General features: G+C 70.9%; 101 protein-coding genes and 2 pseudogenes (2 of these 103 running past the window's edge). 54 read left to right on the top strand and 49 right to left on the bottom strand.

Translation table 11 applies throughout. The features are described from left to right. Both rimI and EG812_RS07815 read left to right on the top strand, forming a co-directional pair. Positions 1-229: the 3' portion of a ribosomal protein S18-alanine N-acetyltransferase gene (gene rimI / locus EG812_RS07820; protein WP_193386274.1), read on the top strand. Its footprint begins 224 nt before the window's first position; 229 of the gene's 453 nt are visible here — the last part of the coding sequence; its start codon lies beyond the left edge, outside the window; its stop codon occupies positions 227-229. Positions 230-290: 61 nt separating this feature from the next. After that, positions 291-545 carry a hypothetical protein gene (locus EG812_RS07815; protein WP_043725801.1) on the top strand — a complete coding sequence of 85 codons (255 nt, stop codon included), beginning with the start codon at positions 291-293 and terminating at the stop codon, positions 543-545. 55 nt (positions 546-600) lie between these two features. Here the strand turns inward: EG812_RS07815 and EG812_RS07810 are convergent, their stop codons facing one another. From EG812_RS07810 to EG812_RS07775, 8 genes are all read right to left on the bottom strand, one after another. Continuing rightward, positions 601-2,256, bottom strand: coding sequence for a copper resistance CopC/CopD family protein (locus EG812_RS07810; RefSeq protein WP_013735881.1), 1,656 nt, complete (start codon positions 2,254-2,256; stop codon positions 601-603). A 9-nt stretch (positions 2,257-2,265) separates the two neighbouring features. After that, positions 2,266-3,003 (bottom strand): DUF4142 domain-containing protein, encoded by a 738-nt coding sequence (locus tag EG812_RS07805; RefSeq protein ID WP_043721931.1) that lies wholly within the window; start codon positions 3,001-3,003, stop codon positions 2,266-2,268. A gap of 148 nt (positions 3,004-3,151) precedes the next feature. Continuing rightward, entirely contained in the window at positions 3,152-4,333 is a 1,182-nt protein-coding gene (locus EG812_RS07800; RefSeq protein WP_126711219.1) for an ROK family transcriptional regulator, read from the bottom strand. A 28-nt stretch (positions 4,334-4,361) separates the two neighbouring features. After that, positions 4,362-5,621, bottom strand: a complete 1,260-nt coding sequence (locus EG812_RS07795; protein WP_013735878.1) for a sugar ABC transporter permease — start codon at positions 5,619-5,621, stop codon at positions 4,362-4,364. Continuing rightward, positions 5,618-6,436 (bottom strand): ATP-binding cassette domain-containing protein, encoded by an 819-nt coding sequence (locus EG812_RS07790; protein WP_013735877.1) that lies wholly within the window; start codon positions 6,434-6,436, stop codon positions 5,618-5,620. The genes EG812_RS07795 and EG812_RS07790 overlap by 4 nt, the downstream gene beginning before the upstream one ends. A gap of 101 nt (positions 6,437-6,537) precedes the next feature. Next, positions 6,538-7,635 (bottom strand): sugar ABC transporter substrate-binding protein, encoded by a 1,098-nt coding sequence (locus EG812_RS07785; protein ID WP_013735876.1) that lies wholly within the window; start codon positions 7,633-7,635, stop codon positions 6,538-6,540. Positions 7,636-7,997: 362 nt separating this feature from the next. Further along, positions 7,998-8,474: a Cys-tRNA(Pro) deacylase gene (ybaK, locus tag EG812_RS07780; RefSeq protein ID WP_126711218.1), complete on the bottom strand. Its 477-nt coding sequence runs from the start codon at positions 8,472-8,474 to the stop codon at positions 7,998-8,000. A gap of 10 nt (positions 8,475-8,484) precedes the next feature. After that, positions 8,485-9,789 carry a THUMP-like domain-containing protein gene (locus EG812_RS07775; RefSeq protein WP_126711217.1) on the bottom strand — a complete coding sequence of 435 codons (1,305 nt, stop codon included), beginning with the start codon at positions 9,787-9,789 and terminating at the stop codon, positions 8,485-8,487. Positions 9,790-10,125: 336 nt separating this feature from the next. On the opposite strand from EG812_RS07775, the gene groES reads away from it, so the two are divergent. Beyond that, positions 10,126-10,434 carry a co-chaperone GroES gene (gene groES / locus EG812_RS07770; protein WP_013735873.1) on the top strand — a complete coding sequence of 103 codons (309 nt, stop codon included), beginning with the start codon at positions 10,126-10,128 and terminating at the stop codon, positions 10,432-10,434. A gap of 70 nt (positions 10,435-10,504) precedes the next feature. Further along, positions 10,505-12,148 (top strand): chaperonin GroEL, encoded by a 1,644-nt coding sequence (groL, locus tag EG812_RS07765; protein WP_126711216.1) that lies wholly within the window; start codon positions 10,505-10,507, stop codon positions 12,146-12,148. Between the two features lie 181 nt (positions 12,149-12,329). Here groL and EG812_RS07760 read toward each other — a convergent pair whose 3' ends face one another. Then, positions 12,330-12,713 carry a WhiB family transcriptional regulator gene (locus EG812_RS07760; protein ID WP_043725796.1) on the bottom strand — a complete coding sequence of 128 codons (384 nt, stop codon included), beginning with the start codon at positions 12,711-12,713 and terminating at the stop codon, positions 12,330-12,332. Between the two features lie 254 nt (positions 12,714-12,967). On the opposite strand from EG812_RS07760, the gene EG812_RS07755 reads away from it, so the two are divergent. Beyond that, a complete protein-coding gene (locus EG812_RS07755) occupies positions 12,968-13,762 on the top strand; it encodes a helix-turn-helix transcriptional regulator (RefSeq protein WP_126711215.1) in 795 nt (264 codons plus the stop codon). An 85-nt stretch (positions 13,763-13,847) separates the two neighbouring features. Here EG812_RS07755 and EG812_RS07750 read toward each other — a convergent pair whose 3' ends face one another. Then, positions 13,848-14,267 carry a DUF5319 domain-containing protein gene (locus EG812_RS07750; protein WP_013735869.1) on the bottom strand — a complete coding sequence of 140 codons (420 nt, stop codon included), beginning with the start codon at positions 14,265-14,267 and terminating at the stop codon, positions 13,848-13,850. Between the two features lie 206 nt (positions 14,268-14,473). Here EG812_RS07750 and guaB point away from each other — a divergent pair, with 206 nt between their 5' ends. From guaB to EG812_RS07735, 3 genes are all read left to right on the top strand, one after another. Continuing rightward, a complete protein-coding gene (gene guaB, locus EG812_RS07745) occupies positions 14,474-16,036 on the top strand; it encodes an IMP dehydrogenase (protein ID WP_126711214.1) in 1,563 nt (520 codons plus the stop codon). Between the two features lie 28 nt (positions 16,037-16,064). Then, the gene (locus EG812_RS07740; protein WP_126711213.1) at positions 16,065-17,183 is read left to right on the top strand and encodes a GuaB3 family IMP dehydrogenase-related protein; all 1,119 of its coding nucleotides are present in this window, start codon (positions 16,065-16,067) and stop codon (positions 17,181-17,183) included. A 142-nt stretch (positions 17,184-17,325) separates the two neighbouring features. Further along, positions 17,326-18,723, top strand: a complete 1,398-nt coding sequence (locus EG812_RS07735) for a M1 family metallopeptidase (protein ID WP_199743844.1) — start codon at positions 17,326-17,328, stop codon at positions 18,721-18,723. Positions 18,724-18,841: 118 nt separating this feature from the next. On the opposite strand, the gene EG812_RS07730 is transcribed toward EG812_RS07735, so the two are convergent. Next, complete coding sequence (locus EG812_RS07730; RefSeq protein ID WP_013735865.1) at positions 18,842-19,957, bottom strand: LCP family protein; 1,116 nt, start codon at positions 19,955-19,957, stop codon at positions 18,842-18,844. A 175-nt stretch (positions 19,958-20,132) separates the two neighbouring features. On the opposite strand from EG812_RS07730, the gene EG812_RS07725 reads away from it, so the two are divergent. Further along, positions 20,133-21,800: an FAD-dependent oxidoreductase gene (locus tag EG812_RS07725; protein WP_126711211.1), complete on the top strand. Its 1,668-nt coding sequence runs from the start codon at positions 20,133-20,135 to the stop codon at positions 21,798-21,800. A gap of 164 nt (positions 21,801-21,964) precedes the next feature. Beyond that, positions 21,965-23,521 carry a glutamine-hydrolyzing GMP synthase gene (guaA, locus tag EG812_RS07720; RefSeq protein WP_043721915.1) on the top strand — a complete coding sequence of 519 codons (1,557 nt, stop codon included), beginning with the start codon at positions 21,965-21,967 and terminating at the stop codon, positions 23,519-23,521. Between the two features lie 337 nt (positions 23,522-23,858). On the opposite strand, the pseudogene EG812_RS07715 reads toward guaA, so the two are convergent. Next, a pseudogene (locus EG812_RS07715) lies at positions 23,859-24,140 on the bottom strand (PspC domain-containing protein); the annotation flags it as partial. Positions 24,141-24,284: 144 nt separating this feature from the next. Here EG812_RS07715 and EG812_RS07710 point away from each other — a divergent pair. The 3 genes from EG812_RS07710 (at position 24,285) to EG812_RS07700 (ending at position 27,566) form a co-directional block, all read left to right on the top strand. Continuing rightward, positions 24,285-25,232 carry an NUDIX hydrolase gene (locus EG812_RS07710; RefSeq protein WP_043721911.1) on the top strand — a complete coding sequence of 316 codons (948 nt, stop codon included), beginning with the start codon at positions 24,285-24,287 and terminating at the stop codon, positions 25,230-25,232. Between the two features lie 130 nt (positions 25,233-25,362). After that, positions 25,363-26,268, top strand: coding sequence for an NUDIX hydrolase (locus tag EG812_RS07705; RefSeq protein ID WP_126711452.1), 906 nt, complete (start codon positions 25,363-25,365; stop codon positions 26,266-26,268). A gap of 371 nt (positions 26,269-26,639) precedes the next feature. Further along, on the top strand, positions 26,640-27,566 hold the full coding sequence (locus tag EG812_RS07700; protein WP_126711451.1) for a CDP-alcohol phosphatidyltransferase family protein: 927 nt from the start codon (positions 26,640-26,642) through the stop codon (positions 27,564-27,566). A gap of 61 nt (positions 27,567-27,627) precedes the next feature. Here EG812_RS07700 and EG812_RS07695 read toward each other — a convergent pair whose 3' ends face one another. The 3 genes and pseudogenes from EG812_RS07695 to EG812_RS07685 form a co-directional block, all read right to left on the bottom strand. Then, positions 27,628-28,875, bottom strand: a complete 1,248-nt coding sequence (locus tag EG812_RS07695) for a phosphatidylserine decarboxylase (RefSeq protein WP_013735858.1) — start codon at positions 28,873-28,875, stop codon at positions 27,628-27,630. Between the two features lie 341 nt (positions 28,876-29,216). Then, positions 29,217-29,453 (bottom strand): annotated as a pseudogene (locus EG812_RS29545) (hypothetical protein); the annotation flags it as partial. Then, positions 29,450-31,033: a PspC domain-containing protein gene (locus EG812_RS07685; protein WP_502697181.1), complete on the bottom strand. Its 1,584-nt coding sequence runs from the start codon at positions 31,031-31,033 to the stop codon at positions 29,450-29,452. The pseudogene EG812_RS29545 and the gene EG812_RS07685, both read right to left, overlap by 4 nt. A gap of 330 nt (positions 31,034-31,363) precedes the next feature. Between EG812_RS07685 and EG812_RS07680 the strand changes: the two genes are divergently transcribed. From EG812_RS07680 to EG812_RS07650, 7 genes are all read left to right on the top strand, one after another. Then, a complete protein-coding gene (locus EG812_RS07680; RefSeq protein WP_415878021.1) occupies positions 31,364-32,602 on the top strand; it encodes a PspC domain-containing protein in 1,239 nt (412 codons plus the stop codon). Further along, positions 32,602-33,288 (top strand): response regulator, encoded by a 687-nt coding sequence (locus EG812_RS07675; RefSeq protein WP_013735854.1) that lies wholly within the window; start codon positions 32,602-32,604, stop codon positions 33,286-33,288. Before EG812_RS07680 ends, EG812_RS07675 begins: the two co-directional genes overlap by 1 nt. Positions 33,289-33,650: 362 nt before the next feature. Further along, positions 33,651-35,282 (top strand): peptide ABC transporter substrate-binding protein, encoded by a 1,632-nt coding sequence (locus EG812_RS07670; RefSeq protein WP_013735853.1) that lies wholly within the window; start codon positions 33,651-33,653, stop codon positions 35,280-35,282. A 106-nt stretch (positions 35,283-35,388) separates the two neighbouring features. Further along, positions 35,389-36,399, top strand: a complete 1,011-nt coding sequence (locus tag EG812_RS07665; protein ID WP_013735852.1) for an ABC transporter permease — start codon at positions 35,389-35,391, stop codon at positions 36,397-36,399. Positions 36,400-36,470: 71 nt separating this feature from the next. Beyond that, positions 36,471-37,415, top strand: a complete 945-nt coding sequence (locus EG812_RS07660; RefSeq protein WP_013735851.1) for an ABC transporter permease — start codon at positions 36,471-36,473, stop codon at positions 37,413-37,415. Between the two features lie 3 nt (positions 37,416-37,418). Next, positions 37,419-38,456 (top strand): ABC transporter ATP-binding protein, encoded by a 1,038-nt coding sequence (locus EG812_RS07655; RefSeq protein WP_043721905.1) that lies wholly within the window; start codon positions 37,419-37,421, stop codon positions 38,454-38,456. After that, positions 38,449-39,459 (top strand): ABC transporter ATP-binding protein, encoded by a 1,011-nt coding sequence (locus EG812_RS07650; protein ID WP_013735849.1) that lies wholly within the window; start codon positions 38,449-38,451, stop codon positions 39,457-39,459. The genes EG812_RS07655 and EG812_RS07650 overlap by 8 nt, the downstream gene beginning before the upstream one ends. A gap of 146 nt (positions 39,460-39,605) precedes the next feature. Here EG812_RS07650 and EG812_RS07645 read toward each other — a convergent pair whose 3' ends face one another. Continuing rightward, positions 39,606-39,923 (bottom strand): chorismate mutase, encoded by a 318-nt coding sequence (locus EG812_RS07645; protein ID WP_043725772.1) that lies wholly within the window; start codon positions 39,921-39,923, stop codon positions 39,606-39,608. Between the two features lie 366 nt (positions 39,924-40,289). On the opposite strand from EG812_RS07645, the gene pcrA reads away from it, so the two are divergent. Both pcrA and EG812_RS07635 read left to right on the top strand, forming a co-directional pair. Further along, on the top strand, positions 40,290-42,683 hold the full coding sequence (pcrA, locus tag EG812_RS07640) for a DNA helicase PcrA (protein WP_126711208.1): 2,394 nt from the start codon (positions 40,290-40,292) through the stop codon (positions 42,681-42,683). A gap of 225 nt (positions 42,684-42,908) precedes the next feature. Continuing rightward, a complete protein-coding gene (locus EG812_RS07635; protein ID WP_233579422.1) occupies positions 42,909-44,570 on the top strand; it encodes an ATP-binding cassette domain-containing protein in 1,662 nt (553 codons plus the stop codon). Positions 44,571-44,582: 12 nt separating this feature from the next. Here EG812_RS07635 and EG812_RS07630 read toward each other — a convergent pair whose 3' ends face one another. Together EG812_RS07630 and EG812_RS07625 are read right to left on the bottom strand one after the other, a co-directional pair. Continuing rightward, entirely contained in the window at positions 44,583-45,383 is an 801-nt protein-coding gene (locus EG812_RS07630; RefSeq protein WP_126711207.1) for a M23 family metallopeptidase, read from the bottom strand. A gap of 276 nt (positions 45,384-45,659) precedes the next feature. Beyond that, positions 45,660-46,373 (bottom strand): M23 family metallopeptidase, encoded by a 714-nt coding sequence (locus EG812_RS07625; RefSeq protein ID WP_013735844.1) that lies wholly within the window; start codon positions 46,371-46,373, stop codon positions 45,660-45,662. Between the two features lie 434 nt (positions 46,374-46,807). Here EG812_RS07625 and icmB point away from each other — a divergent pair, with 434 nt between their 5' ends. The 3 genes from icmB (at position 46,808) to sucD (ending at position 49,772) form a co-directional block, all read left to right on the top strand. After that, the gene (gene icmB / locus EG812_RS07620; protein WP_013735843.1) at positions 46,808-47,212 is read left to right on the top strand and encodes a coenzyme B12-dependent isobutyryl CoA mutase small subunit; all 405 of its coding nucleotides are present in this window, start codon (positions 46,808-46,810) and stop codon (positions 47,210-47,212) included. A 491-nt stretch (positions 47,213-47,703) separates the two neighbouring features. Beyond that, complete coding sequence (sucC, locus tag EG812_RS07615) at positions 47,704-48,882, top strand: ADP-forming succinate--CoA ligase subunit beta (RefSeq protein WP_013735842.1); 1,179 nt, start codon at positions 47,704-47,706, stop codon at positions 48,880-48,882. A gap of 2 nt (positions 48,883-48,884) precedes the next feature. Beyond that, on the top strand, positions 48,885-49,772 hold the full coding sequence (sucD, locus tag EG812_RS07610; RefSeq protein ID WP_013735841.1) for a succinate--CoA ligase subunit alpha: 888 nt from the start codon (positions 48,885-48,887) through the stop codon (positions 49,770-49,772). A 46-nt stretch (positions 49,773-49,818) separates the two neighbouring features. Here the strand turns inward: sucD and EG812_RS07605 are convergent, their stop codons facing one another. Next, positions 49,819-50,088 (bottom strand): DUF4190 domain-containing protein, encoded by a 270-nt coding sequence (locus tag EG812_RS07605; RefSeq protein WP_126711206.1) that lies wholly within the window; start codon positions 50,086-50,088, stop codon positions 49,819-49,821. 160 nt (positions 50,089-50,248) lie between these two features. Between EG812_RS07605 and EG812_RS07600 the strand changes: the two genes are divergently transcribed. Continuing rightward, on the top strand, positions 50,249-51,541 hold the full coding sequence (locus EG812_RS07600; RefSeq protein ID WP_013735839.1) for a cell division protein PerM: 1,293 nt from the start codon (positions 50,249-50,251) through the stop codon (positions 51,539-51,541). A 114-nt stretch (positions 51,542-51,655) separates the two neighbouring features. On the opposite strand, the gene EG812_RS07595 is transcribed toward EG812_RS07600, so the two are convergent. Then, positions 51,656-52,255 carry an ABC transporter permease gene (locus EG812_RS07595; RefSeq protein ID WP_126711205.1) on the bottom strand — a complete coding sequence of 200 codons (600 nt, stop codon included), beginning with the start codon at positions 52,253-52,255 and terminating at the stop codon, positions 51,656-51,658. An 80-nt stretch (positions 52,256-52,335) separates the two neighbouring features. Continuing rightward, positions 52,336-53,295, bottom strand: coding sequence for an NAD-dependent epimerase/dehydratase family protein (locus EG812_RS07590; protein WP_233579421.1), 960 nt, complete (start codon positions 53,293-53,295; stop codon positions 52,336-52,338). Between the two features lie 112 nt (positions 53,296-53,407). Here EG812_RS07590 and EG812_RS07585 point away from each other — a divergent pair, with 112 nt between their 5' ends. Continuing rightward, positions 53,408-54,097, top strand: coding sequence for a TetR/AcrR family transcriptional regulator (locus EG812_RS07585; protein ID WP_126711203.1), 690 nt, complete (start codon positions 53,408-53,410; stop codon positions 54,095-54,097). A 104-nt stretch (positions 54,098-54,201) separates the two neighbouring features. Here the strand turns inward: EG812_RS07585 and EG812_RS07580 are convergent, their stop codons facing one another. Then, positions 54,202-54,918, bottom strand: coding sequence for a DUF4190 domain-containing protein (locus tag EG812_RS07580; protein ID WP_013735835.1), 717 nt, complete (start codon positions 54,916-54,918; stop codon positions 54,202-54,204). 6 nt (positions 54,919-54,924) lie between these two features. Continuing rightward, positions 54,925-55,224, bottom strand: coding sequence for a CD225/dispanin family protein (locus EG812_RS07575; protein ID WP_013735834.1), 300 nt, complete (start codon positions 55,222-55,224; stop codon positions 54,925-54,927). 154 nt (positions 55,225-55,378) lie between these two features. Between EG812_RS07575 and purN the strand changes: the two genes are divergently transcribed. Next, entirely contained in the window at positions 55,379-55,996 is a 618-nt protein-coding gene (gene purN, locus EG812_RS07570) for a phosphoribosylglycinamide formyltransferase (RefSeq protein ID WP_013735833.1), read from the top strand. Beyond that, positions 55,993-57,564 (top strand): bifunctional phosphoribosylaminoimidazolecarboxamide formyltransferase/IMP cyclohydrolase, encoded by a 1,572-nt coding sequence (purH, locus tag EG812_RS07565; RefSeq protein ID WP_126711202.1) that lies wholly within the window; start codon positions 55,993-55,995, stop codon positions 57,562-57,564. The genes purN and purH overlap by 4 nt, the downstream gene beginning before the upstream one ends. 58 nt (positions 57,565-57,622) lie before the next feature. Here the strand turns inward: purH and EG812_RS07560 are convergent, their stop codons facing one another. From EG812_RS07560 to EG812_RS07540, 5 genes are all read right to left on the bottom strand, one after another. Continuing rightward, the gene (locus EG812_RS07560) at positions 57,623-58,645 is read right to left on the bottom strand and encodes an ABC transporter ATP-binding protein (RefSeq protein ID WP_013735831.1); all 1,023 of its coding nucleotides are present in this window, start codon (positions 58,643-58,645) and stop codon (positions 57,623-57,625) included. Then, the gene (locus tag EG812_RS07555) at positions 58,629-59,666 is read right to left on the bottom strand and encodes an ABC transporter ATP-binding protein (protein ID WP_126711201.1); all 1,038 of its coding nucleotides are present in this window, start codon (positions 59,664-59,666) and stop codon (positions 58,629-58,631) included. Before EG812_RS07555 ends, EG812_RS07560 begins: the two co-directional genes overlap by 17 nt. A 6-nt stretch (positions 59,667-59,672) precedes the next feature. Beyond that, a complete protein-coding gene (locus tag EG812_RS07550) occupies positions 59,673-60,629 on the bottom strand; it encodes an ABC transporter permease (protein WP_013735829.1) in 957 nt (318 codons plus the stop codon). Beyond that, positions 60,622-61,560, bottom strand: a complete 939-nt coding sequence (locus EG812_RS07545; protein WP_013735828.1) for an ABC transporter permease — start codon at positions 61,558-61,560, stop codon at positions 60,622-60,624. The genes EG812_RS07550 and EG812_RS07545 overlap by 8 nt, the downstream gene beginning before the upstream one ends. A gap of 85 nt (positions 61,561-61,645) precedes the next feature. Beyond that, positions 61,646-63,250, bottom strand: a complete 1,605-nt coding sequence (locus tag EG812_RS07540) for a peptide ABC transporter substrate-binding protein (RefSeq protein ID WP_013735827.1) — start codon at positions 63,248-63,250, stop codon at positions 61,646-61,648. 426 nt (positions 63,251-63,676) lie between these two features. On the opposite strand from EG812_RS07540, the gene EG812_RS07535 reads away from it, so the two are divergent. Together EG812_RS07535 and EG812_RS07530 are read left to right on the top strand one after the other, a co-directional pair. Continuing rightward, positions 63,677-64,537 (top strand): bifunctional methylenetetrahydrofolate dehydrogenase/methenyltetrahydrofolate cyclohydrolase, encoded by an 861-nt coding sequence (locus EG812_RS07535; RefSeq protein WP_013735826.1) that lies wholly within the window; start codon positions 63,677-63,679, stop codon positions 64,535-64,537. Between the two features lie 176 nt (positions 64,538-64,713). Beyond that, positions 64,714-65,664, top strand: coding sequence for a malate dehydrogenase (locus EG812_RS07530; protein ID WP_126711200.1), 951 nt, complete (start codon positions 64,714-64,716; stop codon positions 65,662-65,664). Between the two features lie 81 nt (positions 65,665-65,745). Here EG812_RS07530 and EG812_RS07525 read toward each other — a convergent pair whose 3' ends face one another. Further along, a complete protein-coding gene (locus EG812_RS07525; protein WP_199743843.1) occupies positions 65,746-66,534 on the bottom strand; it encodes a TetR/AcrR family transcriptional regulator in 789 nt (262 codons plus the stop codon). Between the two features lie 78 nt (positions 66,535-66,612). Here EG812_RS07525 and EG812_RS07520 point away from each other — a divergent pair, with 78 nt between their 5' ends. Next, the gene (locus tag EG812_RS07520) at positions 66,613-67,011 is read left to right on the top strand and encodes a VOC family protein (protein WP_013735823.1); all 399 of its coding nucleotides are present in this window, start codon (positions 66,613-66,615) and stop codon (positions 67,009-67,011) included. 226 nt (positions 67,012-67,237) lie between these two features. Next, positions 67,238-68,455, top strand: a complete 1,218-nt coding sequence (locus EG812_RS07515; RefSeq protein WP_013735822.1) for an NADP-dependent isocitrate dehydrogenase — start codon at positions 67,238-67,240, stop codon at positions 68,453-68,455. Positions 68,456-69,201: 746 nt separating this feature from the next. Here EG812_RS07515 and galT read toward each other — a convergent pair. From galT to EG812_RS07500, 3 genes are all read right to left on the bottom strand, one after another. Then, positions 69,202-70,278 carry a galactose-1-phosphate uridylyltransferase gene (galT, locus tag EG812_RS07510; protein WP_126711449.1) on the bottom strand — a complete coding sequence of 359 codons (1,077 nt, stop codon included), beginning with the start codon at positions 70,276-70,278 and terminating at the stop codon, positions 69,202-69,204. A 45-nt stretch (positions 70,279-70,323) separates the two neighbouring features. Further along, positions 70,324-71,853: an adenylyl-sulfate kinase gene (gene cysC / locus EG812_RS07505; RefSeq protein WP_013735820.1), complete on the bottom strand. Its 1,530-nt coding sequence runs from the start codon at positions 71,851-71,853 to the stop codon at positions 70,324-70,326. 100 nt (positions 71,854-71,953) lie between these two features. Further along, positions 71,954-73,525 carry a glycosyltransferase family 2 protein gene (locus EG812_RS07500; protein ID WP_126711198.1) on the bottom strand — a complete coding sequence of 524 codons (1,572 nt, stop codon included), beginning with the start codon at positions 73,523-73,525 and terminating at the stop codon, positions 71,954-71,956. Positions 73,526-73,750: 225 nt separating this feature from the next. Between EG812_RS07500 and EG812_RS07495 the strand changes: the two genes are divergently transcribed. The 4 genes from EG812_RS07495 to EG812_RS07480 are packed head-to-tail and all read left to right on the top strand — an operon-like array spanning position 73,751 to position 77,190. Next, the gene (locus EG812_RS07495; protein WP_013735818.1) at positions 73,751-74,665 is read left to right on the top strand and encodes an ABC transporter ATP-binding protein; all 915 of its coding nucleotides are present in this window, start codon (positions 73,751-73,753) and stop codon (positions 74,663-74,665) included. Beyond that, a complete protein-coding gene (locus EG812_RS07490; protein ID WP_126711197.1) occupies positions 74,658-75,539 on the top strand; it encodes an ABC transporter permease in 882 nt (293 codons plus the stop codon). Before EG812_RS07495 ends, EG812_RS07490 begins: the two co-directional genes overlap by 8 nt. Continuing rightward, a complete protein-coding gene (locus tag EG812_RS07485; protein WP_013735816.1) occupies positions 75,536-76,480 on the top strand; it encodes an ABC transporter ATP-binding protein in 945 nt (314 codons plus the stop codon). Before EG812_RS07490 ends, EG812_RS07485 begins: the two co-directional genes overlap by 4 nt. Next, positions 76,480-77,190, top strand: coding sequence for an ABC transporter permease subunit (locus tag EG812_RS07480; protein ID WP_013735815.1), 711 nt, complete (start codon positions 76,480-76,482; stop codon positions 77,188-77,190). The genes EG812_RS07485 and EG812_RS07480 overlap by 1 nt, the downstream gene beginning before the upstream one ends. A gap of 149 nt (positions 77,191-77,339) precedes the next feature. Here the strand turns inward: EG812_RS07480 and valS are convergent, their stop codons facing one another. The 5 genes from valS to EG812_RS07455 form a co-directional block, all read right to left on the bottom strand. Then, the gene (valS, locus tag EG812_RS07475; RefSeq protein WP_126711196.1) at positions 77,340-79,955 is read right to left on the bottom strand and encodes a valine--tRNA ligase; all 2,616 of its coding nucleotides are present in this window, start codon (positions 79,953-79,955) and stop codon (positions 77,340-77,342) included. Positions 79,956-79,998: 43 nt separating this feature from the next. Beyond that, entirely contained in the window at positions 79,999-81,867 is a 1,869-nt protein-coding gene (locus EG812_RS07470) for an ABC transporter ATP-binding protein (RefSeq protein ID WP_199743842.1), read from the bottom strand. Positions 81,868-81,899: 32 nt separating this feature from the next. Further along, positions 81,900-83,759 (bottom strand): ABC transporter ATP-binding protein, encoded by a 1,860-nt coding sequence (locus tag EG812_RS07465; RefSeq protein WP_050814654.1) that lies wholly within the window; start codon positions 83,757-83,759, stop codon positions 81,900-81,902. A gap of 190 nt (positions 83,760-83,949) precedes the next feature. Continuing rightward, entirely contained in the window at positions 83,950-84,447 is a 498-nt protein-coding gene (locus EG812_RS07460) for a methylated-DNA--[protein]-cysteine S-methyltransferase (protein ID WP_043725752.1), read from the bottom strand. A gap of 178 nt (positions 84,448-84,625) precedes the next feature. Beyond that, positions 84,626-86,149, bottom strand: a complete 1,524-nt coding sequence (locus tag EG812_RS07455; RefSeq protein WP_126711194.1) for a DNA-3-methyladenine glycosylase 2 family protein — start codon at positions 86,147-86,149, stop codon at positions 84,626-84,628. A gap of 345 nt (positions 86,150-86,494) precedes the next feature. Between EG812_RS07455 and EG812_RS07450 the strand changes: the two genes are divergently transcribed. Both EG812_RS07450 and ychF read left to right on the top strand, forming a co-directional pair. Further along, positions 86,495-86,980: a hypothetical protein gene (locus tag EG812_RS07450; RefSeq protein WP_126711193.1), complete on the top strand. Its 486-nt coding sequence runs from the start codon at positions 86,495-86,497 to the stop codon at positions 86,978-86,980. Positions 86,981-87,070: 90 nt separating this feature from the next. Continuing rightward, on the top strand, positions 87,071-88,156 hold the full coding sequence (ychF, locus tag EG812_RS07445; protein ID WP_013735808.1) for a redox-regulated ATPase YchF: 1,086 nt from the start codon (positions 87,071-87,073) through the stop codon (positions 88,154-88,156). A gap of 16 nt (positions 88,157-88,172) precedes the next feature. Here ychF and EG812_RS07440 read toward each other — a convergent pair whose 3' ends face one another. Beyond that, positions 88,173-88,901 (bottom strand): SanA/YdcF family protein, encoded by a 729-nt coding sequence (locus EG812_RS07440; protein ID WP_013735807.1) that lies wholly within the window; start codon positions 88,899-88,901, stop codon positions 88,173-88,175. A 153-nt stretch (positions 88,902-89,054) separates the two neighbouring features. Between EG812_RS07440 and EG812_RS07435 the strand changes: the two genes are divergently transcribed. Next, a complete protein-coding gene (locus EG812_RS07435; protein ID WP_013735806.1) occupies positions 89,055-89,525 on the top strand; it encodes a hemerythrin domain-containing protein in 471 nt (156 codons plus the stop codon). Positions 89,526-89,647: 122 nt separating this feature from the next. On the opposite strand, the gene EG812_RS07430 is transcribed toward EG812_RS07435, so the two are convergent. The 3 genes from EG812_RS07430 to EG812_RS07420 all read right to left on the bottom strand — a co-directional run bounded on the left by EG812_RS07430 (position 89,648) and on the right by EG812_RS07420 (position 91,648). Beyond that, positions 89,648-90,382: a class I SAM-dependent methyltransferase gene (locus tag EG812_RS07430; RefSeq protein WP_126711192.1), complete on the bottom strand. Its 735-nt coding sequence runs from the start codon at positions 90,380-90,382 to the stop codon at positions 89,648-89,650. A gap of 512 nt (positions 90,383-90,894) precedes the next feature. Then, positions 90,895-91,257, bottom strand: a complete 363-nt coding sequence (locus EG812_RS07425; protein ID WP_013735804.1) for a PH domain-containing protein — start codon at positions 91,255-91,257, stop codon at positions 90,895-90,897. A 67-nt stretch (positions 91,258-91,324) separates the two neighbouring features. Continuing rightward, on the bottom strand, positions 91,325-91,648 hold the full coding sequence (locus EG812_RS07420; protein WP_013735803.1) for a 4a-hydroxytetrahydrobiopterin dehydratase: 324 nt from the start codon (positions 91,646-91,648) through the stop codon (positions 91,325-91,327). A gap of 237 nt (positions 91,649-91,885) precedes the next feature. Between EG812_RS07420 and EG812_RS07415 the strand changes: the two genes are divergently transcribed. Further along, complete coding sequence (locus EG812_RS07415) at positions 91,886-92,275, top strand: (deoxy)nucleoside triphosphate pyrophosphohydrolase (protein ID WP_013735802.1); 390 nt, start codon at positions 91,886-91,888, stop codon at positions 92,273-92,275. 319 nt (positions 92,276-92,594) lie between these two features. Here EG812_RS07415 and EG812_RS07405 read toward each other — a convergent pair whose 3' ends face one another. The 5 genes from EG812_RS07405 to EG812_RS07385 all read right to left on the bottom strand — a co-directional run bounded on the left by EG812_RS07405 (position 92,595) and on the right by EG812_RS07385 (position 99,654). After that, entirely contained in the window at positions 92,595-93,662 is a 1,068-nt protein-coding gene (locus EG812_RS07405) for a succinate dehydrogenase/fumarate reductase iron-sulfur subunit (RefSeq protein WP_013735801.1), read from the bottom strand. Positions 93,663-93,664: 2 nt separating this feature from the next. Then, a complete protein-coding gene (locus EG812_RS07400) occupies positions 93,665-95,611 on the bottom strand; it encodes a fumarate reductase/succinate dehydrogenase flavoprotein subunit (RefSeq protein WP_013735800.1) in 1,947 nt (648 codons plus the stop codon). Positions 95,612-95,624: 13 nt separating this feature from the next. Beyond that, positions 95,625-96,431 (bottom strand): succinate dehydrogenase subunit SdhC, encoded by an 807-nt coding sequence (gene sdhC / locus EG812_RS07395; RefSeq protein WP_043721891.1) that lies wholly within the window; start codon positions 96,429-96,431, stop codon positions 95,625-95,627. 267 nt (positions 96,432-96,698) lie between these two features. Beyond that, positions 96,699-98,162 (bottom strand): TldD/PmbA family protein, encoded by a 1,464-nt coding sequence (locus EG812_RS07390; RefSeq protein WP_126711191.1) that lies wholly within the window; start codon positions 98,160-98,162, stop codon positions 96,699-96,701. A gap of 55 nt (positions 98,163-98,217) precedes the next feature. After that, positions 98,218-99,654, bottom strand: a complete 1,437-nt coding sequence (locus EG812_RS07385) for a TldD/PmbA family protein (RefSeq protein ID WP_013735797.1) — start codon at positions 99,652-99,654, stop codon at positions 98,218-98,220. A gap of 176 nt (positions 99,655-99,830) precedes the next feature. Here EG812_RS07385 and EG812_RS07380 point away from each other — a divergent pair, with 176 nt between their 5' ends. The 5 genes from EG812_RS07380 to EG812_RS07360 are packed head-to-tail and all read left to right on the top strand — an operon-like array spanning position 99,831 to position 105,571. Further along, on the top strand, positions 99,831-100,859 hold the full coding sequence (locus tag EG812_RS07380; RefSeq protein WP_126711190.1) for an ABC transporter ATP-binding protein: 1,029 nt from the start codon (positions 99,831-99,833) through the stop codon (positions 100,857-100,859). A 4-nt stretch (positions 100,860-100,863) separates the two neighbouring features. Then, positions 100,864-101,832 (top strand): ABC transporter ATP-binding protein, encoded by a 969-nt coding sequence (locus EG812_RS07375; protein ID WP_126711189.1) that lies wholly within the window; start codon positions 100,864-100,866, stop codon positions 101,830-101,832. Then, entirely contained in the window at positions 101,829-102,821 is a 993-nt protein-coding gene (locus EG812_RS07370; RefSeq protein ID WP_126711188.1) for an ABC transporter permease, read from the top strand. Before EG812_RS07375 ends, EG812_RS07370 begins: the two co-directional genes overlap by 4 nt. A gap of 5 nt (positions 102,822-102,826) precedes the next feature. Continuing rightward, positions 102,827-103,813, top strand: a complete 987-nt coding sequence (locus tag EG812_RS07365) for an ABC transporter permease (protein WP_126711187.1) — start codon at positions 102,827-102,829, stop codon at positions 103,811-103,813. A gap of 15 nt (positions 103,814-103,828) precedes the next feature. After that, positions 103,829-105,571 (top strand): ABC transporter substrate-binding protein, encoded by a 1,743-nt coding sequence (locus EG812_RS07360; protein WP_013735792.1) that lies wholly within the window; start codon positions 103,829-103,831, stop codon positions 105,569-105,571. 1 nt (position 105,572) lies between these two features. Here the strand turns inward: EG812_RS07360 and EG812_RS07355 are convergent, their stop codons facing one another. Then, the gene (locus EG812_RS07355; protein WP_013735791.1) at positions 105,573-107,717 is read right to left on the bottom strand and encodes a S9 family peptidase; all 2,145 of its coding nucleotides are present in this window, start codon (positions 107,715-107,717) and stop codon (positions 105,573-105,575) included. A gap of 86 nt (positions 107,718-107,803) precedes the next feature. Between EG812_RS07355 and mshB the strand changes: the two genes are divergently transcribed. From mshB to EG812_RS07340, 3 genes are all read left to right on the top strand, one after another. Continuing rightward, positions 107,804-108,730, top strand: a complete 927-nt coding sequence (gene mshB / locus EG812_RS07350) for an N-acetyl-1-D-myo-inositol-2-amino-2-deoxy-alpha-D-glucopyranoside deacetylase (protein WP_013735790.1) — start codon at positions 107,804-107,806, stop codon at positions 108,728-108,730. Positions 108,731-108,744: 14 nt separating this feature from the next. Beyond that, positions 108,745-109,182: a hypothetical protein gene (locus tag EG812_RS07345; protein WP_043725732.1), complete on the top strand. Its 438-nt coding sequence runs from the start codon at positions 108,745-108,747 to the stop codon at positions 109,180-109,182. 78 nt (positions 109,183-109,260) lie between these two features. Beyond that, entirely contained in the window at positions 109,261-109,725 is a 465-nt protein-coding gene (locus EG812_RS07340; RefSeq protein WP_013735788.1) for a hypothetical protein, read from the top strand. Between the two features lie 29 nt (positions 109,726-109,754). Here EG812_RS07340 and EG812_RS07335 read toward each other — a convergent pair whose 3' ends face one another. After that, positions 109,755-110,714: a GNAT family N-acetyltransferase gene (locus EG812_RS07335; protein WP_043721885.1), complete on the bottom strand. Its 960-nt coding sequence runs from the start codon at positions 110,712-110,714 to the stop codon at positions 109,755-109,757. Positions 110,715-110,793: 79 nt separating this feature from the next. Here EG812_RS07335 and fdxA point away from each other — a divergent pair, with 79 nt between their 5' ends. The 5 genes from fdxA (at position 110,794) to EG812_RS07310 (ending at position 114,845) form a co-directional block, all read left to right on the top strand. Then, entirely contained in the window at positions 110,794-111,120 is a 327-nt protein-coding gene (gene fdxA, locus EG812_RS29540) for a ferredoxin (RefSeq protein ID WP_007464872.1), read from the top strand. Next, complete coding sequence (gene dapC, locus EG812_RS07325; RefSeq protein ID WP_043725730.1) at positions 111,117-112,226, top strand: succinyldiaminopimelate transaminase; 1,110 nt, start codon at positions 111,117-111,119, stop codon at positions 112,224-112,226. Before fdxA ends, dapC begins: the two co-directional genes overlap by 4 nt. Positions 112,227-112,484: 258 nt before the next feature. Next, on the top strand, positions 112,485-113,501 hold the full coding sequence (locus tag EG812_RS07320; protein ID WP_013735785.1) for a prephenate dehydrogenase: 1,017 nt from the start codon (positions 112,485-112,487) through the stop codon (positions 113,499-113,501). A gap of 52 nt (positions 113,502-113,553) precedes the next feature. Continuing rightward, positions 113,554-114,198: an SIMPL domain-containing protein gene (locus EG812_RS07315; protein ID WP_013735784.1), complete on the top strand. Its 645-nt coding sequence runs from the start codon at positions 113,554-113,556 to the stop codon at positions 114,196-114,198. Next, positions 114,198-114,845: a nucleoside/nucleotide kinase family protein gene (locus tag EG812_RS07310; protein ID WP_013735783.1), complete on the top strand. Its 648-nt coding sequence runs from the start codon at positions 114,198-114,200 to the stop codon at positions 114,843-114,845. The genes EG812_RS07315 and EG812_RS07310 overlap by 1 nt, the downstream gene beginning before the upstream one ends. On the opposite strand, the gene EG812_RS07305 is transcribed toward EG812_RS07310, so the two are convergent. After that, positions 114,822-115,343: the final stretch of a tetratricopeptide repeat protein gene (locus EG812_RS07305; protein ID WP_233579420.1), read on the bottom strand. Its footprint extends 2,061 nt past the window's final position; 522 of the gene's 2,583 nt are visible here — the last part of the coding sequence; its start codon lies beyond the right edge, outside the window; the stop codon is at positions 114,822-114,824. The genes EG812_RS07310 and EG812_RS07305 overlap by 24 nt on opposite strands.

Below are 115,343 nucleotides of genomic sequence, written 5' to 3'. Positions count from 1 at the left end.
GGTACGCCGGGACGCGCAACGCCGGGGGATCGGGCGGCTGCTGCTGGAGGCGCTGCTCGCCGAGGCGGCGCGGTGCGACCTACGGTCCGTGTTGCTGGAGGTCGCGGCGGACAACGCGCCGGCGCAGCGGCTCTACGCCGGCTACGGGTTCGAACCGATCGGCGTACGTCGTGGCTACTACCAACCGAGCAACACCGACGCGCTGGTGATGCGGCGCATCGAGGACTGAGACCGCCATGGCTGACGGCCATGCCGATGACCGGGGTCAGCGGCTGAGGAAGGACGGCGACGTGATCGTACGGATGTGGGAGGCGCGGGCCGAGCCGTACGGGCTCGCCGAGCTGATCACCTGGGTCTGCGACACGGCCCTACCCGAGTTCGAGCACGATCCGCTGCACGTTTCCAGCGAAGTCTTCTCCTCCACGGATCATCGGGTCGTGGTGATCTCCAAGTGGCGCAGCAACCCGCGCCCGCTGCCTGAGCCGCCGGTGATGCTGCTCGCCCGGCCACCGCACTCCTGGGACTTCACCCAGGTCGACCGCTGACGCCGGCAGGCGGTGGGCTGGGTCCAGCCCAGCCCAGCCCGAGCCCGGTGCGGGATCAGCGGATGGTCACCGTGGTGGTGGCGGTGGACCTGTCGATGTCGCTGGTCCGGGCGGCGATGCGCAGCGTCCAGTCACCGGCCACCGGAAAGTGAATCTCGGCGCTGCCGTGGTGCGGCTCCAGCGCGAAGACCTCGACGGTGATCGGTTCGATGCCGGCCTCGGGTAGGGCCGCGGTGATCGTCCACTCGGCGACCGGCAACTCCTGCGCCTGCGGGGTGTAGACGTAGGCGTGCAGGCTGTTCGTGGTGCCGGCGGCGGCCGGGTAGATGTCGAACTGCAGCGTGAACAGGTCGGTGGTCAGCGACTGCGCGACGCCCTCGCGGGTGACCCCGGCGGCTGCCGTGCCGGCCGTACGGCCCGGCGGGGTCTGCACCAGCAACGCGGTCAGCGCCAGGACCACCGCGGTCACCGCGAGTTCGACGCCGGCAGCGCGGGCGACCCGTCGGGGCTGGGCTGCGGCGGCCCGTCGGCGGATCAGTCGCCGCTGCCCGGCGGCCACCGCCAGCACCACGGCCAGCAGCGCGGCCTTGGCACCGAGCAGCCGCCCGTACGCGCTGTCCAGCAGCGCCGACGGCCGGCCGAGTTCGATGGCGGCCTGGATCAGCCCGGCGGTCACCAGCCAGGCCACGGCCACCGTGGCCCATCGCGACCAGGCCGGCAGGATCCGGGCGAGGACCCGCTCGTGGGTGCCCCGCAGCAGGAACACGGTAAGCGCGAGCAGCCCGCCCAGCCACACGGTGATCCCGGCGACGTGCACGGTGGTGAGCACGATGCTCACCGCGGGGACCGGTGCGGCGACCGGATGCCCGGCCAGCGGCCAGGTGGTCAGCCCGGCCACCCCCACCACCGCGAGCGCACCGGTGCGAACGCGTCCGGCGGTGCCCCGGGTGACCGCCGGCAGCAGCGCCGCGGCGAGGCCGACAAGCGCCAGGCGTACGGCCAGCACCAGCCCGATGTCGCTGTCCGCGACCGCGCGCAGATCCGCCGGGGACAGCCGACCGACCGGTGCGCCGACCACCTGCGCCGCCTGACCGATCCAGGTGCCCACGGTGGCGGCGGCGACCAGTCCGAGCCCGACCAGCGCCAGCACCGTGGCAGCTCGCCGGGACCGCCGGCGGGGCCACATCGACGTGGCGAGCAGCGGCGGGCCGACGGCCAGCAGCAGGCCCAGGTAGCCGACGTACTTGGCCACCGGCACCAGGATTCCCGCCGGTGACCCGGCTCCGGCGTCGGCCGGCAGCGGTGGGGTGGCCGACGGGGCGCCGGCGGCGAAGGTGAAGCTGCCGGAGATCGGGTGACTGTCCGCGGAGACGACCCGGTAGCTGACCAGGTAGGTGCCGAGCGGTCGGTCCGCCGCCCGCAGCGCGATGCGCATGGTCCGGTCGCGGACCTCCGGGTCACCGACGTTGATCCGTTTGCCGTCCGGGGCGAGCACCTGCACCCGCCCGGGCACGACGGCGACCGGCTCGCTGAAGGTCACCAGCACCTCGCGCGGGGCGTAGCCCAGCACCTCGTCACGTTGCGGCGTGGTGGCGACCACGACGGCGTGCGCCGCCGCCGGGCCGGCCGCCCCCAGGACCGCGCCCAGGGTGGCGCAGCAGGTGGCCAGGACCAGCCCGAGCAGGACTCCGGCCCGGGTACGGGTGGGCATCGCGCGGGATCAGTTGCGGCGCAGCAGGCGGTAGCTGAGGAAGCCGCCGGTGCCGATGGCACCGAGGAAGACCACCCAGATCACCGTGTTGCTGATGCCGATCTGCGGACCGGTGTTGGCCGACGCGGCGGCGATCAGACCGTCGTTGCCCGGTGCGGGCAGGGCGGCCGGCGGCAGTTCGGCGTACCGGACCAGACCGGTGCTCTCCAGCATCAGCATGTGGTCGCCGACGAACTTGTTCGTGGCGTTGGCCAGGTCCCGGATGACGTCGTTGCGGGTGCTGGCCCGCACCGCGCTGACCACCGGGAAGATCTTGCCGTGGGCGACCCGGAGGCGGGTGACGAAGATCTGGTCGAAGCGGGCCCCGGTGGCGTCCTTCATCTCGGTCAGCCACTGCTGCTGTTCGGCGGTCGGCTGGTTGGGGATGGTGGCACCCAGCTTGTTGGCGGCCTCCACGGTCAGCCGGTCCAGTTCCTCGTGCTGCCGGGCGATCTCCGCGCCGATCTCCCGGACCACCCGGGACTGGCCCTTCTCGGCGGCCATCTGCCCGGCCGGCATCTCCCAGAGCCCGGCCAGCCGTACGCCGTCGAGCAGGGCCTGATCGGCGGCGGCGAGTTGCTGACCTGCGGGCGCGGCCAACGCCATCCCGGGCAGCACGACGAGGGCCGCGGCGATCGTGGTGAGCAGCACCGCCAACCGAGGGGACCGATTGCCCTGCCGGCGACGAGCGGAATCCAGCGATGCCATGTCTGCGGTGCCTCCTCGGTCGAGAACCGATCATCTGCCCGACGGGCGTCCGCACGCCGTTGGCCGCCCGTCCGCACACTGGTACGGATCGACCGGCCGATCAGTTCATCGCTCGCGAATCCACCTCACGGCGGTGCGTGCGGACAGCTCAGCCGACGTCGAGGGGGTCGGCGAGCAGCCGCTCGAAGGCCAGTTCGGCGGCGCCGATCAGCGGGGCGTCCGCGCCGAGCATGGGGGTGCGCAGGCGTACGTGCTCCAGGCAGGCGGGCAGCCCGTTGGAGTTGAGTCGGCTGCGTACCTGGGCGGCGGCGGCCAGGTACAGGTCACGCATCGTGCCACCGAAGATGACCATCTCCGGGTTGAAGATGTTGACCAGGTTGGCCACGCCGAAGCCCAGCCAGTCGCCGGCCTGGCGTACCGCCGTCTGGGCCCGGGCGTCGCCCCGGTCGGCGGCGTCGAAGACCGCCAGCAGCGCGTCGCGGCCCCGGGCGTCGGAGCGCCCGGCGGCGCGCAGCAGGCCGTGCTCGCCGATCTCGGTCTCCCAGCAGCCCCGGTTGCCGCACTCGCAGCGGGCCCCGTCCCGGGACACCACCATGTGACCGACCTCGCCGCTGTAGCCGCCGTGCCCGGTCAGCCGCCGGCCCCCGGCGATGATCCCGGCACCGACACCCACGTCCCCGTAGAGGTAGATGACGTTGTCGCAGCCGGCGGCGGTGCCCCGGGCGTGCTCGGCGAAGGCTGCCACGTCCGCCACGTTCCCGACGGTGACGGGCACCTCGACGCCGAGTTCGGCGCTGACCGCCGCCCCGATCGGCTCGTCCACCCAGCCGGTGGTCGGCCCGAGCCGGACCAGGCCGTCGTCGCGGCGCACCATGCCGCAGATCGCGATGCCGGCGCCGACGCAGACGGCATCGGCCGGCAACGCCTGCCGCATCTCCTTGACCGCCCCGGCCAGCAGCGGCGCGGCCTCCGCAGCGGAGAGACCGCGCGGCCGGTCCAGCTCCCGGCGGTCGAGCACCGCGCCGCCGAGGCCGACCCGCGCGGCCCGCAGCCGATCCACCTCGATGCTGTACGCGTACGCGAAGATCCGGTCCGACTCGGGCCGGACGACAAGCGACGGTCGTCCGGCCCGGCCGGTTTCCTTCGGCGCCCCCTCGGTCACCAGGCCGGCCGCGGCGAGGTCGGCGGTGAGCGCGCCGATGGTGCTCCGGTTCAACCCGAGCGCGTTTGTCAACTCGGCGCGGGTCGTCGCCCCGTGCAGGTGCACGTAACGCAGCAGCGCGCCGAGATTCTGCCGGCGGATCTCGTCCTGGCTGGGTCCTACGCGCATCGGGTGGTTACTACTTTCGGTGGTGCGTTCAGCGGTTTCCGGTGGCCGAAGCTCGTCGTCGGGACAGCGCGTCGACACTGGCCGCGAGCAACAGCACGACGCCGGTGACCACGTACTTGACGCCGGAGCTGTAGCCCATCAGACCCATCCCATTGTCGATCACGGCCACGACGGCGCCACCGAGAACCGCGTCCAGGATGCGTCCCTTGCCGCCGAAGAGGCTGGTGCCACCGATCACCGCTGCGCCCACGGCGTAGAGCAGCACGTTGCTGCCGCCGGTGTTCGGGTCCACGGAGTTGGCCCGGCTGGCCGCCACGATCCCGCCGACCGCGGCCATGGTCGAGCAGATCATGAAGGCCGAGATGCGGATCCGGTCGACGTTGATGCCGGCCCGGCGGGCGGCCTCCCGGTTGCCGCCGACCGCGTAGATGTGCCGGCCGTAGCTGGTGCGCTGGAGCACGAAAGTCAGGACCACCAGCAGTACGGCGACGATCGGCACCACGATCGGCACACCCTTGAGCGAGGTGATCAGCGTGTTGAGGCTGCGTTCCAGGTTGAGCACGTAGACGGCGAGGCCCAGGACGAGCGCCAGGGCGGCGATGCGACCCAGCACCACCGGGAACGGATCGTTGATCAGGTTCCGGGCGGCGCGGCTGCGGTAGCGGAGCAGTTGCACCACGGCGAATCCCGCGACCGCGATCGCGGCAAGCGTCCAGCCGAGCGCGACCGGCATGTTGCGGTTGACGATCGCCACCACCACCGGCTCGCGGACCGAGATGTTGCGGCCCTCCTTCATCAGCAGCAGCACCACGCCCTGGAAGGCGAGGAAGCCGGCGAGGGTGACCACGAACGAGGGGATGCCCACCTTGGCGACCAGGAAGCCGAGTGTGGTGCCGATGACCATGCCGGTGAGCAGGGCGGCGAGCACCGCGACGTACCAGGGGTAGCCCAGGACGGTGACCAGGTTGGCCAGCACCGCCGCGCAGACGCCGCTGGCGAAACCGGCCGACAGGTCGATCTCGCCGAGCAGCAGGACGAAGACCAGACCCATCGCGATCAGGGTCACCGCCGCGCCCTGGGTGAACAGGTTGGCGAAGTTGCCGGCGGTGAGGAACGACGGCCGCATGATCGAGAAGATGGTGCAGAGGACGAGCAGACCGGCGACCGCAGGCAGGGCGCCGATGTCTCCGCCGCGTACCCGCTGCCAGTAGTCGCGGACGTGGCTGCCGACGGTGGGTGCCGGTGCGACGGCGGCGGGGCCCTCCTTCGTGACGGCGGTGATGCTCATGAGACGCCTCCTGCGGTGCTGTCGGCCGGCGCCGCGCCGTTGCCGTTGACGCCCGGATCGGCGGCGAGTCCGAGCTCGCCGGAGCGGCCGGCGGTGATCAGCTCGACCACCTGGGCGTGGGTGATCTCTGTCGTCTTCACCTGGGCGACCATCTGGCCGAGGTAGAGCGCGGCGATGCGGTCGGAGACGGCGAAGACGTCGTTCATGTTGTGCGAGATGAGGACGACGGCCAGGCCGTTGTCGGCCAACCGTCGAACGAGTTCGAGGACCTGGGCGGTCTGCGCGACGCCGAGCGCGGCGGTCGGCTCGTCCAGGATCACCAGCTTGCTGTTCCAGAGCACCGCCTTGGCGATCGCCACGGTCTGGCGCTGCCCACCGGAGAGGCTGGAGACGTGCTGGCGCAGGGACTTGACGGTGCGTACGGAGAGCCCGGCAAGGGTCTCCGCGGCCATCTGTTCCATCGTCGGCTCGTCCAGGACGAGGCCGTTGCGCTTCTCCCGCCCGAGGAACATGTTCTGCACGATGTCGAGGTTGTCGCAGAGCGCGAGATCCTGGTAGACGACCTCGATGCCGAGCGAGGCGGCGTCGCGCGGACTGTTGATGGTCACCGGTCGGCCGTCGAAGATGAACTCGCCGGCGTCGACGGGATAGATGCCGCTGATGCACTTGACCAGGGTCGACTTGCCGGCGCCGTTGTCACCGACGAGGGCGGTGACCTCGCCCGGGTAGGCGGCGAAGGCGACGTCGCGCAGCACCTGGACGGGACCGAAACTCTTGTCGATCCCGCGTAGCTCCAGCAGTGGGTTCGCGGACACGGGGTTCTCCTTATTCCACGGAGGGAGATCGGGGCCCGTCCAGTGACGCCGCCCGGTACGGGGTAGCCGTACCGGGCGGCGTCACTCTGGCGGGGGACAGGTCAGCTGATGCCCGCGTCGGTGCAGAGCTTGGCGTAGTCGCCGGTGCAGACCTGCTCCTTGGTCACGTAGCCGTCGGCGATGACGTCCTTGACGTTCTCCTTGTAGATCGCCGCGGGGGTGAGCAGGACGGCGGGCACGTCACGGTTGCCCTCCGGGTCCCGGACCGTCTGACCGGTCTCCTTGCGCTCGCCCTTGGCCAGCGCGATGGCCAGCTCGGCGGCGGCGTCCGCCTCCTTCTTGACCGCCTTGTAGACCGTCATGCACTGGTCACCGGCGAGGATGTTCTGCAGCGCCTGCGGGTCGGCGTCCTGCCCGGTCACCGGGACCTTGCCGTTGAGGTTGTTCTTCTTCAGCACCGAGATGGCGGCGTTGCCGAGGCCGTCGTTCGCGGAGAGCACGCCGTCGATCTTGCCGCCGGTCTTGGTGAGCTGCTGCTCGAAGATGGTCGCGGCCTGCGTGTTGTCCCAGTCCGGCACGGAGTCGTCGGCGGCCTTGGTGTACTCGCCGGAGTCGAACTTCGGCTTGAGGACCGAGTCGTAGCCCTCCTTGAACAGGGTGGCGTTGTTGTCGGTCGGCGAGCCGTTGAGGTAGGCGATCGCCGGCTTCTCCACCTTCGCATCGGTGAGGCACTTGACCAGGCCCTCACCCTGGAGCTTGCCGACGGCCACGTTGTCGAAGCTGACGTAGTACTGCGCCGAGCCGCCGAGGGTCAGACGGTCGTAGTCGATGGTGGCGACACCCTGCGACTTGGCCTTGTCGAGGACGGCCTTACCGGTGCCGGAGTCCAGGTTGACGATCATCAGCACGGTGACCCCGTTGGTGATCATCTGGTCGGCGATGGTCTGGAAGGCGTTCTTGTCGCCCTGCGCGTTCTGGATGTCCGACTGGACGCCGGCCGCGTCGAACGCCTCCTTGAGGAACCTGCGGTCCGCGCTCTCCCAGCGGACCGAGGAGCTGCTGTCCGGCAGGATCACGCCGATCTTCGGGGTCTTGCCGGAGCCGCCGCCGGCCTGGTCGCCGGAATCGTCGCCGCAGGCCGTCAGGCTGCCGAGGGCGAGCACGCCCACAGCGCCGATGGCGAGGAAGCCCTTGCGCATGTGCAGGGTCCTTTCGAGAGTGGGAAGGTGTCGGTGTGTTGATGGTGTTCTTTTGTTGTGCCCGGCAACGTATTCCGCTGTCGGGCGTCGACACAAGGGCGCGCTGGGCGCTAATTTGTTGTCGGCAGTAACAATTCGGCAACGCCCATGAAGTGCTCGTGTCACCGCGGTGGCATCGGCAAGCTGAAATGCCTGGTCATACGCCTACATCGGCGGACGTGGCAGACAGCAGAGGGTGCACGCCCCGGCGCACCTTGGCCTCATCGGGCCAGGAGGTAGGGCGAATCGACACGGTTTCGGTGCAGTGCGGCTGACCTGCACTCCGGGGTCCCACCGTTGCGGAGCCACGGTGATGACCGAGGTCAGGTGGCGAGGGGTGCGGTCCGGGCGTCGGTGAGGGCGACCAGATCGGCCGGGGCCAGTTCGACCTGAAGGCCGCGCCGGCCCGCCGACACGTACACCGTGTCGTGCTCCAGGGCGGAGTCGTCGAGCACAGTGGGTAGCCGCTTACGCTGCCCCAGCGGGCTGATGCCGCCGCGTACGTAGCCGGTGGCGCGTTCGGCGGCGCCGCGTTCGGCAAGCGTGGCCCGCTTGCCACCGACGGCCGCGGCCAATGCCTTGAGGTCCAACTCGCCGGTCACCGGCACGATCGCCACGGTGAGAGCACCGTCCACCTCGGCGATCAGGGTCTTGAAGACCCGTCCAGGTGGTACGCCGATCGCGGCGGCCACCAACCCGCCGTAGTTCGGCGAATCCGCCGCGACATCGTAGGGATGGGTGCGATGGGTGATGCGGTGCTTCGTCAGCAGCACCATCGCCGGCGTACCCCGTCCCGTCATGTGCGCCAACCTAGCTGCGCCCCCGGTCCGAAGGCCAGACACTTTCCTGCCTCGACCCTCCGTGGCCCTTGCTGGTGACCGGCTGGCAGACCAGCACCGTCGGGGCGGCGGCGACCCGGGTCAGCACCAGGCTCGCCGGCTGGTCACCGGTCAGGCGCAGGTCGTGCCGGAGCCGTTCGGGTTCCAGCGCCGAGCCACGCTTGAGGATCTCCACCCGGCCGACCCGGCGCTCCCGCAGCAACGCCCGCAGTCGCTTCAGCGAGAACGGCAGCACGTCGGTCACCTCCAGGCAGCGGGCGTACGGCGTCGACGTCGGCGCGTCGGCGTAGAGGTAGGCGATGCTCGGGTCGGCCAGCGAGGCATCCAGGTCGGCGGCGAGTTCGGCGACCAGGTGGGCGCGGATCACCGCCGGGTCAGGGTCGTACAGGTAGCGGCGTACCGGCCCGACCGGTGCCTCCTGCCGTCCCGAGCCGACGAGTTGGTGGACGCTGGTTCCGTTGACGAGGTGATAAGAAGGGGCCCCTTTACTACCGGAGGCGTTAACAGGGGGCCCTTCCTTCAACACGGTCGCGCGGCGGGGGGTTTCGGCGAGCGGGCCGCACCAGAGTGCCGCCTCGACCAGGTTGCCGTCGACGCTCACCCACTCGGCCTCGGTGCCGGCGGGGATGAGGGCGTGGTCGAGACCGGGGGCGACCTTCACCACCGTCCGGGGCACCCGTTGCGCGAGCCCGGTGACGAAGTCCCACGGCGGCGAGTACGAGTTCGGGTCGAAGATCCGACGTCCGGTCCCGGCCCGGCGGCGCGCCGGGTCGCAGAAGACCGCCTCGACCCGGTTCACGTCGAACGCGGTCGCGTCCCCGCACTCGACGGTGAACAGCTCGGCCAGCCCGGTTGCCTGCGCGTTCGCCTCGGCCAGCGCGGCGGTGAGCGGGTCGGCCTCCACGCCGTACACCCGGATGCCGGCCTGGGCGGCGGCGAGCGCGTCGGCCCCCAGTCCGCAACCCAGGTCGGCCAGGCTGGTCACCCCGGCCTTGCGCAGCCGGCGCGCGCGGCGTCGCGCGACCACCCCTCGGGTGGCCTGTTCCAGGCCGGGCCGGGTGAAGAACATGCCGCTCGCCGCCGGCCCGAACTTGCCCGCCGCCCGGCGGCGCAGCTCCGCCTGGGTCAGCGCCGCCGCCGCCAACCCGGCGGGGATCCCGGCCGAGCGCAGCGCCGCCGCCGCGGCCAGCGGGTCACCGCCGGCCACCCGGGCCGCCGCCGCGAGCGCATCCGACCCCTCGGGCGTACGCAACGCCGCAAGCTGCTCCAGATCCACCCACCCATTGTCCCGACCCACCGACCACCCCATCCGCCCGGCCGGGTGTGATCGACACGGTTACGCCGCACGCCACCGGGCGGGCCGCTGGTGTCGGAAAGGTGTCGACACGAGAGGGGAGCGTTGGCACTCTCCTTGACGGAGTGCTAGCCGAGGAATAACCTGCGATTAGCACTCTCACCCTGAGGGTGCCAACCCTCGGGCCCTCGTGCCCGGGAGTTGAACGCCAGGCGGACCGGCACCCGCGACGACGGCCCCGCCCGGTGGCATGTGGCAGATTGACGCTGGTCGGTACGCCGACCGGTAACGAAACCAGTACCCCAGGAGGGTATGCCCGTGACTACCGCGACCAAGGTTGCGATCAAGCCGCTCGAGGACCGGATCCTGGTCCAGGCGAACGAGGCTGAGACCACCACTGCGTCGGGCATCGTGATTCCCGACACCGCCAAGGAGAAGCCGCAGGAGGGCACTGTCCTCGCTGTCGGCCCGGGTCGTTTCGACGACGACGGTGACCGGATCCCGATGGACGTCAAGGTCGGCGACACCGTCCTCTACTCGAAGTACGGCGGCACCGAGGTCAAGTACGCCGGCGAGGAGTACCTGGTGCTCTCCGCCCGCGACGTCCTCGCGATCATCGAGAAGTAAGCAACCGATCAGTGTCGTTGCCCCGGTCCGGCTCGCCGGGCCGGGGCAACGTCGCTTCGAAGGGACATACATGGCGAAGATCCTGAGCTTCTCGGATGACGCCCGGCACCAGCTGGAGCACGGTGTCAACGCGCTCGCGAACGCGGTCAAGGTCACGCTCGGGCCGCGCGGGCGCAACGTCGTCCTGGACAAGAAATTCGGTGCGCCGACGATCACCAACGATGGTGTGACCATCGCCAAGGAGATCGAGCTCACCAACCCGTACGAGAACCTCGGCGCGCAGCTGGTCAAGGAGGTGGCGACCAAGACCAACGACGTCGCCGGCGACGGGACCACCACCGCGACCGTGCTGGCCCAGGCGATGGTCCGCGAGGGCCTGCGCAACGTGACCGCGGGCGCCAACCCGGCGGGTCTCAAGCGCGGCATCGACGCCGCCGCGGCCAAGGTCTCCGAGGCGCTGCTCGGCAAGGCCGTCGAGGTCTCCGACAAGAAGTCCGTCGCGCACGTGGCGACGATCTCGGCGCAGGACTCCACCATCGGTGAGCTGATCGCCGAGGCGATGGAGCGGGTCGGCCGCGACGGTGTGATCACCGTCGAGGAGGGCTCGGCGCTGCAGACCGAACTGGACGTCACCGAGGGTCTCCAGTTCGACAAGGGCTTCATCTCGCCGAACTTCGTCACCGACGTGGAGGCGCAGGAGTCGGTCCTGGAGGACGCGTACATTCTGATCATGACGCAGAAGATCTCGGCGATCGAGGAGCTGCTGCCGCTGCTGGAGAAGGTCCTCCAGGACAACAAGCCGCTGCTGATCATCGCCGAGGACGTCGAGGGTCAGGCACTGTCCACCCTGGTGGTCAACTCGATCCGCAAGACCCTCAAGGTCTGCGCGGTCAAGGCGCCCGGCTTCGGTGACCGCCGCAAGGCGATGCTCCAGGACATGGCGATCCTGACCGGTGCCGAGCTGGTCGCCCCCGAGCTGGGCTACAAGCTCGACCAGGTCGGCCTGGAGGTGCTCGGCACCGCCCGGCGCATCGTGGTCGACAAGGAGAACACCACGATCGTCGACGGTGGTGGCCAGGCCGGCGAGGTCGCCGACCGGGTCGCCCAGATCCGCAAGGAGATCGAGGCTTCGGACTCCGACTGGGACCGGGAGAAGCTGGCCGAGCGGCTGGCCAAGCTCTCCGGTGGCATCGCCGTGGTCAAGGTCGGCGCGGCCACCGAGGTCGAGATGAAGGAGCGCAAGCACCGCATCGAGGACGCCATCGCCGCGACCAAGGCCGCGGTCGAGGAGGGTACGGTGCCCGGCGGTGGCGCCGCCCTGGCCCAGATCCTGTCGGTGCTCGACGACGACCTCGGCTTCACCGGTGACGAGAAGGTCGGCGTGTCGATCGTGCGCAAGGCGCTTGTCGAGCCGCTGCGCTGGATCGCCCAGAACGCCGGGCACGACGGGTACGTCGTGGTGCAGAAGGTCACCGAGGGCAAGTGGGGCCACGGCCTCGACGCTGCCATCGGCGACTACGTGGACCTGGCCGCGTCCGGCATCATCGACCCGGTGAAGGTGACCCGTAACGCGGTCACCAATGCCGCGTCCATCGCCGGCCTGCTGCTCACCACCGAGAGCCTCGTGGTGGAGAAGCCCAAGGAGCCGGAGGCCGCCGCCGCTGGGCACGGCCACGGTCACGGCCACAGCCACCAGCACGGCCCGGGCTTCTGAGCCGTCCGTGACACGGTACGGCGGGTGCGCCGCTCCCCCGGAGCACCCGCCGTACCGCTCGGCGGCTGTCAGCTGACAGGGCGCAGCACACGAGGATCAGCCGGCACCGGTTCCCGCCATGGCGCCGGAAGCACACTGCCGCGCCCTGTGCAGGGCGCGGCAGCGGTGGTTCATGGGTGGATCAGGCGACGTTGCGTTGGGTGGGGACGGTCGACCGGTGGCTGCTGCCCAGCCGGGCCTCCAGGCGGGCGACGTCCACCCGGGTCTGCCGGCGGTCGGCGAGATCCTCCCAGCCGACCGCGAGCAGCCGCAGCCGCTCGGATTCGCTGAAGCCGCCCCAGACTCCGTACGGCTCCCGCACGGTCAGGGCGTGCGCGGCGCACTCGGCCCGCACCGGGCAGGCGCGGCAGACGGCCTTCGCACCCGATTCGCGGCGCAGCCGCGACGAGCCCCGCTCGCCGTCCGGGTGGAAGAACTGTGCGCTGTCGCGGCCCCGGCAGGCACCGAGGCGCTGCCAGTCCCACAGGTCGACGATGGGTCCGGGCAGTCTGCGTACGTTCGACATCAGCACCCCTCCTCTCGCGCGGCACCGCGAGATGCTTGTTGGCCGGCTGTCCGGGCGGCGGGCCGCGCAGGGCACCGTTCCCGGCCTTGAGCCCCCGGTACCCCGGCCGTTCTCGGCTCACACGTCTTGTGATCCAAAAGCTGTGGCGACTTGGGGCAAATGACCTATCTGTCGGAAAACTTGGGAGGATTGCCCGGAAGTTCCTCCCGAGGCTGCCCGGTCATGGTCTGCTCGTCTGCGGAGAGGAGATCGTTGTGCGTACCGTTCTTGTGTGCGTTCGGACGCCGCTCGCTGCACAGCATTTGACTTCCGCAGCGGCGCGGCTGGGATTGTCCGGTGCTGTCCGGACGGCCGTCTCCGACCCCGAGGTGATGCTGCGACTGGCCGAGCGTCCCGCCGACGTGGTGCTCGCCGACACCGCCCTCACCCGCCCCGACAGTGCCGGGTTCGTCCGGCGGGTACTGGCACGCGCGCCGCAGGCCGCGGTGCTGCTGCTCGGCATGGAGGAGTCCGAGGCGGCGGCGGCGACGATCCATGCCGGGGCGCGTGGGCTGATCCAGGGCATCGACCATGACCTGACCAGCGCGGTCGCCAAGGCGCTGCTGCTGCTGGCCGCACCGGGTCGGGCAAACCGGCACCGGATCGCCGACCCGGCGCGGGACACCGCGGCGGTGGGCGGCCAGCGGCCGGCGCCCAACGGTCGGCCCACCGGCGACAGCTCCCCGACCTGGACGGCAACGGACGCGGCGGGCAGCCCTGCGATGGTGCCGGTGCAGCGCGGCGAGGATCCGGCCGAGCCGGACGCCGAGGAGGAGAAGAGCGCCGCCAGGCAGCCCCGCGCCGACCGGTCCACGATCGGGCTCACCGAACGCGAGTTGCAGGTGCTGCTCGGCATGGCCGAGGGCAGGAGCAACGCCGAGATCGGCCGTGAGTTGTTCGTCTCCGAGGACACCGTGAAGACCCACGCCCGGCGGCTGTTCCGCAAGCTGGGCGCCCGGGACCGGGCTCACGCGGTGGCCGCCGGATTCCGTGCCGGCCTGGTCGCCTGACGGCCGTAGGCCGCCGACCCCGTCGGGGCGAGTCCTCTGTGGGTGACGGCTGTGCTCCGCTGATGCCGTCACCCGGGCGTACGGGTCAGTCCCGAGAGGCGGCCTCGTCCTCGCTGTCCTCGGTGCCCTCGCTGAGGGTGTCGTGCACGCCGTCGGCGTAGCCGCGCGCGTAGTCCCAGGTGACGTAGTGGTCCGGGTCCGGATCGAAGGCCGGCTCGTGCACCCGGGGTCGCCCGGAGCTGAGCAGGTGCCGCAGGTTGCCCCGGAGCAGGTCCCAGTCGAAGTAGTGCGGCTCGCGGCAGTCCTCACACTCGATGACGAGCCCGCGTACGCCGATCGGCGCGAGCAGCGCCTGGTAGATCTCCAGGTCGGCGAGATCCTCCAGCACGTCCTGACGTTCGACGTCGGTCAGTGGGTCGAGCGAGGAGTCGCGGTCAGGGTCGTCCAGGCCGGCTGCCGGGTCGGCGGGGTCACCGGTGAACGGGTCGATGGGCTCGTCTTGCACCCCCTCACCGTAGACCTAAGCACCCGCCGATGCCCGTCCCCCGTCGAGCAATCCAGCTCGGGACATCCCGTCGCTGCACCTACCGCCGCTCGCGGGTGCCACCGGAGCCACTGGGTACGATGGGGCTGACGCCTTCCTGCCCGGCCGTTTGCCGGTGCCCAGACCACCCTCACTGAAGCCCGTTCGAGCAGCTCAGGAGAGCAATCGTGGAGAATTCGCCCCAGACCGACCTTTCCGCCGGCGCCGATGCTGGCGAGCTGGGCGGCCACCTGCCCGAGCTGCCGGCGGGCTCGGCCCGGGTGGTGCCGCTGGGGCTGACCTTCGACGACGTGCTGCTGCAACCCGGCGAGTCGGACGTGGTGCCCAGCCGGGTGAACACCGTCACCCGGCTCACCCGCAACGTCACCCTCTCCATCCCGCTGCTGTCCAGCGCGATGGACACGGTGACCGAGGCGCGGATGGCGATCGCCATGGCCCGCCAGGGTGGCATCGGCGTGCTGCACCGCAACCTCTCCGTGGAGGACCAGGCGCTCCAGGTCGACCTGGTGAAGCGTTCCGAGTCCGGCATGATCACCAACCCGGTCACCGCCAGCCCGGACGACACCCTGCGTGAGGTCGACCAGCTCTGTGGGCGCTACCGGATCTCCGGCGTGCCGGTGGTGGACGCCGAGGGGCAGTTGGTCGGCATCGTCACCAACCGGGACATGCGGTTCGTCTCCGACCCGGCGACGCCGGTCCGCGACATCATGACCCAACCGCCGCTGGTCACCGCCCCGGTCGGGGTGAGCAAGGACGAGGCGCTGGGCCTGCTGCGCCAGCACAAGGTCGAGAAGCTGCCGATCGTCGACGGTTCCGGCAAGCTGCGCGGGCTGATCACCGTGAAGGACTTCACCAAGAGCGAGCAGTACCCGAACGCCACCAAGGACGACGCCGGTCGCCTGCGGGTGGCCGCGGCGATCGGGGTCGGCGAGGACGCCTACAAGCGGGCCCGGGCGCTCGTCGACGCGGGTGTCGACGTGCTGATCGTGGACACCGCGCACGGCCACCAGCGGGCCGTGCTGGAGATGGTCGCCCGGCTGAAGAAGGACGTCGCCATCGACATCGTCGGCGGCAACGTGGCCACCTACGCCGGGGCGAAGGCGCTCGTCGACGCCGGTGCCGACGGGGTGAAGGTCGGCGTCGGCCCGGGTGCCATCTGCACCACCCGGATCGTGGCCGGTGTCGGCGTGCCGCAGATCACCGCGATCATGGAGGCCGCCCGAGCGGCCCGACCGGCCGGCGTGCCGGTGATCGGCGACGGTGGCATCCAGTATTCGGGCGACATCGCCAAGGCGCTGGTCGCCGGGGCCGACACGGTGATGCTCGGCAGCCTGCTGGCCGGCTGCGAGGAGAGCCCCGGCGAGCTGATCTTCGTCAACGGCAAGCAGTTCAAGGCGTACCGGGGGATGGGTTCGCTCGGTGCGATGCAGTCGCGTGGGCAGGCGAAGTCGTACTCCAAGGACCGCTACTTCCAGCAGGACGTGACGAGCGACGAGAAGCTGGTCCCGGAGGGTGTCGAGGGTCAGGTGCCCTACCGTGGGCCGCTGTCGCGGATGGCCCACCAGCTGGTCGGCGGCCTGCGGCTGGCGATGGGGTACGCGGGCGCGGAGAGCATCGCCGAGCTGCACCAGCGTGGCCAGCTGATCCGGATCACCGCTGCCGGGCTCAAGGAGAGCCACCCGCACGACATCCAGATGACCGTCGAGGCACCGAACTACCACACCCGCTGACCCCTTTCGTTGAAAACTGGAGCCCCCCATGCGTGACGTGGTCGAGATCGGGCTGGGCAAGACCGCGCAGCGCGGCTACCACCTGGACGACATCGCCATCGTGCCGAGCCGTCGTACCCGGGACGTGGACGACGTCTCCACCGGCTGGCAGCTGGACGCGTACCAGTTCGGCATCCCCTGCGTGGGGCACCCCTCCGACGCGACGATGAGCCCGGCCTCGGCGGTACGCCTGGGCCAGCTCGGCGGCCTCGGCGTGCTCAACGTCGAGGGGCTCTGGACCCGCTACGAGAACCCGACCAAGGTGCTGGAGGAGTTGGCCGGCCTGGGTGAGGACGCCCGCGCCACCAAGCGGCTCCAGGAGGTGTACGCCGAGCCGATCCGCCCGGATCTGATCACCGAGCGGGTCCGTGAGCTGCGCGAGGGCGGCGGCACGGTGGCGGTGCGGGTCTCCCCGCAGCACACCCTGGCGCTGGCCCCGGTGATCCTCGACGCGGGCGTCGACCTCCTGGTCATCCAGGGCACCATCGTCTCGGCCGAGCACGTCTCGACCACCGACGAGCCGCTCAACCTCAAGGAGTTCATCGCCGACCTCGACCTGCCGGTCATCGTCGGCGGCTGCACCGACTACAAGACCGCGCTGCACCTGATGCGTACCGGCGCGGCCGGTGTGATCATCGGCATCGGTGGCGACGAGTGGTCCACCACCGAGTCGGTGCTCGGCATCCGGGTGCCGATGGCCACCGCGATCGCCGACGCCGCCGCAGCCCGGCGGGACTACCTGGACGAGACCGGCGGCCGATACGTGCACCTGATCGCCGACGGCGACATCCGTACCTCCGGGGACATCGCCAAGGCGCTCGGCTGCGGCGCGGACGCGGTCATGCTCGGCGAGCCGCTGTCGCTCTGCGCGGAGGCCCCGGCCGGTGGCGCCTGGTGGCACTCGGCCGCCAGCCACCCGTCACTGCCCCGAGGCGCCTTCGAGGTGGCCGGCGAACCGCTCGGCTCCATGGAACGCCTCCTCTTCGGCCCCGCCGACGAGCCGGACGGCCAACTCAACCTCTTCGGCGGCCTCCGCCGCGCCATGGCCAAGTGCGGCTACCGCGACCTCAAGGAATTCCAAAAAGTAGGCCTAGTCCTGGACCGCTAACCCCCACCCCCACCCCCACCCCCGTTCCTGCGTCGATCATGGAGTTGTGGTCGCAGGTTCGTGGTGGTTTCGGGTGGTTCGCCGCGACCGCAAGTGCAAGATCGACGGGGTGGGCGGCGGTAGGCTCGGCGGGGTGAGCAGGGTGGTGGGGTTGCGGTGGCGTGGGGTTGCGGTGGCGGTGGTGGCTGCCGTGGCACTGGTGAGCTGCACGGGAGAGCGTGAGGACGGGTTCCGGCCGGGCAGTGTGGACGTTGCCGATCCGTATGTGCCGGGCAGTGGCAACGGTGGCTACGACGTCGACAATTACCGGCTCGCAGTGCGGTACGACCCGGCCGACGACCGGCTCGTCGGGCGGGCCGTGGTGACCGCGACCGCCACGCAGAACCTCTCCCGGTTCAACCTCGACCTGAGCGGTCTCACGGTCGACTCGGTCACCGTGGACGGTGCCTCCGCCGAGCACCGGCAGGCCGACGGCGAACTGGTCGTCACGCCGAGCCGGAGGCTGGCGAACCTCAGCCGGTTCACCGTCGAGGTGAGCTACGCCGGGGTGCCGACGGCGGTCACCGACGGTGTGCTGGGCAGCGGTGGCTTCCAGCACACCGACGACGGAGCGATCGCCCTGGGCCAACCGCACTCGGCGGCGACCTGGTTCCCGGTCAACGACCACCCCTCCGACAAGGCGACCTACGACATCGAGGTGACGGTCCCCGAAGGGCTCGCCGCGCTGAGCAACGGCGTACCAGGGGAGCGGACCACGGCCGACGGGTGGACCACCTGGCGTTGGGCCGAGCGGTCACCGATGGCGAGTTACCTGACCACGCTGGTGATCGGTGACTACCGGGTGGACGTCGGCACGCACAGCGGCAAGCCGATGATCACGGCGGTGCCGGCCGACATGCCGGCCACCGGGCCGCAGGCGCGGTCGCTGTCGCGCACCGGTGAGATCGCCGACTACCTGGCCGGTCTCTTCGGGACGTACCCGTTCGAGGCGTACGGCGGGGTGGTGGTGGCCGACCCGAGGATCGGGTACGCGTTGGAGACACAGGCCCGACCGGTCTACGGCCCCGGGTTCTTCCGCTCCGGCGAGCCGAACTACGGCGTGGTCGTCCACGAGGTGGCCCACCAGTGGTTCGGCAACAGCGTGGCGCTGGCCCGGTGGAGCGACATCTGGCTCAACGAGGGCTTCGCCAGCTACGCCGAGTGGCTCTGGGAGGAACATGACGGCGGCCCGAGCGCCCAACGCAACTTCGAGCAGCAGTACGCGGTGACGGACTGGTCCCGGCCCACCCTGGATCCCGGTCCCGGCGCGATGTTCAGCACCGCCGTCTACAAGCGCGGGGCACTTGTCGTGCACGCGTTGCGGCGTACCGTCGGCGACGACGACTTCTTCCGGATCCTGCGCACCTGGACCACCGAGCGGCGGGACGGCACCGCGACCACGGCTGACTTCGTCGCCCTGGCCGAGCGGATCTCCGGGCGTCAGCTGGGCTCGTTCTTCGACGCCTGGTTGACCGGCACCACCGCACCCGCGTTGCCCTGACCCGCCGCCCGGCCGCTGGTCGCCCGGCGGGCGCAGAAGCCGGTCCAGTAGGGCGTTCAGCACGCCGAGGTGCAGGCCGCGGTCGGCGAAGACGAGATCCGCGATCTTGACAGTCGCCCTATCGGGGCACCACCAGTTTCGGGTGCTCGGCGAGGAACTCGTCGACCTTGCCGGCCCGCAACTCGGTGATGAAGCGGCGGCCGGTCTGGGTCAGTTCCTCACCCCGGTAGGCGTTGCCCCGACCGACCGCCGCGCCGGGCAGGGTGACGAGCGTCAGCGCGTCGGGGGAGAGCCCGCCGAGGGCGTACGCGAACTCCACGATCCGTCGCCCGCCGACGTAGACAAGCATGTCGCCGAGGGCCGCCACCACCTGCTCGACCCGCTCGGGCTGGCGGGCCAGGTCGGTGTCGAGGATCTTGCCGACCAGCGACCGGATCAGCTGCTGCTGGTGGCGTTGCCGGGTGTAGTCGCCACCGGGCAGGTAGCGCTGTCGGGCGTAGTCCAGCGCCTGCCAGCCGTTGAGGTGCCGATCGCCGGGCTCGTAGACCATCTGCGGTCCGACGTACCCGCCGACGCCCGGCCCGGGTGAGCGGTGTTTGCCGTCGGGCTGGCGATGCCGCGAGACCACCCGCTGGTCGACGTGGATGTCGACGCCGCCGAGGCTGTCCACCAACTCGTCGAAGCCGCCGAAGGTGAGCACCGCGCCGGCGTCGATGCGCAGCCCGGTGTAGTCGCTCACCACCTGGCTCAGCAACTCGTACCCCTGGGCCGGGTCCGGCTGCTTCGGGCGGTCCGGCACCCGGCTGCCGTAGCTCATCGCGTTGGTGAGCTTGGTCCGACCGCCCCGGTAGCCGGCCGGCTCGAACGCCGGGATGTCCACCACCAGGTCGCGGGGGAGCGAGAATAGGTACGCCCGGGACAACCCCGCGGGTACGTGCAGGATGAGCACCGCGTCGGCGTGCGGCTCCCAACCCGGCACGCTGACCCGGGTGTCGATGCCGACCAGCAGCAGGTTGAGCGGGCCGGTGATGTCGGCGCCCGGCGGCGGGGTGCTCGGGCTCGGACTCGGTGGCGCGTCGGCCGACGCGCTCGGGCCGGTCGGTCCGGCGGTCGGTGTGCTCCGGTCGGTGCCGACCAGCCGGGTGATCACCACCGCGCCGACGGCCACCACCGCCACCGCGACCAGGGCGGCGAGCACCAGCGTCAGCCGTCTCCGAGGTTCTCCGAGCATCATTCCCCCGCCTTCTTCGCGCACCTGCCGACACAACGCCGTGAGGTGGGCTCAGGGTTGCGTCGACCGCTATGTCGCTTCGATCACCCGCGTGGGCTTCTCCCGAGCGGGCTGCGCAGCATGATTGCGCGCACACTGCTTCTGGCGCGAGAGCTACTCGGGAGTAATGATTCGAAGCATGCGGTACGACGTGGTCGTCATCGGGTCGGGCTTCGGCGGTAGCGTGGCCGCCCTGCGGCTGGCCGAGAAGGGTTACTCGGTCGGCGTCCTGGAGGCGGGCCGACGGTTCGCCGACGACGAGTTCCCGAAGACCTCGTGGCGACTGCGGCGGTTCCTCTGGGCGCCGAAGCTGGGCTGCTTCGGCCTGCAACGGATCACCCTGCTGCGGGCGGCCGACCGGCGGGCCGGCGGCGGGGTGCTGGTGCTGTCCGGTTCGGGGGTCGGCGGCGGCTCGCTGGTCTACGCCAACACGCTGTACGAGCCGCTTGACGCCTTCTACACCGACCCCCAGTGGCGGGACATCACCGACTGGCGGGCTGAACTCGCCCCGCACTTCGCCCAGGCGAAGCGGATGCTCGGGGTGACCACGTACCCGCTGCACACCCCCGCGGACCGGGCGATGCGGCGGGTGGCCGACCGGATGGGGGTGGGGCACACCTTCCACGCCACCCCGGTCGGGGTGTACATCGGGCGACCGGGTGAGCGGGTGGCCGACCCGTACTTCGGCGGTGCCGGGCCGGAGCGTACCGGCTGCACCAACTGTGGCGCCTGCATGACCGGATGCCGGTACGGCGCGAAGAACACCCTGGTCAAGAACTACCTGTGGCTGGCCGAGCGGCTCGGTGCCCAGGTGCATCCGCTGACCACGGTCACCGCCGTGCGGCCTTGCGGCGACGGGTACGCCGTACACACCGAACGCACCGGCGCCTGGCTGCGCAAGCGCCCGCAGGTGATCCACGCCGACCAGGTGGTCTTCGCCGCCGGGGCGCTGGGCACCCAACGGCTGCTGCACGAGATGCGTGAGCGTGGTGCCCTGCCCAACATCTCGTCGACGCTGGGTCGGCTGACCCGGACCAACTCGGAGGCTATCCTCGGCGCCTCGGTGCCGCGTCGGCGGGCCCGGGCCGCCGGAGTAGACTACTCCGAGGGGGTGGCGATCACCAGTTCGTTCCACCCCGATCCGCAGACCCACATCGAGCCGGTCCGCTACGGGCGCGGCTCGAACGCGATGGGTCTGCTGCAATCCCTGCTTGTCGACGGCGGGCCGCACCGGGTACGCCGCTGGCTCGGTCAACTCGTCCGGCATCCCTGGCAGGCCGCCCGGCTGCTGCTGGTGCGCAACTGGTCCGAGCGTACGGTGATCGCCCTGGTGATGCAGTCGGCGGACAACTCGCTCACCACCCGGCTGCGGCGCGGGCCGCTGGGTCGTCGACTGGTCGCCGCCCCCGGCCACGGCACCGGAAACCCGACCTGGATCCCCGCCGGCAACCGGGCGGCCCGACTACTCGCCGAAGAGATCGACGGTACGCCCGGCGGCGCGCTTACCGAACCGTTCGACATCCCGATGACCGCCCATATCCTCGGCGGCGCGGTGATCGGCGCCACCCCCGAGACCGGGGTCATCGACCCGTACCACCGCGTCTACGGCCACCCCGGCCTGTACGTCGTCGACGGCGCCGCCATCTCGGCCAACCTGGGCGTCAACCCCTCCCTCACCATCACCGCCCAGGCCGAACGCGCCATGTCCCTCTGGCCCAACAAGAACACCCCCGACCCCCGCCCCCCACAAACCTCCCCCTACCGCCCCCTCCCTCCCATCCCCCCAACCCACCCCGCCCTCCCCTAGCCCCCGGCGATCTTGCACTTTGTGTCGGGGTAAAGGGTGCATAAGCCGCGTATCCGCGACCGAAAGTGCAAGATCGGCGGGGGAGGGGGTGTGGGGTGGGGAGGAGTCCGGGGAGGGTGGGGTGGGGGTGGGGGAGGGGGTGACTGTGGGTAGGCTTGCTGCACATGAGCCTGCCGCGTCCTGTCCTCGTGGTCGACTTCGGTGCCCAGTACGCCCAGCTGATCGCGCGCCGGGTGCGTGAGGCCAAGGTCTACTCCGAGATCGTCCCGCACTCCATGCCCGTGGCCGAGATGCTGGCCAAGAACCCGGCCGCGATCATCCTGTCCGGCGGTCCGGCAAGCGTCTACGCGCCCGAGGCCCCGCAGGTCGACGGCGGGCTGTTCACGGCGGGGGTGCCGGTCTTCGGCATCTGCTACGGCTTCCAGGCGATGGCGCAGGCCCTGGGCGGCACCGTGGCGCGCACCGGCAACCGGGAGTACGGCGGCACGCCGCTGCGCCCCCGTCTGCTCGAACCGGGCGTACTGCTCCGTGACCTGCCGGCCGACCTGCCGGTCTGGATGAGCCACGGCGACTGTGTCACCGAGGCGCCGGAGGGCTTCACGGTGACCGCCGAGTCCGCCGGTGCACCGGTCGCCGCCTTCGAGGACCTGGCCGGTCGGCGGGCCGGTGTGCAGTTCCACCCCGAGGTGGGGCACACCGCGCACGGGCAGGAGATGCTGACCCGCTTCCTGTACGAGATCGCCGGGATCGAGCCCACCTGGACGCCCGAGAACATCATCGACGAGCAGGTGGCCCGGATTCGCGCGCAGGTCGGCGACAAGGAGGTCATCTGCGGCCTCAGCGGCGGGGTGGACTCCGCGGTCGCCGCCGCGCTTGTGCACAAGGCCGTCGGCGACCAGCTCACCTGCGTCTTCGTCGACCACGGTCTGCTGCGGGCCGGCGAGGCCGAGCAGGTGGAGAAGGACTACGTCGCGGCCACCGGCATCAAGCTCAAGGTGGTCGACGCGGCCGACCGGTTCCTCGGTGCGCTGGCCGGGGTGACCGACCCGGAGCAGAAGCGGAAGATCATCGGCCGGGAGTTCATCCGGGTCTTCGAGGCCGCCGCCCGGGAGATCGCCTCGCACGGTGACGTGGAGTTCCTGGTGCAGGGCACCCTCTACCCGGACGTGGTCGAGTCCGGTGGCGGCACCGGTACCGCCAACATCAAGAGCCACCACAACGTCGGCGGGCTGCCCGAGGACCTCAAGTTCGCCCTGGTCGAGCCGCTGCGCACGCTGTTCAAGGACGAGGTCCGTACGCTCGGTCTGCAACTCGGCCTGCCCGAGGCAATGGTCTGGCGGCACCCGTTCCCCGGCCCGGGCCTGGCCATCCGGATCATCGGCGCGGTCGACCAGGAGCGCCTGGACGTGTTGCGCCGGGCCGACTTCATCGCCCGGCAGGAGTTGAGCGCCGCCGGCCTGGACCGCGACGTCTGGCAGTTCCCGGTGGTGCTGCTGGCCGACGTGCGCAGCGTCGGCGTGCAGGGCGACGGGCGCAGCTACGGTCACCCCGTGGTGCTGCGCCCGGTCTCCAGCGAGGACGCGATGACCGCCGACTGGTCGCGCCTGCCCTACGACGTGATCGCCCGGATCTCCACCCGGATCACCAACGAGGTCGCCGAGGTGAACCGGGTGGTCCTGGACGTGACCAGCAAGCCGCCGGGCACCATCGAGTGGGAGTGACGCCGACTCAGGCCGGCGGCTGAGCAGCCGCCTCGGGCCTGGTCGGCGCGGTGCCCTCGGCGGTGGCGATCCGTACCGTCGGCGCGCTGCTCTCCTGCACCGCGTCCGACGCGGTACCGGTCGCCGCCGACACCGGCGGTGCCGCTGCGACCGGCGGTACCGGCCCGTGCTGCACCACCGGCGGCACCGTCCCGTGCTGCGCGGCGGGCGGCACCTGGACCGGCGTGGCGGGCGGGACCGGGCCGTACTGCATGGCGGGCGGGACCGGGCTGTGGTGAGGGGTCGGTGCGCCGGGCGCTGGGTAGGGCCATGCCGGATGCGGGGCGGGGCCTGCCGGTCCGGCGGGCGGTGGACCGCCTGCCGGGCCCTGCGGCGGGACGCCCGTCGGGTGCGGCCAGGCCGGCGCGCTTGCCGGTTCCGCGGGCATCAGGAACCACATGATCGGGTACGCCAGTGCGGCGATCCCGCCGGTGAGCACGGTGCCGACCGCGAAGACGACCCGGACCAGGGTCGGGTCGACGCCGAGGTAGCGGCCGACGCCGCTGGCCACTCCGGCGACCATCCGGTCGGTGGTCGGGCGGCGCAGTTGCTTGTACGGGGCGTGAGGTGTGGAAGTCATGCCTCCACGGTCCGCGTCTCGGGGCGCATCGACCTCGGTGACCGCCCGGATCGATACCCTGACTTGTGCCTCAGGGGTAAGTAAGAAGTCAGGAATCCGACTCTTTTCCGCGCCGTTAACGGGTCACGGGGAGAATTTGGCTCCGTGACCACCATGCTGGAGCCGCTCCGCAGGATCGCGGCATACGCAGTCTGTACTGATTCGGTAGACCGAGTGTTGCTGGTTCGCGCATCGGAGCGCTCCGGCACCCCCGGTACGTGGTCTCTGCCCGGTGGGGCGGTCGACCACGGTGAGGACCCTCAGCACACCGTCGTCCGGGAGACCGCCGCCGAGACCGGGCTGTCGGTCTCCGTCGCGAGCCTTCAGGACGTCCTGGCCGACATGCGGGCGCTGCCCGAGCGCGGCATCACCATCCACACCGACCGGCTGGTCTACCAGGTCTCGGTCCGGGGTGGTTCGCTTACCGACCGGGTCGACCGGCCGACCGACCTGGCCCGCTGGTTCACCCGCGAGGAGGCCCGGCAACTGCCCCTGCGTTCGTTCACCGCGCGCGCCCTCGGGCTGCCCACCTCCTCGGCCGACATCGTGCCCGACGAGCCGCCGGAGTTCCCCTCCTTCTACGCGGTACCCGGTCCGGACGGCCTGCACCGGGCGCAGCGTTTCGCCGCGTACGCGGTGGTCACCGATCCGGACGGCCGGGTGCTGCTGACCCGGGTCTCGGACGGTTACCCGGGTGCCGGCTGCTGGCATCTGCCGGGCGGCGGCACCGACTACGGCGAGCAGCCGGGTGCCGCGCTGATCCGGGAACTGGTCGAGGAGACCGGGCAGACCGGGCGCCTGATCGGGCTGCTCGGTGTCGCCAGCCACCGGGACGCAGCCTCCCTCGGCCCGGAGGGTTACCCGATCGACTGGCACGGCGTACGCGCCTTCTACCGGGTGGTGGTCGACAAGCCGGCCCCGCCCACGGTCGCCGACGTCGGCGGCTCCACCTGTGAGGCCCGCTGGTTCGCCCGCGAGGAACTCGGTGCCCTGCCGACCGACCGCCTCACCGAGGTGACCGCCGAGGCCGTCCAGGCCGCCCGCCTCACCTGACCACCGCACACTCCGCGCCCGGCCGCGCGATCATGAAGTTATTGTCGGGGCACGCCCCCGACAGGTGGCGACAACTTCGTGATCGACAGCGGCCGGGCGGCCGGAGACGGTCGTGCGGGCGGGGGTCGGTGTGGAGCAGGTACGGCGGGTGGGGGCGTACGGCGTGCTGCGGGACCCCGACGGGCGGGTGCTGCTCGTGCGGGGGTCCGCTCGGGCCGACTTTCCCGGCGTCTGGTCGCTGCCGGGCGGCGGCCTGGAGCACGCCGAGCATCCGGCGCGGGCGGTGCTCCGTGAGGTCGCCGAGGAGACCGGGCTCGCCGTCGAGGTGACCGGGCTGCGCGCGGTGGTCGCCGACGTGACGCCCTACCCCGACCTGGGGGTCGCCCTGCACACGGATCGGGTGCTGTTCGACGTGACGGCCGTGGGCGGCACGTTGCGCGGCGAGCCGGACGGCACCACCGATCTGGTGCGCTGGTTGTCGCCGGACGAGGCGGCCGGGTTGCCGCTGCTGCCGTTCACCGCCGAGGCGCTGGGCCTGCCGGTCGTGCCGCTGCCCTCCGGGGCGCTGCGTCGGCGGGAGCCGTTCGCCGCGCCGGACGCCGCTCGGCGGCAGCGTTTCGGAGCGTACGGGTTGGTTTCCGATCCGGCCGGACGGGTGTTGCTGGCGTTGATCGCGGACGGTTATCCGGGTGCCGGTCAGTGGCATCTGCCCGGTGGCGGTACGGACCATGGTGAGCAGCCGGTCACCGCGCTGCTACGCGAACTGATCGAAGAATCCGGCCAATTGGGTCGGGTGACCGAACTCATTGGAGTGGACAACCTGCACAACCCGGCCGCGCTCGGGCCGGAGGGCTATCCCATCGACTGGCATGGCATCCGCGTCGTCTACCGGGTGCTGGTCGACCGCCCGACTGAGCCGGCGGTCACTGAGCTGGCCGGCGGCTCCACCGCCCGTGCCGCCTGGTTCACCCCGGCCGAGCTGCGCGAACTTCCGTTGACGGAGATCGCCGCCGAGGCTGTGGCGACCGGCGGGTGAGCCGGACGGGCGACCGGATCCCGCCGGTCGCCCGGCGGCCCGGGAAGGCGATCTCCGGTACAGTCGGGAGAAGGGTCGAGGGAGGAAAACGGGCGATGATGCCCCAGATGGAAACAACCGTGCGGTTCGCGTGGTTAGGGGAGATATAAGTACCGCCGGCAGCTATCGCCAATCCCCACTCGCCTATGCGATGGTGTACTCCGCAAAATGGGCTGCCGGGCCCGAACGGTCCGGCAACGAGACAGCCGGACACCCGCCCCGCACGGGCGGCCAGCTGATCCGGTGATGGAGGAAGCGTGCCGAGAGCCCCCTGGCGCCGGCGTCGTACGACTGACAGCCCGCGTCCCGCAGGGCGAAGCTGGACGGGCCCGCTGCGCCGCAGTGGCAGCCTGGCCCGTCAGGTCCTGCTGGTCCGCGTCGGCCGCCGCGATGGCGAGCTGCACAGCGCGACCGATGCCCTGCCCGAGCCCCGGTATTCGGATCGTCCCCGCCGTCGCTACGGCTTGCAGCGGTTCCACCGGACCCGGATCGAGACGATCGCCCCTGCGGCGATCGGCCCGGCTCCCCAGGTCGAATCCCCGGCGCCGGACGTCGCCACGGTCAGCGCCGTACCGCTGTTGCCCGGTGCGCGGACAATGGCGCGTCGGGTGAAGTTCGCCCTGGTCAACGCCTGCACCCTGGCCAGCCTGGTGCTCGGCATCAACGCGATCTTCATCGCCATGAACGGCGACGTACGGGTCGCCGCTCTGCTCCTCATCGCCTGTGTCGCCTTCGACGGACTCGACGGCGCGCTGGCCCGCAAGCTCGGCGTCTCCAGCCCGTTCGGCGCCCAGATGGACTCGCTGGCCGACATGTGCTCCTTCGGCCTCGCCGCGCCCGTGGTGGTCTACGCCTCGCTCGCCGGTGAGGTGCCGACGGCTGCCGCCGGAGTGGCCGCCGCGCTCGTCGCCGCCTGTGCCGCGATCCGGCTCGCCCGGTTCAACGTCTCGCCCCAGGACGGCCGCTTCTTCAGCGGCGTACCGACCACGATGGCGGCGGCGGTGCTCGCCCTGATGGTGGTGATCGGTCTGCCGGTGCCGGGCGCGGTGCAGATCGCCGGGGTGGCGCTGCTCGCCTTCACCATGGTCAGCAGCTTCCCGTACGCCAAGCTCGCCCGGCTGGTCAAGCTGCCGCCGTGGCTCTGGCTCGCTCCGGTGATCGGCGCGCTGATCGACGTGCGGCTCACCTTCGGCCTGATCGTGGTGGGCTACCTGATCAGCGGGCCGCTGCTCTGGCTGCACCAGCGCCGCACCATCTGATCCCCGTACCGACGAAAGGGCGCCGCGGTCGACCGCGGCGCCCTTTGTCGTTCGGTTCCGATCAGCGCCAGCGGGCGATGACGGTCGACCCGCCGACCACCTTGTCGCCCGGCCCGACCAGCGGGTCCGCGGCCTCGACGGGCAGGTAGACGTCGGTACGCGAGCCGAACCGGATCAGCCCGAACCGCTCGCCGCGCGCCAGCAGGGTGCCGATCGGCGCCCGCTGCACGATCCGCCGGGCGATCAGGCCGGTCCGCTGCGCCACCACCACCGTGCCGTGCGTGGTGTCCAGCACCGTGTACGCGGCCACGTTGTGCTCGGCGTCCGGCTTCATCGCGTTGACGAAGCCGCCGTCGGCGACGAAGTAGTCGACCACCTTGCCGGCCACCGGGGAACGGTTGACGTGCACGTCGAGCACCGACAGGAAGACCGCGATCCGCAGGAACTCGCCGTCGCCGAAGCGTTCGTCGTGCAGTCGCTGGACCGACAGGACCTTGCCGTCGGCAGCGGCAACCACCGCCGACGGGTCCTCCGGCACATCCCGTTCGGGATCCCGGAAGAAGGCGGCCACCGGTGCGGCGGCCAGCGCGGGCACCAGCCACAGCTTGGACTTCGGCCGGGCCAGCCGGGTCAGCGCGGCCAACCCGAGGGCGATGCCGGCGGCGGCCACACCGTTGGAGTCGATGTGCATGTCGCGGGTCACCGGCACGCTCGACGGACGGTAGGCGGGGGCGAGGCGCTCCGCCGCCGCCGCGTCCGTCGGGGTGAAACGGAGCCGGAACACGCGTACCGGCTCCGGGTTTCGCAGCACCAGGTCGACACCGACACCGTGCAGCGCGCCCTGGCGCTCCAACTCGGCGGCGGCACCGGCGGTCCGGCCGACGGCGGTGGCCACACTCAACAGCGCGCCGTCGGCCAGGTACTTGGTAAGCGTCTCGACGGTCGCGCGCGCCTCCTCGGCGGTACCGGCCAGCGCCTCACCGGCCACGACCACCGCGGCCGGCTCGGCTTCGGCGAGGCTGTCCACCACGCGGACCCGATCGGCGACCCAGCGTCCCTGGGCGCTGACGTGTTCACGCAGGGCCGTGGGGCTGACCGACTCGGCCGGCACCACGGTGAGGGTGTCGCCGGGCAGCAGCGCTTCGATGGCCGCGGCCAGCACCGCGGACTCCGGTGCCGCGCCGACCAGCAGAGCGGCCTTGGGGTCGTTGATCCGGGCGAGCTCGGCGACGAGGGTGCGGGCGGCACGCTCGCCGAGGCGGACCGGGCCGGACCGGCCGGCGGCACGCACGCCGGGGAACTGGGTCATCTCGAACGGGCTCCTGACGGGATAGAGGCGACTGACGCGAGATCACCGCCCGGCGGCGAGGTCGGCCCGGCCGCGAGCGGCCCGCGCGAACCGGCTGACCCGCGCGGGATGCCCGCGCGTGGGCCGGCCGGCGATGGCGGGAGCACACCGGCCAGCATAGGCGGCCCACCGCTGCTGTCGCATGGTCAGGCAGCCGGGCCTCGCCGTCGCGGCAGGTCTGCGTCGTCGGCCAGATCGAGCGTACGGTCGTCGTCGGTGCTCCGGTCCGCATCGGTGCCCGTACCCGCGGCCTCGTCCCACCGGGCGTCCGGCGACTCGGTCGCCTCGTGCCCGCCGGTACCGGCCGTGTCCGAGCCTGCGGGGCCCGGACCGGGCTGCTCCGGTTGGTTGGCCTGTTTGCTGGAACGCAGCGCGCCGACGAGACCGAGGAGACCGATCAGGATCAGCCCGCCGGCGAGGAACCAGCCCACCGGTGGCAGGACGAGGCCGACCACCTGGGCGAGCAGCCACCAGGCGGCGAGCGCGAGGAAGAGCAGCCCGAAGGCGAACGACACCAGGTCGGTGCGGTGTGCCCTCATCGGGTCACCTCCATCTTTCCGGCGTTGACGTGCAGGTTCAGGCGTAGCTTCCCGCCGCCCGGCCCGTCCGGACCGAGATCGACGATCTCCCTGCGGTGGTTGTCCCGACCCCAGCCGCGCTGCTCGCCGAAGATGTCCGCGTCGCCGGCGGTGACCTGGGTAACTGTCGTCACGTCCACGTTCGGTGGCACCAGCACGGTGGCTTCACCGAAGTTGATGACGACGGTGACCTCGGTGTCCAGTTGGCTGAAGTCGATCGCGCGCAGGTCGAGCACCGCGTCGTCGAAGCTCTGCTCGTACCGCAGCGCCAGTTCGCGCTGGTTGGTCGGGGCCCAGACGACCGCGCCGTCGATGCCGCCGAGCCGGTTGTACGACTCGGCGACGGTCGCCACCGCGAGCGCGGCGGCGGTGACCAGGCCGAGCGCGATCAGCCAGCGAGCCCGACCGAACCAGGTACCCACCAGCAGGCCGAGACCGATCACGGCGAGCGCCGCCGCGAAGTAGGCCGAGGCACCGATCCCGAAGACGTTCAGCATGTCGAGCACGACCACCAGACCCAGCGCGACGAAGATCAGCGAGAACGTCACCGCGCCCAGGGCGGACCGCTCGCGGGGCTTCTTCGGCGGTTTGGGCGGCGCCTGCGGCGGTGGCGGTGGCATGGTCCGGCTGGCGTACGGGCCGTGCGGGGCGAACGGGGGACGGTACGTCGGCGGTAGCGGCGCGGGGGGTGGCGGGCCCAGCGGTGCGCTCTGCGTGCTCGTCGTCGGCCAGGGCGGCGTGGGGGAGGGAGGCATGTTCGGTTCTCTCGGTGCTGCGGTGGAGGGCGTACCGGGCGGGGGGACCGGGCCGTACGGCGGGACGTACGGCGGGACGTGGGTCCTGGTCTGGGTGCTGGCGGCGTACGCCGGTGAGTACACGCTGGGGGCGGGATAGCTGACCGGCGGCACCGGTGCGCTCGGCGGTGTGGTCATCGGGGCCGGCTCGGGCTGCGTCTGGTGTTGCTGCCGGTTGAGCAGCAACGCCCCGCCGACCAGGATGGCCGCGCCGAGCAGCACCGCGCGGAACGCGTCGGTGACGATGTAGCCGAAGGCCACCGCGACCAGGATGCTGAGCACGATCACGGTGACCGGGGACATGCTGGATCTGCCCCGGCCCAGCATCGACTCGACCGGCGAGGCCGTGTCGCCCTCGCCCGGGATGATCAACCAGCCGATGACGTAGATCAGGATGCCGACGCCACCGAAGAAGCCGAGCACCGCGAGCAGCACCCGCCAGAGCACCGGATCGGTGTTGGTGGCTCGACCGATGGCGGCGCAGACACCGGCCAGGTAGCGGCCGTCGCGAGGGCGGACGAGCCCGTACCGCGAGGTGAACCCGGCACCTCCGTACGGTCCGCCGGCACCTCCGTAGGGTCCCCCAGCACCTCCGTAGGGTCCCCCGGCACCGCCGGGAGGCGGTGGGGCGCCGGGCGAGCCGCCACCGGGAGGCGGTGGGGCGGTCTGGTCGTACCCAGGAGGGCTTGCCGGGCCGGGGCCGGCGGGCGCTGTGGGGGCGCTTGAGGGGGTCTGCGCGGTGGGCATCGGTGGGCTGCCCGGTGCTGCCGTGTGGTCCCCGGTCGCGCCCGCCGATGCGGCGGCCGGGCCGGGAGACGCGGTCGGCGGTGTCGTGCCCGCGTCCGTCGGCTCCGGTCGGTTCGGCTGCGCAGCATCGTCGGTCATGTCTTCGATCCTGCGCGGCTCGATGCCCGAACAACCTCCGGATACGACCCTGACCCCACCCTGAGATCCTGCGCCCCGCAATCTCCGGGGCGTCCCCGTGGTCGGCCGTCCCCCTGCATGTGACGATCAACCTGGGCCGGAACCCCACCGCATCCGGCGCAGGTCCTGCCCAGGGAGTCCGTGATCAGTACCGTGAGTCAGCCACCCCGTCTCTACCGAGACCCGAAGGACCGCATGGCCGCCGGGGTGGCCGCCGGCATCGCCGAGCACCTCGGTGTCCCGGTGGTCCGGGTCCGGGTCGCCTTCATGGTGCTGCTCGGCCTGAGCGGCCTCGGTCTGCTGCTGTACGCCGCCTTCTGGGCCGTCGTTCCGCTGCGTCCCGGTGACACCGCGGCGCCACCGCGTCGGGACGTCACCCAGTTGCTGCCGTTCGTGGCGATCGGGCTGGGCGTACTGCTGATCCAGGTCTTGGTCTTCGACTCGGTCGGGGTGGCCGGCACGGCCGGCTGGCTGGTCGCGATCATCGCGGTCGGCGCCGGAGTGATATGGCACCAGTCCGGGCCGGAGCGGCGGCGTCAGTGGAACGAGTCGATGCCGGTGCCGTGGCTCAGCGCGGTGGTGGAGGAGAGCGACCGGCGGGCCTTCGTGCTCCGCTTCGTCGGTGGTGGGGTGCTGGTCGCGGTCGGCATCATCGGGGTCGCCGCCGTGTACTCCCCGGCCCAGAACCTCGATGCCGTGGTCAACGGGGTCATCTTCGCCCTGGTCGGGTTGGCCGGGGTGGGAGTGGTGGCCGCGCCGGTGCTCTGGCGGACCTGGAACCAGCTCCGGTCGGAGCGGGAGGGCCGCATCCGCGAGCAGGAGCGGGCCGAGCTGGCGGCCATGGTGCACGACCAGGTGCTGCACACCCTGGCGTTGATCCAGCGCAACGCCAGTGACGTCAAGATGGTGCAGCGGCTCGCCCGGGGCCAGGAGCGCTCGTTGCGCAACTGGCTCTACAAGCCCACCGCGTCGCCGACGGAACGCTTCGCGGCCGCACTGGAGCAGGCAGCGGCCGAGGTCGAGGACACCTTCGCCATCACGGTCGAGGCGGTGGTGGTCGGCGACCGGGAGACCGACGAGCGGGTGGGCGCGTTGGTCGCCGCCGCCCGCGAGGCGCTGGTGAACGCCGCCCGGCACGCCGGGGTGCAGACCGTCTCGCTGTACGCCGAGGTCGAACCCGACCAGGTCAGTGTCTTCGTACGGGACCGGGGTGCCGGGTTCGACCCGGATACCGTGGAGGATCACCGGCACGGGGTCCGAGGCTCGATCATCGGACGGATGAAGCGGCACGGCGGCCGGGCGGAGATCCGCTCCCGGCCGGGGGAGGGGACCGAGGTCCGGCTGATCTTGCCGATCGCCAGGGACTCGGCCACTGCGGAGAGGGACAGATGATGGCTGAGCAGTCGACGCCACCGGTGGAGCCGAACGACGCCGGAGCGCAGCGGTTGCGGGTGTTTTTGGTCGACGACCACGCCATGTTCCGGGCCGGCGTCCGCGCTGAGCTGGGGACACACGTCGAGGTGGTCGGCGAGGCGAGCACGGTGGCCGAGGCGGTCAGCCGGATCGCCGCCACCGAACCCGACGTTGTCCTGCTCGACGTACACATGCCGGACGGCGGCGGTCGGGCGGTGCTGGAGGCGATGCGGCGTAGCCACCCGCAGGTGCGTTTCCTGGCGCTCAGCGTCTCCGACGCCGCGGAGGACGTGATCGGGCTGATCCGAGCCGGTGCCCGCGGCTACGTGACCAAGACCATCTCCCCGGACGAGCTGGCCGCGGCGATCCGCCGGGTGGCCGACGGAGACGCGGTGTTCAGCCCACGGCTGGCCGGCTTCGTGCTGGACGCCTTCGCCGCCCGCCCGGACGCCCCGGTCGCGGACCCCGAGCTGGACCAGCTGACCAACCGGGAACGCGAGGTGCTGCGGCTGCTGGCCCGTGGGTACGCGTACAAGGAGATCGCCCGGGAGCTGTACATCTCGATCAAGACGGTGGAGACGCACGTCTCGAACGTGTTGCGCAAGCTCCAGATGTCCAACCGGTACGAGCTGTCCCGGTGGGCCGCGGACCGGCGACTTGTCTGACCGATCGGCGGGGTCGGCGGGCCGATCACCCGGTCCGTCTGCGTGCCGTGACGTCTGGTTGCCGCCTCCTACTTTCGGGTAGCCTCCCGCTACAAGTGGCCGGACTCACGTTCTGATCTCCCACCGTCACAGAGATCAATAACGCCCCCCTGCCAATCCCCCATTCGGGCGCGAAAAGCTGTTGACGGGCAGGTCATACCATGCATCTGGGGTGAAACGAATTCGCCTCCAGGCGGATGTCGGCATCGTCCCGGGCGGGTATCGGCTTGATAACACGCCTTCCGGCTTGGGCGCATTTGGTGTCACAGTGGCAGGCACCTCACAACCCCCTCGTGAGCCGAGCGCCCTGAGGAGGCACTCCCATGCGCGGGAAATTCCTGAAGGTGGCGGTCGCGGCGACCGCCACCGCCATGTTGGCCACCGCCTGCGGCGGCGGTAGCGACAACGACAACGACGACGCTGCCTCGACCGGTGGCACGTTGCGCGTCTACAACGCGGAGCCGGCGTTCCTGACGCCCTCCGGTGGTGACGACGAGCCGTCGCTGTACGTGATCCGTTCGCTCTTCCGTGGCCTGGTGAAGTACAACGCCCAGACCTCTGCTGTCGAGATGGACCTGGCCGAGTCGGTCGAGTCGGACGACCAGAAGCTCTGGACCATCAAGATCAAGAGCGGCTACACCTTCGACAACGGCGAGGCCGTCAACGCTGACGCCTTCATCCGTTCCTGGAACTTCGCGGCCTACAGCCCGAACGCCCAGAACAACGGTTACTTCATGAAGCGGATCGCCGGCATCAAGGACGTCCAGTCCACCGACCCGGACGGCGACGGCCCGCAGAAGGCCCCGGAGCCGAAGGCCAAGGAGCTCTCCGGCCTCAAGAAGGTCGACGACCTGACCTTCACCGTCGAGCTGGAGGCTCCGTTCTCCGGCTTCCCGACCACGATCGGCTACCCGGGCTTCTTCCCGATGGCCGAGGCGTGCGTCGCCGACATCGCGGCCTGCAACGAGAAGCCGATCGGTAACGGCCCGTACAAGATCGACGGCAGCTGGCAGCACAACGTTGCGATCAACGTGGTTCGCAGCGACACCTGGAAGGGTGAGCCCGGCAAGCCGGACCGTATCGAGTACCGCATCTTCGCCGACGTCGACGCCGGTTACGCCGCCTTCCAGGCCGGCGAGCTGGACGTGATGTACACCGTGCCGCCGGCCCGCTACAAGGAGGCCAAGGCCACCTACGGCGACCGCATGTACGAGCAGCCGGGTGACAGCTTCACCTACGTCGGCATGCCGCTGTACCAGGACAACTTCAAGGACAAGCGGATCCGTCAGGCGCTCTCGCTGTCGATCGACCGCCAGTCGATCATCGACGCCGTCTTCGACGGCCGGTTCACCCCGGCCACCGGCTTCGTCGCCCCGACCTTCGAGGGTGCCCGCGCCGACGTCTGCAAGTACTGCAAGAAGGACGTCGAGAAGGCCAAGCAGCTGCTCGCCGAGGCTGGCGGCTGGCCGGCCGGTGAGAAGCTGATCCTGTGGGCCAACGCCGGTGCCGGTCACGACCAGTGGCTGCAGGCCGTCGGTGACCAGATCAAGGAAGCCCTGGGTATCGACTACGAGCTGAAGGTCAACCTGCAGTTCGCCGAGTACCTCGAGACTGCCGACCAGAAGAAGTTCACCGGTGGATTCCGGCTCGGCTGGGGCCCGGACTACCCGTTCATGGAGACCTTCCTCTACCCGCTGTACGGCACCGGCTCGGGCAGCAACAACTCGACCTACAGCAACCCGGAGTTCGACGCCGCGATGAAGGAGGGTGACTCGGCCGACTCGATCCAGGCCGCGATCCCGTCCTACCAGAAGGCGGAGGACCTGGTCGGTGAGGACCTGCCGGTCATCCCGATGTGGTTCAACAAGGTTGGTGCCCTCTACAGCGAGAACGTTGACCAGTTCGTCTGGAACGCCGTTTCCGACGCGGACTACGCAGCGACCTCTCTGAAGTAGAAGTGAGCTTCAGGCTCCTGACCCAGCCGTAATACGACGTGGCGGTAACGGTCACCTCACCAGGGTGATCGTTGCCGCCACGTCAGCGCCGAGAGGAGACCCCGAGATGGGGCGCTACGTCATTCGACGGTTGCTCCAGTTCATTCCCACCGTGCTGGGCACCATGTTCCTGCTCCACTACATGACTTCGCTGGCGATCCAGTTCAGTGGGAACCCGGTCCGGGCGATCTTCGGTGACCGGACCCCACCGCCCGCGCTGTTGCAGGCGATCACCGAGCGGCTCGGCTACGGTGACCCATGCCTCGACCAGAAGGGCAACCCCTGTTTCGGGCTCTTCCTGGACCGGCTCCAGAACATCTTCTTCCACTTCGATTTCGGCATCAACCTGCGTCAGCGTCCGGTGACGGAGTTGGTGGCCGATGCCATCCCGTTCACCCTCAAGCTGCTGGTGATCGCGATCGTCTTCGAGGCGGTCGTGGGTATCGCCGCCGGTGTGCTGGCCGGTCTGCGCGGCGGCAGCTTCCTCGACTACATGGTCAAGATCAGCACGGTCTTCATCATCTCGGTGCCGATCTTCGTGCTCGGCGTGGTGGTGCGGGAGTTCGTCGGCGTCAAGTTCGGTAACATCCTGCGAGGTCAGGACTGGATTCCTGACCTGATCTCCGTCGGAGTGTTCACCCCTGGCTTCAAGCCCGACTATCCGTTCGCCAGCTTGATCATTCCCGGCATGGTCCTCGGTGCGGTCTCGCTGGCCACCACGGCTCGGCTGACCCGGACCAGCATCATGGAGAACATCCGGGCCGACTACGTCCGGACCGCCAAGGCCAAGGGTCTGACGAACAAGCGGGTCATCGGCGTGCACACGCTGCGCAACTCGCTGATTCCGGTGATCACCTTCCTCGGCGTCGACATCGGTGCGGCGATGGCCGGCGCGGTGGTCACGGAAACGATCTTCAACGTGCCCGGCATCGGTCGACTGGTGACCTTCTCCGCCCGTACTGGCGAATCGTCAGTCGTGGTCGGTGTGGTGACCATGCTCGTGCTGGTCGTCCTGGTCGCCAACCTGCTGGTCGACCTCCTGTACGCCGTGCTCGACCCGAGGATCCGCTATGAGTGACCGATTCGTGGTGACGACGCGGACCGCGGGGCATCCGGCCGCCTCCGGCTTGAGCGAAACGAGGTGTGGACATGAGTGACCTGACGAGTGCGGGTGCGGCCGTCGGCGGCGCGCCGGTCGGCGGTGACGGCCCGACGACGGAGGCCACGACCGGCGGCAGCGGCAAGGAGCGCAGCGCCAGCCTGTGGGCGGATGCCCGGCGGCAGTTGGTCCGCGACCCGGTTTTCGTGATCGCCTCCCTCTACATCCTCGCGGTCGGCTCGATGGCCGCCTTCCCGAAGCTCTGGACCAGCCAGGACCCGCGTAACTGCAGCACCGACCGGTCTCGGATCTCGCCGAGCTGGGAGCACCCGTTCGGGTACGACATCCTGGGTTGCGACTACTACTCGCACGCCATCTACGGCGCGCGGCCGTCGATGGTGATCGCGGTGATGGCGACCTCCGCCATCGTGATCGTCGGTGGCGTGCTCGGCCTGCTCGCCGGCTACTACGGCGGTTGGGTCGACGCGATCATCTCCCGGGTGATGGACATCTTCTTCTCGCTGCCGTTCCTGCTCGGCGCGATCGTGTTCCTGACCGTGATCAAGCGGCAGAACATCTGGACCATCACGGCGGTGTTGTTCCTGCTGGCCTGGCCGACCATCGCCCGGATCATCCGCGGCAGCGTGATCTCCTCGAAGGATCTGGACTACGTCCATGCGGCGAAGGCGGTGGGTGCCCGCAACTCGCGGCTGATGTTCCGGCACATCCTGCCGAACGCGATCGCCCCGATGCTGGTGTACGCCACCATCGTGCTCGGCTCGTTCGTCGCCGCGGAGGCCACGCTGACCTTCCTCGGTGTCGGGCTCCAGCCGCCGGCCCAGTCGTGGGGCATCATGATCTCGGTCCACCAGGTCTATTTCCTGGAGGATCCGTGGCTGCTGCTCTTCCCCTGCGGCCTGCTGATCGGCACGGTGCTGTCCTTCATCCTCATGGGTGACGCCCTGCGTGACGCCCTCGACCCGAAGTTCCGGTGAGGCATGAGCACTGATGTGAACGTCAAGTTGGACGCGCTGCCGGGCCTGGACCCGAACGCGCTGCCACTGGAGGTCAAGAACCTTCAGGTGGAGTTCCGTACCCGTAACGGCATCGCCCACGCGGTCAACGGGGTGAGCTTCGACGTGCGGGCCGGCGAGACCCGGGCGATCCTCGGCGAGTCGGGCTGCGGCAAGAGCGTGACCGCTCAGGCGATCATGGGCATCCTGGACAGTCCGCCCGGGTTCATCACCGGTGGAGAGATCCTCTACCGGGGTGTCGACCTGCTCAAGCTGCCCGAGGCGCAGCGCCGCCGGGTCCGGGCCAACCGGATCGCGATGATCTTCCAGGACGCGCTCTCCGCGCTGAACCCGGTCTTCACCGTCGGGTTCCAGCTCGCCGAGCTGTTCCGCAAGCACCGGGGCATGTCCCGTCAGGACGCCAAGGCCCGCGCCGTCGAGCTGCTCGACCTGGTCAAGATCCCAGCGGCGAAGCAACGGGTGAACGACTACCCGCACCAGTTCTCCGGTGGTATGCGGCAGCGCGTGATGATCGCGATGGCGCTGGCGCTCGACCCCGAGGTGCTGATCGCCGACGAGCCGACCACCGCGTTGGACGTGACCGTTCAGGCCCAGATCATGGCCCTGCTGGCCGAGCTCCAGCAGGAGCGGAACATGGCCCTGGTGCTGATCACCCACGACATGGGTGTGGTCGCCGACGTGGCGGACCGGATCTCGGTCATGTACGCCGGTCGGGTCATCGAGGAAGCCGGCGTGAACGACATCTACGCCAGCCCGGCCCACCCGTACACCAAGGGTCTGTTGGAGTCGATCCCGCGTCTGGACCTCAAGGGCCAGGAACTCAGCGCCATCAAGGGCCTGCCCCCGGCGCTGACCAACATCCCGACGGGCTGCGCCTTCAACCCCCGCTGCCGGTACGCGCAGGACGTCTGCCGCCAGAACCCGGGGCCGCCGCTGTATCAGGTGACGCCGAGCCGTACGTCGGCCTGCCACTTCTGGAAGGAGGTCAAGGGCGATGAGTGACTACGTGCTGGAGACCCGCGACCTGGTGAAGCACTTCCCGCTGACCCAGGGGATCGTCTTCAAGAAGCAGATCGGCGCGGTGCGGGCCGTCGACGGCGTCAACCTGCAACTGCGCCGAGGGGAGACCCTCGGTGTCGTCGGCGAGTCCGGCTGCGGCAAGTCGACCCTGGCCCGGATGCTTGTCGGCCTGGAGACGCCGACCTCCGGTGACCTGTTCGTGCAGGGCCGCAACATGGCCAAGGTCGGTGCCGAGGAGCGGCGACGGGGCCGGCGCAACATCCAGTTGGTGATGCAGGACCCGTACACCTCACTGAACCCCCGGATGACCGTCGGCGACATCATCGGCGAGCCGTTCGAGGTGCACCCGGACGTGGTGCCCAAGGGTCAGCGGCGGGGCAAGGTGCAGGAGCTGCTGGAGCTGGTCGGTCTCAACCCCGACCACATCAACCGGTACCCGCACCAGTTCTCCGGCGGTCAGCGGCAGCGCATCGGCATCGCCCGGGCGCTGGCGCTCAACCCGGAGATCATCCTCTGTGACGAGCCGGTGTCGGCGCTGGACGTCTCCATCCAGGCCCAGGTGATCAACCTGCTGGAGAAGCTCCAGAACGAGCTGGGTCTGTCGTACATCTTCATCGCCCACGACCTGTCGGTGGTCCGGCACATCGCCGACCGGGTCGCGGTGATGTACCTCGGCAAGATCGTCGAGATCGGCACCGAGGACGAGATCTACGAGACGCCCACGCATCCGTACACCCAGGCGCTGCTGTCGGCGGTGCCGGTGCCGGACCCGACGCTGCGTGGGCAGCGCGACCAGATCGTGCTGACCGGCGACGTGCCCTCGCCGGCCAACCCGCCGTCGGGTTGCCGGTTCCGCACCCGCTGCTGGAAGGCTCAGGACATCTGCGCCGAGCAGGAGCCGCTGTTGGAGGTTCGGGACAAGTCCGGCCACCCGAGCGCCTGCCACTTCGCCGAGGTACGCGACGTGGTGCACGCGACGGAGTAGCCGCACAGACGCCGCCGCCCCGACCATCCGTACGGGATCGGCGGTAAGGGTAAGTGCCTCCTCAGTGATCCGGGGCGTCGGCCGTCACCAGCGGCCGGCGTCCCGGATTCCTGTGTCCCGAGGCAGTTGCCCAGCGGGGCGGCCCGTCAGAGCGGTCCACGGCCGGCGCGCAGCAGCAGCAGGGCGAGTTGGGTGCCGTCGGCGCCGAGGGCGCTGCGGAACCGCTCCAGGATCTCCTGCTCGCGGGAGAGCACCAGCCGGGTGCCGCCGGAGGCCATCCGGGTCGCGCCCACCTCGCGGGACAGCTCGGCCCGTTCCTGCCACAACTCGATGAGCGTCCGGTCGATCTCGTCGATCCGGGTCCGGATCTCGACGATCCGGGCCGCGGCCATCGGCTCCGTGGTTCCGGTACCCGGCTTCGCCGAGTCGGGTGTGCCGGCCGCCCCGGTGCGGTCGGGGGCCATGCCGGAACCGGCCGGGACGCCACTCTGTTCCATCACGTCTGACATCTTCGGGTACCTCTCAGAGTCTGGTGCCCGCTGCCCGGATCCCGGGACGGAAAAAGCCCCGGGCTCCGTGAGCCCGGGGCTTTCGTAGGTCTGATTGATCAGGCGCGACCTACGGCAGCCGGACTCCCGGTGCCGTAGTAAAAGTAGAAGCGCTGATCGAACATGTCGTCGAGTATGCCGCCCGCGTCGGGCGGTGCGCAAGCGAACGACCATCACACGCTGCGAGAACGCGGCTGTCAGCGGCCCGGTCCGGCGCGTGGGGAGCGCTGCGACACCGCCAAGGCGGGCGGTGTCGGGCCGGCGGCATAGACTCGCTCTGCGATGCATCCTCTCTTCGACATCCCCGTGTCCTCGCCCGCGCCCGAGCAGCCGCCGCGCCGGGTCGCCGCGCCGGGCCACCTCGACCCGTTGCAACTGGTGGAGGGCCTCAACGGTCCGCAACGGGACGCGGTCACGCACGCGGGATCGCCGCTGTTGATCGTCGCCGGCGCGGGCTCGGGCAAGACCCGGGTGCTGACCCACCGGATCGCCTACCTGCTCGCCGCCCGGGACGTGCATCCCGGCGAGATCATCGCGATCACCTTCACCAACAAGGCCGCCGGGGAGATGAAGGAGCGGGTGGCCAAACTGGTCGGGCCGCGCGCCCGGCTGATGTGGGTTTCCACCTTCCACTCGGCCTGTGTCCGGATTCTGCGGGCCGAGCACGAGCACGCCGGTCTGAAGTCGACCTTCTCGATCTACGACGCCGACGACTCCCGCCGGCTGATGCAGATGGTCACCCGCGAGCTGGATCTCGATCCCAAGCGCTACCCGGCTCGGGGGCTGGCCGCCCAGGTCTCCAACCTGAAGAACGAGCTTGTCGATCCGGAGGCCTTCGCCGCCCGCGCCTCGGGGCCCAACGAGCGGGCGTTGGCCGAGGCGTACACGCTCTATCAGCGGCGGCTGCGCGAGGCGCACGCCCTCGACTTCGACGATCTGATCATGACGACGGTGCATCTGCTCCAGTCGCATCCGCACGTCGCCGAGACCTACCGGCGTCGGTTCCGGCACGTCCTGGTCGACGAGTACCAGGACACCAACCACGCGCAGTACGTTCTGATCAAGGAGTTGGTCTCCGGCACCGAAGGGCTCGAACCGGCCGAGCTGTGCGTGGTCGGAGACGCGGACCAGTCGATCTACGCCTTCCGGGGCGCGACGATCCGCAACATCCTGGAGTTCGAGCGCGACTTCGCCGACGCCCGCACCATCCTGCTGGAGCAGAACTACCGCTCCACCCAGACCATCCTGAACGCCGCGAACGCGGTGATCGACCGCAACACCTCCCGCAAGCCGAAGCGGCTGTGGAGCGACGCCGGCACGGGTGAGCCGATCGTCGCGTACGTCGCCGACACCGAGCACGCCGAGGCCGACTGGGTGGCTCGGGAGATCGACCGGCTGGTCGACGACGGCGAGACCCGACCGGGCGACGTGGCGGTCTTCTACCGCACCAACGCCCAGTCCCGGGTCTTCGAGGAGGTGTTCATCCGGGTCGGCCTGCCGTACAAGGTCGTCGGCGGGGTGCGCTTCTACGAGCGCAAGGAGGTCCGGGACGCGCTTGCCTACCTGCGCGCCGTGGTCAACGACGACGACACGGTGAGTCTGCGCCGCATCCTCAACACCCCCCGCCGGGGCATCGGCGAGCGTGCCGAGGCGTGCGTGGAGGCGTTGGCCGGCCGGGACCGGATCTCGTTCGGTGCCGCGCTGCGCCGGGCCAAGGACGCGCCGGGCATCTCCAGTCGGGCGGCCAACGGCATCGCCGACTTCGTGGCGCTGCTCGACTCCGCACGGGAGTTGACCGTCGACGGCACCCCGGAAGAGGTGCTGGAGGCGGTGCTGACCCGCTCCGGATACCTGACCGAGCTGGAGGAGAGCCTCGACCCGCAGGACGCCGGGCGGGTCGACAACCTCCAGGAACTCGTCAGCGTCGCCCGCGAGTACACCGAACGGATCGAGTCGACCGGTGAGGAGGGGGAGCGGGCCACCCTGGCCGGTTTCCTGGAGCAGGTCGCGCTGGTCGCCGACGCCGACCAGGTGCCGACCGACGACCCGGACCACCAGGGCGTGGTCACTTTGATGACCCTGCACACCGCCAAGGGCCTGGAGTTCCCGGTGGTCTTCCTGACCGGCCTGGAGGACGGCGTCTTCCCGCACCTGCGGTCGCTCGGCGACACCCGGGAGCTGGAGGAGGAGCGTCGGCTGGCGTACGTCGGCATCACCCGGGCCCGGCAGCGGCTCTACCTCTCCCGGGCGGTGACCCGGTCGGCCTGGGGGCAGCCGTCCTACAACCCGCCGTCGCGGTTCGTCGAGGAGTTGCCGCCGGAACTGGTCCGCTGGGAGCGCACCGAGGGGTCGTACACCTCGTGGGGTGGCGGTGGCGGCGGCGTTGGTGGTCGCGCGGAGCGCACGCCCGGCGGGCGCGGCACCTTCTCCGGGGGTACGCCCCGGGCCGTGCAGTTGGCGCGCAAGCTCGGCGTGGACGGCAGCCGCCTGGCCACCGCGAGCGAGCTGCCGCAGGGGCCGAAGGTCGTCGCCGGGGACCGGGTCAACCACCAGCGGTACGGCCTGGGTCGGGTGGTCACCGTGGAAGGGCACGGCCCGAGCGCCCGGGCGCAGATCGACTTCGGTGACCAGACGCTCTGGCTGGTGCTGCGGCACGCCCCCATCGACAAGCTCTGAGCCCGCCGACCGTCGCTGATCACCACCGGGCACCGGAGCCGCTCCGGCTGCGCTATCGTCGGAGCATGCACTCGTGCGCCTTCTCGATGAAGCCCTGGTTCCGCCGCTGACGGCGGCAGGGTTGACCGGCTTTTCCTGATCGAGCTCTGTTCCGCCGTCCTGGTGTTCCCGCCGGGCGGCGTCTTCGTGCTGCCCGGCTCCACGACGAGCCGAAGAGCAGACAAGATGAGCATGAGTAAGTTGCATCCCGCCGGCCAGCTGCCGGCAGGCCACCGGGCGCACGTACGAGCGGACGGCATCCGGGTGGTACGCGGTGGGCGGGTCGTGCTGTCCGACGTCAGCGTGACCGTTTCGGCGCGGTCCCGCCTGGCCGTCGTCGGCGAGAACGGCCGGGGCAAGACGACGTTGCTGCACGTGCTGGCCGGGGTGGCCGCGCCCGATCAGGGCACGGTGGACCAGGCCGGCACGATCGGCCTGGCCGAGCAGGTGCTCCAGGCACGCGACGGCGAGACGGTCGGCACCCTCGTCGCGGCCGCGACCCGCGAGTCCCGCCGCGCGTTGCGGGCGCTCGACGACGCCACGGCGGCGCTGACCGAGGGGCTGGCCGGCGCGGAGGACGCCTACGCCGCCGCGCTCGACGCGGCCACCCGACTCGACGCCTGGGACGCCGAGCGGCGCGTCGACGTGGCGCTGGCCGGGCTGGACGCCTGCACCGACCGGCAGCGCCCGCTGGCCACGCTCTCGGTCGGTCAGCGTTACCGGGTCCGCCTGGCCTGCCTGTTGGGGGCCCGCTACGACCTGCTGATGCTGGACGAGCCGACAAACCACCTCGACGCCGGCGGGCTGGCCTTCCTCACCGGACGGTTGCGCGAGCATCCGGGCGGAGTCGTGGTCGTGACGCACGACCGGGCGCTGCTGCGCGACGTGGCCGTGGAGTTCCTGGACCTCGACCCCAGCGAGGACGGGCGACCGCGCCTGTTCGCCGGCGGGTACGCCGGTTGGCAGGAGGGGCGCCGTCGGGAGCGCGAACGCTGGGAACGGGAGTACGAGGCACAGCAGGTCGAGCATCAGCGGCTGGCCGAGGCGGTGAACGAGGCGCAGCAACGGCTGAGCACCGGTTGGCGTCCGGAGAAGGGCCACGGCAAACACCAGCGCCAGTCCCGCGCCCCCGGTGTCGTCCAGGCACTGCGGCGCCGGCAGGAGGACCTCGCGGCCCACCAGCTCACCGTGCCGGAGCCGCCGCTGCGACTGCGCTGGCCCGAACTCGGCACCCGGACGCGGTCACCGATCCTGCGCTGCACCGCCGTCACGGTGACTGGGCGGCTGCGGCACGCCGTCACCCTCACCATCGACGGTGGGGACCGGCTGCTGGTGACCGGCCCCAACGGGGCGGGCAAGTCGACGCTGCTCGCGGTGCTGGCCAGGCAGCTCGAACCGTCCACCGGCGAGGTCCGTCACCTGCCGCAGGCCCGGGTCGCGTTGCTCGGGCAGGAGGTGCCGGACTGGCCGTCGGACGTCCTCGCGCACGAGTTGTACGACCGGTACGTCGGCCGACTCCAGTCCGCGGGGCGGCTCGGCGACCGGGACCGGCTGCCGCTGACCGCGACAAACCTGCTCGACCGGGAGGCCCTGCGGACCCCGGTGGGGCGGATGTCCCAGGGGCAGCAACGCCGGTTGAACCTCGCGCTGCGACTCGCCGAACGGCCGGACCTGCTGATCCTCGACGAGCCCACCAACCACCTGTCGGCACCGCTTGTCGACGAGTTGACCGCCGCCCTACGGGAGACCTCGGCCGCCGTGGTCGTCGCCACCCATGACCGGCAGATGCTCGCCGACCTCGCCGACTGGCCCGTCCTGTCGCTCGCCGACCCGCCGGAGGCGCCCTGACGCTCCATCCGTTCAGCAGGCCACGTTGATGCCGCGGGCGCGCAGGAAGGGTGCCGGGTCGATCTGGTTCCACATCTGTCCCTGGTGCACCTCGAAGTGCAGGTGCGGACCGGTCGAGTCGCCGGTGGAGCCCTCCAGGCCGATGGTCTGCCCGGTGCTGACCTTCTCGCCCACGCTCACCCTGGCGGTGCTCAGGTGGGCGTAGTGGGTGAGGTAGCCGTTGCCGTGGTCGATGACGACGGAGATGCCGTAGCCGTCGCCGACGTCACCGGCCTTGGTGACGGTGCCACCGAACGCGGCACGGACCGGGGTGCCGGCCGGCAGGGCGAAGTCGATGCCGGCGTGCAGGGTGCCCCAGCGGGGGCCGTAGCACGAGGTGATGGCGGCACCCGCCATCGGAATCACCCAGCCCGAGGTCGCGCTCTTGGTGGCCTTCGGTGTTGCGCTCCTGGTCGCCTTCGCCGTGGCCTTGGCGGATTTGGTGGCCTTCGGGCTGGGCTTGGCCGTCGGGCTGGCGCTCGCCGACGGGGTCGGCGTCGGGCTGTTCGTCGCGCTGGGGGCGACGAGGTCGCGGGCCGACCGGTCGGCCCGGGCGGCGGCGTCGATGCGGGCGGCCTCGGCCTCGGCCTGCGCGTCGAGCGAGACCGGGCTCGGTGTGGGTTGGCCGTCGCGGGTCGCCACGGCGACACCGCCGAGGCCGACCAGCGCGACCGCGCCGATGACCAGGCCGCGGTCGCGCCATCCGACCTGACGTCGGTGTCGCGCCGGAGCGTTGGGGATCTTCCGGTACGGGGTGGAGTTGTCGTCCTGCACGGGCGGACCTCACGGGATCGAAGTGGCACGTGACCTCGAAATCCTGGTGTCGAACCGCCGTGCGGTGGGTACCGGGGGTGGACGGGCCGGTGCGGCACCGCCGGGTGGCTGTCCGCGTCTGTCCGACGCCGTGGTCGACTGTCCGGATCCGCCGCGGGCCGGTGTTATGGCATCCGCCACAGTCACTGCTGTGAGCTGGGACACTTTACTGCCGGGGCGCACAGACAAAACCGCCCGGATCATGCGATCCGGGCGGTCATCAGGCCTTACTGGCGGTCAGGAGTCGGCTACCTCGCTGTAAATTGCCTCGACTTGCAGCTTGATGTCCACTCCGCGCTCCTGGAGCCACGGCACCGGGTCCAGAGGCTGGCCCTTGACATGGACCTCCAGGTGCAGGTGGGAGCCGTACGAGTGGCCGGTGTTGCCGACCAGACCGAGCTGGTCGCCGGCCTTGACCTGCTGGCCCTCGCGGACGCTCAGCGCCGAGGAGTGGCCGTAGATCGCCTCACTGCCGTCGGCGTGCTGGACGATGACGGCGTAGCCGTAGCCGCCGAACCAGCCCGCCTTGGTGACCTTGCCCTCGTGGATGGCGACGTACGGGGTGCCCTCCGGCGCGACCAGGTCGATGCCGGTGTGCAGCTTGCCCCAGCGCATGCCGTACGGCGAGTTGAAGTCGTAGCCCTGAAGGGGGAGCAGCCAGACGCCGGAGTCGGCGACGATCTCCGAGGCGCCTCGGCCGTCGCGGGATGCGCGCTCGGCAGCGTCGGCCCGGTCCGCCGCGCCCTGGCTGCTGATCGACGCCTGCTTGAGCTCGTCCAGCACGGACGGGTTGACGCTCTTGGCGTCCGGCAGGGCTCCCGCGCCCAGGGCCACCACACCGGCACCGACGAAGGCGGTGGTGACGACCGCGGCGTAGCGGCTGCGTGGGGGGGTGGGTACGCGACGGCGGCCGCGATATCTATCGGGCTCAGACGACAGGCGCTGGCGCACGCACACCCTCCGTTGTCGGGGTTCCGATGCGGACTGGCCCGCACCCGGACCGAGGTCCGAGTGTGGCTGGTTCCGCGTCGTCACCCGTCCGTAGACCTGATGACAACCGTGGACACGGTAGCCAACCGTCAGGCGAGTCACAAGCCGGAGCGCCGAACTCGCTGCTCCATTCTGTCCCTTTCCGTCCCTGATTGTCAGGCCTTTGGGTCACGACAGGGTGCCCTGGTTATCGTCCGTTCGTAGCGCACCGTGACCGATCGGCTGAGTCGTCCTCCTTGACTCGTCCGGCATCGGTCGTGGCGATTCGGGGTGTGCCGATGTCGCCGAGTGCACGCCGTGGCCACTGTGATGCTCGCCCCGGTTTCCCGGGCTCGTCCGCGCGGGTTACCGTTCGTTCAGGTGATTGCCGCGGAGCCGGTGAAAGGGATGCGCAGATGAGCTCTCGTGTTCGGGTCGTCGTCGCCAAGCCGGGCTTGGACGGCCACGATCGTGGCGCCAAGGTGGTGGCCCGCGCGTTGCGTGACGCCGGCATGGAGGTCATCTACACCGGCCTGCACCAGACGCCGGAGCAGATCGTGGAGACCGCGATCCAGGAGGACGCGGACGCCGTCGGCCTGTCGGTGCTCTCCGGCGCGCACATGACGCTCTTCCGGCGGGTGATCGAACTGCTCGACGAGCGCGACGCCCGGGACATCGTGGTCTTCGGCGGCGGCATCATCCCGGACGCCGACCTGCCGGAGTTGACGCAGCTGGGTGTGGCCAAGATATTCACCCCGGGCGCGACCACTCAGTCCATCGTGGAGTGGGTCCGGGAGAATGTCGCGCAGCCGGTGGGCTGAGTTTCCGACCGGCTGGTCGTACGCCGTCGAATCATCACGGCGTACAGCGGCTTGAGGGCGCAGAGTGAGGGGCCGGACGCACCCCTCACACGTCCGGCCCCTCTATGCACGATGCCCCGCCGCCACCCCTCGACCGACAGGGCATCGGCCGCTTTCGTGTCCTCGCGCCTTCCAGCGCGCCGACATCAGACTCAACGACGCCCTTTCGGCGGGGTTACGCACCATCGCCGAGATCCCTGCCCGAGCTGGCAGGATCGCTCGTTCGGGTGACCTTGCCGTCGGTCCTGCCGCAGGCTGCGGGCGGCGTCCGCGGGGGGCTGTGGATTACCGCACACCGCGCACCCGCTCGGTTGCCCGCCGTGCCGTCATCGCTAGGCTGCGCGCAATGGCCTGTTTCAACTTCCACTGATGTCAGGCATCGCACTGTTTTCTTTCCATACGCTGGTGGCGGCGCGACGGTGCGCCGCAGAGACGGGACGGGACGCGCAATCGTGGACCTGTACGAATACCAGGGGCGGGACCTGTTCGAGCGGCACGGCCTGCCCGTGCTCGCCGGCGGCGTCGCTACGACCCCAGAGGAGGCCCGCGCGATCGCCGAACGCCTCGGCGGCCGGGTGGTCGTCAAGGCACAGGTGAAGGTCGGCGGCCGAGGCAAGGCCGGTGGCGTCAAGCTGGCCGAGGGCGCGGAGGAGACGGTGGCCCGCGCCACCGACATCCTCGGCATGGACATCAAGGGTCACACGGTCCACAAGGTCATGATCACGGTGACCGCCGACGTGGCCGAGGAGTACTACTTCTCGTACCTGCTCGACCGGGCGAACCGCACCTTCCTCTGCATCGCCAGCGTGGCCGGCGGCATGGACATCGAGCAGGTCGCCGCCGACACCCCGGAAAAGGTCGTCAAGGCCCCCATCGACGCGGTCAAGGGCGTCGACGAGGCCAAGGCGCGGGAGATCGTCGAGGCGGCCGGCTTCCCGGCCGAGGTCGCCGACCAGGTCGTCGAGACCGCGGTGGGCCTGTGGCAGGCGTTCGTCGCCGAGGATGCCACCCTGGTCGAGGTGAACCCGCTGGCCAAGACCAAGGACGGCAAGCTGCTGCTGCTGGACGCCAAGGTCTCGCTCGACGAGAACGCCGGCTTCCGGCACCCGGATCACGAGGCCCTGGTCGACCAGGCCACCGTGGACCCGCTGGAGCAGGCCGCCAAGGAGAAGGACCTCAACTACGTCAAGCTCGACGGCGAGGTCGGCATCATCGGCAACGGCGCGGGTCTGGTCATGTCGACCCTCGACGTGGTCGCCTACGCGGGCGAGCGGCACGGCAACGTCAAGCCGGCCAACTTCCTCGACATCGGTGGCGGCGCGAGCGCCGCGGTGATGGCAAACGGTCTGGAGATCGTGCTCTCCGACCCGTCGGTGAAGAGTGTCTTCGTCAACGTCTTCGGCGGCATCACCGCCTGCGACGCGGTCGCCAACGGCATCGTCCAGGCGCTGGACCTGCTCAAGCAGCGTGGCGAGGAAGTCACCAAGCCGCTTGTCGTACGCCTCGACGGCAACAACGCCGAGGCCGGTCGGGCGATCCTCGACGGCGCGAACAACCCGCTCATCGAGCGGGTCGACACCATGGACGGCGCGGCCGAGCGGGCCGCCGAGCTGGCGGCTGCGGGGGTCTGATCATGGCAATCTGGCTGACCAAGGAATCGAAGGTCATCGTCCAGGGGATGACCGGCTCCGAGGGTTCCAAGCACACCCGGCGGATGCTCGCCGCCGGCACCAACGTCGTCGGCGGCGTCAACCCGCGCAAGGCGGGCACCACCGTCGACTTCGACGGTGCCGAGCTACCGGTCTTCGCCAGCGTCTCCGACGCGATGAAGGAGACCGGCGCCGACGTCACCGTCATCTTCGTACCGCCGCAGTTCACCAAGGGCGCGGTCATCGAGGCGATCGACGCCGAGATCCCGCTGGCCGTGGTGATCACCGAGGGTGTACCGGTGCACGACACCGCCGCCTTCTGGGCGTACAACGTTGCCAAGGGGGAGCGGACCCGCATCATCGGGCCGAACTGCCCGGGCATCGCCTCGCCGGGCGCCTCCAACGCCGGCATCATCCCGGCCGACATCACCGGCGCCGGCCGGATCGGCCTGGTCAGCAAGAGCGGCACCCTGACCTACCAGATGATGTACGAGCTGCGCGACATCGGCTTCTCGACCTGCGTCGGCATCGGCGGTGACCCGATCATCGGGACGACGCACATCGACGCCCTGGCCGCCTTCGAGGCGGACCCGGACACCGACGCGATCGTGATGATCGGTGAGATCGGTGGTGACGCCGAGGAGCGGGCGGCCGAGTTCATCAAGGCCAACGTCACCAAGCCGGTGGTCGGCTACATCGCCGGCTTCACCGCCCCGCCCGGCAAGACCATGGGCCACGCCGGTGCGATCATCTCCGGCTCGGCGGGCACCGCCGACGCCAAGAAGGCCGCGCTGGAAGCGGTAGGCGTCAAGGTCGGCAAGACGCCGACCGAGACCGCCAAGCTGATGCGGGAGCTGATGTCCGGCCGCTGACCGGACCGCTGGACCGCGCTGAGGGGCTGACCGTCCGGTCGGCCCCTCAGCGGTTCCAGTACGGGTAGTTCCCGGTCGCCTGCAGGATCAGGCTCAGCACGATGTTGAGCACACCGAGGACGATCGCCACGTAGCCCAGCACCGGAGACTGGTGGTAGCGCCGCGCGTCGCGGATCGACAACCAGCCGAAGACGATGCCGAGGATGCCGCAGCAGAGCAGGCCCGTCACGATGCCCAGCACACCCCAGAGCGTGGTGCGGTCCCGACCGGCCGGGCGCGAGGGCGGCGGCGGTGGCGGTGGATACGGAGTGGTCACGGCTTCCCTCCGGGCGCTAGCTGCCGCGACACGGATCACGGCTCCTTGCTGCCGAGGCTAGAGCAGTACCTGTGGCGTCACACGCGATAAGAGCAACTAGGTGTCCCGCCGGTGTGGTGTCGGTCAGCCGACCCGGGCGCGGCATGCCAGAGTAGAACCGATGTCTTTCGTCACCCCTGACCAGCCCCGGCGGGCCACCGAAGCCCGGGACGCCGGCAGTCGGCCGCCCGGTCGTGCCGGCCCGCCGCGCCGGGTGCCGCTGCCCCGTGGCGGGCCCACCGGCCGCAACCACGCGCCGCTCGTGGTCGCCGCCCTGGTGGCCGCCGGTGGCGCCGCCCTCACCTCCTGGCTGCCGGTGGCGCTCGTGCTCTGGTTGTTCCAGCTCAGCGAGGGTGCCGCCAGTCTGCTCGGCGCGGTGCGCGCGGGGACGGCAGGTTGGCTGCTCGGGCACGGGGTGCCGCTGGAGACCGCCACCGGGCCGTTGGGTCTGGCACCGCTCGCGGTGACCGCCCTGGCGGTGTGGCGGTTGTCCCGGGCCGGGGTGCACGTCACCCGTGCCATCGGTGCCCGGGGCAGCCGCTCACCGGGTCGCACCCTCGTCGCCGCGGTGGCCGTGGGCGTCGTGTACGCCCTGCTCGGTGTGCTGGCCGCGATGCTGGTCGGGGCCGGTGGGCTCGGCGTGTCGACGGTGCGGGCCGGGCTCACCTTCGGCGTGCTCGGCGTGCTCGCCGCCGGGGTCGGCGCGGCGCGCACCAGCCGGCTGTCCGACCTGCTCGCCGCCCGTACGCCGAAGCCGCTGCGCGACGGTGTGCAGGCGGGGTTGGTGGCCGGGCTGGTGCTGCTCGGGGCGGGGGCGGCGGTGGCGGGGCTGGCCGTGGCGACCGGCGGTGGTGACGCGGCCGACCTGATCGGCGCCTACCGCACCGGGGTGGCCGGTCAGGCCGGCATCACGCTGGTGAGCCTGGCCTACGCGCCGAACGCCACCGTCTGGTCGACCAGTTACCTGCTCGGCCCGGGCTTCGCCGTGGGCACCGACACGGCGGTACGGACCAGCGAGGTCGCCGTCGGCGCGCTGCCGGCCCTGCCGTTGGTCGCCGGGTTGCCCGGTGGGCCGGTCGACGGCTTCTGGTCGGCCACCATCCTGGCGCTCCCGGCCCTGGTGGGGCTGGCCGTCGGTGGGCTGCTCGCCCGCCGCCTGCTCCGCGCGGCCGCCGTCGAACGAGCACCGCTGGGCTGGGGTGCGCTGCTGTTTCCGGCCGTGCTGGCCGGGCCGGTGACCGGTCTGCTGATGGGTGCGGTCGCCGAGGCGTCCGGCGGGCCGCTCGGCGCGGGTCGGCTGGCCGAACTGGGCCCGGTCGGTTGGCAGGTGGCGCTCGCGTCAACTGTGGTCATCGGCGCGGGTGCGCTGCTCGGTGCCGCCGCCACCCGCTGGCTCACCCGGCTCACCGCCTGACACCGCCAGCCGGCCGAGGGCCGGAATGCCGGCAGGAAGGCCGACCGGGTCGAGACGGCGAACGGCGGTGATCCCGGGGGACCACCGCGTGTCGCCTGCATGGACGTGGACCGTTCAGTGGCCGGCGAGCCGTCGGGACTCGAGTACGGCGGCGAGGACGTAGGCACCGCCGCCGGCGAGGGCGAGGATCCAGTACGGCCCGGGCGTGCTGAGGAAGAGCGCGGCGGTGGAGACCACGGCGAGCCAGCTGCCCAGCGCGTAGTGCAACACGTTGCGGCGGGCGGCGCCCTCGGCGAGATAGATCAGGCCGACGATGAACGCCGAACCGCTCGGCCAGAGGATGGTGTGCAGCTCGGGCATGTCGAGGGTGGTGGCCAGGCCGGTGATGACGAAGAACAGGCCGGTGAAGCCGGTGACCCAGGCGATGCCGAGGAGCTTGCCGGAGAGCAGCTCGGCTCGGCCGGCACCGCGCTGGGCGCGGGTGGCGGCGACCGTGGCCGCGACACTGCCGGCCACGATGCCGGCGGCGAGCAGGGTCATGGGCAGCCATCCGGGCAGGTCGACCAACGGGTCGGCGCCGGTGGAGAGCGCGGCGGCACCGTGCCCGAGCAGGTAGGCGACGGCGAAGCTGGCGTACGGGATGCGGTTGTCGACCCGGTCGACCGTGCTGGCGGTCCCGGCGACGACGGGCGCGGCGATCGTGACGGTGGACATGTCGAGGTACCTCCGGTGCAGGGCTGATGTTCGGGGCAGGACGACGGACGCGGTCCGGCGGGGCGGGTGGGCGGCGGTGGTCAGACGGCTGCCGGTCGGCGTGTGGTCGCGGCCGGGAGTCCGCCGAGCAACGCGGCGGTCTCCCGCAGTGACTCGTCGAGTGGCTGGTGGCGGAGACCGAAGGTCTCGGTGGCGGCGGTGGAGTCCATGACGAACGGCCTGTCGAACTGGTACGCCGTGGTCTGGAACTCGCGCAGCATCGCGGAGAGCAGGCCGGCGGCGCGGAAGACCGGGCCGGGGATGGTGGTGAGCTTCGGCGCGGGTGCCCCGACCACCTCGGTGAACCGGGTGGCGAGTTCCCGGATCGTCAGCGGTGCCGCGCTGGGCACGTGCCAGGCGCGGTTCCACGCCCGCTGGTCGGTGGCCGTGGTGATCAGCATCGCCGCCATGTCGTTGATCGAGGTCCAGGTGTGCGGTACGTCGAGCGGGCCGGGCACGAAGGCGCGACGTCCGGCGAGCAGCGGCTTGCCGAGCAGGAAGCTGATGATCGACTGCGCCTGGAGGTAGTCGCTGCCACGCACCTCGGTGACGGCGCGGATCCGCCCGGCGCGCTGGGCGGCGAGGGCGGCACGCCACATGTCGGCCCGTACCTTCAGCTTGGGGTGGGTGGCGGCGAGCGGGGTCTGCTCGGTCATCGCACCGGTGACCTCGCCGTACCCGTAGAGGCAGCCGGTGACGACCAGGGGCGCGCCGGAGCGTTCGGCGGCGGTGAGCAGCGCGTCGGCCATCGGCGGCCAGTCGGTCAGCCAACGGTGGTAGGCGGGGTTGAGGCAGTTGTAGATCGCGGTCGCCCCGTCGGCCAGCTCGCTGAGGCGGTCGGCGTCGACCGCGTCGGCGGCGAACCGCTCGATCCGTGGGTGGTCCGGGCCCCGGCCGGAGCGGCTGACGATGCGGACCTGTTCGCCCTGCTCGGCGAGCTGGCGCGCGGTGGTCGAGCCGACCAGGCCGGCGCCGACGATCAGGTGTGCGGATGTGGCCACGGGAGTCTCCTCTCGAAATGGAGAGCAGTGCTCTCTGTCGAGAGCCATGTTCGCCGATGTGAACCCCCGTCGTCAAGAGCAGTGCTCTCGAATGTGTGCGACACTCACTGTCATGCCTGCTGCCAGCATCCGGGCTCGGGCCCGAGCCGAGATGATCAACGAGATAAAGGCGATCGCCCGCCGGCACCTCGCGGCGGAAGGGGCGAACCTGTCGTTGCGTGCCGTCGCCCGGGACATGGGGATGGTCTCCTCGGCGATCTACCGCTACTTCCCCAGCCGCGACGAACTGCTCACCGCGTTGATCGTGGACGGCTACCACGCGCTGGGCGACGCGGTGCAGGCCGGCGACGCCGAGGTCACCGACCGCACCGACCTGCGCGGCCGGTGGCTCGCGGCCTGTCACGCCGTACGCCGCTGGGCGCTGGCCCATCCCGCCGAGTACGCCCTGCTCTTCGGTAGCCCGGTCCCCGGCTACGCCGCGCCGCAGGAGACCACCGTGGCGGCGGTCCGGACGCCGACCGTCCTGATCGGGATCCTCGCCGACGGGTTCGCCGCCGGTGCCCTCAGCGACCCCGGTGACCTGCCCGGGCCGGTCCAGGCCGACCTGGCCGCCGTCCGCGGCGGGTTCTTCCCCGGCGTCCCCGAGGCGCTGCTCAGTCGCGGCGCCACCGGTTGGATGTCCTGCTTCGGCGCGGTGAGCTTCGAGCTCTTCGGTCAGCTCGACGGGTTGATCCAGGCGCGGGAGGAGTACTTCGACCACCAGATGCGCCGGATGGCCGACCTGATCGGCCTGCCCGGGTAGCTGAGGGGCCGGCGGAGTCAACGGAGTCCGTCACGCCGGCCCGGTGGACGACCGAGGGGCGTCCCGGTTGTCCGGAACGCCCCTCGATGCGGGTGTGCTCAGCGCTACGTCAGGCTGACGTTCACCACCAGCAGCACGATCTGGAGCACGCCGAACAGTGCGCCGACGCCACCGCAGATCAGGCCGGTGAGCGCCTGTCCGGAGTTGTTGGCCAGACCCTGGTCCGCCTTCTGCTTGCCCAGCCAGCCGGTGATCAGCGCGGCCGCACCCAGCGGGATGCCGAGATAGCAGCAGGACAGCGGAATCGACGCGATGCCGAGGATCATCGACAGCAGGCCGAGGGTGTTCTGTGGGCCGCTGGGACCGCCGAAGCCGGCCTGCGGGTACATCGGTGCGCCACCGTACGGCTGCTGCGCGGCGTACGGGTCGGCGTAGGGCTGACCGTACGGCTGGCCCGACACCTGCGGCTGGCCGTAGGCCGGTTGCCCGTAGGCGGGCTCCTGCCCGTACGCCGGAGGCTGCCCGTACGCCGGGGGCTGGGCGGCCGGCGGCGGCGCGTACGGGTCGTAGGGGGCGGGCGAGACCGGCGGCGGGCCGGAGGGCTGCTGACCGTACGGGTCCGCCGGAGCGTTGTCGGCCGGCCCGTACGGGTCCGCCGGTGGGGTGTACGGATCCGCAGGCGGCGTGTACGGGTTGGCCGGCGGCGGAGCGTACGGGTTGGCCGGCGGCGGGGCGTACGGGTTGGCGGGCGGCGAAGAGGTCGGGTCCCCGTACGGCGGCTGCTGGCCGTACGGGTCCTGACCAGGGTTACCGGGCTGCATCCGGAATCAGTAGCTCATCGCGCTGTTGCCGCTGATGGCACCGAGCAGGCTACCGCCCACGCAGCAGACCAGGACGATCGCGATCCAGGCGATGCCGACGATCAGGGCCCACTTGGACCACTTCTTCGACTCGGCCGCCGCGGCCTGCGCACCGGCGTAGTCGCCCTGCTGGAGCAGCGGGTTGACCTTCGAGGCGTTGATGATCGCGGGGATGGCCAGCGGCCAGAAGAGGAAGATGGCGACGATCGACATTGTCATGTTGTTGTCGACCTGCTGGGGTGGCTGAGAGGGGTATCCGGGCTGCATGTCGATGCGCTCCTCAGGTTGCTGTCGCTGGTGGGTGCGGGCCGGACGTGCGCCGGGCCCGAGCGACCGGCAGCGTACCTGGTCCACGCGAATTCGGCAGTCGCCGATCCGGTCCCGCCCAGCGTCCGGACGTCGGTCGACGGCCCGATAGGGTGTGCCGGTGAACGAGCCCGCCCGTATCGTCGTGCTGATCTCCGGTTCCGGAAGCAACCTTCAGGCGCTGCTGGACGCGACCGCTGACCAGGCGTACGGGGCCCGGGTGGTCGCCGTCGGCGCGGACCGCGACGGCATCGCCGGGCTGGACCGGGCGACCGCCGCGGGTGTGCCGACCTTCGTGGAGCGAATCTCCGATCATCCGACCCGGGAACAGTGGGATGCCGCGCTCACCGCCCGGGTCGCCGAGCACCGGCCGGACCTGGTGATCTCGGCGGGCTTCCTGAAGCTGGTCGGTACGCGTTTCCTCGCCGCCTTCGGCGACCGCTACCTCAACACGCACAACACCCTGCTGCCGGCGTTCCCCGGCATCCACGGCCCGCGTGACGCCCTCGCCTACGGCGTGAAGGTCACCGGGGCGACCCTCTTCTTCGTCGACGCCGGGATGGACACCGGCCCGATCGTCGCGCAGGTGGCGGTGCCCGTCCACGACGACGACGACGTCGACACGCTCACCGAGCGCATCAAGGAAGCCGAGCGGCAGCAACTCGTCGAGCAGGTGGGCCGGCTGGTCCGCGAGGGCTGGACGATAACCGGAAGAAAGGTCACAGTTCCGTGAGTTCCACTGAGGATGGGCGCCGCCCGATCCGGCGGGCACTGGTAAGCGTCTACGACAAGACCGGGCTGGTCGAGTTGGCCCAGGCGCTGCACGCCGCCGGGGTGGAGATCGTCTCCACCGGCAGCACGGCGTCGACGATCGCCGGTGCCGGCGTACCGGTGACCCCCGTGGAGCAGGTGACCGGCTTCCCGGAGATCCTCGACGGCCGGGTGAAGACCCTGCACCCGAAGATCCACGGCGGGCTCCTCGCCGACCTGCGCAAGGACGCCCACGCCGCCGCGCTCGACGAGCACGGCATCGCCGGGATCGACCTGCTGGTGTCCAACCTGTACCCGTTCCAGGCCACCGTCGCCTCCGGGGCGAGCCAGGACGAGTGCGTCGAGCAGATCGACATCGGTGGCCCGGCGATGGTGCGGGCCGCCGCCAAGAACCACGCCTCGGTGGCGGTGGTGACCGACCCGGCCGCGTACCCGCTGCTGCTGGCCGCGCTCGGCGACGGTGGCTTCACCCTGGCGCAGCGCCGGGCGCTCGCCGCCCGCGCCTTCGCCGACATCGCCGAGTACGACGTGGCCGTGGCCGACTGGTTCGCCACCACCCTCGCCCCGTCCGCCGACGGCTGGCCGCAGTTCGCCGGGCAGGCGCTGCGCCGCCAGGCGGTGCTGCGCTACGGCGAGAACCCGCACCAGGGGGCGGCCGTCTACGCCGACCCGGCGAGCCCGGCCGGGCTGGCGCAGGCCGAGCAACTGCACGGCAAGGAGATGTCCTACAACAACTACGTCGACGCCGACGCCGCCTGGCGGGCCGCGAACGACTTCGCCGACCAGCCGGCGGTGGCCATCATCAAGCACGCCAACCCCTGCGGCATCGCGGTCGGCGTGGACGTGGCCGACGCCCACCGTAAGGCCCACGCCTGCGACCCGGTCTCCGCCTTCGGCGGCGTCATCGCGGTGAACCGGCCGGTCTCGGTCGAGTTGGCCGGGCAGATCGCCGAGATCTTCACCGAGGTCGTGGTGGCGCCCGGCTACGAGCCCGGCGCGGCCGAGGTGCTCCAGGCCAAGAAGAACATCCGGCTGCTGCGGGCACCGGAGTTCCGTCCGCTGCCGGCCGAGTGGCGGCAGGTCACCGGCGGCGTACTTGTGCAGCAGCGCGACGCGATCGACGCAGGCGGCGACGACCCGGCGACCTGGCGGCTGGCCACCGGTGAGGCGGCCGACGAGGCCACCCTGGCCGACCTGGCGTTCGCCTGGCGGGCGGTACGCGCGGTGAAGAGCAACGCCATCCTGCTGGCCCGCGACGGCGCGACCGTCGGTGTCGGCATGGGCCAGGTCAACCGGGTCGACTCGGCCCGCCTGGCGGTCAGCCGGGCCGGCGCCGACCGGGCCGGCGGCGCGGTCGCCGCCTCGGACGCGTTCTTCCCGTTCGCCGACGGTCCGCAGATCCTCATCGACGCCGGCATCCGGGCCATCGTGCAGCCCGGCGGCTCGATCCGCGACGAGGAGGTGATCGCCGCCTGCAAGCAGGCCGGCGTCACCATGTACCTCACCGGCACCCGGCACTTCTTCCACTGAGCTGGGCGGTTAACAAGGGCCCCTTCCTATACACGAGGCGTTAGGAAGGGGCCCTTCCTTACTCCCGGAGTGCGGCGAAGTGGCAGGCGGAGGGGTGCGGGTCGGCGGCCCGTGGCACGGCCCGCGGGTCCTCCAGGGCGCAGACCTCCTGCGCCTTCCAGCAGCGGGTCCGGAAGTGGCAGCCGCTCGGCGGATCGGCCGGGCTGGGCACGTCACCGGTCAGCCGGATGATGTCACGGCGGTCCCGGGCCTCCGGGTCGGGCAGCGGCGCGGCGGAGAGCAGCGCCTGGGTGTACGGATGGGTGGCCCGCTCGTAGATCTGCTCCTCGGTGCCGATCTCCACGATCCGGCCGAGGTACATCACCGCGATCCGGTCGGAGATGTGCCGGACCACCGACAGGTCGTGGGCGATGAAGATGTACGACAACCCGAACTCGTCCTGGAGTTCCTCCAGCAGGTTGATCACCTGGGCCTGGATGGAGACGTCGAGGGCGGAGACCGGCTCGTCGCAGACGATCACCTCGGGTCGTAGCGCCAACGCCCGGGCGATGCCGATGCGCTGCCGCTGACCGCCGGAGAACTGGTGCGGGTAGCGGTTGATGTGTTCCGGGTTGAGCCCCACCACGTCGAGCAGTTCCTGGACCCGCTGCTGGCGGCTGCCCTTCGGCGCCGCCTCCGGGTGGATCTCGAACGGTTCGCCGATGATGTCGCCGACCGTCATCCGCGGGTTCAGCGAGGTGTACGGGTCCTGCATGACCATCTGCATGTTGCGCCGGATCCGACGCAACTCGCCGCCGGAGGCGGCGAACAGGTCGCGCCCGGCCAGGGTGGCCCGCCCGGCGGTCGGACGCTCCAGCCGCATCAGCAACCGGGCCAGGGTGGACTTGCCGCAGCCCGACTCGCCGACGATGCCCAGCGTCTCGCCCCGGCGCAGGTCGAAGCTGACCCCGTCGACCGCCTTGACCGCGCCGACCTTCCGCTTGAACAGCACCCCCTGGGTGATGGGGAAGTGCTTGACCACGTTGTCGACGTCGAGGATCGTCTCGCCCCGGATCTTGGTGGGGTCAGCTGGCGCGGTCATCGTGTACCTCCTGCGCGAAGTGACACGCGCTGGTCCGGCCGTCACCGAGGACCAGGTCGTGCGGCACCACGTCCACACAGACCTGCTGCACGTACGGGCAGCGGGGGTGGAAGGGGCAGCCGCTGGGGATGCGCATCAGGTTGGGCGGCAGCCCCCGGATGGTGGAGAGCTTCCCGCCGCGCTGGTCCAGGCGCGGGATCGACTCCAACAACCCCTTGGTGTACGGGTGGGCAGGCGCCCGGTACAGCGATCGGACGTCGGCGTGCTCGACGATGCGGCCCGCGTACATGACCGCGATCCGGTCCGCCACGTCGGCGACCACACCCAGGTCATGGGTGATCAGGATCAGCGCCATGTTCAGGTCGCGCCGCAGGTCGGCGAGCAGATCCATGATCTGGGCCTGCACGGTGACGTCGAGTGCGGTGGTCGGCTCGTCGGCGATGAGCACCGTCGGCTCCATGGCCAGCGCCATGGCGATCATGACCCGCTGCCGCATACCGCCGGAGAACTGGTGCGGATAGTCGTCGAGCCGACTGGCCGCCCCCGGGATCTGCACCAGTTCCATCAGCTGCACCGCGCGGCGGCGGGCGTCGGCCCGGGACATGCCGAGTCGCTGGCGCAGCGTCTCGCCGATCTGCCAGCCCACCGGAAACACCGGGTTCAGCGCGGACAGGGCGTCCTGGAAGATCATCGCGATCTCCTTGCCGCGTACCTGCCGGCGCTGCTCCTCGGGCAGCTCCAGCAGGTCCCGACCCTGGTAGCGGATCTGCCCGGAGCTGATGTGGGCCGGCGGCGTGTCCAGGATGCCCATGATCGCCTGGGCGGTGACGGACTTGCCGGAGCCGGACTCGCCGAGCACGGCGAGCGTCTCGCCGGGGTCGAGGTGATAGCTGACCCCGTTGATCACCTTGGCCACCCCCTCGCCGGTACGGAACTCGATGTGCAGGTCCCGTATCTCCAGCAGGTGCCCACCGGGCGGGGTCGGCGAGGCCGGCGTCGGCGGTGAGGTCGGCGTTGACATGGTCGGTCACCGCAGTTTCGGGTCGAAGGCGTCGCGGATCGCGTCGCCGAGCATGATGAACGCCAGCACGGTCAGGGCGAGGAAGGTCGACGGCACCACCAGCGGGGTGGCCGACTCCCGCATGTGCACCCGACCGTTGTTGATGTCGATGCCCCAGGAGATGGTGGGTTCCTTCAGCCCGATGCCGAGGAACGACAGGGTCGCCTCGGCGGCGATGAACGAGCCGAGGGCGATGGTCAGCACCACGATCGCCGGGGCCAGCGCGTTCGGCAGGATGTGCCGCCACATGATCCGACCGTTGCCGGCGCCGAGCATCCGGGCCGCGGCCACGTAGTCCTGCTGCCGGGCGGTGATCACCGAGGACCGGACGACCCGGGCGGCGGTGGTCCAGCCGAGCACCGCCAGCACGAAGATGACCGAGCCGAGGCGTACCGTGGCGCTGTCGCTGGCCACCCGCTTGAGCAGCACGATCGCGGCCAGCAGCAGCGGGATGCCGAGCACGATGTCGACGATCCGGGAGAGCACCGCGTCGACCCAGCCGCCGAAGTAGCCGGCCAGCATCCCCACCACCAGCGCGATCACCCCGGTGAGCAGCGCCGAGAGGGCGCCGACCAGCAGCGAGGCCCGCGCGCCGTAGACCGCCCGGGCGTACGTGTCACAGCCCTGGAAGTCGTACCCGAAGATGGCCCCGCCGCTCGGGGCGGCATGCTGCCGCGACAGGACGCAGTCCGCCGGATCGTTGCTGGTGAACAGCCCGGGCGCGACGGCCATCGCGGTGACCAGCAGCACCAGCACCAGGCTGATCCAGAAGATCGGTTTGCGGCGCAGGTCCCGCCAGGCGTCGCCGGCCAGACTGCGGGGGCGGCCCGGTTGGCCGACCCGTCCCGGCGTGCCGGGCTCGCCCGACACTCCCCGCCGCGCGGCCTGGTTCTCCGAGGACGCCACCGTCTCGAAGTCACTCATAGCGGATCCTCGGGTCGAGTACGGCGTACAGGATGTCCACCACCAGGTTGGAGACGAGGTAGACCACGACGAGCACGCTGACGATCCCCACCACCAGGGGACCGTCCTCGGTGCGGATGGCGCGGAAGAGGTTGAAGCCGACGCCCGGGATGTTGAACACGCCTTCGGTGATGATCGCGCCGCTCATCAGGTTGCCCAGTTCGACGCCGAGGAAGGTGATCACCGGGATCAGCGAGTTGCGCAGCACGTGCACGCTGACCACCCGCCGCCTCGGCAGGCCCTTCGACCGGGCGGTACGGACGTAGTCGGCCCGCAGGTTCTCCGCCACCGAGGTACGGGTCAGCCGCAGCGCGGTGGCCAGGGAGAGCGAGCCGAGCACGATGCCGGGCAGCAGCAGCGCGTAGAAGCTCGGGTCGGCCCCGGAGGTGGCCGGGAAGAGTTGCCACTTGACGCCCAGCAGGTACTGCGCGAGCGGGGCGAGCACGATGGTCGGGATGCCGAGCACCAGCAGCGTCAGCAGCAGGGTGGAGTTGTCGAAGATGCTGCCGCGCCGGATGCCGGCGAGCACCCCCGCAGTGACCCCGAAGATGACGGCGACCGCGATGGCGATCAGCGCCAACTTGATGGTGACCGGCCAGGCGTTGGCCAGGATCTCTCCGATGGACCGGCCGGTGAGCGACTCGCCCAGGTCACCCCGGACCAGGTTCTTCAGATAGTCGAAGTAGCGGTAGAAGAAGCCGCCGACACCGGTCGCGTCCAGGTGGTACTTCTCGGTCAGGTACGCCCGCTGTGCGGCGGTCACCGGACGCTCACCGGCCAGTGCCTGGATCGGGTCGCCCTGCCCGGCGAACATCAGGGCGTAGACGATCAGCGTGGTGCCGAAGAAGGCCACGACCATCTGGAGCAGCCGCCGCACGATGAAGCGGAACATACTTGGCAGTCTCCCTGAAAAGGGGCGAATGCCGTGGCGGGTCGGGTCATCACGTGATGACCCGACCCGCCCGTCTGTGCGTGTGTTACTTGACTACCTCGATCTTGACGAGGTCGACCCGGTCGAAGAGGTCCACCTCGACGTTCTTCACCTTCGTCGAGTGCCCGAAGTTGTTCTGGCCGAACCGCAGCGGCACGACCGGCATGTCCTGGGCCAGCAGGTCCTCGGCGGCCTGGTACTTCTTGATCGCCTCTTCCTCGCTCGGCGCGCTGACGCCCTCGGCGAGCAGCTTGTCGAACTCGGGGTTGCTGTAGCCGTAGTAGTTCGACGACCCGTTGGTGCTGAACAGCGGGCCCAGGTAGTTCTCCATGGACGGGTAGTCCATGATCCAGCCCATCCGGAACAGGCCCACGGGCTGCTTGGCCTTCACCTTGGTCAGCAGGTCGGCGAACTTCGGCTCGGCGTTGCCGACGCAGTCCACGCCCAGGTTGGCCTTGAGCTGGTTGCAGGTGGCGTCGATCCAGTCCTTGTGGCCACCGTCGCCGTTGTACGACAGGGTGATCTTCGACGGGCCGCCGGCGGACTCGTACAGCTCCTTGGCCTTGGCCGGGTCGAACTCGCCCGCGGTGCCGACGGTGTTGTCCCGGTAGCCGGCGACCACCGGCGAGACGAACGAGCGGGCCGGCTGCTGGGAGTCCTTGAAGATCGACTTGGTGATCTCGTCACGGTCGATCGCCATCGAGATGGCCTTGCGGACGTCCGGGTTGCTGAACTCCTCCTGGAAGGTGGGGAAGGCCAGGAAGTGCAGCGACGAGGCCGGGCTCTGTTGGAACCGGTCACCCAGGTCGACGGAGGCCGTCGACAGGTTCTCGGTCGGGATGGTCTTGATCACGTCCAGGTTGTCCGACAGCACGTCCGCGTACGCGGCGGTCAGCTGCTGGTAGATCCGGAACTCGACGCCGGCCACCTTGGGCTGCTCGCCGGGGAAGGCGTCGTACCGCTCGACCTCGACCTTGGCGTCGTGCTGCCAGGTGCCCTTCATCTTGAACGGACCCTGACCGATCGGCGCCTGCTCGTACCCCTCGGCCAGCACGCCGGGCGCGGAGAAGGCGGCCTTCGGCAGCGGGTAGAAGGCGGTGTAGCCGAGGATCGACTTGAACTCGCTGTACGGCTGGGACAGCGTGACGGTGAAGGTGTGGTCGTCGACCTTCTTCAGCCCGCTGAGCGTGGTGGTCTTCGGGGTCTCGCCCTGGAGGTCGTCGAAGCCGGCGATCTTCTCGAAGAAGTAGCTGGAGTTCTGGCCGTTGGGGGCGTACGCGCCGTAGTTCCAGGCGTCGATGTAGTTGTCGGCGGTGACGTCCTCGCCGTTGTGGAAGGTGTAGCCGTCCTTGAGCTTCACGGTCCAGGTGGTGTTGTCCTCGGACGTGATCGACTCGGCCGCCACCTCGTACGGCTTGTGCGCCTCGTCGTAGTCGACAAGTGGGCTGAACAGGGCGGACAGCACCTGCGAGCCGCTCGTCTCGTTGGTGTTGGTCGGCACCAGGTGTTGCGGTTCGGCGATCTCGATCCGCACCGCCGCGTTGGGGTCACTCTCGCCGGATCCACCGTTGCCGCCCGAGCCGCAGGCCACCAGGCCCAGGGTCACCGCGAGCGGGAGGGCGGTCCAGGCTGCGAGCCTACGAACACGCATCAAGCCTCCTCATCTCCTTACGCAGCGCAGTCAGGCCCGGCGTTGGGTGACTCTGCGCAACGAGTGGCAACGGTAGGTCGCGGGCTGTGGGTCGACAACGTGCCGGCCGCCCGCCAGGATCGGTACGTTGTCGGACAGCTGCCCTCGTGCTACACGCTTTCGTCGGGTGAAGCCAGACATCAGGCGATAAAACCATGCGAGGTATCGCCGGAGCCGGGCGGCGCTAGCATCGACCGGTAGCCATCGGTCCGGTCGTCACGCTGGGGAGGTTCCGGCCCGGCCGTCCGGCTCGGGCGGGATGCCTGCCGAAACTAGTTACTCATAGTGACAATGGGCACGTTGCTGAGCGTGATCACAGGTCTGGTGTGGGGGGAGCTGGAGTGGTCCGCGCAAACCGGCCGCACGGGTCGTGAGACGATCGGAGGCGTGACGGCGACGCTTCTGGACGGCAAGGCGACCGCAGCCGAGATCAAGGACGAGCTGCGGGCACGGGTCAAGGCACTGGCGGAGCGGGGCATCGTCCCCGGCCTCGGCACGGTGCTGGTCGGCAGCGACCCCGGCTCCCAGGCGTACGTCAACGGCAAGCACCGGGACTGCGCCGAGGTCGGCATCGCCTCGATCCGGCGGGAGCTGCCCGCCGACGCCACCCAGGCCCAGGTCGACGAGACGCTCGCCGAGCTGAACGCCGACCCGGCCTGCCACGGCTACATCGTCCAGCTGCCGCTGCCCGGGCACCTCGACACCCAGCGGGTGCTGGAGCTGATCGACCCGGACAAGGACGCCGACGGCCTGCACCCGGTCAACCTGGGCCGGCTGGTGCTCGGGTACGACGCGCCGCTGCCGTGCACCCCGCGCGGCATCGTGGAACTGCTGCGCCGGCACGACGTGCCGCTGCGAGGTGCCAAGGTCGCGGTGGTCGGCCGGGGCAACACCGTCGGGCGTCCGCTCGGCCTGCTGCTCACCCGGCGCAGCGAGAACGCCACGGTGACCCTGTGCCACACCGGTACCCTCGACCTCGCCGCGCACACCCGCGCCGCCGACATCGTCATCGTCGCCGCCGGCGTACCCGGCCTGCTCACCACCGACATGATCACGCCGGGTGCGGTGGTGGTCGACGTCGGCATCACCCGCGTCATCGGGTCGGACGGCAAGGGCCGCTACACCGGCGACGTGGACCCGGAGGTCGCCGAGGTGGCCGGCAAGCTCGTGCCGATGCCCGGCGGCGTCGGCCCGATGACCCGCGCCATGCTGCTCACCAATGTCGTGGAGCGCGCCGAACGCGGCTGAGGTGTAAGGAAGGGCACCTTCTTAACGCCTCCGGTAGAGCAGGGGCCCCTTATTAACACCTGGAGCGGTGGAACGAAACCCCCGAGCTGCTCATAACCGTCCGCCCCTGGCCCGATCGGTGCCACCATGGCTGATACGGTCCGGAAAACCGACTGGTATCAGGGAGTGGGACGACCATGGGTAAGAAAGTCACTGTCGTCGGCGCCGGTTTCTACGGCTCCACCACCGCGCAGCGCCTGGCCGAGTACGACGTCTTCGACACCGTCGTGATCACCGACATCGTGGAGGGCAAGCCCGCGGGTCTCGCCCTGGACCTCAACCAGTCGCGGGCCATCGAGGGCTTCGAGACCAAGGTCGTGGGCGTCACCACCGGGCCGAACGGTGAGGGCTACGAGGCCATCGAGGGCTCCGACGTGGTGGTCATCACCGCCGGCCTGCCCCGCAAGCCGGGCATGAGCCGGATGGACCTGCTGGAGACCAACGCGAAGATCGTCCGCCAGGTCAGCGAGAACGTCGCCAAGTACGCCCCGAGCGCCGTGGTGATCGTGGTCTCCAACCCGCTTGACGAGATGACCGCGCTGGCCCAGCTCGCCACCCAGTTCCCGCACCAGCGGGTGCTCGGCCAAGCCGGCATGCTGGACACCGCCCGGTTCAGCAACTTCGTGGCCGAGGCGCTGAACGTACCGGTGAAGACCGTCAAGACGCTGACCCTCGGCTCGCACGGCGACACCATGGTCCCCGTGCCGTCCAAGAGCACCGTCGACGGCAAGCCGCTGCGCGAGGCGATGCCCGCCGAGCAGATCGAGGAACTGGTCGTCAAGACCCGCAACGGTGGCGCCGAGGTCGTGGCGCTGCTCAAGACCGGCTCGGCGTACTACGCCCCGTCGGCCGCCGCCGCGCGCATGGCCAAGGCTGTCGCCGAGGACTCCGGCGAGGTCATGCCGGTCTGCGCCTGGGTCGACGGTGAGTACGGCATCTCCGGCGTCTACCTCGGCGTCGAGGCCGAGATCGGTGCCCAGGGCATCAAGCGGGTCGTCGAGACCGACCTCGACGCCGACGAGCTGGCCGCCCTCAACGAGGCCGCCGAAGCCGTCCGCGCCAAGCAGGCCGACGTAGCCAACATGTAACCCCTGGGCCACCCCCAGCTGAGTTGATCAAGAGGTTTGCGTCTCGGGAAGCCACTTCCCCAGACGCAAACCTCTTGATCGTCAGGGGGAAGTGGGGGTGGTGGGTGGGGGGTTGATCAAGGGGGTCAGGGCGTCCAGGACTCGGGTCAGGCCGAAGGTGTAGGCGTGGTCGGGGTGGTAGGCGGCGTTGTGGGCGGCGCCTGCGGCGGCACCGACTCGGACGGCGGTGGGGTAGCGCCGTTCGTCGAGGACCTCGGCCAGCAGGGGCGCGTTCGCGGTCCACCACTGCTCGTCGGTCCAGGCGCTGGCCTGCCGCGCTGATCGTGCCTCGGCCGCAGAGCGGGCGGCGGCCCGGACGAAGTCGAGGACGAAGGTCAACGCGGCGTCCCGGGTCACGTCGTCCAGGCCGGTGTCGTCGAAGGCACGCAGCTCGTACTCGTACTTGGCCATCAGGCCTGGCCCGAGCGGTGGCCGGCCGGTGGCCACCTCGGCGGCCCACGGATGGGCCGCGAAAAGCTCCCGGTTGTCCTGGGCGAGCGCCGCCACCCGGGTACGCCACGGCTCGCCGGACCGGTCCGGCCGCGGCATGTCCGCGTAGAGCGCATCCAACATCAGGTCGAGCAGCTCGGCCTTGCCCGGCACGTACGTGTAGAGCGTCATCGGTGCCACCCCGACGGCCTTGGCGAGCGCCCGCATCGTGACCGCGTCCAACCCTTCACGGTCGGCCAACTCGATAGCGGCGCGGACGATGTCATCCAGCGAGCGGCCCTGGCGTGGGCCGCGACGCGGGCCGTCCTCGGTTCGACGCCAGAGCAGTCGCAGGGTGTGGGCGGGATCTCCGCCTCCGGTGTGGTGGTCGGGCACCCTCAGATCTTCGCAGGCCAAATCATCGTACGCAGTACGTTGTACAATGTACGAAGATAAAGTTCCCGTGCTCAGGGAGGGCATGTGCAGATCACCGGATCGGCCATCTCGCTCAACGTCCAGGACGTCTCGGCCTCCGCCGAGTTCGTCAAGCAGCACTTCGGGTTCCGGGAGGAGATGTCGGCCGACGGGTTCGTCTCGCTGGCCCGCGACGGGGTCGGCTTCAACCTGATCTTCCTGCGTACCGGCCTGGCCAGCCTCCAGCCGCCGATCCTGAAGGAACAGCAGGCCCAGGGCGTGCTCGTGGCCTTCGTGGTGGACGACATCGACGCCGAGTACGCCCAGATCCAGGCCGCCGGTGTGCCGATCACCACACCGATCCAGACCGAGCCCTGGGGCGAGCGCTTCTTCCAAGTCACCGACCCCAACGGAGTGATCCTCCAGCTGGTGCAGTGGATGCACAGCCCCGAGCAGGCCGGCTGAGTGCGGCACTGACGGCATGTTCCGGGCCCGGTGGGGTAATTCCGCGCCGGGCCCGGCGGCCCGCCTGGCCGCGAGCCCGCCGACCGCGACCGGCGTCGGTCGTGCCTTGAGTGGGCCGGTCAGCGGCGGGTGGTCGGCCAACCGGTGGCCGCGACGTTCCTGCTTCGGGCGGGTCCAGTACGCTCGTACTGCTTGAGCATGTGTCCCCCGAGAGGAGCGCCGGCCGATGGCGAAGATCAAGGTAAACAACCCGGTCGTGGAGCTCGACGGCGACGAGATGACCCGGATCATCTGGAAGCAGATCCGGGAGCAGCTGATCCTGCCCTACCTCGACGTCGACCTGCACTACTACGACCTGTCGATCCAGCACCGCGACGCCACCGACGACCAGGTGACCGTCGACGCCGCCAACGCCATCTCCGAGCACGGCGTCGGCGTCAAGTGCGCGACCATCACCCCGGACGAGGCCCGGGTGGAGGAGTTCGGGCTGAAGAAGATGTGGCGGTCGCCCAACGGCACCATCCGCAACATCCTCGGCGGCGTCGTCTTCCGCGAGCCGATCATCATGTCCAACGTGCCGCGGCTCGTCCCCGGCTGGACCAAGCCGATCATCATCGGCCGGCACGCCCACGGCGACCAGTACCGCGCCACCGACTTCGTCGTGCCCGGCCCCGGCAAGGTGACCATCACCTACACCCCGGCCGACGGCGCGCAGCCCATCGAGATGGAGATCGCCAACTTCCCGGGCAGCGGCATCGCGATGGGCATGTACAACTACGACGACTCGATCCGGGACTTCGCCCGGGCGTCGTTCCGGTACGGCCTGGACCGCGGCTACCCGGTCTACATGTCCACCAAGAACACCATCCTCAAGGCGTACGACGGCCGGTTCAAGGACATCTTCGCCGAGGTGTTCGAGAACGAGTTCAAGGCGGAGTTCGACGCCGCCGGCCTCACCTACGAGCACCGGCTCATCGACGACATGGTCGCCGCCGCGCTCAAGTGGGAGGGTGGCTACGTCTGGGCCTGCAAGAACTACGACGGTGACGTGCAGTCCGACACCGTCGCGCAGGGCTTCGGCTCGCTCGGCCTGATGACCTCGGTCCTGCTCTCGCCCGACGGCCGCACCGTCGAGGCCGAGGCCGCCCACGGCACCGTCACCCGGCACTACCGGCAGTGGCAGAAGGGCGAGAAGACCTCGACCAACCCGATCGCCTCCATCTACGCCTGGACCCGGGGCCTGGCCCACCGGGGCAAGCTGGACGGCACCCCGGCGGTCACCGAGTTCGCCAACACGCTGGAGCAGGTCATCGTCGACACCGTCGAGAGCGGCCAGATGACCAAGGACCTCGCGCTGCTCATCTCGCGGGACGCCCCGTGGCTGACCACCGACGAGTTCATGAACACGCTCGACGAGAACCTGGCGCGCCGCCTCGCCGCCTGATTTCCGTCGTACTCAGCCCGCCGGCCTCAGCGCCGGCGGGCTCGTTCATTTCACCGCCCACCCCACCAGCTTCGTCCGTGGCCCGGCTGGCTACCGGCGGTCGGCTGCGGGACGCGGGCGGTCAGCGTGTCCGGGCGACACACGCCAACCAGCGTCACCTGCCCCGGCGCGCCTCGTTGACCTGGGTGGACGAGATGCCAGTCCCGTCCCTGGAAGGTTGATCGTCGCCGCCGTGCGGCACGAGTGCCCAGCCAGCCTTCCCGGCTGTCGAGCACAGCCAGCCGTCCCTTCCCTGCGGGGGGCCCTGTCCCGGGCCCCCCGCGCCCTGTCCTGGGCCCCGTCTCGACTCGGGCCATCTCGACTTGGGTTCCGTCTCGTCTTGAGCCCCAACTCGGCTTCACCGCTGGGCAACGCGTCCGCCCGCCCGGCAGAACCCTCACCACTGGGCCCTTTGCTCTGCTTCACCCCACGCAACGATTTCGGTCGACATTCAGTGCGTGGGTTGAAGCAGAGCAAAGGGCATGGGTAGGGAGATGCGCGGGCGGCGCAAAGCGGCGCGGGCGGAGCAAAGGGCGCGGGTAGAGCAAAGGGCGCGGGTAGAGCAAAGGGCGCGGGTAGAGCAAGGGCGCGGGCAAAAAGGCGCGCGGGCGGAGCAGGGCGCAGGGCAGGCGGCGGGGCAGGGAAGTGCGGCGAGGTGGGGTTGAAGCAGCAGGCAGAACAGCCGGGTGACGCTGAACCGTGTGGGGTCAGGCGGCGCGGAGTAGGGCGGCGGCTCGTTCGGGGGCGATGTCGTTGATGAAGACGCCCATCGCCGACTCCGACCCGGCCAGATATTTCAGTTTGTCCGCCGCTCGTCGGATGCTGAACAGCTGCAGGTGCAGGTGGCCCAGTTCGCGGTCGACGCGTATCGGTGCCTGGTGCCAGGCGGCGATGTACGGCATCGGGGTGTCGAACAGCCCGTCGAAGCGGCGCAGCAGGTCCAGGTAGAGCGGGCCGAAGGCGTCCCGTTCGGCTTCGGTCAGCGCCGGGATGTCCGGCACCGGGCGGTGCGGCGCGACGTGCACCTCGAACGGCCACCGGGCGGCCGCCGGCACGTACGCCGTCCAGTGGTCGTTGGTTGCCACCACCCGCTCGCCGGCGGCGCGTTCGGCGGCGAGTACGTCGGCGTAGAGGTTGCGCCCGCCCGTGCGTTCGGCGTGGCGGCGGGCCGCGGCCAACAGTGCGCGGGTACGCGGCGGAAGGAACGGGTAGGCGTAGATCTGCCCGTGCGGGTGGTGCAGGGTCACCCCGATCTCCACGCCCCGGTTCTCGAAGCAGAAGACCTGCTCGACCTCGGGCAGTTCACCGAGCACCGCCGTACGGTCGGCGAGCGCGTCGAGCACGGTGCGTACCCGGCGTGGTGGCAGGCCGGCGAAGGAGGCGTGATGGTCGGCGGTGAAGCAGACCACCTCGCAGCGGCCCCGACCGGGCCGGACCGCGGTGAGCGGGGTGATCTCGGCCGGTTCGTCGACCACCCGTTGGCTGAACGCCGGGAACCGGTTCTCGAAGACCGCGACCGCGTAGTCGGGCGCCGGGATCTCGCTGAGCCGCTGCTCGGTGGACGGGCAGAGCGGGCACTGGTCGGCCGGCGGGAGGAAGGTGCGCGTCTGCCGGTGTACGGCCAGCGCCACCCACTCGTCGGTGAGCGGGTCGTAGCGCAGCTGCGAGGCGGGCGGGGGAGGCGGCAGGTCGCGGCGGTCCGGCCTGTCCCGGACGACGTCGTCCCGCTCGTCGAAGTAGATCAGCTCGCGGCCGTCGGCCAGGCGGATCGCGGTACGCCGCATCGCGCTGGCCGGTAACTGATCAACCATCGGAAGACGGGCTCCTCATCAGAACGACTGCAGGCGCGGCTCGATCCAGCCGGTCTCGGTCAGGTGATGCAGCACCTGCTGCACCGCCTCGTCCACGTCGAGGTCGCTGGTGTCGATCACCAGGTCGGCGTCGGTGGGCTCCTCGTACGGGTCGTCGATGCCGGTCATCCCGGTGAGCAGGCCGGCCCGCGCCCGCGCGTAGAGACCCTTGCGGTCGCGCCGCTCGCAGACCTCCAACGGCGTGGCGACGTGCACCAGCACGAACCCGGCGCCCGCCGCCACCGCCATCTCCCGGGCGGTCGCCCGGGCCTGGGCGTACGGGGCGATCGGGCAGCAGATGCCGATGCCCCGATGCCGGGCGATCTCGGCGGCCACCCAGCCGATCCGGCGTACGTTGGTGTCCCGGTCGGCCTTGCTGAAGCCCAGCCCTGCGGTCAGTTCGCGGCGCACCACGTCGCCGTCGAGCAGAGTGATCGTCCGTTCGCCCTGCTCACGCAGCGCGTCGGCGAGACCACGGGCGATTGTCGACTTGCCCGAACCGGAGAGCCCGGTGAGGAACACCACCAGGCCCCGGTGCCGTCGGGGCGGCCGGGCCCGGCTCAGTTCCTTCGCCACCGCCGGGGGAGTGTGCCACTCGGGCAGCGGGAACCCCCGGTCGAGCAGGTCCTCGATCTCGTTGTAAGTGAGCGGGAGGCGTCGGTTGCGCGGCGGAATGTCCTCGCGCCAGCGCCACTGGCCGTCCCGGTTGTCGTAGGCCAGTTCGCGCGGCACCAGCACCCGCAGCCCGCCCCCGGAGAGCATCTCGCTTGTGGAGAGCAGGTGGGTGACGCCGTACGCGGCGGAGACCCGGGCCCGCAGCAGGGCGTCGCCGATCTCGTCGCGCCGTCGGGCCAGCGGCACCGCCACCACCGTCGCCGGCGGCATCCGGTCCCGGGCGGCGAAGACGCAGCGCACCAGCGCCTCCGGCGGCAGCCCGCCGGTGCCGTCCTCACCGACCGGAATCATGATCAGCAGGTGGGCGCTGAGCGTCCGCACGGCGTGCGCGATCTGGGCCAGCTGCGGCCGGTGCAACGGTCGGTCGGCGACGACACCGAGCACCCGCCCCGGTGGCAGCAGCGCGCGGATCTCCTCGGGGGTACGGCGCAGCCGCTGGAACGGCCCGTGCCCGCCGTCACCGAGCCGGCGTACCCTGCCGCCGACCCCGGCCACCCCGTCGCGTACCTGCCAGGTGTCGGTGACCTCCAGGGCCGCCACCGGCGCGCCCTCGCCGTCGGTGAGCACCAGCGTGCGTCGGTTCGGATCGGCCAGGTCGAACTCGCGCAGCAGGGCGGTGGGCACCTGAAGGGTCACCGCGACCGGCCACGGCGTGCCGTCGACGAGGCGCCCCCGGCGGCTGACCGAGACCAGGTCGGCCCGGGTCAGGAAGCCGGTCAACGGCGCGTACGCACCGGTGAGCAGCAACTCCAGATCCGCGAGCTCGCCGGGACGCGGCGTGTACGCCGGTGCGTCCCGCAGTATCTCGTCGGGCAGCACCCACCCGTTGCTCATCAGACCCCCAACTCCGGCGACCGGCACACAGTTTTGCAGCCGCCCGCCAATCGGTCGAGGGCAGCACTGCCACCGGCCCGATCGGGGCCACCGCCCGCCGTTACGACAGCGGTACCGCTTGCGGGCGGGCCAGGCCCAGCCGGTCCCGTGCGGAACCGGTCAACCGTCGCCACAGACCGGGCCGGGGCGCCGGTGGTGCGGCAGGAGTCTTCTTCTTCCGCTTGTCGACCACCACCGGCCGGGCGCCGTCGGCGGCGCAGGTGATCTCCAGCGGCAGCTTCGCGTCGATGGTCCAGCCGAAACCGGCGACCCGGGCCTTGAGGATCCACTCGCCCCGGGTACGACCCTCGTTGAGGGCGCCGAAGTCGACACTGGCCGCCCCCCGGTAGCGCACCTGAAACTCACCTGCGGTCCCGGGGACCCGGTCCACCTCGTGGTGCACCGGGAGGAAGAACTCGTCGTGGGTGGTGGCGTGCTGCGCGATGACGTCGAGGCGGGCCGCGCCCAGGTCGTCGGTGCAGTCGAGCCACTCGTCGGGTACGTCGTCGACCGGCACCACCAGCCGATCCCGGCCGTCGGCGTGCGTGAACGCAACCGGTTCGTCGGCGTTGCGGAGCTGGCTGTTGAGCAGCAGCGTCAGGGTCAGGCCGGTCAGCTCGTACGCCTTCAGTCGGGTCCGGGCGCGCACGCCCGCGTCCCACTCGGCCAGCCGGACCAGATCCTCGACCCGGCCCTGCGCGGCCAGGCCGGCGACGGTGCGCTCGACGCTCCGCAGCCCGCCCGCCACCTCCGGGGCGAACCGCTCCTGAATGATCTTCTGCACCTCTGCGGCGACCTGGTCGACCCAGTCCCGGGGCGCGTTGCCCAGCCCGGTGCCGCGCAGTCGGCGGACCATCTCGCTGCGCAGCCAGCGCCGGTGCATCGTGTCGCGCAGCGGCCCCGGCTCTGTGTGCGCGTCGACGATGTCCAGCACCTCACGCAAGCTGTCGTAGTAACCGGAAGGCTCCATCCGGGTGGCGGTCAGGTTGCCGCCGTCCGGTCGCCGCGCATGGTGATAGCAGGTGTAGTCGGACAGCACACTTGTGCGCCGGGAGAGCAGGTAGGCGCGCGCGACCAGGTGATGGTCCTCCAGACGCTTGCGGGGTTCCTCGGGGAAACGCAGGTCGTGCGCCAGCAGGAACGCACGGCGGAACATCTTGTGGCAGGTGAGGCTCTCCATCAGCGGGGAGTCGTCCAGCCGGGCGTCGGGGCGGTTGACCCGGAACAGCTCGCGGGGCACCGACCGGCCGTGTCCGGTCATCTTGCCGATGGCGATGTCGGCGCCGTTGGCCACCGCGTAGCCGTGCAGCCGCGCCAGGGCCTCGTCGGCGAGCCAGTCGTCGTCGTCGACGAACTGGACGTACTCGCCGCGGGCCCGGTCCAGACCCAGGTTGCGGGGGCGCGACGGCCAGCCGGAGTGTTCGCAGCGAAGCACCGTGACGTGCGGGTGGGCGGCGGCCAGCTCCGCCAGCCGGGCGGGCGTGTCGTCGGTCGAGCCGTCGTCGACGAAGACCACCTCGAAGTCCGTCGCCGGCATCGACTGGCCCAGCAGCGAATCGATCAGCTGCTGGAGGTGCTCGCCCGAGTTGTACGTCGGGACCACCACACTTACCTTGAGCTCGCCGGTCGTCATGGCTGACCACTACCCATCGTGCTGTCGAAAGAGCGAATGGTGGGCTCCAGTGTGTACCAGTAAATCGATCTTTCCAGGTCGGGGTACGTGCACCGGAATCCATGAAATCCTCAGCTGCACGACGACCCCGACGGGTCCCTAGGGGGAGTCACCGGAAGCAGGATCAGGGAAAACCGGGGCGCGTGCCGGACAGACCGCGTTGTCGTTCGTCTCTAGGCTGTCGTCGTGACACTGATCGCAACCGAGTCGTTGACCAAGGTCTACGGCGGTGGGGTGACCGCGCTGTCCGAACTGACAGTGACGGTCGAGCCGGGAATCGTCGGCCTGGTCGGCGCCAACGGCGCCGGCAAATCAACCCTGATCAAGCTCCTGCTGGGCCTGCTCACCCCGACCCGTGGCCGGGTACGGGTGCTGGGTATGGACCCGACCACCGACCCGGCGGGAGTCCGCGCCCGGGTCGGCTACATGCCGGAGCACGACTGCCTGCCACCTGACCTGTCCGCCGCCGAACTGGTCACCCATCTCGGGCAGATCAGCGGCCTACCACGTACCGCCGCCCGGGAACGGGCCTCCGAGGCGCTGCGGCACGTCGGGCTGCACGAGGAACGCCATCGTCCGGTGGGTGGCTACTCCACCGGCATGAAACAGCGAGTCAAGCTCGCCCAGGCTCTCGTGCACGACCCCGACCTGCTGCTGCTCGACGAACCCACAAACGGCCTCGACCCGGCCGGCCGGGACGCCATGCTGGCCCTGGTGCACCGGATCGGCACCGAGTTCGGCATCTCCGTACTTGTCTGCTCCCACCTGCTCGGCGAGGTCGAGCGGATCTGCGACACCCTGGTCGCCATCGACGGCGGGCGGCTGCTGCGTGCCGACCACATCGCCGCGATGACCTCGACCACCGACGTGCTCGCCGTCGAGGTCAGCGAGGGCACCGAGACGCTGGCCACCCGGCTGGCCGCGCTCGACCTGCCGGTGAGCCGGGAGGGACGTCTGCTGCTCGTCCCGCTCGCCGACCAGCAGACGTACGACCTCATCATCGGCGCGGTCGCCGACCTGGACCTGCCGCTGCACCGGCTCGACCAGCGCCGGCACCGGGTGGCCGAGCTCTTCGCCCGCAGGGAGGGCAGTCATGTCTGAACCGACGGGTGTCATCCACGACATCGGCTACCAGCGCTACACCGGCCCGCGGCTGGGCCGCCGCGCGGTCTTCGGCGCGCTCTACGTGCACGGCGTACGGACCGCCTTCGGGTTGGGTCGCAGCGCCAAGGCCAAGATCTTCCCCTGGCTGGTGGTCGGCATCGTCCTGATGGTGGCCGGCGCGGTGACCGCGATCGGCAGCCAGATCGGCGAAACCCTCATGACGTACGCCCAGTTCGCCGACTCGATGAGCTGGCTGGTCATCTTCTTCGTCGCGGTGGCCGCGCCGGAACTGGTCTCCCGGGATCTGCGCAGCGGTGTGCTGCCGCTGTACTTCTCCCGGCCGTTGCCGACCGCCGACTACCCGATGGCCAAGCTGCTCGCGCTGGCCACCGCGCTCTGGATGCTGCTCGGCGCACCGCAGCTGGTGATGTTCCTCGGCGCCGCGTTCACCGGCAACGACATGGGCGCGGTCTGGGAAGAACTGCTGGACCTGTTGCCCGGTCTGCTCTACGCCGGGTTGTGGGCGGTGGTCTTCGCCTCGGTGGGGCTGCTGATCGCCTCGCTGACCGGCAAGCGGGCCTTCGCCGCCGGCGGCATCGTCGCCGTCTTCCTGATGACCACGCCGATCGTCGGCGTCCTGTCGATCCTGCCCGCGCAGGTCGCGAACCAGCTCGCCGGCATCGCCTCGCCGTCCACGCTCGTCCAGGGTGTCGGCATCTGGACGATGCGCGACCAGGTGATCACCGACCCGGACGCCCTCGGTCCCGACCTCGGTGCCTTCGGCCCGGTGTACGCCCTGGTCGCCGCCCTGCTCGTCGCGGCCTGCGTCGCCCTGCTGCTGGCCCGCTACCGGAAGGTGGCCGCCCGATGACCACGACCAGTAGTCCCGCCCCGACCACCACCAGCACCCTCGACCTCGCCGGGGTCTCCCGCTGGTACGGCAACGTGGTCGCGGTCAACGACGTGAGCATGAGCCTCGGGCCGGGCGTCACCGGTCTACTCGGCCCCAACGGTGCCGGCAAGACCACGCTGCTGCACATGATGGCCGGCTTCCTCGCCCCCTCGCGGGGGCAGGTCACCCTCGACGGTCAACCCACCTGGCGCAACCCGGAGGTCTACCGACGGCTGGGGTTGGTCAGCGAACGGGAGGCGGTGCACAGCTTCCTCACCGCGTACGAGTTCGTGCTGGCCACCGCCAAGCTGCACAAGCTGCCCGACCCGCAGGCGGCGGCCCGCCGGGCGATCGCCATGGTCGAGTTGGAGGGCGCGCAGGACCGCCGGATCGGCACCTACTCCAAGGGCATGCGGCAGCGGGCCCGGGTGGCCGCGTCGCTGGTGCACGACCCGCAGGTGCTGCTGCTGGACGAGCCGTTCAACGGCATGGACCCGCGCCAGCGCCTGCACATGATGGAGTTGCTGCACTCGCTCGGCGACGCCGGCCGCACCATCCTGTTCAGCTCGCACATCCTGGAGGAGGTCGAGCAGGTCTCCGGCACCGTGCAGGTGATGGTCGCCGGGCGGCTCGCCGCCTCCGGTGACTTCCGCACCATCCGCCGGCTGATGACCAACCGGCCGCACGTGTTCGCCATCCGCTCCACCGACGACCGAGCGCTGGCCGTCGCGCTGATGGCCGAGCCGTCGGTGACCGGTGTCGAGTTGGGCCGCGACGGCCTGACCGTACGGGCCGGCGACTACGGTGCCTTCACCCGCGTACTGCCGAAGGTCGCCCTGGCCCGGGGCGTACGGGTGCGGCAACTGCTGCCCGAGGACGAGTCCCTGGAGAGCGTCTTCTCCTACCTGGTGGAGGCCTGATGTCCACTGTCTGCTGGATCACCGCGCGCGGGCTGTTCGGGCGTCGCCGGTTCCTTCTGCTGCTGCCGCTGCCCATGTTGCTTGTGGTGCTGGCCGTGCTGTCCCGTGGCCTCGGGGTGGCCCCGTCCGCCTGGGGGCCGCCGGTGCTTGTCGGCCTCGGGTTGGCCGTCGTGCTCCCGGTGGTCGCGTTGATCGTCGGCACCGGGGTGCTCGGAGCCGAGATCGACGACGGCACGGTGGTGCACGTGCTCACCACACCGCTGCCACGCTGGCAGATCGTGCTGCCGAAGCTGGCGGTGGCGGTCGGGGCCACCGCGGCGGCCGTGGCGCTGCCGCTGTTCGCCGCCGGCCTGCTGGCCGACTCGGTACGCCTCGGACTGGCGCTGGCCGTCGCCGCCTCGATCGGTGCGCTGGCCTACTCGGCCCTGTTCGTGGCGGCCAGCCTGCTCACCCGGCGGCCGGTCCTGCTCGGCCTGGTCTACGTGCTGATCTGGGAAGGGCTGCTCAGCAACGTGGTCACCGGCACCCGGGTGCTCTCCATCCAGCACTACGTGATCGCGTTGGCGGACCGGCTCGCCCCGACGAACCTGCTCGACACGACGGTCTCCGTACCGGTGGCGGCGGTGATGACGGCGCTGGTGAGCGTCGCCTTCACCCTGCTGGCCGTCAACCGCCTCCGCTCCTTCTCGGTAGCCGGCGAAACCAGCTGACGTGCAAGGAAGGGCACCTTATTAACGCCTGAGGTAGAGGAAGGGCCCCCTGTTAACACGAGCCGATCTGCTGTGATCGACAACTGTTAACAAGGGGCCCTTCCTATGCACGAGGCGTTAATAAGGTGCCCTTCCTTACACCCCGTCCCCTAGAAGGCGCAGGCGATGACGAGTTCGGGGGTGCGGTCGGGGAGCAGGTCGAGCTTGCCGATGTGCCCGGCCGCCCGCAGGTCGTCGACGATCAGCGTGAGCTGGTCGAGCAGGGCGGCCGGGCCGAGCGCCTCGGCCAACGGCACCTCCGCCTTCATGGACAGCTTCCGCTCGGACTTGGCCCGCCGCACCTGCCCGAGCGCGTCGGAGGCCAGCCGCAGCAACGCCGGATCTCCCTCGCCCTGGATCGTCCGGCTCACCTCGTACGTGGTGGGCCACGGTGACCGGTGCACCGAGCCGTACCGCCACCAGGACCAGACCTCCTCGGTCGCGTACGGCAGGAACGGGGCGAACAGCCGCAACTGCACCGACAACGCGGTGGCCAACGCGGCCCGGGCCGAATCCGCCCCCGGGCCGGTGCCGTAGGCGCGTTCCTTCACCAACTCGATGTAGTCGTCGCAGAACCGCCAGAAGAACGACTCGGTGGCCTGCAACGCCGCCGTGTGGTCGTACGCCTCGAAAGCCGTCGTCGCGGTCGTCACCACCTCGGCCAGCGCGGCGAGCATGGCCCGGTCCAACGGCTCGGTCACCGCAGCGCGCAGCGCGTCGGCGGCGCCGAGCCCGAGCGTGAACCGCGACGCGTTGAGCAGCTTGGTGGCCAGCCGCCGACCGACCTTGATCTGCGCCGGGTCGAAGGCCAGGTCGACACCGGGACGCCCGGTGGACGCCCAGTACCGCACCGCGTCGGCGCCGTGCTGCTCCAGCAACCCCATCGGGGTGACCACGTTCCCCTTGGACTTGGACATCTTCTTGCGGTCCGGGTCCAGGATCCAGCCGGACAACTCGGCGGTCCGCCACGGCAGCACGCCGTGTTCCAGGTGGGCCCGCACGACCGTGGCGAACAACCAGGTGCGGATGATCTCCTGCCCCTGGGGGCGCAGGTCCATCGGGAAGACCCGGCCGAACAGGTCCGGGTCGGTCTCCCAACCGGCGGCGATCTGCGGGCTCAGCGACGAGGTGGCCCAGGTGTCCAGCACGTCCGGGTCGCCGACGAAGCCACCCGGCATCCCGCGCTGGGACTCGTCGTAGCCGGCGGGCACGTCGTCGGACGGATCGATCGGCAGCGAATCCTCGTCGGGCGTGAGAGGCTGGGACCAGTCCGGCTCGCCAGTGTCGTCGAGCCGGTACCACACCGGCACCGGCACGCCGAAGAAGCGTTGCCGGCTGACCAGCCAGTCACCGGTCAGGCCACCCACCCAGTGCTCGTAGCGGTGCCGCATGTGCTCCGGCACCCAGCGCAGCTCGCGCCCCCGGGCCAGCAACGCCTCCCGCAGGGCGGTGTCGCGGCCACCGTTGCGCAGATACCACTGCCGGGTCGAAACGATCTCCAGCGGCCGGTCGCCCCGCTCGTAGAACTTCACCGGATGGGTGATCGGGCGCGGCTCGCCCACCAGGTCACCCGCGTCGGCCAGCACCTGCACGATGCTCCGCCGGGCCGCGTTGACGCCCTGCCCGGCCAGCGCCGCGTACGGTTGCGCGGGCACCCCGGCCGGCGGCTCCGGCAGCAGCCGGCCGTCGCGCCCGATCACCACCCGGGTCTCCAGGCCCAGATCCCGCCACCAGGTCACGTCGGTCAGGTCGCCGAACGTGCAGACCATCGCGATGCCGGTGCCCTTGGCCGGCTCCGCCAGCGGGTGCGCGCGCACCGGCACCTCCACGTCGAAGACGGGCGTACGCACAGTGCCGCCGACCAGGTCGGCGTACCGCTCGTCGTCGGGGTGGCAGACCAGCGCCACGCAGGCCGGCAGCAACTCCGGACGGGTGGTGTCGATCAGCACCTCCCGCCCGCCGGGAGCGTGGAACCGCAACCGGTGGTACGCGCCGGGTCGCTCGCGATCCTCCAACTCGGCCTGCGCGACGGCGGTGGCGAAACCGACGTCCCACAGCGTCGGCGCCTCCGACTGGTACGCCTCACCCCGGGCCAGGTTGCGCAGGAACGCCCGCTGCGAGGCGGCCCGAGCCACCGGACCGATGGTGGTGTACGCCAGCGACCAGTCCACCGACAGGCCGAGCCGACGCCACAGCGCCTCGAAGACCTGTTCGTCGGCGACGGTCAACCGCTCGCACAGCTCGATGAAGTTGCGTCGGGAGATCGGAGTCGGGTTCTTGCGGGCCGCATCGTCCACCGGCGCGTCCGGTGCCCGCCAGTCCGGGTCGTACGGCAGCGACGGGTCGCAGCTCACCCCGTAGACGTTCTGCACCCGACGTTCGGTGGGCAGCCCGTTGTCGTCCCAGCCGATCGGGTAGAAGACCGTCCGGCCGCGCATTCGCTGGAACCGGGCGATCAGGTCGGTGTGGGTGTACGAGAAGACGTGCCCCATGTGCAGCTCGCCCGATACGGTCGGCGGCGGGGTGTCGATCGCGTATACGTCCGAGCTACGGCCATCCGGGCTCGGCGAGTCTGACGCCTCGCCGCGACCCCGGACAGCCGCCTTCGAGCGGTCGAACGCGTACGTGCCCTCCTCCTGCCAGCGGCGCGACCAGGTCTCCTCGAGGCCGTCCAAACTCGGACGCTCGGGGACGCCGGTACGGGCCGTCCTCGCCGTATCAGTCATCCGTCGATGGTAGGCAGCGTCGCGCCGCCGGGCATCGAATTACCTAGAGCAGCGAGTCGATCCACTTGCGGTGCAGGTCGGCGTACCGGCCACCGTCGGCGATCAGGTCGGCCGGTGGACCGTCCTCGACGATCCGGCCGTCGTCGAGGACCAGCACCCGGTCGGCGATCTCCACGGTGGAGAGCCGGTGCGCGATCACCACCGCGGTCCGGTCGCGCAGGATCGTGCCGAGCGCCCGCTGCACCAGCCGCTCGGTGGGGATGTCCAGCGACGAGGTGGCCTCGTCGAGGATCAGCACCGCCGGGTCGGCCAGGAACGCCCGGGCGAAGGCGACAAGTTGCCGCTGCCCGGCGGAGAGCCGCCCGCCGCGGCGGTGCACCTCGGTGGCGTACCCGTCGGGTAGTGCCGCGATGAAGTCGTGCGCGCCGATCGCCCGCGCGGCCGCCTCGACCGCCGCATCGTCGGCGTCCGGGCGACCGAAGCGGATGTTCTCCGCCACGCTGCCACCGAACAGGTGCGTCTCCTGGGTCACCAGCACCACGGCCCGACGCAACTCCCCGTCGGCCACCTGGCGCAGGTCCACCCCGTCCAGGCTGACGGTGCCGGCTGCCGGGTCGTGGAACCGGGCGAGCAGTTTGGCAAGCGTCGACTTGCCGGCCCCGGTCGGCCCGATCAGCGCCACGGTCTGCCCGGCGGGGATGGTGAGGTCCAGCCCGGTCAGGATCGGCGCGTCCGACCGGTACCCGAACGAGACGCCACGGAAGGTGACCGCACCCCGGTCGGGTCCCCGGGGCAGCGGCACCGGGCGTTGCGGCTCGGCCACCTCGGGCCGTTCGTCGAGCAACCCGGCGAGCTTCTCCAGGGCGGCGGTGGCCGACTGCAGCGCGTTGTAGAACTGGCTCAGCTCCTGCATCGGCTCGAAGAACCGGCGCAGATAGAGCAGGAACGCCGCGAGCACCCCGACGCCGGTGTCGCCGCCGAGCACCCGGGCACCGCCGTAGCAGAGCACCACCGCCACGGTGACGTTGCCGATCAGCTTGATCCCCGGCGAGTACGTGGCGATCAGGCGGAAGGCGTGCCGGCTGGAGCGCCGGTAATCGTCGTTGACGGTGGCGAAGATGTCCTGGTTGCGGCCCTCCCGGCGGTACGCCTGCACGGCCCGGATGCCCCGCATCGACTCCACGAAGTGGACGATGACCAGGGCCATCGCCTCCCGGGTGCGGCGGTAGGCGGCGGCGGACGCCCGGGCGAACCAGCGGGACAGCCAGAACAGCAGCGGGAAGGCGAGCAGGGTGACTGCGGCCAGCGGCAGGTCCAGCCAGAGCAGGATGCCGGCCACCGACACGATCGTCAGGGCTGCCATCACCAGGCTCTCCACACCACCGTCGACGAGCTCGGCGATGGAGTCGATGTCGCTGGTCAGCCGCGAGATCATCCGACCCGAGGTGTACCGCTCGTGGAAGGCCACCGGCAGGCGCAGGAAGTGCCCGTACACCCGCTGGCGCAGGTCGAGCAGGACGGCCTGGCCGATCCGGGCGGAGAGGGTGAGGAAGGCGCGTCGGGCGGCGTACTCGATGCCGGTCGCGGCGGCGAACGCCACCGCGACGGCCACCAGTGGGCCCGCGTCGCCGTCGCGCAACGGGTCGATCGCCCGGTCGATGCCGAGCATGACCAGGTACGGCCCGGACATCGCTGCGGCGTTCTGGGTCAGCAGCAGCGCCACCGCACCGCCCAGCCGGGCGCGGTGCGGGCGCAACACGTCGGCCAGCAGCGCACGACTGCGGACCCGTAGCCGGGCCACCGCCTCGGGGTCGGTGTCCTCGGCGAGACTGCGGTCGGCGTGCGGATCGGCGGCGAGCCCGCGCCAGCGCGCCGGGTCCGTCTCGCGGCGACCCGAGCGCTGCCCCGGCACCCGGCGGTTCCGACCGCTCGGCTCGCCGGCCGTCACGAGCGCACCAGCGGGGTGCCGTCCGGTGCCGTTCCGACAGTGGACGACGGCGCGCCGGCTGTGGACGACGGCGTGCCGGTCGGTTCGGCGGAGAGCAGCGCGCGGTACGCCGGCACCTCGGCCAGCAGGTCGGTGTGCCGGCCGACGGCGGTGATCCGGCCGTCCTCCAGCAGCGCGACGCGGTCGGCCAGCGCGATGGTGGACGGTCGGTGCACCACCAGCAGCGCCGTCATGTCCCGCAGCACCCGCTTGAGCGCCGACTCCACGAGCGCCTCGGTGTGCACGTCCAACGCGGAGAGCGGATCGTCGAGGACCAGCACCGTGGGCCGGACCAGCACCGCGCGGGCCAGCGCCAGGCGCTGCCGTTGCCCACCGGACAGCGACAGCCCCTGCTCACCGAGCCGGGTGTCCAGGCCCCACGGCAGGTCGTACGCGAACTCCGCCTGCGCCAACGCGAGAGCGGCCCGGACCTCGTCGGTACCGGCGTCGGGACGACCCAGGGTGAGGTTCTCCCACACCGACATGGAGAACAGCGTCGGTTCCTCGAAAGCCACCGCGACCAGCCGGCGCAGCGAGGCCAACCGCAGGTCGCGCAGGTCGTGGCCGTCGAGGGTGATCCGCCCTGTCTCGACCTCGTGCAAGCGGGGCACCAGGGACAGCAGGGTGCTCTTGCCGCTGCCGGTCGCGCCGACCAGGGCGAGCGTCTCACCGGGCTCGACGGTCAGGTCGATGCCGCGCAGCACCGGTGCGGCGGTGCCCGGATAGCGGAAGGTGACCGCCTCGAAGCGGAGCCGACCGCGCACCGCCGACCGGGCCAATGTGACGGCATCGGGCGCGTCGACGATGGCCGGCGCGGTGTCCAGCACCTCCTGGATCCGGTCTGCGGCGGTGGCCGCCTCCTGGCCGTTGGCGATGATCCAACCCAGCGACTGCACCGGCCAGATCAGCATCAACTGGAGGCTGACGAAGGCGACGAGTTGGCCGATGGTGAGCCGGGCGTCGGCGACCGCGGCGGCACCGGCCACCAGCACGATGCCGAGGGTCAGGTTCGGCACCAGGTCCAGCAGTGCGGCGGTACGACCGAGCAGCCTGCCCTTGCCGACCCCGGTGTCGTGCAACGCCCGGGTGCTGGCCACGAACCGGGCGGTCAGTTGCGGCCCCCGCCCGTACGCCTTCATGGTGCGCAGGCCCTGCGCGGTCTCCTCGACCTGGGTGGCGACGTCGCCCTGCTGGTCCTGCATGCGGCGGGACGCGGCGTGGTAGTGCCGGCCGAAGCGGCGGGCGATCACGAACAGCGGCACCGCGCTGGCCGCCACCAGCAGGCCCAGCACCGGATGCAGCCGGACCAGCAGCACCACCACGACCAGGTAGGTGGTCAGGTTCAGGACGAGGAAGAGTAGTCCGAAGGAGAGGAACCGGCGCAGCACCGACAGGTCGCTGGTGATCCGGGAGAGCAGCTGACCGGAGGGCCACCGGTCGTGGAAGCTGGCCGGCAACCGTTGCAGGTGGGCGTAGATGTCGTCGCGGATGGTCGCCTCCATCGCCACCGAGGACGACGACTGCACCCACCGACGGATGAAGATCAACAGGGCCTCGATCAGGCCGAGCGTCAACGCGAGCCCGGCAAGCTGGAACAGCCCGCGCAGGTCCCGGTCGGCCACCGGCCCGTCGACCACCCGCTGAGCCACCAGCGGCACCGCGATGCCCGCCCCGGTCGAGGCGAACCCGGCCAGCAGCAGGACGCTGAACTCCACGGCATGCGGGCGCAGATAGCGCCGCAGCCGCCACAGATTCCCGAGTGGATGTCTCCTGACCTCGGCCCGTCCGGCCGGGCCGTCGCCGCTCCCCGCAGCCACTACCCGACGGTAGCGGTAAATGAGGACGGCATTACTGTCGGCTTGTTGTCACCGATGTTGCCCTTTCGTCGACCGGCCTGACCAGCTACGGCCCCATTTGCGGCATGGGTATCAGTCGATGCGTGTGCCCGCCGATGCGTTTGCCCGTGGGTGGTGCCGGCGCGTCAGCGTGCCTCAGCCCGGCCGCCTGTCAGCTTCGTCGCTCGTGCGTGAGCAGCCACTCCTTCACCGGCAGCCCCCAGCGGTAGCCGCCCAGCGTGCCGTCGGTGCGCAGCACCCGGTGGCAGGGGACGAAGAGAGCGGCGGCGTTACGGGCACAGGCCGAGGCGGCGGCGCGTACCGCGGCGGGGCGACCGGCCAGTGCGGCGTAGTCGGTGTAGGTGACCGGCTGGCCCGCCTTCACCTCGCGCAGCACCTGCCAGGCGTGTGACAGGAAGACTCCGTCGCTGTGCTGCTGGACCGGTACGTCGTCGATCGCGGTCAGGTCACCACCGAGGTACGCCTCGACGGCCGCGGTGACGGGACCGAGGTCGCGTCGCTGGCGAGGCTCACCGCGCAGGCCAGGGTGCATCACCGCGAGCACTGCCGCCGGATCGGCGGTGAACCCGGCGGCCCGGACCGCCCCGTCCGGGCCGGCGAGGATCGTGAACGGACCGACGGGCGTGTCGACGGTGGCGCTGTCGATGATCGCGCCGCTGTTCCGCAAGGTCGTATCCACACTGCTCTCCAAGGTCGAATTCACACTGCTCTCCGAGGTTTTCGAGCCCCACGCGGGCTCTCCGAGGTTTCGGGCTCACGCGGCTTTTGGGGTCTTGGGTTCACGCGGCTCGCCGACGTTCGGTTCATGCGGCCGCCCGAGGTCGAATTCATGCGGCCCGCCAGAGTCGGACGACGGCGTACGAGCGCCACGGCCGCCAGCGGGTCGCGTACTCATCAAGGGCCGCAGGGGAGTCGGGCAACCCGAGGGCGGCGGCGCCCCGGCGCACGGCGAGATCGGTGGGCATGAACACGTCCGGGTCGCCGAGCGCCCGCATCGCGATGTAACCGCCGGTCCACGGCCCTACCCCCGGCACCCGCGCCAACCGCCGCGCCACCTCCCCCCGCTCCCCACCCACCTCCAGATCAAGCTCACCCGCCACCACCGCCCGAGCCACCGCCCGAATCGCCTCCCGCCGCCCCGCCGGCATCCGAAACCCCTCATCCGGCACACCCAACACCTCCTCCGCCGCCGGAAAACCCCCCACCCGAACCCCCTCCTCCCCGACGGAAACCCCCTCCGCCCCGTTGATCAAGAGGTTTGCGTCTTCCCGAGCGCCATCCCCGACGCAAACCTCTTGATCAACACCTTTCAGGGCCGGGGTGTGGAGGGTGGTGAGGAGGTGGGTGAGGGTGGTGCGGGCGGAGGTGAGGGAGACCTGTTGGGTGGTGATGGCGCGGACGGTCATCTCGAAGCCGTCGACGGCGTGGGGGACGCGTACCCCGGGTTCGGCGGCCACGGCGGCGGCCAGGGCAGGATCGGCGCTGAGGGTCTGGTCGACGGCGACCGGATCCGCGTCGAGGTCGAGCAGGTGCCGGCAGCGGGCCACGGCCGGCGCCAGGTCACGCAGATCGGTCAGCCGCAGGGTGGCCGCGACATGCCCGTCCGCCGGGGTCAGCGCCACCGCGCCGGTGCCGTGCGGCAACCGCAACCCCCGGCGGTACGTCCCGTCCCGGACCTCGTCGATGCCCGGCAGGGTACGCAGCGCCAGAAATTCCAGCAGCGCGGGAGCGTGCAACGGTGGGCGGTACGCCAACCGCAAGGTGATCGTGCCCGATCCGCCGAGCGCCGTACGCCGACCGGCCCGAAGCTGCGACGGAGGTACCCCGTACACCTCGCGGATCGTGTCGTTGAACTGCCGGACGCTGCCGAACCCGGCGGCGAAGGCGATCTCGGCCAGACCCAGCTCAGTGCTCTCGATCAAGGTACGGGCGGTCTGCGCGCGCTGCGCGCGGGCCAGCGCCAACGGACCGGCACCAAGCTCGGCCCGGAGCATCCGGTGCAGGTGCCGTTCGGTGTACCCGAGCCGGGCGGCCAACCCGGGAACCCCGTCCCGATCCACCACCCCGTCGGCGATCAACCGCATCGCCCGGCCCACCACGTCCGCGCGGACGTCCCACTCCGGTGAGCCGGGGGAGACGTCCGGTCGACACCGTCGACAGGCCCGCAACCCGGCACCCTGAGCAGCCGCCGCCGAGGGAAAGAACCGGACGTTGTGCCGCTTCGGCGTCACAGCCGGACAGGACGGCCGGCAGTAGATCCCGGTAGACGTCACGCCCGTGTAGAACCACCCGTCGAACCGCTGGTCACGGCTGTCCACCGCCCGATAACACCGCTCAAAGTCCAGCTCCACACCCCCGATCATGCGCCCCACCCCCACCCCCCGACTGGCGGCTTTCAGACCCCACCCTGCCTCCGCCCGCGCCCCGCCGCCCCGCCCCGCGTCGCGCTGCCGCCCCTCCCGCCCCGCTTCGCACCCGCCTAGCGCCGTCGATCATGCAGTTACCGTCGGGACAAAGGGTGTGTAAGGGGACGAGTCAGCGACCAAAAGTGCAAGATCGACGGGATGGAGCGGGGGTGGGGCGGAGGGCGGGTGGGGGTGGGGCGGGGGTGGGGTGGGGGTGGGGTGTGGGGTGGGGCGGGGAAGTGTCGGTTGTGGTGGGTAGCGTGCCGCCAGCAACTGAAGAAGGGGCGGGCGATGGCGAGCGTGGTGGGTCGGGCGGCGGAGCCGAGGCAGGGGCAGGTGCCGCTGGACGAGTCCGTGGTCCAACGCTTCTACGAGCGGATGCGCGCGGTCGCGCCGGCGGCGGTCGGCGCCATCGAGCGGGATCGTGCCGACGACCCGGCGCGGACCTTCGCCGACACGGCCTGCGGGCGACTGCTGCGTTCGCTCGACGACGACGGCGTACGGGCGCTCGGCATGTGGGTGCACCACTGGTGCATGCGCTTCTACGACGACGACACCCGGGCGGCACTGCGGCTGCTCCGGGAGATCGCCGGCCGCCCGCAGCTCGGCTGGACGGCCGACGAGGTCCATTGGATGCTCAACGAGTCCCACCAGGCCAACTCGGTAGCCGCCGCGCGGCTCACCCTCCCGTTGGCCGCCGCTGCCGAGCTGGCCCCCGGCACCCTGCGGGTCGACACCCTGATACCCCGCCAGACCAGCCCGACCCCGCACGGCTGACCTGTCGTCGCCCAGCACCACCGGGTCCGGCAGCGGCAGGTGACCCACCGCTGCCCGGGAGCGTCGGGCGGCGGCGTAAGCTGGCTCGTCGTGAGTCTCACCATCGGCATCGTCGGCCTGCCCAATGTCGGCAAGAGCACGCTGTTCAACGCGCTGACCAAGAACGATGTGCTCGCGGCGAACTACCCGTTCGCCACGATCGAGCCCAACGTGGGTGTGGTCGGGCTGCCGGACGAGCGGCTGCACAAGCTCGCCGAGATCTTCGGCTCGCAGAAGGTGATCCCCGCGCCGGTGTCGTTCGTCGACATCGCCGGGCTGGTCCGCGGTGCCTCGAAGGGGCAGGGGCGCGGTAACGCCTTCCTGGCGAACATCCGCGACGCCTCGGCCATCTGCCAGGTGGTACGCGCCTTCTCCGACCCGAACGTGGTGCACGTCGACGGCAAGGTCTCCCCGGCCGACGACATCGAGACGATCAACACCGAGCTGATCCTGGCCGACCTCCAGACCTTGGAGAAGGCGCTGCCCCGGCTGGAGAAGGAAGCCAAGCTCCGCAAGGACCGGGCCGCCGCGGTCGCCGCAGCCAAGCAGGCCGTCGAGGTCCTCGACGGCGGCACCACCCTGTACGCGGGCGCGACGGCGGCCGGCATCGAGCTGGAACACCTGCGTGAGCTGCACCTGCTCACCACCAAGCCGTTCCTGTACGTCTTCAACGTCGACGAGGCCGAGCTCAACAACGCCGAGTTCCTCGACGAACTGCGGGCGCTGGTCGCCCCGGCCGATGCGGTCTTCATGGACGCCAAGATCGAATCCGAGCTGGTGGACCTGCCCGAGGAGGAGGCCCGCGAGCTGCTGGAGTCGATCGGCCAGTCCGAGCCGGGCCTGAACCAGCTGGTCCGGGTCGGCTTCCGCACGCTCGGCCTCCAGACGTACCTCACCGCCGGGCCGAAGGAAGCGCGCGCCTGGACCGTCCCGATCGGCGCGACCGCGCCGGAGGCTGCGGGAGTCATCCACTCCGACTTCCAGCGCGGCTTCATCAAAGCCGAGGTCGTCTCCTACCACGACCTGGTGGAGGCCGGTTCGATGGCGGCGGCCAAGGCGGCGGGCAAGGTCCGCATCGAAGGCAAGGAGTACGTCATGCAGGACGGCGACGTCGTGGAATTCCGCTTCAACGTCTGACCGGGGTCGCCGCCGCTCAGCCGGCGCGCAGCGCGTCGTCCACGCCGGTCTCGCGGCTGCCCAGGTGCACCGGGTCACGGCCGGAGAGCACGTCCAGCGCGGCCTTGACGCTGGCGCCGTACTCACGGGTGGAGCTGATCCGCCAGGTGCGGGCGTACTCCCGGGCGGTTTCGTCGCCGACACCGATGGCGTCCACGCCGAGGTGGCGGCAGACCGTGACGGCGCGGGCCAGGTGGAACTGCTGCGTCACCACCGTGGCCCGCTCCACCCCGAAGATCCGCTTGGCACGGGCGCAGGAGTCGTACGTGTCGAAGCCGGCGTAGTCCAGGACCACCTTGTCGGCCGGTACGCCGTGCTCGACCAGCCACCGCTGCATCGCCTCGGGCTCGTTGTAGTCGGCGTTCATGTTGTCGCCGGAGACCAGGATCGCCTGGACCTTGCCGGTGGCGTACAACTCGCGGGCGATCTCCAGGCGGGCGGTGAGGAACGGCGCCGGGGTGCCGTCCGGCTGGACCCGGGTGCCCAGCACCAGGGCGACCGGGGTGTCGGGGACGGTCTGCGCGGTGTGCATCCGCCCTTCGGCGCCGGACCGGATCCAGCTCACACTGGCCCAGCTCGCGACGACCAGCAGCAACGCACCGACCGCACCCGCGAGCACCGCCCGGCGCAGCCAGCGACCGCGGCCGTTCTCCCGGATCCGACGCAGCCAGGCCAGCACAACGGTACGGATCGCCATGTCGATCATTATCCCAGCCGGTGTCATGCGGGGCGGTACGCCGACGTGACCGCTGGTATTTTGGTCGCAGCGTCGCGTGTCGGTGGCAGACCGTGTCAGGCATGGAGGCGCCGGACTGAAGGATGTCGATGATGCTTATCGTCGGGCCTTCGTCTCTCACCTGTGGGTGAGGGCGAGAAGACCAGGCTGGTGGCCTGGAGCAACGAGCTGCGCCGGGTGCACGACCGGCTGCGTGAGGCACTGACCCTGACCCGTGATGCCGTGGCCGATGGCGTACCGGCCGAGTCGGCGACCCGCGATCTGCTGCTGTTCTGTCACGGGTTCTGCGCTGCCCTCGCCGCCCACCACGAGGGCGAGGACCGCGACCTGTTCCCCGCGATCGCCGAGCAGCACCCCGAGTTGCGGGACACGCTGTACTACCTGCGGCAGGACCACTCGATGATCGCGCACCTGCTGACCGGGCTCCAGACCGCCGTGGCGCGGGCCGCCCCGCCCGCCGAGCTGGACCGCCACCTCGAAGGGCTGGCGGCCATCATGGAGTCCCACTTCCGGTACGAGGAACGCCAGCTGCTCACCGTGCTGGACACCCTGGCCCTGACCGCCGACCCGGAGACCGTACTGGGGCCGCTGTGACCGCCCGACGCGACACTGCAGTGCCCGGGTGTCGCGTCGCGGTTATCCGGATCGTCGAGGCCGACGGGCCTGCAGGGCGACGGGCCGCGCGAAACGCGCGAAGGCCCGTCGCCCCACCTCGGTCAGCCGACCCGGTAGACGGAGATGTGCGAGGTGCTGTCCGAGCCGAACGGCGCACGGTCCCAGTCGGCGTACCGCTCGGCGAGGTGGAATCCGGCCCGCCCCGCCATCTCGTCGATCTGCTCAGGCCACATGTACCGCATGGCGAACGGGTGCAGGTGCACCCCGGCATTGTTGAAGGTGACGGTCTGCCGGAGGAACGTCTGCGCCGCCCGGTCGTAGCGGTGCAGCCGGATGCGCACCGAATCCTCGGTGATCGAGTAGGGCTGCACCTGTTCGTCCCGGTCGAAATCCGCCGCGTTGGGCACGTACGTCTCGACGACGAACGCGCCACCGGGTGCCAGCACCCGGGCGACGTTACGGAAGCAGTCCGCCTGCCGTTGCTCGCGTACCAGGTTGAACAGGGTGTTGAAAATCAGGTACGCCATGGCGTACGGACCATTCACCGGTACGTCCGCCATGTCGCCGATGGCCACCGGCAGGTCCGCGCCGCCGGGCTTGGCGCGCAGCTTCGCGACCATCTCCGGCGACGCCTCCACCCCCTCGACGGTGACGCCGCGCGCGGCCAGCGGCAGGGCGACCCGCCCCGTGCCGATGGCCAACTCCAACACCCGGCCGCCGCCGGACTTCTCGGCGAGGAACTCCACCGCCAGCGCCGGGTCGGGCAGCCCACCCGGCAGGTCGTAGGTGTCGGCCCAGAGCCGACCGAAATGTCCTGGATCATCGAAGACCGACATCAGCGGCCTCCGTCGGTACTACCAGCGCCGCACCGCGCCTTGATCATTTTTTCCCGTGTACGCACAAAGCCTCGTTTCGATGGAGTCGACGGTGATTGCTCGCTGCACCTGCGTCGCGTGCCTCATGTCGTGCTCCTCTTCGCTCGGCGACCACCCCAGCCAAGCGCCATCCCTACGATGCGGCAACGTCTTTTCATAGTGACCACGGCGAGGCCGCTGGTCTGGACACCGTCGGCAACCCCTGACGCTGGCCGTCGGGCCGGCTCGTTGCCTCCCACGGCGACAGGGCGAACTCGCCCCGCTGCCCGGTCAGGCGGGCAGGGCCGCGGGGACCATGATCAGGCTCGATCTGGAAAAGAGTGGTCTCGCTCCCGCGTTCAGGCCACTCGATCCTGGATCGAGCGTGGAAGCTCGGCAATCTGGCGCCCTGCGGTGGTTCGCCCCGGTGCTGCGGGCCGGGGAGATACCGGGCCTGGACATGCCCGCGGCGGGACGAGTGGGGGCGGGCCCGCTCAGCTGATGTAGTGCAGGATCACGTTGTGCACGTGGTGGCTCTTCTGGTCGCCCCGGAACTCCACCTCGTAGGTGTGCGTGCCGACGTGGATGGCGATCGCGCCGGTGGAGAAGAACGAACCACCCCAGGACTTGTTGCTGACCACGCTCACGCTGGTGATCTTCGAGTACGGGATGCTGGTGATCGCGTACCGTTTGCCGATGAACGAGCGGTCCTGGATGATCACGCGCCGGTCGGTCAGCCCGATGAACCCGGTGCCGGTGCCGACGGCGTCGTAGACAGCGATGATCTGTTCACCGTCGAGCAGGCCGCTCTGTATCTGCTGGAACTGCTCTTTACGGTCGTACGTGGGGTTCGCCATGCGCCTCACGGTAGGCGGCCGACGCCAGTCAGCCCGTACCCCCGGCTCCTGGCCGCCCGCGGGCCGGTCAGGTCGGTCGACCCCCATCAGGCTCGGCGACCGCCCGGTACGCATCCTCGATGCGGGCCGCCAACAGGACCTCGCCCTCGCTGAGCGGGCTGTTGCTGTGCCCGACCCGGATCTGGGTGTGGTCGGCGCGCCGGCTGATCTCCGGCCGGAGATGAAGCGCGTCGGCGACCACCTTGACTCGCTCGGTCAATGCGGCATGCTGAGTGTCGTCGATGACCAAGGTGCGCCGGATCTGTTCGCCTTCCCGCGTCCACCCGTTCAGGAGGGTGAGCGCGTCGCTGAGGTAGTCGTGCTTCGCGCGACCGCCGAACAGCGCACGCATTACCGCACCTCCCAGGCTTCGTTGCCGGCTTGTGGCCAAATCGTCGCCGCCCCGTGTCTTGTCGGTGCCCTCTAGTCTTACGTCGCACGGATGGTGTGTCCACGCCCACACTTCTGGGTATTCCTGGCCTGACGGACGACCACGCTACCCAAACCGCCGATTGATCTGGCACGCTGGACGCCCGTGTGGACCGAACGGGCTAACGGCACCGGACAGGCCGCCCAACGAGACCCAAAGGTGATCGTCGGAGCGGCGATCATCGAGGATGGCCGGGTGTTGGCCTGTGCGCGCTCCGCGCCACCGGAGGTGGCGGGCATGTGGGAGTTCCCCGGCGGCAAGGTGGAACCGGGGGAGAGCGAGACGGCGGCCCTGGCCCGCGAGTGCGTCGAGGAACTGGGCGTACGCGTCGAGGTCGGCGAGCGGGTCGGCCGCAATGTACGGATGGCGCACGGCCGCAGTGTCCTCAAGGTGTACGCCGCCCGCCTGCTCCACGGCGACCGCCCACGCGCCCTGGAACACTCCGAAATCCGCTGGCTCTCCGCCACCGAACTCGACACCGTGACCTGGCTCCCCGCCGACACCCCCATAGTCGCCGCCCTCCGCCCCCTCCTCACCTCTAACCCCTAACCCGCCCACACCCCGCGCCCGCCCACACCCTGCCCCCGCGCGCCACTACCCCTCGACGCGTCGATCTTGCACTTTCGGTCGCCGGATCGCGCTTTATGTCCCCTATGTGGCGACCAAAAGTGCAAGATCGCGGGCGCGGGGGCGCGGGGGCGCGGGGGCGCGGGGGCGCGGGGGCGCGGGGGCGCGGGGGCGCGGGGGCGCGGGGGCGCGGGGGCGGGGCGTGGCCCCGTGCGAGGGGCGGGTGGTGTGGGCTTGGGGATGGGAAAGGGGACCGGGGCGGGTGCCTCGGTCCCCTTTGGGGTGTTGCGGGTTGTCCGAACTAGTGCTTTTCGTCCTGTTCGGGGTGGGCGAAGTTGAGGTGCTCGGGCGGGAGCGGGAAGGTGACGTCGTCGCCGAAGGGGCTCGGGGCGGCGGCGCGGTCGGAGGTGAGCTCCGTCAGGGGGAGCTTTCCGTTGGCACCGACTGCCGGAGCGGTCGGCCTGGGCACCTCACGGTGCCAGTTGACGCCCTGCTGCGCCTGCACTTCGGCGGCGGGGTCGTGCGAGCCGCCCGCGTGCGAGTGCACCCCCTGGCCGCCGGCACTGGAGCGCACCGCGCCTGGGGAGTGTTCGCTGGTCACGATGGTCTGAGGCACTTGACCCCTCCGGAAGATCTTGCTGCCGAGCCACACAAGGGGATCGTACCTGCGGTCGACGACCCGCTCCTTCATCGGGATGATCCCATTGTCAGTGATCTTGATGTGCTCGGGACAGACCTCGGTGCAGCACTTGGTGATGTTGCAGAAGCCCAGGCCCTGTTCCGACTGCGCGTACTCCTTGCGGTCGGTCCGGTCGTCCAGGGGGTGCATGTCCAGTTCGGCGGCCCGGATGAAGTATCGCGGCCCGGAGAACGCCGGCTTGTTGTCGTCGTGGTCACGGATCACGTGGCAGACGGTCTGGCACAGGAAGCACTCGATGCACTTGCGGAACTCCTGCGAGCGCTCCACGTCGACCTGCTGCATCCGGTAGTCACCGGGGGCCAGGTCGGCCGGGGGAGCGAAGGCGGGGGTCTCCCGGGCCTTCTCGTAGTTGAACGACACGTCGGTGACCAGGTCCCGGATCACCGGGAAGGTGCGCAGCGGGGTGACCGTGACCGTCTCGTTCTCCTCGAACGTCGACATCCGGGTCATGCAGCCGAGCTTGGGCATCCCGTTGATCTCCATGGAGCAGGAGCCACACTTGCCCGCCTTGCAGTTCCACCGGCAGGCGAGGTCCGGCGCGTCGGTGGCCTGCAGCCGGTGGATCACGTCGAGGACCACCTCGCCCTCGTTCACCTCGACGGCGTAGTCCTGCAGCTCACCACCGTCGGCGTCGCCTCGCCAGATCCGGAACTGACGCTTCGTACCCATCTTCAGCTCTCCTTCCCGGCGGCGTCGGTATCCTCGGCCTCGGCGGCGGCGAGGGCATCGAACTCGGCGAGTTCTTCGTCGGTGAGGTACTTGGCCAGCTCCGCGCGGTCGAACAGGGCGATCAACTCGGCGCGCATCTTCGGCAGCGGCTTGCGGTCCAGCCGGACGGTGTCGCCCTCCAGCGAGCAGACCAGGTTGACCCGCCGCCACTGCGGATCCATGGTGGGGTGGTCCTCGCGGGTGTGACCGCCACGCGACTCACGGCGCTCCAGCGCCGCCTTGGCGGTGCACTCGGAGACGACAAGCATGTTGCGCAGGTCCAGTGCGAGGTGCCAGCCCGGGTTGTAGCGCCGGCCGCCGGCCGCGCTGACCTTCGCCACCCGCTCGCGCAGCTCCGCCAGGCGGACCAGCGCGTCCTCCAGTTCGGCCTCCCGCCGGATGATGCCGACCAGGTCGCCCATCACCGCCTGGAGATCCTGCTGGAGGGTGTACGGGTTCTCGCCGGTGTCGCGCTGCAACGGAGCCAGGGCGGTCTCCACCGCCGTCTCCACGGCGGTCACCTCCACCCGGGGGCGACCGGTGAGCTGGTCGACGTAGTTGGCCGCGTGGCCGCCGGCCCGCTTGCCGAAGACCAGCAGGTCGGACAGGGAGTTGCCGCCGAGGCGGTTGGAGCCGTGCATGCCGCCGGAAACCTCACCGGCGGCGAACAGACCACGCACCGAGCCGTACGCGGCACCGGTGTCCGGGTCGACCTCGACGCCACCCATCACGTAGTGGCAGGTGGGGCCGACCTCCATCGGCTCCTTGGTGATGTCGACGTCGGCCAGTCCCTTGAACTGGTGGTGCATCGACGGCAGGCGGCGACGGATCTCCTCGGCCGGCAACCGGGACGCGATGTCCAGGTAGACACCGCCGGCCGGCGTACCCCGGCCTGCCTTGACCTCGCTGTTGATCGCGCGGGCGACCTCGTCGCGGGGCAGCAGCTCCGGCGGGCGTCGGTTGTTGTCCGGGTCGGTGTACCAGCGGTCCGCCTCCTCCTCGGTCTCCGCGTACTGCTTGCGGAAGACGTCGGGGACGTAGTCGAACATGAACCGCTTGCCCTCGGAGTTCTTCAGGATCCCGCCGTCACCACGGACCGACTCGGTGACCAGGATGCCCTTGACCGACGGCGGCCAGACCATGCCGGTGGGGTGGAACTGGAGGAACTCCATGTTGATCAGAGTCGCCCCGGCGCGCAGCGCCAACGCGTGACCGTCTCCGGTGTACTCCCACGAGTTCGAGGTGACCTTGTAGGAGCGGCCGACGCCACCGGTCGCGAGCACCACGGCCGGCGCCTCGAAGAGGACGAACTCGCCAGACTCGCGGTAGTAGCCGAACGCGCCGGCGACCCGGTCACCGTCGAGCAGCAGCTCGGTGATGGTGGTCTCGGAGAAGACCCGGATCCGGGCGTCGTACGACCCGAACTCCTGCTTGTCCTCCTGCTGCAGCGAGACGATCTTCTGCTGGAGGGTACGAATCAGCTCCAGGCCGGTCCGGTCACCGACGTGGGCCAGCCGTGGGTACTCGTGGCCGCCGAAGTTGCGCTGCGAGATCTTGCCGTCCTTCGTACGGTCGAACAGCGCGCCGTACGTCTCCAGCTCCCAGATCCGCTGCGGCGCCTCCTTGGCGTGCAGCTCGGCCATCCGGAAGTTGTTGAGGAACTTGCCGCCGCGCATGGTGTCGCGGAAGTGCACCTGCCAGTTGTCCCGGCTGTTCACGTTCCCCATGGCCGCGGCGGCGCCACCCTCGGCCATCACCGTGTGCGCCTTGCCGAACAGCGACTTGGAGATGATGGCGGTCTTCTTGCCGGCCAGCCGCGCCTCGATCGCCGCGCGCAGGCCGGCGCCGCCGGCGCCGATGACGACGACGTCGTAGTGGTGTCGTTCGATGCGAGTGGTAGTGCTAGTCATGTCAGCGGGGCCCTTAGTTGATGAACCGCAGGTCGGAGATCCACCCGGCGGCGACCGACATGACGTAGAAGTCGGTGAGCGCCAACGTGCCGAGGGTGATCCAGGCGAGCTGCATGTGCCGGACGTTCAGCCAGGAGACGTAGCCCCAGGCGCGGTACCGGACCGGATGCTTGGAGAAGTGCTTCAGCCGGCCACCGATGATGTGCCGGCAGGAGTGGCAGGAGATCGTGTACGCCCACAGCATGACCACGTTGCCGAGCAGGATCAGGTTGCCCAGGCCGAAGCCGAAGCCCTCGGGGCTGCGGAAGGCGGCGATGGCGTCCCAGGTGTTGATCAGCGAGATGATCGCGGCGAAGTAGAAGAAGTACCGGTGCGAGTTCTGCACGATCAGCGGGAACCGGGTCTCACCGCTGTACGAGGCGTGACCGTCCGGCACCGCGCAGGCCGGCGGCGAGAGCCAGAACGACCGGTAGTACGCCTTGCGGTAGTAGTAGCAGGTCAGCCGGAACAGCAGCAGGAACGGCAGGGTGAACGCGGCGTCCGGGATGATCCACCAGCCGGGCAGGTACTGCCCGAAGTGGGAGGCCTCCGGAATGCACCGGTCGGTCACGCACGGGGAGTAGAACGGGGTCAGGTAGTGGTATTGCTCGACCCAGTACCACTTGTGCATGAAGACCCGGACCGTCGCATACGCAATCCACGCGCTGAGCCCGATGACCGTGATCAGCGGGGCGATCCACCAACGGTCCGTACGCAACGTCTTCGCCGCGATGGCGGCGCGTGCGCGCGCTCCCCGCGGTTTCGTTGCCGATGATGTCATTCGTGTCTCCCTGACGGGGCCCTCTCACGGGCGGCGGAACACTTCCCGGTCGGCACGCGGGGCCGGCATGCCGGCACCGCATGTCACGTCATGCGCACACCAACGACCGCGCCGGGCGTACCGGAGCAGCTAAGTGACACACGTTACGCCGATCTAGGCGGGCCGTCCGCGCAAGGCAGTGTCCCGTGTGTCCCGCTCTTTGGAAAGCCTCCTGCCATGATCAATATGCGAGCGTCCGAAAAAGATCGACCAGCGGTCGACGGCTGGTCAACCGGACGCCCCGCCGGTGAAGTTCCAGGAGGCCAGCGCCAGCGACGGCGCTTCCCACCGGGCACCGTCCCAGCGGTTCGGCTGGCGGGCCGTACGCCGACCCACCTCCACCACCGCACCCGGCCCGAGCACCCGCGGGTACGACTCGGTGAACCGCAGGTCGCGGACCGCGCGGGTGACCTGGCCATCCTCGACCAACCACACCCCGTTTCGGGTCAGGCCGGTGATCACCAGACTCTTCGGGTCGAGCACCCGGGTGTACCACAGGTCGCTGACCAGCAGGCCGCGTGGCATCCGGGAAACCAGGGCGGCGGTATCGGCATCGGCCACCGCCCCGGCCAACGGCCCCACCGCCCCACCACCTGCCGCAGTGCCGGTTGCCGCGTCCGAGGTCACCGGAGCAGCGCCGGCCGGACCCGATGTGGTCGTCGCCCCGGCCGCGACGAGGCGCAGGCTGCGCGGGATCGGGCCGACGGTGCTGGCGCCCTCCCAGGCATGCCCGGTGGACCCGCCGCCCACCGCGGCGGCGCTGCGCCGATCGTGCACCACGGTGCGGGTGAGCCCCGCGTCCACCAGGGGCAGCGCGCCCGTCGGCGTGCCCTCCAGGTCGAACGGCAGCCCGGCGGCGTCGAACGGATCGTCGACCAGGGTCACCGCCGGATCGAACTGGGCCACCCCGGGCTCGGCGAAGGACTGCCCTTCGGCGTACCGCTTGCCGTTGAAGCCGTACCAGGCGAGATTTTCCAGCAGGTCGGCCACGGCGGCCGGTTCCAGCACCACCGGGTAACGCCCCGGCGGCAACTCCACCGGGTCGGTGGCGGCCCGGGCCTTCGCGGCGGCCCGACGCCCCAACGCGGCGGCGTCGAGGTCGGCCAGCCGCTCCGCACAGTCGCGGGCCGTGCCGTCGACGCCGCCGACCCGGGCGATTCCGTCCATCGCCGCCTCCACCGTGTGACCCTGCACCGCCTGGCCCGCCGAGTTCGCGAACGCCACCGAGCGGAACGCGGTCCGGCAGTAGCCGGCGGTCTCCAGGCCCTCCGCCGCGTCGACGAAGGCCCGGACCAGCGCCGCCCGGTCGTGCGGCCCGGCCTGAGCGGTGGCCGCGTCCCACCGCGACGCGGCCACCGGCGCCGGCGGGGCGAGCCCCGGCCAGGCCGGATCCCGAGGCGCGAACCGCACCATCGCGAGCACCCGTTCGACCAGCCCACGCAGGCCGTCGGGGTCGACAGTGGTGCTGCTGGCGGCGACGGTACGACCGTCCAGGTGGATGCGCAGCCGGACCTCCACGGCGGACTCGGCGACGTTCTGGTGGATCGCGGAGTTGGCGAACCGGGTCAACGCCAGCTCCGCCCGGCTCACCGTCACCTCCGCCTGCGCGCTCGCCCCGCCGAGCCGCCCCACCAACTCCACCACCTGCCCGGCAAGCGCCAATTCCTGCCCAGCGAGCGTCAACTCACTCATGAATCCACCTTCGTTCGCGACTGCGGGGCTCGCCGGAACGGCTCACTCCTCGCGCTCACGCTTTGACTCCCACTCGGACGTTGCGGAAGCGGGCCGGGGCGGCCGGGTGGCCGGTGTGCCCGATCTGGCCGGGTTGGCCCTTGCCGCAGTTGGGCGTGCCCCACGGGACGATCTCGGAGGAGAGCATGTCCATCGAGCGCCAGAACCGTGGCCCGATGCCGGTGTACGTCGGGTTGCGCAGCATCCGCCCGCGCCGGCCGTTGCGGATCTCCCACCCGATCTCGCAACCGAACTGGAAGTTCAGCCGCTTGTCGTCGATGGACCAGGACCGGTTGATGTCCATCAGCACCCCCTCGTCCGTGGCGGCGATGATCTCGTCCAGCGTGTGCGGGCCCGGTTCCAGGCCGACGTTCGTCATCCGCACCATCGGCAGCCGCGCCCAGCCGTCGGCGCGTACGCTGCCGCCGTAGTCCAGGCCCGCGACGGCGGCCGAGTCCCGCCCGGCCAGCACGCCCACCCACCGCCCGGCGCGCACCGCGTCACGTCTGACCGCCGGTGAGCCCTCGTCGTCGTAGCCGAAGCTGCCCAGCGCGCCCGGGATGGTCGGGTCGATGGTGATGTTCATCAGCTCCGAGCCGTACTGCAGCGAGCCGAGCTGGGTGAGATCCAGCCACGAGGTGCCGGCGAAGGCGGCCTCCCAGCCGAGGATGCGGTCCAGTTCGATGGCGTGCCCGACCGACTCGTGGATCTGCAACGCCAACTGCTCGCCGCCGAGAATCAGGTCGGTCTCGCCGGCCGGGCAGAGCGGCGCGGTCAGCAGCTCCCGGGACTCCTCGGCGATGCGCGCCGCATGGGCGGTCAGGTCGAGCGAGTCGACAAGCTCCCAGCCGGTGGTGCCGTACTGGCCCCGGTAGCTCGGCCAGGACCGGCGTTGTGTCTCGTCGTCGCCGATCGAGGTGGCCGAGATGCCGCCGCCGCATTCGCGGATGTGCTGGTCGATGCGGTGGCCCTCGCTGGAGACGAACCATTTTGTGGTGTCCCAGACCTGGTAGAGCCCTTCGGCGAGGTCGGCGCCGTGGTCGGCCATTGTGGTGGTGGCGGCCACCAGCAGGTCACCCTTGGTGGCCAGGGAGACGCCGAGTGGGTCCACCGTGCAGGGTGACGACCAGCTCGCGGTGGCCGGTGTGCCGGCGACGAGGTCGACTCTCGGGCCCGGCACCAGGCCACTCGCGGCGGCGGTCCGCGCGGCCCGGTGGCCGGCGTCGCGGGCGGCCCGATCGGACAGTTCCGGTACGGCGTGGAAGCCCCAGCTCGCACCGACCAGGGCGCGTACGCCCAGGCCGACGCTCTCGTCCTGGGTCAACGCCTCGATCTCGCCGTTGCGCGCCGACATCGACTCGTAGCGTCGGTGCATCACCCGGGCGTCGGCATACCGGGCACCCGCGTCGAGGGCGGCCTGTACCGCGGCGGATGCCGCGTCGAACTCGCTCATGATCCGACCCTAGGCGAGTCGCTGACAAACGTCAGCACAGTGGTGGGACGAGCGGGGCAGCGAAGGCGATCCGGTGCGTGCGATCCTGTTCGAGCAGCAAGGGGTACGTAGATTGGTTTCAGCTCTCACGTTTCTGCTGTAGTTTCCCTTCCCCGGGGGCGCGGAGGGAGGCGATTGTGGTCCCTTACCTGCGCGTCGACGGCCTGCGGGTCAGCTTCACCGGCAGCGACGGGGTGGTGCGCGCCGTCGACGGTCTCTCGTTCGCGGTGCAGCGCGGGCGCACCCTCGCGGTGGTCGGCGAGTCCGGCTCGGGCAAGAGCGTCACCGCGCTGGCCGTCCTCGGTCTGCTCGACGCCCGGCAGGCCACCGTCACCGGGCGGATCACCCTCGGCGGGCGTCAACTGGTCGGCCGACCGGAGGCCGAGGTGCGCCGGCTGCGCGGCCGGGACATGGCGATGATCTTCCAGGACCCGCTGTCGGCGCTGCATCCGTACTATCCGGTCGGTCGGCAGATCGCCGAGGCGTACCGGGTGCATCACCGGCGGGCCGGTCGGGCGCAGACCCGGCGACACGTGGTGGAGCTGCTCGGCCGGGTGGGGATCGCACAGCCGCAACGGTGCTACGACCAGTACCCGCACGAGTTCTCCGGTGGCATGCGGCAGCGGGCGATGGTCGCCATGGCGCTTGTCAACGATCCGGCCCTGCTGATCGCCGACGAGCCGACGACGGCGCTGGACGTCACCGTGCAGGCCCGGATTCTGGAGCTGCTGGCCGACCTTCAGGTCGAGTTCGACACCGCGATCCTGCTGGTCACCCACGATCTCGGGGTGGTCGCCCAGGTCGCCGACGACGTGCTGGTGATGTACGCCGGCCGGGCCGTCGAGCAGGGCAGCGTCGACCAGGTGCTGCGCCGGCCGCAGCATCCGTACACCTGGGGGTTGCTCTCCAGCGTGCCGTCGTGGCACGGCGACCCGGCGACGGACCTGGCGGCGATCGCGGGCAGCCCGCCGAGCCCGACGGACGTGCCGGCCGGCTGCGCCTTCCACCCACGCTGCCGCTACGCCGCCGACACGAACGGCCGTTGCCGGGTCGAGCGACCCGAGTTGCGTAGCGCCGGGGTGCCCGGCCACCGGGTGGCCTGCCACCTCGGCGACGAGCAGCGCGCCCGGCGGTACGCCCGGGACGGTGCCGGGGTGCCGGGGTGACGCGATGACAGCCGGCGAGCCGCTGCTGCGGGTCCGCGGACTGACCAGGCACTTTCCGGTACGCGGCGGCCTGCTGCGGGCGGTGGACAGGCTGGACTTCGAGGTGCCGGCGGGCGAGACACTCGGCCTGGTCGGGGAGTCCGGCTGCGGCAAGAGCACCACCGCCCGGCTGCTGGTGCGGCTGCTGGAACCGACCGGCGGGCGCATCGAGTTCGCCGGACAGGACATCAGCCACGCCGGGCGGCGGGCGTTGCGTCCGCTCCGGCCGCAGATGCAGATCATCTTCCAGGATCCGTACGCCTCGCTGAACCCTCGGCACACCGCCGGCCAGATCATCGCGATGCCGTTACGGGTCAACCGGATCACTCCGCCGGGCGGCGTACGAGCCCGGGTGCGGGAGCTGATGGAACTGGTCGGCCTGGACCCGGAACACGACAACCGCTATCCGCACGAGTTCTCCGGCGGTCAACGCCAACGCGTCGGCATCGCCCGCGCCCTGGCGACCGGGCCACGGCTGGTGGTGGCCGACGAGCCGGTCTCCGCCCTGGACGTGTCGGTCCAGGCCCAGGTGGTCAACCTGCTGCGCCGGCTGCAACGCGAACTCGGCCTGGCGTTCGTCCTCATCTCCCACGACCTGGCCGTGGTCCGGCACTTCTGCCAGCGCATCGCGGTGATGTACCTCGGCCGGATCGTCGAGATCGGCGACCGGGACGACATCTGCCGGCGTCCGCAGCATCCGTACACCCGGGCGTTGTTGTCGGCGATGCCGGACGCGGCGCGGCGCGACCGGGCCGGGCGGGTCAGGCTGACCGGTGAGGTGCCCAGCCCGCTGGATCCGCCGTCGGGCTGCCGGTTCCGGACCCGCTGCCCGAGCGCCCGTGAGCGGTGTGCGGTGCAGGAGCCGGCGCTGATCCGGCGCGACGGCGGCAACCAGGCGACCGCCTGCCACTTTCCCGACGGAGCGTCGGCGTGAGCCTTTCGCCGGTGGACGGGACGCTGCGGACCGGGGCCGGCGATCCGATTCCGGCGGGGCGGACGGTGGGCCGCTCGCCGGGCCGACTCGCCTGGATGCGGCTGCGCCGCGACCGCACAGCCCTCGTCAGCGGGGCGGTGCTTGCGCTGTTCGTGCTGGTGGCGCTGGCCGCGCCACTGATCGAGGCGGCGTACGGCATCGGCCCGCACGACCAGTTCCAGAGCCGGCTGGACGGGTTCGGCATGCCCCTCGGTCACGCCGGTGGTGTCTCCGGTGAGCACTTCTTCGGGCTGGAACCGAGGCTCGGGCGGGACATCTTCATCCGCCTGGTGTACGGCCTGCGTACGTCGTTCTTCGTCGCCTGCACCGCGGCGGTGCTCAGCACCGTGATCGGGGCGGTGCTCGGCGGGCTGGCCGGGTACCTCGGCGGCTGGCTCGACGCGGTGGTCAGCTGGCTCACCGACCTGACCCTGGCCATGCCCTTCCTGATCGTCGCGCTGGCCCTGACCCCGACCCTGACGGCGCGTTTCTACGGGCAGCGCGACGAGGTGCCGCCGGTCTTCGGGGTCGGCGTGCTGATCGCGATCTTCGCCGTGTTCGGTTGGACCAGCACCGCCCGGCTGGTACGCGGGCAGGTCGTCGCGCTGCGCGAGCGGGAGTTCGTGGCGGCGGCCCGGGCCAGCGGGGCAGGGCTGGGTCACCTGCTGGTGCGGCAGTTGCTGCCGAACACCTGGGCGCCGATCCTGGTGTCCTTCTCGTTCGCGGTGCCGCAGTTCGTCACCGGCGAGGCGGCCCTGTCGTTCATCGGTGTCGGGCTGACCGAACAGACGCCCAGCTTCGGTCGGATGATCTACCAGAGCCTCGACTACCTCCAGACCGACCCGGCGTTCGTCCTCTTCCCCGGCGGCACGCTCGTCGCCCTGGTGTTCGCGTTCAACCTGTTCGGCGACGCGCTGCGCGACGCGCTCGACCCCAGGTCGGCGAGGTAGTCGACGTGCTGCGGTTTCTGCTGAAACGGGCGCTCAGCGCCGTACTCACCCTGTTCACGGTGAGCGTGCTGACCTTCGGAATGTTCTTCGCGCTGCCCCGCGACCCGGTCAGCGGCATGTGCCCGAAGAACTGCGATCCGCAGCGGCTGGAACGGGTCCGCCAGGAGTTGGGTCTGCGTGATCCGCTGGTCGACCAGTACGCGAACTACCTGAAGGGCATCGTCGTCGGGCGGGATCTGGGCGGCGCGCAGGGTGGCCGCTGTGACGCACCCTGCCTGGGCTGGTCGTACGTGAACAACGAGGCGGTCACCGACACCCTGGCCCGGGTGCTGCCGGTGACGTTGAGCATCGTCGTCCCGGCGGCGATCGGATGGCTGCTGCTCGGCGTCGGCCTGGGCATGCTCTCCGCGCTGCGTCCCGGCACCTGGTGGGACCGGGCGGCGATCGGCTTCACGCTGACCGGGGCCTCGGTGCCGTTGTACGTCGTCGGCGCGGTGCTGCTGCTGGTCTTCGTCTACACGCTGCACTGGTTGCCGGTGCCGGCGTACACGCCGCTGACGACCGACCCGCTGCGCTGGGCCGGCGGACTGGTGCTCGCCTGGTGCTCGCTGGCCTTCCTGTACTCCGCGATCTACGCCCGGCTGTTCCGGGCGCAGCTGCTGGAGACGCTGAGCGAGGACTTCGTGCGTACCGCGCGGGCCAAGGGCCTGAGCAACACCCGGGTGTACGGGAAACACGCGCTGCGCGCGGCCATCACGCCGGTGGTCACCGTCGCCGGGTTGGACGTCGGCGCGGCGCTCGGCGGCGCGGTGATCACCGAGACGACCTTCGGTCTGCCGGGGCTGGGCCGGGCGGCGGTGGACGCGGTACGCGCCGGCGACCTGCCGATGATCATGGCAACGGTGCTTGTCGCGGCGGTCTTCGTGGTGCTGGCGAACCTGCTTGTGGATCTGCTGTACGCGGCCATCGACCCGCGCGTACGGCTCGGCTGAACGGGTGGAGACAACGTGAGAGCACGCCTGACGACTGCGCTGTGCACCGCGACCACACTGGTGGCGGTGCTCGGCGCCTGCGCTGCGAACACCGGTGGGAGCAGCACCGTGGACACCGGCCGCCAGCAGACCGGGGTGATCGCCACCGACCCGAAGGACTCGTGGGGCCCGGCCCCCGAGGTGCCGGGCGCCCGGGCCGGCGGCACCTTCACCATCATCCGGGAGACACCCGTCTCCCACCTCGACCCGCAGCGGACGTACTCGTTCGCCGGCCTGATGGCCGCACCGCTGTTCGCCCGCTCCCTGACCACCTGGAAGGACGACGGCCAGGGCAACCTGGTGCTGGTCGGCGACCTCGCCGAGACGCCCGGCAGCAACGTCGAGGACGACTGCACGGTCTGGGAGTTCAAGATCAAGGACGGGGTACGGTTCGAGGACGGTCGCCCGGTCACCGCCAAGGAGATCGCGTACGGCATCGCCCGCTCGTTCGACCCGGACCTCACCGGCGGCCCCACCTACCTGCAGGAATGGCTCGCCGACACCCCGCAGTACGACACCGCGTGGGACTTCGGTGCCAACCGTGGCGCACTGCCACCGGGACTGACCACGCCCGACGACCGTACGCTGCGCTTCGAGTTCGCCCGGCCGCGCTGTGACCTGCCGTTCGCGGCGTCGTTGCCGAGCACCGCGCCGCTGCCCGCGGACCGGGACACCGGAATCAACCTCGGTCACGCGCCGTTCTCGTCCGGGCCGTACAAGGTGACCCGCTTCCGGGCCGGCGTCGAGATCGTGTTGGAGCGCAACGAGCACTGGGACCCGGCCACCGACCCGGTTCGCCACCAGTACCCGGACCGGTTCGTCTGGAGCTTCGGCCCGACCACTGACACGGCGGCCAACCGGGTGATCGCCGACAACGGCGCCGACCAGGCCGCCCTGTCGTGGGACTACGTCCCCGCCTCGCTTGTCTCCCGGGTCGCGGGCGACGCCGCGCTGCGGTCCCGGACGATCCTGTCCCCGACCCCCACCGCCAACCATCTGGTCATCAACAACAAGCGGGTCACCGACCTGCGGGTACGCCAGGCGCTCAACTACGCCATCGACCGGGAGGGCCTGGTCAAGGTGCTCGGCGGGCCGCACGTCGCCGCGCCGAACACCACGCTCATGCCGCCGGCCACGATCGGCCACCGGGCGTACGACGCCTATCCGGCGGGCCGCAACGGCGATCCGGACCGGGCCCGGGAGCTGCTCGGCGGGCAGACTCCGGAGCTGGTTCTCGGCGCGGCCGACAGTTCGGTCGAGCAGCAGCTGGCGACACAGCTCAAGGGGAACCTGGAGCGGGCCGGCTTCAAGATCACGGTGCGGGCGATCCCGGACGATGCCAAACTCGACGAGATCAAGAAGCGGGACAACCCCTGGGACCTGTACCTCAGCTCCTGGGCGGCCGACTGGCCGAGCGGCGCGGCGATCCTGCCCGTGCTCTACGACGGACGCGGGATCAGGGCCGCGGGCAACAGCAACGAGTCGTACTTCGACGATCCGGCGATCAGCGCCGAGTTCGACCGGATCCTCGCCCTGCCGCCGGCCGAGCAGGCCCCACAGTGGGCCGGCCTCGACGAGCGGATCATGCGGGAGCACGCGCCGGTGGTGCCGCTCTACGTCGACGTGGCATACCTCGTACACGGCTCGAAGGTGGGCGGCGTCTTCGTCTCCAGCGTCTTCGGCTACCCCTGCCTGCTCGACGCCCACGTCAAGCCCTGAGCTACTCCAGGTGGGTGCGGAGGAAGTCGAGTTCCAGGCGGAGCAGGCGTTCGGAGATGCCACCGGCGGCCATGTGCGTCGCGCCGGGCAGCGGCAGCACCGAGTGCGGTCGCCCGGCGGCCAGCAACGCCGCCGACAGGCGCAGCGTGTGCGCGGCCACCACGTTGTCGTCGACCATGCCGTGCACCAGCAGCAGCGGCCGGGCGTCGGCCGGGTCGGTGACCGGCTCGGCGGCCAGCTCGACCAGCGAGTGGTGGGCGTAGACGTCCAGGCCGTCGTCGGGCATGCCCAGGTAACGCTCGGTGTACGCGGTGTCGTAGAGGGCCCAGTCGGTGACCGGTGCACCGGCGATCCCGCACTTGAACAGCTCCGGATGGCGCAGCACCGCCAGACCGGCCAGCCAGCCGCCGAACGACCAGCCGCGCACCGCCACCCGGTCCAGGTCCAGATCCGGATGCTTGGCGGCCAACGCGTGCAACGCCTCCACCTGATCGGTCAGGATCACGTCCGCCACCCGCCGGTGGATGGCCTTCTCGTACGAGGGTGCGACGCCCGGCGTACCCCGGTTGTCGACCACCACCACCGCGAAGCCGGCATCGGCCCACCACTGCCGCTCCAGCCACGCCGCCCGCGCGGCCACCACCTCCTGATGGCCCGGCCCGCCGTAGATGTCCAGCAGCACCGGCAGACGTCGACCGCTGACGTGGTTGTCCGGGTAGAGCACCGCCGAGGGCAGCCGCCGGTCGGTCACCCGTTCCAGCAGGGGCAGCGGGGAGTAGCTCGGGGTGGCGGCCAGCGACCGTAGGGTGGCCACCTCCCGGTCGCCCTGCTGGACCGTCCACCGGATCCCGGCGTGATCAAGCGAGGCGGTGCCGATGACCAGCACGTCACCGCCGACCGCGGCGGTGTGCCAGCCCGAGTCGCTGGTCAGCCGGCGGGCGTCCACCCCGCCGCCGATGCTGGTGCGCACCCGGAACAGGTGCTGCTCGCTCGGCTCCCCGTCGCTCGCCTCCACCAGCAGGTCCGCCGGACCGCTGATCGCGGCCAGCCGGCCGACCACCCGGCGGACGTACAGCGACGGCGGGGTGAGCAGGGTGCCGTCGGCGAAGAGGCAGCGGGCGTCGTACCCGTCGTGGGCGAGTTCGCCGCCGACCAGCACCCGCCCGTCGGGCAGGTGCGCCGGGGTGCCCGCGATCGGTTCCACCCAGCGCGGGTCGGCCAACTCTGCGTGCACCTGCGTCTCACCGGTACGCGGGTCGATGGCGAGCACCAGCCCGTGCTGCTGCGCGCGGCGCAGCACGGTGATCAGCGGCGGGCCTTCGGCCCAGTGCACCGCCGTCAGGTAGGGGTAGGTCTCCCGGTCCCAGTGCACGTCGACCCAACCGCCGTCGAGGTCGAGCAGGTGCAGGCTGACCTCGGCGTTCGGGCCACCCGCCACCGGGTACGCGACGCTTGTCGGCGGGCTTGTCGGCTGCGCCGGATCGTGCAGGTGCCAGTGCGGCAGGCGGGACTCGTCGACCCGGGCGGCCAGCACCGAACGACCGTCCGGCGCCCACCAGTAGCCCCGGTGCCGCCGGAACTCCTCGGCCGCGATGTGTTCGGCAAGTCCCCAGACCACCCCGGAGTCCTCGCCGGCGAGGATGCTGTCGGTGCCGTCGGCGTCCACCACACGCAACTGACCCCGGCGTACGCCCTCGGCCTCGTCGGTCACGTACGCCAGCCGCTGCCCGGTCGGGTCCGGCCGGGGGTCGAGGACCGGCCCGACGGCGGGCACCTCGATCACGTCGCCGTGCACCAGGTCGGCCCGGAACAAGCGGCCGGCCAGCGCGAACACCGCCACCCGTCCGGCGGTGTCGAGAGCGTACGAGCCGATGCCGGCGGCGGTCAGCCGGAGCCGCTCACGGCGGGCCCGCTCCCCGGGGCTCAGCGCGGCGAGGTCGGCCTCCGCGCCGAGCAGGGTCACCGGGCAGGCGACCAGCCACTCCTCGCCGGTGGCGACGTCCAGTTGCCAGAGCGCGTCGGCCGGGTCCTCGGGGCCGTTGGAACGTAGGAAGATCACCCGGGCGCCGTCGTCGGCCACGGTGACGGCGCGCGGCGCCCCATGGCTGAACCGGCGGGTGCGGGCGGCCAGCTCGGGAAAGTCCACAGGCCAGATGGTAGGCCCGTGGGCAGTGCGATGTGACCGACCTGAGCGGACGCGTCAGGGCCGGCGCGGACAAACCGCCGGTTAGAGTGACCGTCGTGACGACGCTGCCTGACCGCCGCCTGCTGCTGGTCCACGCGCACCCCGACGACGAGTCCATCGGCACCGGTTCGACGATGGCCCACTACGCGGCCGAGGGTGCTCACGTCACCCTGATCACCTGCACCCTGGGTGAGGAGGGTGAGATCCACGTCCCGGCGCTGGCCGGGCTCGCCGCCGCCGAGGCGGATCAGCTCGGCGGGTACCGGATCGCCGAGCTGGCCGCCGCGTGCGCCGCACTCGGCGTCACCGACCACCGCTTCCTCGGCGGCGCGGGCCGCTACCGGGACTCCGGCATGATGGGCCTGTCCACCAACCAGCATCCCCGCGCGTTCTGGCAGGCCGACCTCGACGAGGCCGCCGGCCAACTGCTGGAGGTCATCCGCGAGATCCGCCCGCAGGTCGTCATCACGTACGACGAGAATGGGTTCTACGGCCACCCGGACCACATCCAGGCCAACCGGGTGACGATGCGGGCGATCGAGCTGGCCGCGCAGGAGGGCCTCGCCCCGGCGAAGGTCTACTGGACGGCGATGCCGCAGAGCGTCCTGGAGGCGGGCATGACGCACTTCGAGGAGTCGTCGGACAACCCGTTCGCCGGCATCACCGACGCGACCGAGCTGCCGTTCTGCACGCCGGACGAGCAGATCGCGGCGCGGATCGACGCCACCGAGCAGCATGCGGCGAAGGAGGCGGCGATGCGGGCCCACGCCACCCAGATCCCGGCCACCTCCTGGCTCTACACCATCGCCGGCAACTTCGGTGCCGAGTTCATGGGGGTGGAGTACTTCACCCTCGCGGTCGGGACGAAGGGGCCGGGCAGCGGCCCGTACGGTTGGGAGTCCGACCTGTTCGCCGGGCTGGACGTCGGCGGGGTCTCCCAGCCGACAGCGGTCGTCTCGGCCGGTCAACGGTGACCTCGCCCGCCGCGATGTCCGTCGCCCCGCAGGAACAACTGCCGCAGCCGCCTCGGTCCGCGCGGGTGTCGCGGTTCCTCGACGTCGGGCTGCGGGTGGCCGGCGGGGTCGTGGTCGTCGTCGCCGGTGCGGTCACGGCGGTCCTGGAGTTGCTGCTCGCGCCGCTGCGGATCGGGGGTCACCTGGTCGGCCTGGCGGCGCTCGTGGCGGTGGTGGTGAACGTCGCGCTGAGCTGGTTCGCCATCGAGGCGGTCGGGCGGCGCTGGGCGGTGGCCCTGCCGGCGGTGCCCTGGGTGGTGATCATGGTGGCCGCCGCCGACCGGACCAACGAGGGTGACGTGCTGCTGATCGGCAACTGGGTCGGGTTGATCCTGGTGGTGGCCGGCGTGATGGCCTTCGCGGTGATGGCGTTCCGAGCGATCGTCGCGGGACCTACGGCATCCGGTCGGTGACGCCGACAGGGCGCGAGTGGTAGATATTCCTGCCAGGAGTCCGCCACGAGGGTGGACGGGTACGGCGGGAGGCGTGCGATGGGTCAGCGGTGGCGCGCAGTCGGTGCATTGACGATTGCGCTGTTCGCAGTCAACGTGGTCGCCCGGTTGATCATCCGGTTCGGCTTCGACGGTGACGAGGCGGCCGCCGACCGAGTGACGCTCGGGATGTTCGTGGTGATCGGGTTGATCCTGGCGGGGATCGCGGTCGCCTGGGGGCAGTCGCGGCCACCGGCGCAGTGGGGCGTCGAGGTCGCCGCGGCGATCGGCATGGCGCTCGCGTTGACCATGCTGGTGGGGCCGCTGCTGGTCGGCCAGAACCCGTTCGGCGGTGGCAGCGCCACGTTCTTCTGGCAGATCCTGCTCTACCTGGTGGCGACGAGCATCGGCGCGATCCTGGGTCACCTGCTGCTCACCACGCTGGGCCGGGACTACCGTTCGCGGCGGCTGCAGCGGTACGCCGAGGCCGGCGGCGTCAAGCCCCGGCGCATCGTGCGCCGCTGACGCCCGCCGGGTGCTGGCGCTGACGCTGGTCAGCCTGGGGCGAAGCGGGTGCGGTAGGTGTGGTGGGTGACGAAGCCGAGCTTGCGGTAGAGCGCCACCGCGGCCGTGTTGTGCTGCTCCACCTGGAGGAAGGCGTCGGTCGCGCCCGCCGCCTCGGCCCACCGGCCCAGCGCCCGGGTCAGGGCGGTGGCGTGACCCTGACCACGGGCGGCGGGCAGCACCTCGATCAACGACAGCCCCAGCCAGCGGCCCTGCCCGGTCACCGTGCCCCGGCCGACGGCCACCAGCGCCCCGTCGACGTACGCGTGGGCGAAGCGGACCTGGTCCACGGCGGTGAGCACGTGCCGGGCGGCCGCGGGTAGCCCGCCCTTGCGGCTGGCCGCCACCGCGAGCCACTCGTCCGAGGGCGCCCCGACAAGCTCGATGACGGCCGCGCCCGCATCCGCGTCGGGTGGTGTGGTGAGGACGGTCAGCCCGACGGTCTGCACCAGCACCGGCGGGCGGCTGTCCCAGCCGCGCCTGTCGAGTTCGGCGCCGACCGGTGCGGCCAGCGGCAGGGGAGTGGTGACCAGCGGCGGCTGGCCCTGGTCGGTGTACCAGCGCTCGACCGCGTCCAGCGCGGCCGGCAGCGGTCGGTCCGGATCGCCGACCGGCAGGGCGGAGTTGGCGCGCCCGGTCCAGCCGTCGGCGGCGCGCAGCAGCCAGCCACCGAGCCGGGCGCGGGTGGGTGCGGGCCAGGCCTCGTCGGCGGCGAGTTCCACCTCGATCACGGCGTCGGCGGCCGGGCGTCGTGTCGGCGGTACCCGCTTCGCGCGATGGACCTCCGTGATCGGGACGCGCAGCTGCCCGGTACGGGTGGTCAGAGTGAGGTAGGAATCGGTCACTTCGACCAATTCGCCGAGAGCGTCGGAGAAGACCGGACGACCGGCGCGGATGCCCACCACGCGGCGGACCACGATCCGGTGTCCTAAATCCTGCTCTCCGAGCACGATCGACCTCCTCCCCGACGAGATACTAGGCTCTTAGCGTCGCGGGTGATCGCGGCGTGTCTTGCGGAGGAGAAGACCGGTGACCTACATCATCGCCGAGCCGTGCGTGGATGTGCTCGACAAGGCATGCATCGAGGAATGCCCGGTCGACTGCATTTACGAGGGCAATCGGATGCTCTACATCCACCCCGACGAGTGCGTCGACTGTGGTGCCTGTGAGCCTGTCTGCCCGGTAGAGGCGATCTTCTACGAGGACGACGTTCCGGAGCAGTGGAAGGACTACACCGGCGCCAACTACGAGTTCTTCGAGGACCTGGGCTCGCCCGGGGGCGCCTCGAAGATCGGCAAGGTGGAGAAGGACGCGACCTTCGTCGCCGCGCAGCCGCCGCGCGGCGAGGGGCACTGAACCGGCCCGCGCCGGTTTCGGCACGGCTACCCGATTTCACCTGGGACACCCTGGACGCCGCGGCCGTGAAGGCCGCGGCGCACCCGGGCGGCTTGATCAACCTGTCCATGGGTACGCCTGTCGACCCGGTCCCCGGGGTGATCCAGCGGGCGCTGGCCGACGCGGCCGACGCTCCGGGTTATCCGTTGACGGCCGGCACCGTCGCGCTACGGGAGGCGATCACCGCCTGGGTGACCCGCTCCTGCGGTGCCCGGCCCGACGGGCTCGGGGTGCTGCCGACGATCGGCTCGAAGGAGTTGGTCGCCTGGCTGCCCACCCTGCTCGGGCTGGGGCCGGGCGACGTGGTGGTGGTGCCCTCGATCGCCTACCCGACCTACGAGGACGGGGTTCGGCTGGTGGGGGCCACCACCGTACGCGCCGATTCGTTGACCGCCGTCGGGCCGACCTCCCGGGTACGCCTCGTCTGGGTGAACTCGCCGGGTAACCCGACCGGGCGGGTGCTGCCCGCCACCCATCTGCGCAAGGTGGTGGACTGGGCGCGGGAACGTGGCGCGGTGGTCGCCAGCGACGAGTGCTACCTGCCGTTGGGCTGGACGGCGCAACCGGTGTCGGTGCTTGCGCCCGAGGTCTGCGGTGACTCGTACGACTCGGTCCTGGCGGTGCACTCGCTGTCCAAGCGGTCCAACCTCGCCGGCTACCGAGCGGGATTCGTGGCGGGTGATCCGGCCCTGGTGGCGGAGCTGCTCAAGATCCGCAAACACGCGGGGATGATCGTGCCGGCGCCCGTGCAGGCGGCGATGGTGGCCGCCCTGGGTGACGAAGAACACGCCACCGAGCAGCGGGAGCGTTACCGCGCGCGGCGCGAGACGCTCTGGTCGGCCTTCACGAACGCCGGGTTCCGGGTCGAGCATTCCGAGGCGGGGCTCTACCTCTGGCTGACCCGCGACGAGGACTGCTGGGACACCGTCGACTGGCTGGCCCGACGAGGCATCCTGGTCGCCGCCGGTGTCTTCTACGGTCCCGGTGCCCGCCAGTACGTCCGGGCCGCGCTCACCGAGTCCGACGAGCGGATCGCCGCCGTCGCCGCCCGCCTCGCCGAGCTCTGACCGACCCGCACGTTCCTCCCCGTCGGTCCTGCTGACCTGCCGGATCGACGGGGAGACCGGCGCGGTCAGACGCCGTTGATGCGCTCGAAGACCCGCAGCAGGTTGTCCCGGCTGCGGCGCTCAGGACGCTGCCGTAGAGCGGCGGCAGCCGGCCCACCGCGGCGGGACCGACACCGGCTGGTTCGGGCGATATCCTCGGCCGGGACTGTGCGCGGGGCCGGACGGGTCCGCGCCCGACACGGGACGCCGAGGTACGCGATGGTGGTCAGGGCCGGCGCACGACTGCGCGCGGCGGTGCTCGGCACCGGTCTGATCGGCGGTTCGGTGCTGCTCCGGTTGCACGCCGCCGGGCTGGACGTGATCGGCTGGGACCCGGACGAGGCGACCCGTGGTCAGGCTAGGGCGCTCGGCGTACCCACCGCCGACCTGTTGGCCGACGCGGTGGCCGACCGGGACGTGGTGTTCCTCGGCGGGCCACTGCCCACCCTGCCGGCGACGCTTGTCGAGGTCGCCGGGCTGACCGGCGAGGACTGCCTGCTCACCGATGTCGGCAGCACCAAGGCGGAGTTGGCGGCGTTCGCCGCGGCGCAGGGCCTCACCCACCGGTTCGTGCCCGGTCATCCCATGGCCGGCACCGACCGGGCCGGGCTGTCGGCGGCGGTGCCGGACCTGTTCGCCGGGGCCGCCTGGGTGCTCTGCCCGGCCTGGGACGGTCTTGCCGCGTTCCGTCGACTCACCGCCCTGATCACCGAGGTCTTCGCCGCCCGGGTGGTGCCGATGGCGGCGGATCGGCACGACCGGGTGGTCGCGTTCGCCTCCCACGTGCCGCATCTGCTCGCCGGGGCGCTGGCCGGTGCGGCCGAACGGTCGGCGCTGCGCGACGCGGTGCTCACCCTGGCCGCGGGCAGCTTCCGCGACGGCACCCGGGTGGCCGGCACCCCGCCGCAGCGGACGACGAACATGTTGCGGGGCAACCGGGCCGAGGTGCTGGCCGCGTTGGCCGAGGTGACCGGGTACCTCGACGAGTTGTCCAGGGCGCTGCGGGACGACGAGCCCGAACTGCTCACCGCCCGGTACGCCGAGGCCGCCGCCGCCCGTGCGGCGTTGACCGACCGACCCCACGCCGAGCAGGACCTGTCGTTTCCGCTGGCCGGTGCGCCCGCCGACGAGGTTGCCTGGTTGGGTGAGCTGGGTGCGGCCGGTGGGCACCTGAGCGACTGCCGGGTGGGCGGCGACGTCGTCTCCTACCGGGCGCACCTGCCGCGGTCGGCCTGACCTACGGTCGCATCGGTGGGCGTGGCGCGAGCCCCGCCGCTAGGGTGAGGGCATGGTGGACGGACCGGTGGTGACGGTACGCGGCGAGGCCTACCGTGAGGTCGATCCCGAGGTCGCCCAGTTCACGGTCACCGCGCTGGCCCGCGACCGCGACCGGGAGGTCGTGCTGACCCGGCTGGCCGAGCGGGCCGCCGCGATCCGGGTGCTGCTGGACGCCGCCGAGTCGTCGATCCACCGTCGGGAGACCGGGGACCTGCGGGTGCGGCCCGAGACTCGGCGCTCCGGTGAGCGGGTGGTGGCCTGGCACGGCTCGGTGGTGACCACGGTGACGGTCACCGACTTCACCGCCCTCGGCGAGGTGATGCTGCGGCTGGCCGATCAGGATCAGGTCGAGGTGGCCGGTCCGTGGTGGTCGTTGCGCCCGGACAGCCCGACCTACCGGGCGGCCCGCCACGACGCGCTGACCGACGCGGTGCAACGCGCCCGCGAGTACGCGGAGGCACTCGGCGCCCAGGTCACCGACCTGATCGAGTTGGCCGACGAGGGCGGCGGCGCCCAGCCGCAGATGATGCGGATGGCGTTCGACGCCGAGACCACCGCCGGCGGCCCGCCGCAACTGGACTTCGACCCGCAGCCGCAGCAGGTGCACGCCGCCGTGCGGGCCCGGTTCGCGATCACCCGGCCGGCACTGTCCTGATGCCCACCGCCCAGGTGTTGCCGGTCGAGGAGTTGCTGGCCCGAGCCCGTACGCTTGCCGACGCCGGTCCTCGTCAACTGCTCGGCATCACCGGGGCGCCCGGCGTCGGCAAGTCCACCCTGGCCGCGCAGGTGGTGGCGGCCCTCGGCCCGGCCGCCCGGCTGGTGCCGATGGACGGCTTCCACCTCGCCCAGGCTGAGCTGCACCGGCTCGGCCGGGCCGCGCGCAAGGGCGCGGTCGACACCTTCGACGCCAACGGTTACGTCTCGCTGCTGCGTCGGCTCAAACGCAAGGAGCCCACCTCGGTCTGGGCACCCGAGTTCCGCCGTGATCTGGAGGAGCCGATCGCCGGGGCGATCGAGGTGCCGCCGGAGGTTCGGCTGGTGGTGACCGAGGGCAACTACCTGCTGGTCCCGCAGTGGCCCTGGGACGAGGTGCGCTCGTTGCTCCACGAGGCGTGGTTCCTCGATCTGGACGCGGAGTTGCGGCACCGGCGGCTGGTCGCCCGGCACGTCGCGTACGGACGCTCCACCGAGGAGGCGCAGGCGTGGGCGCTGGGCAGCGACGAGGTCAACGCCGCGCTGGTGACCGGCACCGCCGACCGGGCCGACCTGGTGGTACGCCTAGCCGAGCCCCCGCCGGGGTGACGGTACGGCCCGGCGGAGCAGCCAGGCCACCCGACTGCGTTCCCGCTGGAACTCGGCGGCCTCCGGATAGCCGCTGTGGCTGCGGATCGGCGGGTCGGCGACTTCGCCGTCGCTGGGGTGCAGCGCCTCCGGGTCGGTGACGGGGACGTCGCGTTCGCCGGCGCTGACCGGCCAGCCGAGCGGGTCGGTGTCCCGCCAGAAGTTCGTCCAGCCGATCGAACCGCACGAGCGGGTCAGCGCCTCGGTCAGCACCGGCAACCGGTCCGGTCCGAAGTACGCCGGGAAGATCCGGCCGTAGAGGCGGGTCAACTGGCAGCCGTACGAGAAGAACCAGATCTGCCGCCGCCAGCGTTCGGGCAGTTGGAGCAGGACCGCGGTGCAGATCACCGTGCCCTGGCTGTGCCCGGACAGGATGATGCCGTCCACCCGACGGGGATCGTGCTCGGCCAGCGCGAGCAGGCCGGCGGTGCGGGTGAGCAGTTCGGGCACCGCCCGCTC

It is taken from the genome of Verrucosispora sp. FIM060022 (assembly GCF_003977705.1).
Taxonomy (GTDB): domain Bacteria; phylum Actinomycetota; class Actinomycetes; order Mycobacteriales; family Micromonosporaceae; genus Micromonospora; species Micromonospora gifhornensis.
The sequence above is the reverse complement of the archived record's forward strand: the minus strand, read 5'-3'. Positions and strand labels throughout refer to the sequence as shown.

Excerpts from the sequence above, each read along its gene's own strand:
- EG812_RS07345 (WP_043725732.1), top strand. The coding sequence starts at position 108,745 with ATGTCCGTCGCCCCGCAGGAACAACTGCCGCAGCCGCCTCGGTCCGCG.
- EG812_RS07655 (WP_043721905.1), top strand. The coding sequence starts at position 37,419 with ATGAGCACTGATGTGAACGTCAAGTTGGACGCGCTGCCGGGCCTGGAC.
- EG812_RS07340 (WP_013735788.1), top strand. The coding sequence starts at position 109,261 with ATGGGTCAGCGGTGGCGCGCAGTCGGTGCATTGACGATTGCGCTGTTC.
- EG812_RS07760 (WP_043725796.1), bottom strand. The coding sequence starts at position 12,713 with ATGTCGAACGTACGCAGACTGCCCGGACCCATCGTCGACCTGTGGGAC.
- EG812_RS07675 (WP_013735854.1), top strand. The coding sequence starts at position 32,602 with ATGGCTGAGCAGTCGACGCCACCGGTGGAGCCGAACGACGCCGGAGCG.
- EG812_RS07515 (WP_013735822.1), top strand. The coding sequence starts at position 67,238 with ATGGCGAAGATCAAGGTAAACAACCCGGTCGTGGAGCTCGACGGCGAC.
- EG812_RS07560 (WP_013735831.1), bottom strand. The coding sequence starts at position 58,645 with ATGACCGCGCCAGCTGACCCCACCAAGATCCGGGGCGAGACGATCCTC.
- EG812_RS07645 (WP_043725772.1), bottom strand. The coding sequence starts at position 39,923 with ATGGCCCCCGACCGCACCGGGGCGGCCGGCACACCCGACTCGGCGAAG.
- EG812_RS07425 (WP_013735804.1), bottom strand. The coding sequence starts at position 91,257 with ATGGCGAACCCCACGTACGACCGTAAAGAGCAGTTCCAGCAGATACAG.
- sucD (WP_013735841.1), top strand. The coding sequence starts at position 48,885 with ATGGCAATCTGGCTGACCAAGGAATCGAAGGTCATCGTCCAGGGGATG.
- EG812_RS07430 (WP_126711192.1), bottom strand. The coding sequence starts at position 90,382 with ATGTCGGTCTTCGATGATCCAGGACATTTCGGTCGGCTCTGGGCCGAC.
- EG812_RS07555 (WP_126711201.1), bottom strand. The coding sequence starts at position 59,666 with ATGTCAACGCCGACCTCACCGCCGACGCCGGCCTCGCCGACCCCGCCC.
- EG812_RS07600 (WP_013735839.1), top strand. The coding sequence starts at position 50,249 with ATGTCTTTCGTCACCCCTGACCAGCCCCGGCGGGCCACCGAAGCCCGG.
- EG812_RS07500 (WP_126711198.1), bottom strand. The coding sequence starts at position 73,525 with ATGACGACCGGCGAGCTCAAGGTAAGTGTGGTGGTCCCGACGTACAAC.
- EG812_RS07530 (WP_126711200.1), top strand. The coding sequence starts at position 64,714 with ATGGGTAAGAAAGTCACTGTCGTCGGCGCCGGTTTCTACGGCTCCACC.
- EG812_RS07725 (WP_126711211.1), top strand. The coding sequence starts at position 20,133 with ATGCGGTACGACGTGGTCGTCATCGGGTCGGGCTTCGGCGGTAGCGTG.
- EG812_RS07670 (WP_013735853.1), top strand. The coding sequence starts at position 33,651 with ATGCGCGGGAAATTCCTGAAGGTGGCGGTCGCGGCGACCGCCACCGCC.
- cysC (WP_013735820.1), bottom strand. The coding sequence starts at position 71,853 with ATGAGCAACGGGTGGGTGCTGCCCGACGAGATACTGCGGGACGCACCG.
- EG812_RS07805 (WP_043721931.1), bottom strand. The coding sequence starts at position 3,003 with ATGGCATCGCTGGATTCCGCTCGTCGCCGGCAGGGCAATCGGTCCCCT.
- EG812_RS07420 (WP_013735803.1), bottom strand. The coding sequence starts at position 91,648 with ATGCGTGCGCTGTTCGGCGGTCGCGCGAAGCACGACTACCTCAGCGAC.
- EG812_RS07800 (WP_126711219.1), bottom strand. The coding sequence starts at position 4,333 with ATGCGCGTAGGACCCAGCCAGGACGAGATCCGCCGGCAGAATCTCGGC.
- EG812_RS07480 (WP_013735815.1), top strand. The coding sequence starts at position 76,480 with ATGTCCACTGTCTGCTGGATCACCGCGCGCGGGCTGTTCGGGCGTCGC.
- valS (WP_126711196.1), bottom strand. The coding sequence starts at position 79,955 with ATGACTGATACGGCGAGGACGGCCCGTACCGGCGTCCCCGAGCGTCCG.
- EG812_RS07595 (WP_126711205.1), bottom strand. The coding sequence starts at position 52,255 with ATGTCCACCGTCACGATCGCCGCGCCCGTCGTCGCCGGGACCGCCAGC.
- EG812_RS07685 (WP_502697181.1), bottom strand. The coding sequence starts at position 31,033 with ATGCCCACCGCGCAGACCCCCTCAAGCGCCCCCACAGCGCCCGCCGGC.
- EG812_RS07695 (WP_013735858.1), bottom strand. The coding sequence starts at position 28,875 with ATGACCCAGTTCCCCGGCGTGCGTGCCGCCGGCCGGTCCGGCCCGGTC.
- EG812_RS07580 (WP_013735835.1), bottom strand. The coding sequence starts at position 54,918 with ATGCAGCCCGGTAACCCTGGTCAGGACCCGTACGGCCAGCAGCCGCCG.
- EG812_RS07485 (WP_013735816.1), top strand. The coding sequence starts at position 75,536 with ATGACCACGACCAGTAGTCCCGCCCCGACCACCACCAGCACCCTCGAC.
- sdhC (WP_043721891.1), bottom strand. The coding sequence starts at position 96,431 with ATGACATCATCGGCAACGAAACCGCGGGGAGCGCGCGCACGCGCCGCC.
- galT (WP_126711449.1), bottom strand. The coding sequence starts at position 70,278 with ATGCGGCGTACCGCGATCCGCCTGGCCGACGGCCGCGAGCTGATCTAC.
- EG812_RS07795 (WP_013735878.1), bottom strand. The coding sequence starts at position 5,621 with ATGAGCATCACCGCCGTCACGAAGGAGGGCCCCGCCGCCGTCGCACCG.
- EG812_RS07585 (WP_126711203.1), top strand. The coding sequence starts at position 53,408 with ATGCCTGCTGCCAGCATCCGGGCTCGGGCCCGAGCCGAGATGATCAAC.
- EG812_RS07450 (WP_126711193.1), top strand. The coding sequence starts at position 86,495 with ATGGCGAGCGTGGTGGGTCGGGCGGCGGAGCCGAGGCAGGGGCAGGTG.
- EG812_RS07385 (WP_013735797.1), bottom strand. The coding sequence starts at position 99,654 with ATGAGCGAGTTCGACGCGGCATCCGCCGCGGTACAGGCCGCCCTCGAC.
- EG812_RS07315 (WP_013735784.1), top strand. The coding sequence starts at position 113,554 with ATGGTGGACGGACCGGTGGTGACGGTACGCGGCGAGGCCTACCGTGAG.
- EG812_RS07730 (WP_013735865.1), bottom strand. The coding sequence starts at position 19,957 with ATGATGCTCGGAGAACCTCGGAGACGGCTGACGCTGGTGCTCGCCGCC.
- EG812_RS07550 (WP_013735829.1), bottom strand. The coding sequence starts at position 60,629 with ATGAGTGACTTCGAGACGGTGGCGTCCTCGGAGAACCAGGCCGCGCGG.
- EG812_RS07375 (WP_126711189.1), top strand. The coding sequence starts at position 100,864 with ATGACAGCCGGCGAGCCGCTGCTGCGGGTCCGCGGACTGACCAGGCAC.
- EG812_RS07490 (WP_126711197.1), top strand. The coding sequence starts at position 74,658 with ATGTCTGAACCGACGGGTGTCATCCACGACATCGGCTACCAGCGCTAC.
- EG812_RS07575 (WP_013735834.1), bottom strand. The coding sequence starts at position 55,224 with ATGCAGCCCGGATACCCCTCTCAGCCACCCCAGCAGGTCGACAACAAC.
- EG812_RS07545 (WP_013735828.1), bottom strand. The coding sequence starts at position 61,560 with ATGTTCCGCTTCATCGTGCGGCGGCTGCTCCAGATGGTCGTGGCCTTC.
- EG812_RS07785 (WP_013735876.1), bottom strand. The coding sequence starts at position 7,635 with ATGCGCAAGGGCTTCCTCGCCATCGGCGCTGTGGGCGTGCTCGCCCTC.
- ybaK (WP_126711218.1), bottom strand. The coding sequence starts at position 8,474 with ATGACGGGACGGGGTACGCCGGCGATGGTGCTGCTGACGAAGCACCGC.
- icmB (WP_013735843.1), top strand. The coding sequence starts at position 46,808 with ATGAGCTCTCGTGTTCGGGTCGTCGTCGCCAAGCCGGGCTTGGACGGC.
- EG812_RS07310 (WP_013735783.1), top strand. The coding sequence starts at position 114,198 with ATGCCCACCGCCCAGGTGTTGCCGGTCGAGGAGTTGCTGGCCCGAGCC.
- EG812_RS07440 (WP_013735807.1), bottom strand. The coding sequence starts at position 88,901 with ATGATCGACATGGCGATCCGTACCGTTGTGCTGGCCTGGCTGCGTCGG.
- guaA (WP_043721915.1), top strand. The coding sequence starts at position 21,965 with ATGAGCCTGCCGCGTCCTGTCCTCGTGGTCGACTTCGGTGCCCAGTAC.
- groL (WP_126711216.1), top strand. The coding sequence starts at position 10,505 with ATGGCGAAGATCCTGAGCTTCTCGGATGACGCCCGGCACCAGCTGGAG.
- EG812_RS07740 (WP_126711213.1), top strand. The coding sequence starts at position 16,065 with ATGCGTGACGTGGTCGAGATCGGGCTGGGCAAGACCGCGCAGCGCGGC.
- EG812_RS07810 (WP_013735881.1), bottom strand. The coding sequence starts at position 2,256 with ATGCCCACCCGTACCCGGGCCGGAGTCCTGCTCGGGCTGGTCCTGGCC.
- EG812_RS07400 (WP_013735800.1), bottom strand. The coding sequence starts at position 95,611 with ATGACTAGCACTACCACTCGCATCGAACGACACCACTACGACGTCGTC.
- EG812_RS07665 (WP_013735852.1), top strand. The coding sequence starts at position 35,389 with ATGGGGCGCTACGTCATTCGACGGTTGCTCCAGTTCATTCCCACCGTG.
- EG812_RS07635 (WP_233579422.1), top strand. The coding sequence starts at position 42,909 with ATGAGCATGAGTAAGTTGCATCCCGCCGGCCAGCTGCCGGCAGGCCAC.
- EG812_RS07660 (WP_013735851.1), top strand. The coding sequence starts at position 36,471 with ATGAGTGACCTGACGAGTGCGGGTGCGGCCGTCGGCGGCGCGCCGGTC.
- EG812_RS07650 (WP_013735849.1), top strand. The coding sequence starts at position 38,449 with ATGAGTGACTACGTGCTGGAGACCCGCGACCTGGTGAAGCACTTCCCG.
- EG812_RS07390 (WP_126711191.1), bottom strand. The coding sequence starts at position 98,162 with ATGAGTGAGTTGACGCTCGCTGGGCAGGAATTGGCGCTTGCCGGGCAG.
- EG812_RS07540 (WP_013735827.1), bottom strand. The coding sequence starts at position 63,250 with ATGCGTGTTCGTAGGCTCGCAGCCTGGACCGCCCTCCCGCTCGCGGTG.
- pcrA (WP_126711208.1), top strand. The coding sequence starts at position 40,290 with ATGCATCCTCTCTTCGACATCCCCGTGTCCTCGCCCGCGCCCGAGCAG.
- EG812_RS07320 (WP_013735785.1), top strand. The coding sequence starts at position 112,485 with ATGGTGGTCAGGGCCGGCGCACGACTGCGCGCGGCGGTGCTCGGCACC.
- EG812_RS07405 (WP_013735801.1), bottom strand. The coding sequence starts at position 93,662 with ATGGGTACGAAGCGTCAGTTCCGGATCTGGCGAGGCGACGCCGACGGT.